Source organism: uncultured Dechloromonas sp. (assembly GCF_945957265.1).
Lineage (GTDB): Bacteria > Pseudomonadota > Gammaproteobacteria > Burkholderiales > Rhodocyclaceae > Azonexus.
Genome location: NZ_CAMFKO010000001.1, coordinates 111216 through 224319, shown reverse-complemented (window position 1 = coordinate 224319; position 113104 = coordinate 111216). Strand labels below are relative to the sequence as shown.

General features: G+C 63.7%; 101 protein-coding genes and 1 tRNA gene (1 of these 102 running past the window's edge). 40 read left to right on the top strand and 62 right to left on the bottom strand.

All coding sequences use genetic code 11. The features are described from left to right. Window positions 1–1164, bottom strand: the 5' portion of a protein-coding gene (locus Q0P59_RS01045) for a hypothetical protein (protein WP_295002561.1). The gene continues 87 nt to the left of window position 1, outside the view; only the first 1164 of its 1251 coding nucleotides appear in the window; it begins with the start codon at window positions 1162–1164; its stop codon lies off the left edge, out of view. Between the two features lie 19 nt (window positions 1165–1183). Next, a protein-coding gene (gene prfB / locus Q0P59_RS01040; protein ID WP_295002559.1) for a peptide chain release factor 2 occupies window positions 1184–2288 on the bottom strand; the annotation gives its coding sequence in 2 pieces (ribosomal slippage) (window positions 1184–2206 and window positions 2208–2288; 1104 coding nt in all). Between prfB and Q0P59_RS01035 the strand changes: the two genes are divergently transcribed. From Q0P59_RS01035 to Q0P59_RS01020, 4 genes are all read left to right on the top strand, one after another. Then, complete coding sequence (locus Q0P59_RS01035; protein WP_295002652.1) at window positions 2269–2511, top strand: hypothetical protein; 243 nt, start codon at window positions 2269–2271, stop codon at window positions 2509–2511. The two genes, prfB and Q0P59_RS01035, sit on opposite strands and share 20 nt — an antisense overlap. 111 nt (window positions 2512–2622) lie before the next feature. Next, window positions 2623–3777: a methyl-accepting chemotaxis protein gene (locus tag Q0P59_RS01030; protein ID WP_295002557.1), complete on the top strand. Its 1155-nt coding sequence runs from the start codon at window positions 2623–2625 to the stop codon at window positions 3775–3777. A 7-nt stretch (window positions 3778–3784) separates the two neighbouring features. After that, entirely contained in the window at window positions 3785–4684 is a 900-nt protein-coding gene (locus Q0P59_RS01025; RefSeq protein ID WP_295002555.1) for a nitrate- and nitrite sensing domain-containing protein, read from the top strand. Further along, window positions 4659–6821: a bifunctional diguanylate cyclase/phosphodiesterase gene (locus Q0P59_RS01020; protein WP_295002553.1), complete on the top strand. Its 2163-nt coding sequence runs from the start codon at window positions 4659–4661 to the stop codon at window positions 6819–6821. The genes Q0P59_RS01025 and Q0P59_RS01020 overlap by 26 nt, the downstream gene beginning before the upstream one ends. A gap of 20 nt (window positions 6822–6841) precedes the next feature. Here Q0P59_RS01020 and Q0P59_RS01015 read toward each other — a convergent pair whose 3' ends face one another. Genes Q0P59_RS01015 through Q0P59_RS00995 form a run of 5 tightly spaced genes read right to left on the bottom strand, consistent with a single transcriptional unit; the run spans window position 6842 to window position 12545 of the window. After that, window positions 6842–8095, bottom strand: coding sequence for a hypothetical protein (locus tag Q0P59_RS01015; RefSeq protein ID WP_295002551.1), 1254 nt, complete (start codon window positions 8093–8095; stop codon window positions 6842–6844). 23 nt (window positions 8096–8118) lie between these two features. Then, window positions 8119–9243 carry a YbdK family carboxylate-amine ligase gene (locus tag Q0P59_RS01010; RefSeq protein WP_295002549.1) on the bottom strand — a complete coding sequence of 375 codons (1125 nt, stop codon included), beginning with the start codon at window positions 9241–9243 and terminating at the stop codon, window positions 8119–8121. Beyond that, the gene (locus tag Q0P59_RS01005; RefSeq protein ID WP_295002547.1) at window positions 9240–10508 is read right to left on the bottom strand and encodes a cation:proton antiporter; all 1269 of its coding nucleotides are present in this window, start codon (window positions 10506–10508) and stop codon (window positions 9240–9242) included. Before Q0P59_RS01005 ends, Q0P59_RS01010 begins: the two co-directional genes overlap by 4 nt. A 43-nt stretch (window positions 10509–10551) precedes the next feature. Next, window positions 10552–11334 carry a type 1 glutamine amidotransferase gene (locus tag Q0P59_RS01000; RefSeq protein WP_295002545.1) on the bottom strand — a complete coding sequence of 261 codons (783 nt, stop codon included), beginning with the start codon at window positions 11332–11334 and terminating at the stop codon, window positions 10552–10554. Then, window positions 11334–12545: a cation:proton antiporter gene (locus Q0P59_RS00995; RefSeq protein ID WP_295002543.1), complete on the bottom strand. Its 1212-nt coding sequence runs from the start codon at window positions 12543–12545 to the stop codon at window positions 11334–11336. The genes Q0P59_RS01000 and Q0P59_RS00995 overlap by 1 nt, the downstream gene beginning before the upstream one ends. Before the next feature lie 108 nt (window positions 12546–12653). Here Q0P59_RS00995 and Q0P59_RS00990 point away from each other — a divergent pair, with 108 nt between their 5' ends. Together Q0P59_RS00990 and Q0P59_RS00985 are read left to right on the top strand one after the other, a co-directional pair. Beyond that, the gene (locus Q0P59_RS00990) at window positions 12654–13145 is read left to right on the top strand and encodes a MarR family winged helix-turn-helix transcriptional regulator (RefSeq protein WP_295002541.1); all 492 of its coding nucleotides are present in this window, start codon (window positions 12654–12656) and stop codon (window positions 13143–13145) included. A 4-nt stretch (window positions 13146–13149) separates the two neighbouring features. After that, window positions 13150–13683 carry an OmpA family protein gene (locus Q0P59_RS00985; RefSeq protein WP_295002539.1) on the top strand — a complete coding sequence of 178 codons (534 nt, stop codon included), beginning with the start codon at window positions 13150–13152 and terminating at the stop codon, window positions 13681–13683. Window positions 13684–13739: 56 nt separating this feature from the next. Here the strand turns inward: Q0P59_RS00985 and recJ are convergent, their stop codons facing one another. Together recJ and Q0P59_RS00975 are read right to left on the bottom strand one after the other, a co-directional pair. Beyond that, window positions 13740–15428 (bottom strand): single-stranded-DNA-specific exonuclease RecJ, encoded by a 1689-nt coding sequence (recJ, locus tag Q0P59_RS00980; protein WP_295002537.1) that lies wholly within the window; start codon window positions 15426–15428, stop codon window positions 13740–13742. Further along, window positions 15425–16459 carry a hypothetical protein gene (locus tag Q0P59_RS00975; protein WP_295002535.1) on the bottom strand — a complete coding sequence of 345 codons (1035 nt, stop codon included), beginning with the start codon at window positions 16457–16459 and terminating at the stop codon, window positions 15425–15427. The genes recJ and Q0P59_RS00975 overlap by 4 nt, the downstream gene beginning before the upstream one ends. Before the next feature lie 87 nt (window positions 16460–16546). On the opposite strand from Q0P59_RS00975, the gene Q0P59_RS00970 reads away from it, so the two are divergent. The 3 genes from Q0P59_RS00970 to Q0P59_RS00960 all read left to right on the top strand — a co-directional run bounded on the left by Q0P59_RS00970 (window position 16547) and on the right by Q0P59_RS00960 (window position 20554). Continuing rightward, complete coding sequence (locus Q0P59_RS00970) at window positions 16547–17788, top strand: lipoprotein-releasing ABC transporter permease subunit (protein ID WP_295002533.1); 1242 nt, start codon at window positions 16547–16549, stop codon at window positions 17786–17788. Further along, the gene (lolD, locus tag Q0P59_RS00965; RefSeq protein ID WP_295002531.1) at window positions 17781–18458 is read left to right on the top strand and encodes a lipoprotein-releasing ABC transporter ATP-binding protein LolD; all 678 of its coding nucleotides are present in this window, start codon (window positions 17781–17783) and stop codon (window positions 18456–18458) included. The genes Q0P59_RS00970 and lolD overlap by 8 nt, the downstream gene beginning before the upstream one ends. A gap of 80 nt (window positions 18459–18538) precedes the next feature. Beyond that, the gene (locus Q0P59_RS00960; RefSeq protein ID WP_295002529.1) at window positions 18539–20554 is read left to right on the top strand and encodes a methyl-accepting chemotaxis protein; all 2016 of its coding nucleotides are present in this window, start codon (window positions 18539–18541) and stop codon (window positions 20552–20554) included. Here Q0P59_RS00960 and Q0P59_RS00955 read toward each other — a convergent pair. Then, window positions 20544–21080: a DUF2062 domain-containing protein gene (locus Q0P59_RS00955; protein WP_295002527.1), complete on the bottom strand. Its 537-nt coding sequence runs from the start codon at window positions 21078–21080 to the stop codon at window positions 20544–20546. The genes Q0P59_RS00960 and Q0P59_RS00955 overlap by 11 nt on opposite strands. Window positions 21081–21190: 110 nt before the next feature. Between Q0P59_RS00955 and Q0P59_RS00950 the strand changes: the two genes are divergently transcribed. Beyond that, window positions 21191–21937 carry a ComEC/Rec2 family competence protein gene (locus Q0P59_RS00950; protein WP_295002525.1) on the top strand — a complete coding sequence of 249 codons (747 nt, stop codon included), beginning with the start codon at window positions 21191–21193 and terminating at the stop codon, window positions 21935–21937. Between the two features lie 179 nt (window positions 21938–22116). Here Q0P59_RS00950 and Q0P59_RS00945 read toward each other — a convergent pair whose 3' ends face one another. Next, window positions 22117–23277: a TniQ family protein gene (locus Q0P59_RS00945; RefSeq protein WP_295002523.1), complete on the bottom strand. Its 1161-nt coding sequence runs from the start codon at window positions 23275–23277 to the stop codon at window positions 22117–22119. Between the two features lie 148 nt (window positions 23278–23425). After that, complete coding sequence (locus Q0P59_RS00940; RefSeq protein WP_295002520.1) at window positions 23426–24088, bottom strand: SOS response-associated peptidase; 663 nt, start codon at window positions 24086–24088, stop codon at window positions 23426–23428. A 389-nt stretch (window positions 24089–24477) separates the two neighbouring features. Between Q0P59_RS00940 and Q0P59_RS00935 the strand changes: the two genes are divergently transcribed. Then, the gene (locus Q0P59_RS00935) at window positions 24478–24960 is read left to right on the top strand and encodes a hypothetical protein (RefSeq protein WP_153151383.1); all 483 of its coding nucleotides are present in this window, start codon (window positions 24478–24480) and stop codon (window positions 24958–24960) included. A gap of 150 nt (window positions 24961–25110) precedes the next feature. Here Q0P59_RS00935 and Q0P59_RS00930 read toward each other — a convergent pair whose 3' ends face one another. From Q0P59_RS00930 to Q0P59_RS00915, 4 genes are read right to left on the bottom strand one after another with little or no spacing between them, the layout of a single operon-like run. Next, window positions 25111–25815 carry an ABC transporter ATP-binding protein gene (locus Q0P59_RS00930; protein WP_153151384.1) on the bottom strand — a complete coding sequence of 235 codons (705 nt, stop codon included), beginning with the start codon at window positions 25813–25815 and terminating at the stop codon, window positions 25111–25113. Window position 25816: 1 nt separating this feature from the next. Next, on the bottom strand, window positions 25817–27010 hold the full coding sequence (locus Q0P59_RS00925; protein ID WP_153151385.1) for an ABC transporter permease: 1194 nt from the start codon (window positions 27008–27010) through the stop codon (window positions 25817–25819). Next, window positions 27007–28197, bottom strand: a complete 1191-nt coding sequence (locus tag Q0P59_RS00920) for an efflux RND transporter periplasmic adaptor subunit (protein WP_295002516.1) — start codon at window positions 28195–28197, stop codon at window positions 27007–27009. The genes Q0P59_RS00925 and Q0P59_RS00920 overlap by 4 nt, the downstream gene beginning before the upstream one ends. Further along, a complete protein-coding gene (locus tag Q0P59_RS00915; RefSeq protein WP_295002514.1) occupies window positions 28194–28799 on the bottom strand; it encodes a TetR/AcrR family transcriptional regulator in 606 nt (201 codons plus the stop codon). The genes Q0P59_RS00920 and Q0P59_RS00915 overlap by 4 nt, the downstream gene beginning before the upstream one ends. Window positions 28800–29040: 241 nt before the next feature. Between Q0P59_RS00915 and Q0P59_RS00910 the strand changes: the two genes are divergently transcribed. After that, window positions 29041–29742 (top strand): Crp/Fnr family transcriptional regulator, encoded by a 702-nt coding sequence (locus Q0P59_RS00910; protein WP_295002513.1) that lies wholly within the window; start codon window positions 29041–29043, stop codon window positions 29740–29742. Between the two features lie 178 nt (window positions 29743–29920). On the opposite strand, the gene Q0P59_RS00905 is transcribed toward Q0P59_RS00910, so the two are convergent. After that, a complete protein-coding gene (locus tag Q0P59_RS00905) occupies window positions 29921–30811 on the bottom strand; it encodes a LysR family transcriptional regulator (protein WP_295002511.1) in 891 nt (296 codons plus the stop codon). Between the two features lie 95 nt (window positions 30812–30906). On the opposite strand from Q0P59_RS00905, the gene Q0P59_RS00900 reads away from it, so the two are divergent. Together Q0P59_RS00900 and Q0P59_RS00895 are read left to right on the top strand one after the other, a co-directional pair. Continuing rightward, complete coding sequence (locus Q0P59_RS00900; RefSeq protein WP_295002509.1) at window positions 30907–31836, top strand: AEC family transporter; 930 nt, start codon at window positions 30907–30909, stop codon at window positions 31834–31836. A gap of 4 nt (window positions 31837–31840) precedes the next feature. Beyond that, window positions 31841–32674 carry a class I SAM-dependent methyltransferase gene (locus tag Q0P59_RS00895; RefSeq protein ID WP_295002507.1) on the top strand — a complete coding sequence of 278 codons (834 nt, stop codon included), beginning with the start codon at window positions 31841–31843 and terminating at the stop codon, window positions 32672–32674. Window positions 32675–32976: 302 nt separating this feature from the next. On the opposite strand, the gene Q0P59_RS00890 is transcribed toward Q0P59_RS00895, so the two are convergent. After that, window positions 32977–33324, bottom strand: a complete 348-nt coding sequence (locus Q0P59_RS00890) for a hypothetical protein (RefSeq protein WP_295002505.1) — start codon at window positions 33322–33324, stop codon at window positions 32977–32979. A gap of 304 nt (window positions 33325–33628) precedes the next feature. Here Q0P59_RS00890 and Q0P59_RS00885 point away from each other — a divergent pair, with 304 nt between their 5' ends. Both Q0P59_RS00885 and Q0P59_RS00880 read left to right on the top strand, forming a co-directional pair. After that, entirely contained in the window at window positions 33629–34219 is a 591-nt protein-coding gene (locus tag Q0P59_RS00885; RefSeq protein ID WP_295002503.1) for a YigZ family protein, read from the top strand. Between the two features lie 266 nt (window positions 34220–34485). Continuing rightward, window positions 34486–34662 (top strand): hypothetical protein, encoded by a 177-nt coding sequence (locus tag Q0P59_RS00880; protein WP_295002501.1) that lies wholly within the window; start codon window positions 34486–34488, stop codon window positions 34660–34662. 8 nt (window positions 34663–34670) lie between these two features. Here Q0P59_RS00880 and Q0P59_RS00875 read toward each other — a convergent pair whose 3' ends face one another. The 10 genes from Q0P59_RS00875 to Q0P59_RS00830 form a co-directional block, all read right to left on the bottom strand. Next, window positions 34671–35183, bottom strand: coding sequence for a hypothetical protein (locus tag Q0P59_RS00875; RefSeq protein ID WP_295002499.1), 513 nt, complete (start codon window positions 35181–35183; stop codon window positions 34671–34673). Next, a complete protein-coding gene (locus Q0P59_RS00870) occupies window positions 35173–36084 on the bottom strand; it encodes a Mu transposase C-terminal domain-containing protein (RefSeq protein WP_295002497.1) in 912 nt (303 codons plus the stop codon). The genes Q0P59_RS00875 and Q0P59_RS00870 overlap by 11 nt, the downstream gene beginning before the upstream one ends. A 106-nt stretch (window positions 36085–36190) precedes the next feature. Next, complete coding sequence (locus Q0P59_RS00865; protein WP_295002495.1) at window positions 36191–37255, bottom strand: HNH endonuclease; 1065 nt, start codon at window positions 37253–37255, stop codon at window positions 36191–36193. Continuing rightward, on the bottom strand, window positions 37256–37636 hold the full coding sequence (locus Q0P59_RS00860) for an HIT family protein (protein ID WP_295002492.1): 381 nt from the start codon (window positions 37634–37636) through the stop codon (window positions 37256–37258). A 518-nt stretch (window positions 37637–38154) separates the two neighbouring features. Then, window positions 38155–38571, bottom strand: coding sequence for a thermonuclease family protein (locus Q0P59_RS00855; RefSeq protein WP_295002490.1), 417 nt, complete (start codon window positions 38569–38571; stop codon window positions 38155–38157). Window positions 38572–38765: 194 nt separating this feature from the next. Then, window positions 38766–39935 carry a hypothetical protein gene (locus Q0P59_RS00850; RefSeq protein ID WP_295002488.1) on the bottom strand — a complete coding sequence of 390 codons (1170 nt, stop codon included), beginning with the start codon at window positions 39933–39935 and terminating at the stop codon, window positions 38766–38768. A 131-nt stretch (window positions 39936–40066) separates the two neighbouring features. Further along, entirely contained in the window at window positions 40067–41812 is a 1746-nt protein-coding gene (locus Q0P59_RS00845; RefSeq protein ID WP_295002486.1) for a hypothetical protein, read from the bottom strand. A gap of 2 nt (window positions 41813–41814) precedes the next feature. Beyond that, the gene (locus tag Q0P59_RS00840) at window positions 41815–42621 is read right to left on the bottom strand and encodes a hypothetical protein (protein WP_295002484.1); all 807 of its coding nucleotides are present in this window, start codon (window positions 42619–42621) and stop codon (window positions 41815–41817) included. After that, window positions 42618–44060, bottom strand: coding sequence for a hypothetical protein (locus tag Q0P59_RS00835; protein ID WP_295002482.1), 1443 nt, complete (start codon window positions 44058–44060; stop codon window positions 42618–42620). Before Q0P59_RS00835 ends, Q0P59_RS00840 begins: the two co-directional genes overlap by 4 nt. A gap of 327 nt (window positions 44061–44387) precedes the next feature. Continuing rightward, window positions 44388–44570, bottom strand: a complete 183-nt coding sequence (locus tag Q0P59_RS00830; protein WP_295002479.1) for a hypothetical protein — start codon at window positions 44568–44570, stop codon at window positions 44388–44390. Window positions 44571–45019: 449 nt separating this feature from the next. On the opposite strand from Q0P59_RS00830, the gene Q0P59_RS00825 reads away from it, so the two are divergent. Genes Q0P59_RS00825 through Q0P59_RS00815 form a run of 3 tightly spaced genes read left to right on the top strand, consistent with a single transcriptional unit; the run spans window position 45020 to window position 48280 of the window. Beyond that, window positions 45020–46636, top strand: coding sequence for a DNA internalization-related competence protein ComEC/Rec2 (locus Q0P59_RS00825; RefSeq protein ID WP_295002478.1), 1617 nt, complete (start codon window positions 45020–45022; stop codon window positions 46634–46636). Window positions 46637–46661: 25 nt separating this feature from the next. Continuing rightward, window positions 46662–47516 carry an alpha/beta hydrolase gene (locus tag Q0P59_RS00820; protein WP_295002475.1) on the top strand — a complete coding sequence of 285 codons (855 nt, stop codon included), beginning with the start codon at window positions 46662–46664 and terminating at the stop codon, window positions 47514–47516. Then, window positions 47513–48280, top strand: a complete 768-nt coding sequence (locus Q0P59_RS00815) for an alpha/beta hydrolase (RefSeq protein ID WP_295002473.1) — start codon at window positions 47513–47515, stop codon at window positions 48278–48280. The genes Q0P59_RS00820 and Q0P59_RS00815 overlap by 4 nt, the downstream gene beginning before the upstream one ends. Here Q0P59_RS00815 and Q0P59_RS00810 read toward each other — a convergent pair. Further along, on the bottom strand, window positions 48220–49005 hold the full coding sequence (locus tag Q0P59_RS00810) for a M90 family metallopeptidase (protein ID WP_295002471.1): 786 nt from the start codon (window positions 49003–49005) through the stop codon (window positions 48220–48222). The genes Q0P59_RS00815 and Q0P59_RS00810 overlap by 61 nt on opposite strands. After that, window positions 49002–49886, bottom strand: a complete 885-nt coding sequence (locus tag Q0P59_RS00805) for a DMT family transporter (protein ID WP_295002469.1) — start codon at window positions 49884–49886, stop codon at window positions 49002–49004. The genes Q0P59_RS00810 and Q0P59_RS00805 overlap by 4 nt, the downstream gene beginning before the upstream one ends. 112 nt (window positions 49887–49998) lie before the next feature. Between Q0P59_RS00805 and Q0P59_RS00800 the strand changes: the two genes are divergently transcribed. Then, a complete protein-coding gene (locus Q0P59_RS00800) occupies window positions 49999–52221 on the top strand; it encodes a bifunctional (p)ppGpp synthetase/guanosine-3',5'-bis(diphosphate) 3'-pyrophosphohydrolase (RefSeq protein ID WP_295002467.1) in 2223 nt (740 codons plus the stop codon). Window positions 52222–52237: 16 nt separating this feature from the next. Then, on the top strand, window positions 52238–52414 hold the full coding sequence (locus tag Q0P59_RS00795) for a DUF5668 domain-containing protein (protein WP_295002465.1): 177 nt from the start codon (window positions 52238–52240) through the stop codon (window positions 52412–52414). Here Q0P59_RS00795 and Q0P59_RS00790 read toward each other — a convergent pair. The 3 genes from Q0P59_RS00790 to ppk1 form a co-directional block, all read right to left on the bottom strand. Then, a complete protein-coding gene (locus Q0P59_RS00790) occupies window positions 52386–54035 on the bottom strand; it encodes a diguanylate cyclase (RefSeq protein WP_295002463.1) in 1650 nt (549 codons plus the stop codon). The genes Q0P59_RS00795 and Q0P59_RS00790 overlap by 29 nt on opposite strands. Window positions 54036–54115: 80 nt before the next feature. Then, window positions 54116–54628, bottom strand: a complete 513-nt coding sequence (locus Q0P59_RS00785; RefSeq protein WP_295002461.1) for a DUF2242 domain-containing protein — start codon at window positions 54626–54628, stop codon at window positions 54116–54118. Window positions 54629–54697: 69 nt separating this feature from the next. Then, window positions 54698–56779, bottom strand: a complete 2082-nt coding sequence (gene ppk1, locus Q0P59_RS00780; RefSeq protein WP_295002459.1) for a polyphosphate kinase 1 — start codon at window positions 56777–56779, stop codon at window positions 54698–54700. Window positions 56780–56979: 200 nt separating this feature from the next. Here ppk1 and Q0P59_RS00775 point away from each other — a divergent pair, with 200 nt between their 5' ends. From Q0P59_RS00775 to Q0P59_RS00760, 4 genes are all read left to right on the top strand, one after another. Continuing rightward, window positions 56980–58644, top strand: coding sequence for a methyl-accepting chemotaxis protein (locus tag Q0P59_RS00775; protein WP_295002439.1), 1665 nt, complete (start codon window positions 56980–56982; stop codon window positions 58642–58644). A gap of 67 nt (window positions 58645–58711) precedes the next feature. After that, entirely contained in the window at window positions 58712–59620 is a 909-nt protein-coding gene (locus Q0P59_RS00770; RefSeq protein WP_295002438.1) for a TRAP transporter TatT component family protein, read from the top strand. A 24-nt stretch (window positions 59621–59644) separates the two neighbouring features. After that, entirely contained in the window at window positions 59645–60652 is a 1008-nt protein-coding gene (dctP, locus tag Q0P59_RS00765; protein ID WP_295002436.1) for a TRAP transporter substrate-binding protein DctP, read from the top strand. Window positions 60653–60655: 3 nt separating this feature from the next. Then, a complete protein-coding gene (locus tag Q0P59_RS00760) occupies window positions 60656–62479 on the top strand; it encodes a TRAP transporter large permease subunit (protein WP_295002434.1) in 1824 nt (607 codons plus the stop codon). Between the two features lie 3 nt (window positions 62480–62482). Here the strand turns inward: Q0P59_RS00760 and Q0P59_RS00755 are convergent, their stop codons facing one another. Next, complete coding sequence (locus tag Q0P59_RS00755; RefSeq protein ID WP_295002432.1) at window positions 62483–63106, bottom strand: BON domain-containing protein; 624 nt, start codon at window positions 63104–63106, stop codon at window positions 62483–62485. Window positions 63107–63224: 118 nt separating this feature from the next. On the opposite strand from Q0P59_RS00755, the gene Q0P59_RS00750 reads away from it, so the two are divergent. Next, window positions 63225–64715, top strand: coding sequence for a glycosyltransferase family 39 protein (locus tag Q0P59_RS00750; RefSeq protein ID WP_295002430.1), 1491 nt, complete (start codon window positions 63225–63227; stop codon window positions 64713–64715). After that, entirely contained in the window at window positions 64696–65490 is a 795-nt protein-coding gene (locus tag Q0P59_RS00745) for a phosphatase PAP2 family protein (RefSeq protein ID WP_295002428.1), read from the top strand. Before Q0P59_RS00750 ends, Q0P59_RS00745 begins: the two co-directional genes overlap by 20 nt. 216 nt (window positions 65491–65706) lie before the next feature. On the opposite strand, the gene Q0P59_RS00740 is transcribed toward Q0P59_RS00745, so the two are convergent. From Q0P59_RS00740 to Q0P59_RS00730, 3 genes are all read right to left on the bottom strand, one after another. Then, entirely contained in the window at window positions 65707–67047 is a 1341-nt protein-coding gene (locus tag Q0P59_RS00740; RefSeq protein WP_295002426.1) for an isochorismate synthase, read from the bottom strand. After that, a complete protein-coding gene (locus Q0P59_RS00735) occupies window positions 67044–68297 on the bottom strand; it encodes an AMP-binding protein (RefSeq protein WP_295002424.1) in 1254 nt (417 codons plus the stop codon). Before Q0P59_RS00735 ends, Q0P59_RS00740 begins: the two co-directional genes overlap by 4 nt. A gap of 111 nt (window positions 68298–68408) precedes the next feature. Continuing rightward, on the bottom strand, window positions 68409–69185 hold the full coding sequence (locus tag Q0P59_RS00730; RefSeq protein ID WP_295002422.1) for a ferredoxin--NADP reductase: 777 nt from the start codon (window positions 69183–69185) through the stop codon (window positions 68409–68411). A 100-nt stretch (window positions 69186–69285) separates the two neighbouring features. Here Q0P59_RS00730 and Q0P59_RS00725 point away from each other — a divergent pair, with 100 nt between their 5' ends. Next, the gene (locus Q0P59_RS00725; protein ID WP_295002421.1) at window positions 69286–70209 is read left to right on the top strand and encodes a LysR family transcriptional regulator; all 924 of its coding nucleotides are present in this window, start codon (window positions 69286–69288) and stop codon (window positions 70207–70209) included. A gap of 64 nt (window positions 70210–70273) precedes the next feature. On the opposite strand, the gene Q0P59_RS00720 is transcribed toward Q0P59_RS00725, so the two are convergent. From Q0P59_RS00720 to Q0P59_RS00705, 4 genes are all read right to left on the bottom strand, one after another. Then, on the bottom strand, window positions 70274–71887 hold the full coding sequence (locus tag Q0P59_RS00720; RefSeq protein WP_295002420.1) for a methyl-accepting chemotaxis protein: 1614 nt from the start codon (window positions 71885–71887) through the stop codon (window positions 70274–70276). 286 nt (window positions 71888–72173) lie between these two features. Continuing rightward, window positions 72174–73142: a hypothetical protein gene (locus Q0P59_RS00715; protein WP_295002419.1), complete on the bottom strand. Its 969-nt coding sequence runs from the start codon at window positions 73140–73142 to the stop codon at window positions 72174–72176. A 68-nt stretch (window positions 73143–73210) separates the two neighbouring features. After that, the gene (locus tag Q0P59_RS00710; protein ID WP_295002418.1) at window positions 73211–74560 is read right to left on the bottom strand and encodes an ATP-binding protein; all 1350 of its coding nucleotides are present in this window, start codon (window positions 74558–74560) and stop codon (window positions 73211–73213) included. Continuing rightward, entirely contained in the window at window positions 74557–75213 is a 657-nt protein-coding gene (locus Q0P59_RS00705) for a response regulator transcription factor (protein WP_295002417.1), read from the bottom strand. The genes Q0P59_RS00710 and Q0P59_RS00705 overlap by 4 nt, the downstream gene beginning before the upstream one ends. Window positions 75214–75371: 158 nt before the next feature. Here Q0P59_RS00705 and Q0P59_RS00700 point away from each other — a divergent pair, with 158 nt between their 5' ends. Further along, window positions 75372–78596, top strand: coding sequence for an ABC transporter substrate-binding protein (locus Q0P59_RS00700; RefSeq protein ID WP_295002416.1), 3225 nt, complete (start codon window positions 75372–75374; stop codon window positions 78594–78596). Between the two features lie 28 nt (window positions 78597–78624). On the opposite strand, the gene Q0P59_RS00695 is transcribed toward Q0P59_RS00700, so the two are convergent. From Q0P59_RS00695 to Q0P59_RS00670, 6 genes are all read right to left on the bottom strand, one after another. Continuing rightward, the gene (locus Q0P59_RS00695) at window positions 78625–79863 is read right to left on the bottom strand and encodes a TolC family protein (protein ID WP_295002415.1); all 1239 of its coding nucleotides are present in this window, start codon (window positions 79861–79863) and stop codon (window positions 78625–78627) included. Continuing rightward, entirely contained in the window at window positions 79860–80162 is a 303-nt protein-coding gene (locus Q0P59_RS00690; RefSeq protein WP_295002414.1) for a DUF3240 family protein, read from the bottom strand. The genes Q0P59_RS00695 and Q0P59_RS00690 overlap by 4 nt, the downstream gene beginning before the upstream one ends. Next, window positions 80155–83241, bottom strand: coding sequence for a CusA/CzcA family heavy metal efflux RND transporter (locus tag Q0P59_RS00685; RefSeq protein ID WP_295002413.1), 3087 nt, complete (start codon window positions 83239–83241; stop codon window positions 80155–80157). Before Q0P59_RS00685 ends, Q0P59_RS00690 begins: the two co-directional genes overlap by 8 nt. Next, window positions 83241–84317, bottom strand: a complete 1077-nt coding sequence (locus tag Q0P59_RS00680) for an efflux RND transporter periplasmic adaptor subunit (protein ID WP_295002412.1) — start codon at window positions 84315–84317, stop codon at window positions 83241–83243. Before Q0P59_RS00680 ends, Q0P59_RS00685 begins: the two co-directional genes overlap by 1 nt. A 74-nt stretch (window positions 84318–84391) precedes the next feature. Further along, entirely contained in the window at window positions 84392–85567 is a 1176-nt protein-coding gene (locus tag Q0P59_RS00675; protein ID WP_295002411.1) for an MFS transporter, read from the bottom strand. A 106-nt stretch (window positions 85568–85673) separates the two neighbouring features. Continuing rightward, window positions 85674–87734, bottom strand: a complete 2061-nt coding sequence (locus tag Q0P59_RS00670; protein WP_295002410.1) for a TonB-dependent receptor — start codon at window positions 87732–87734, stop codon at window positions 85674–85676. Window positions 87735–87978: 244 nt separating this feature from the next. Between Q0P59_RS00670 and pcaC the strand changes: the two genes are divergently transcribed. The 4 genes from pcaC (at window position 87979) to Q0P59_RS00650 (ending at window position 90240) form a co-directional block, all read left to right on the top strand. Next, a complete protein-coding gene (gene pcaC, locus Q0P59_RS00665) occupies window positions 87979–88374 on the top strand; it encodes a 4-carboxymuconolactone decarboxylase (protein WP_295002409.1) in 396 nt (131 codons plus the stop codon). A gap of 35 nt (window positions 88375–88409) precedes the next feature. Further along, on the top strand, window positions 88410–89171 hold the full coding sequence (locus Q0P59_RS00660; RefSeq protein ID WP_295002408.1) for a hypothetical protein: 762 nt from the start codon (window positions 88410–88412) through the stop codon (window positions 89169–89171). Window positions 89172–89239: 68 nt separating this feature from the next. Continuing rightward, entirely contained in the window at window positions 89240–90049 is an 810-nt protein-coding gene (locus Q0P59_RS00655; RefSeq protein WP_295002407.1) for a ferredoxin--NADP reductase, read from the top strand. Then, window positions 90046–90240 (top strand): hypothetical protein, encoded by a 195-nt coding sequence (locus Q0P59_RS00650; RefSeq protein ID WP_295002406.1) that lies wholly within the window; start codon window positions 90046–90048, stop codon window positions 90238–90240. The genes Q0P59_RS00655 and Q0P59_RS00650 overlap by 4 nt, the downstream gene beginning before the upstream one ends. 74 nt (window positions 90241–90314) lie before the next feature. Here Q0P59_RS00650 and Q0P59_RS00645 read toward each other — a convergent pair whose 3' ends face one another. From Q0P59_RS00645 to Q0P59_RS00630, 4 genes are read right to left on the bottom strand one after another with little or no spacing between them, the layout of a single operon-like run. Continuing rightward, a complete protein-coding gene (locus Q0P59_RS00645) occupies window positions 90315–90884 on the bottom strand; it encodes a YceI family protein (protein ID WP_295002405.1) in 570 nt (189 codons plus the stop codon). A gap of 26 nt (window positions 90885–90910) precedes the next feature. Then, window positions 90911–91462 carry a YceI family protein gene (locus Q0P59_RS00640; protein ID WP_295002404.1) on the bottom strand — a complete coding sequence of 184 codons (552 nt, stop codon included), beginning with the start codon at window positions 91460–91462 and terminating at the stop codon, window positions 90911–90913. A gap of 26 nt (window positions 91463–91488) precedes the next feature. Continuing rightward, a complete protein-coding gene (locus tag Q0P59_RS00635) occupies window positions 91489–92013 on the bottom strand; it encodes a cytochrome b (RefSeq protein WP_295002403.1) in 525 nt (174 codons plus the stop codon). Then, a complete protein-coding gene (locus Q0P59_RS00630) occupies window positions 92010–92810 on the bottom strand; it encodes a class III extradiol ring-cleavage dioxygenase (protein ID WP_295002401.1) in 801 nt (266 codons plus the stop codon). The genes Q0P59_RS00635 and Q0P59_RS00630 overlap by 4 nt, the downstream gene beginning before the upstream one ends. 94 nt (window positions 92811–92904) lie before the next feature. Here Q0P59_RS00630 and Q0P59_RS00625 point away from each other — a divergent pair, with 94 nt between their 5' ends. From Q0P59_RS00625 to Q0P59_RS00615, 3 genes are all read left to right on the top strand, one after another. Beyond that, window positions 92905–93831 (top strand): LysR family transcriptional regulator, encoded by a 927-nt coding sequence (locus Q0P59_RS00625; RefSeq protein WP_295002399.1) that lies wholly within the window; start codon window positions 92905–92907, stop codon window positions 93829–93831. 95 nt (window positions 93832–93926) lie between these two features. After that, complete coding sequence (locus Q0P59_RS00620) at window positions 93927–94181, top strand: GlsB/YeaQ/YmgE family stress response membrane protein (protein WP_295002398.1); 255 nt, start codon at window positions 93927–93929, stop codon at window positions 94179–94181. Continuing rightward, on the top strand, window positions 94178–94849 hold the full coding sequence (locus tag Q0P59_RS00615) for an SIMPL domain-containing protein (RefSeq protein WP_295002396.1): 672 nt from the start codon (window positions 94178–94180) through the stop codon (window positions 94847–94849). The genes Q0P59_RS00620 and Q0P59_RS00615 overlap by 4 nt, the downstream gene beginning before the upstream one ends. Window positions 94850–94901: 52 nt before the next feature. Here the strand turns inward: Q0P59_RS00615 and Q0P59_RS00610 are convergent, their stop codons facing one another. The 7 genes from Q0P59_RS00610 to modB form a co-directional block, all read right to left on the bottom strand. Continuing rightward, window positions 94902–96929: a TonB-dependent receptor gene (locus Q0P59_RS00610; protein WP_295002393.1), complete on the bottom strand. Its 2028-nt coding sequence runs from the start codon at window positions 96927–96929 to the stop codon at window positions 94902–94904. Further along, window positions 96926–99061, bottom strand: a complete 2136-nt coding sequence (locus Q0P59_RS00605) for an EAL domain-containing protein (RefSeq protein ID WP_295002391.1) — start codon at window positions 99059–99061, stop codon at window positions 96926–96928. The genes Q0P59_RS00610 and Q0P59_RS00605 overlap by 4 nt, the downstream gene beginning before the upstream one ends. A gap of 1 nt (window position 99062) precedes the next feature. Further along, the gene (locus tag Q0P59_RS00600) at window positions 99063–101819 is read right to left on the bottom strand and encodes an ATP-binding protein (protein ID WP_295002389.1); all 2757 of its coding nucleotides are present in this window, start codon (window positions 101817–101819) and stop codon (window positions 99063–99065) included. After that, entirely contained in the window at window positions 101816–102358 is a 543-nt protein-coding gene (locus Q0P59_RS00595; RefSeq protein ID WP_295002387.1) for a YfiR family protein, read from the bottom strand. Before Q0P59_RS00595 ends, Q0P59_RS00600 begins: the two co-directional genes overlap by 4 nt. Before the next feature lie 8 nt (window positions 102359–102366). Further along, window positions 102367–104490, bottom strand: coding sequence for a TonB-dependent receptor plug domain-containing protein (locus Q0P59_RS00590; protein WP_295002385.1), 2124 nt, complete (start codon window positions 104488–104490; stop codon window positions 102367–102369). A 247-nt stretch (window positions 104491–104737) separates the two neighbouring features. After that, window positions 104738–105814 (bottom strand): molybdenum ABC transporter ATP-binding protein, encoded by a 1077-nt coding sequence (gene modC / locus Q0P59_RS00585; protein WP_295002383.1) that lies wholly within the window; start codon window positions 105812–105814, stop codon window positions 104738–104740. Next, window positions 105811–106485, bottom strand: a complete 675-nt coding sequence (gene modB / locus Q0P59_RS00580; RefSeq protein ID WP_295002381.1) for a molybdate ABC transporter permease subunit — start codon at window positions 106483–106485, stop codon at window positions 105811–105813. The genes modC and modB overlap by 4 nt, the downstream gene beginning before the upstream one ends. Before the next feature lie 244 nt (window positions 106486–106729). Here modB and Q0P59_RS00575 point away from each other — a divergent pair, with 244 nt between their 5' ends. After that, the gene (locus Q0P59_RS00575; RefSeq protein WP_295002379.1) at window positions 106730–106867 is read left to right on the top strand and encodes a hypothetical protein; all 138 of its coding nucleotides are present in this window, start codon (window positions 106730–106732) and stop codon (window positions 106865–106867) included. Window positions 106868–106924: 57 nt separating this feature from the next. Here the strand turns inward: Q0P59_RS00575 and Q0P59_RS00570 are convergent. Further along, window positions 106925–106999 (bottom strand) — tRNA-Thr (locus tag Q0P59_RS00570). A 427-nt stretch (window positions 107000–107426) separates the two neighbouring features. Between Q0P59_RS00570 and Q0P59_RS00565 the strand changes: the two genes are divergently transcribed. Continuing rightward, complete coding sequence (locus tag Q0P59_RS00565; protein ID WP_366090039.1) at window positions 107427–107705, top strand: AlpA family phage regulatory protein; 279 nt, start codon at window positions 107427–107429, stop codon at window positions 107703–107705. Between the two features lie 225 nt (window positions 107706–107930). Here Q0P59_RS00565 and Q0P59_RS00560 read toward each other — a convergent pair whose 3' ends face one another. The 3 genes from Q0P59_RS00560 to Q0P59_RS00550 are packed head-to-tail and all read right to left on the bottom strand — an operon-like array spanning window position 107931 to window position 110740. Continuing rightward, window positions 107931–109223, bottom strand: a complete 1293-nt coding sequence (locus tag Q0P59_RS00560) for an inovirus-type Gp2 protein (protein ID WP_295002375.1) — start codon at window positions 109221–109223, stop codon at window positions 107931–107933. Further along, the gene (locus Q0P59_RS00555; protein ID WP_295002373.1) at window positions 109213–110220 is read right to left on the bottom strand and encodes a hypothetical protein; all 1008 of its coding nucleotides are present in this window, start codon (window positions 110218–110220) and stop codon (window positions 109213–109215) included. The genes Q0P59_RS00560 and Q0P59_RS00555 overlap by 11 nt, the downstream gene beginning before the upstream one ends. Next, entirely contained in the window at window positions 110204–110740 is a 537-nt protein-coding gene (locus Q0P59_RS00550) for an AlpA family phage regulatory protein (protein ID WP_295002371.1), read from the bottom strand. Before Q0P59_RS00550 ends, Q0P59_RS00555 begins: the two co-directional genes overlap by 17 nt. 963 nt (window positions 110741–111703) lie before the next feature. On the opposite strand from Q0P59_RS00550, the gene Q0P59_RS00545 reads away from it, so the two are divergent. Both Q0P59_RS00545 and Q0P59_RS00540 read left to right on the top strand, forming a co-directional pair. Beyond that, window positions 111704–112078 (top strand): hypothetical protein, encoded by a 375-nt coding sequence (locus Q0P59_RS00545; RefSeq protein WP_295002370.1) that lies wholly within the window; start codon window positions 111704–111706, stop codon window positions 112076–112078. 47 nt (window positions 112079–112125) lie between these two features. Then, window positions 112126–113082, top strand: coding sequence for a DUF932 domain-containing protein (locus tag Q0P59_RS00540; RefSeq protein ID WP_295002368.1), 957 nt, complete (start codon window positions 112126–112128; stop codon window positions 113080–113082). Window positions 113083–113104 lie beyond the last annotated feature (22 nt).

The following is a 113104-nucleotide window of genomic DNA, read 5'->3' as shown; positions in this document are numbered from 1 at the left end:
GCTCCCGAAGTGGCGCTGGAAATCGACGGCGTTGATGGATTCCGGCAGGTCGCCAAGCGGCGGTACCAGGTCGCGGTCGTGGAGGTCGTTCTTCAGCAAGCCGTCCAGCCGCCGGTCGCCGCGGTTGAGAAGCTCCCCGAAACGGGTTCCGGCCCGGTCGGCGGCCAGGTCGGCAAAGGAAAAGCCGCTGCCGTGGCCGGCATCGGCCAGTTCCTTGTAGAGGCCGATGGCATCGGCGACGGGCTCGCCGGCCCAGGCGGCCAGCATGGCGGAAACGGCGAAATGCTGGGCGCTGTCGTTGCGCCCGGCGAGCATCATGGCTACCGGCCGCAACTGCGGCCAGGTGCGGGCTTCCGGGATCAGCGAGGCGATGTTCTTCTCGGCCAGATAGACGCCGAGAACCAGCACCGCGGCCCGCCGGTTTTCCCGCTGGTCGCTGCCGTCGACGTCGAGCATGGCCCGCAGGATGCCGGCGAGCGGTATGCGCCGTCCCGGCGCATGGTGGTCGAGCAGCCCGGCCAGCGATTCGTGGGCGGAGCGAATGCGCACCAGTTCGTCGGGCGAGAAGGCGATGGCGCGCGCCCGGTCGAGCAGGGAGGGTTCCCAGACATAACCGACGATGACCAGGCGGCGCGCCGGATCGAAGGCCAGCTCATGGATCGCCCGGCGGGCCAGTTGCCATTCCTGGCCGTAACCCCCGGCACTGGCGGCGATGTTGAGGAAGGTTTCGAGAACGGCGGGGGGAATCGGGATCGGCCCGATCGCCGCGGCGGATATCTTCGGCTCGCCGCGGCCTTCGCGAATGCTGGCTTTCAGGTTGAGAAAGGGCGTGCCGGGGATCGGGATGCGGCGGGTGAGCCGGATCTCGGCGGCTTGCCCGGTCAGGACGAAGGTGCCGCGCGCCTTCAGGGTCCGGCTGGCCAGGGTATTGATGCCTTCGTCGAGCAGCGTGGCGGGTATGGCGGTGCGGCGGGCCTCGCCATGCTGCAGACGACGGGGATCGTTGGTGTGGAACAGCCAGCGTGCCTGATCGATGGCGGCCGGAGAGATGTTCTCGCTGCGCTCGACCAGCGGCTTGTCTTCCAGCGCGGCCAGAAACAGGCCGCCGGCGGCCAGCACGAGCAGGAGCAGCGCGCCGGCCAGCCAGGCGAAGAGGCGAGTCACGGCTGACTCACCCCCGGCCTCAGACGCCCTGTTTCAGGCTGGCCTCGATGAAGGGATCGAGGTCGCCGTCGAGTACTGCCTGGGTGTTGCCGGTTTCGTGGTTGGTGCGCAGGTCCTTGATGCGCGACTGGTCGAGCACGTAGGAGCGGATCTGGTGGCCCCAGCCGATGTCGGACTTGGCGTCTTCCAGCTTTTGCTGCTCGGCCTGCTGCTTGCGCAGTTCGAACTCGTAGAGGCGGGCGCGCAGCATCTGCCAGGCTTCGTCGCGGTTGCGGTGCTGCGAACGGTCGTTCTGGCACTGCACGACGATGCCGGTCGGCACGTGGGTCAGACGGACGGCGGAGTCGGTCTTGTTGATGTGCTGGCCGCCGGCGCCGGAAGCGCGGTAGGTGTCGGTGCGCACGTCGGCCGGGTTGATGGCGATCTCGATCGATTCATCGACTTCCGGGAACACGAATACCGAGGTGAAGCTGGTGTGGCGGCGGGCGTTGGAGTCGAACGGCGACTTGCGGACCAGGCGGTGGATGCCGGTCTCGGTGCGCAGCGTGCCGTAGGCGTAGTCGCCGGAGAACTTGATGGTGGCGCTCTTGATGCCGGCCACGTCGCCTTCCGATTCTTCCATGACCTCGACGCTGAAGCCCTTCTTTTCGCCGTACTTCAGGTACATGCGCAGCAGCATCGATGCCCAGTCCTGGGCTTCCGTGCCGCCGGCGCCGGCCTGGATTTCCAGGAAGCAGGGCATCGGGTCGGACGGGTTGTTGAACATGCGGCGGAATTCGAGGGCGGCGAGCTTGGTTTCCAGCTCGGCGTTGTCGGCCTCGACGGCGAGCAGGGTGTCGTCGTCGTTGTCTTCCTTGCCCATGGCGAACAGCTCGCGGCCGTCGGCGACGCCGCTATCGACGGCTTCGAGGACGAGCACGATGTCTTCCAGCGATTTCTTTTCCTTGCCCAGCTCCTGGGCGTATTTCGGATCGTCCCAGATCTTGGGATCTTCCATCTCCTTGTTCAGGAGGGTCAGGCGTTCGCGCTTGTGATCGTAGTCAAAGATACCTCCGAAGCTCGGCGGCGCGCTGCGCCAGATCGTCGAGCTTGTTGGAGATGCTGTTGAGCTGTTCTGCTTCCATGACGTTCTTCTCGTTGCGTGGCAAAACCGCAATTATAGCCGGTGGGCAAGGCGGCATCCGGATGCACTTTTCGGGTGCGCCGGCGCGTCATGCCCGGGGCGATGCCGGCACTTGTTTGGTGCGGTGCAGCAATCCGCATCGCGGCGCGGGCGGCGGCGGCCGGGGTGTTTTGACCGCCATCGCCCGATGTGCATTGTTTAATTATCTGATTTTGTTGCGATAATTATTTTTATTGGCGTTGTGGCAAGGGAGTTGCTTAGTGATTGGCAATTTCATTACTTTGTGTCCACACGATATGACAAAGGCTGAATCGGTTCCGGCTTTGAGCGCCTGCATGAATGCCTTGCGCCGCCGTTTGTTTGCCGGCTGCCTGTGCGCGGCGGGCGGTGGCGCGGCACTGGCCGTCGCCGCGACGAGCGGGCCGGGCGAACTTTGGGCGGCGGCTGGCCTGGCCTTGCTCGGCCTGGCGCTGGCCATCTTCGTCGGCATGCAGCGCGGGCTGGAGGCGGCGCTGGCCGTGATCGACCGCTTCGCGCTCGACCTGGCGGGCGGTCGCCTGGTCAGCCGTCTCGATCCCCGGGCTTGCCACGCCCTGGCGCCGCTGGCCGAGCGCCTGAACGGCATGGCCCGCTCGCTGTCCGGCCTGTTCCTGACCTTTGCCCGGATGTCGCAGGAGATTTCCAGCGTCGCCGGCGAAAGCAACGTCAACGCCCGGGGCGGCGACGACGGCGTGCGCCGCCAGCGCGACATCACGCTGTCGTCCTCGGCAACCCTGGAGCAGCTCACCGTCAGCCTGGGCATGACCAGCGAAAGCGCCCAGGGCGCGGCCTCGGTGGCCGAGGCCTCGGGGCAGATGGCGATGGCCGGCGCCGAGCGGGTCAACGGCCTGGCGCGCAGCCTGGAAAGCCTGGTCGCGACGGTGCGGGAAACCTCCGAAAGCGCCAGCCGCCTGGGCCAGCGCTCGCAGGAGATCGACGTCATCGTCGAGCTGATCGCCGAGATTGCCGCGCAGACCAACCTGCTGGCGCTCAATGCCGCCATCGAGGCGGCCCGCGCCGGCGAGCAGGGGCGGGGCTTCGCCGTGGTCGCCGACGAAGTGCGCAAGCTGGCCGAGCGGACCAGCAACGCGACCCGCGATATCGGCGAGCGCATCGAAGGCGTCCGCCACGACGTCGGCGGCATGATCGCCGCCATGGCGGCGACCACCGGCCAGGCCGCCAGGAGCCTGAGCGACGCCGGCGAGGCGGTGGCCGACCTGCGCCGGGTCGAGGCCAACGCCGGGCAGACCCTGGCGCTGATCCGCGACATCGCGGCGGCCAGCCAGGAACAGAGCGCGGCCGGCCTGAACATCGCCCGCGACATCGAGCAGGTCGCCCAGCTGGCCGACGCCAACGAGCACCTGGTGCGCGAGAACAGCGAACTGTCCCGCTATCTCAGCGACTTGTCGGTGCAGCTGACCGGGGCATTGAAAAAATACCAATACGAATGAGGTCGACATGAATTGGGTCATTTACGCGATGCTGGCGCTGGCCGGCATCATCATTGCCGCGGGCGCGACGCGCTATCGTCGTCGCCGCCGGGAGCTGGCCGGCAAGTCGCTGGCCGGTACGCTGGCGGCCTGCCGTTCCCTGCTGGCGCTGGTCGGTCATTTCCAGCAGCATCGCGGCATGAGTTCGGCCCTGTTGTCCGGCGACCGGGCTTTCCGGACGCGCCTCGACGGCAAGGCGCGCGAGATCGAAGCGCTGATTCCGTCCCTGCGGGAGGTGGCGCGGGAGGAAGGGGGACGGGCGCATCCCTGCCTGACCCAGAACGATCTGTCGCTGTTCCAGTTCCACTGGGGGGAACTGCGGGAGAAGCTGGGCGGCCTGTCGGTCGAGCAAAGCATCGCCCAGCATAGCTTTCTCGTCGATCAGCTCTTGCAATGGCTTGCCGCGCTGGGCGAATCGCGGGTCGAGGTGCTGCTGGTCGAGCGCTGTGCCCGCGGTCTGGTGCGCAATTACGCCAGCCGCCTGCCGGCCCTGACCGAGTGCCTGGGCCAGGCCCGGGCCCTGGGAACCAGCGTCGCGGCAAAGCGCGGTTGTTCCGCCGTGGCGCGGGTGCGCCTGATGTTCCTGGTGGCGCGGGCCGAGGCCCTGCTCAACCAGGCCAACGAGGTGGGCGGGCAGGGGGCGAAGGCCGACAAGGCGGCGCTGGCGGTGCAGGAAATGGCTCGCGTGATCCGCACCCGGATGCTGCTCAGTTCCGGCATCAGCGTGGCGGCGCAGGAGTATTTCGATATCGCGACGGCGGCGATCGACAGCGTGTTCGCCTGGATCAACGAGAGCGGCAGCGAGTTGGCGGCCGCCGGAAGCGGGAAGGCCGGGGATGGGCATGTCCTTCCAGTACAGCGTGCCTAGGCTCGGTTTGCTGTCGCCCCTGGCCGGGCGGGTGGGCTTGGGCGCGGAACAGGGCGCCGCAGCCGCCGGGGTGCGGGGCGTGGCCGCCATGAACACCCTGTTCGCGAACCTCGACGGCATGTTCTTTCGCTGCCTGGTCGACGACGACTGGACCCTGCTGTCGGTCAGTCCGGGCTGTCGCGAACTGACCGGCCATGCCCCCCGGGAGATGGTCGGCAATCCCCGCCTGTCGCTGGAGTCGCTGACCCACCCCGAGGATCGCGCCGCCGTGCGCGGCACCATCCTGGCGGCACTCGACACCGGCGTGCGCTATCGCATCGAGTACCGCATCATGTGCCGGGACGGCGAGGAAAAGTGGGTGCTGGAGCGCGGCATGGGCTTGCGCGACGAGGCCGGCCGCCAGGTGATCGACGGCTATCTCGAGGACATTACCGATCGCGTTCAGGCGCAGATCCAGCTGGCGGAAACCGAGTTGCGCTATCGCAGCATTTTCGAGAACTCGGTGGTCGGCATGTTCCAGAGCAGCGAGAGCGGGCGCTACCTGGCGGCCAACCAGGCGCTGGCCACGCTCTATCGTTACCCGACACCGGAATCCCTGATCTCCAGCCTCGCCGATATCGCCACCGGCCTTTATGTCGATCCGCGGCGGCGCGCGGATTTCAAGCGCCTCATCCAGCGCGACGGCCGGGTCGGCGATTTCGAATCCGAGGTCGTCTGCCGCGATGGCAGCCGCATCTGGATTTCCGAGAACGCGCATGCCGTCTGCGCGCCGGACGGCACGCTGCTGTACTACGAGGGGACGGTCGAGGACATCACCGAGCGCCATCGCTACCAGTCGGTGCTGCAGCACCAGGCGACGCACGATCCGCTGACCGGCCTGCCCAACCGCAACCTGCTGCAGGATCGCCTCGAGCAGGCGGTGCAACTGGCCCAGCGCCAGGGCAGCAAGGTCGCGCTGGCTTTCGTCGACCTCGACAATTTCAAGGTGATCAACGACAGCCTCGGCCACGCCGCCGGCGACCAGCTGCTGATCGAGATCGCCGGCCGCCTGCGCCAGTCGTTGCGCGGCATCGATACCGTGGCCCGCTACGGCGGCGACGAGTTCGTGCTGATCATCGGCGAGCAGGCCTCGAGCGACGATACCCGGCAATTGCTGGAGCGCCTGCTGGCCTCCGTCCAGGCACCGCTGACCCTGGAAGGCCATGCCCTGCGCGTCAATTGCAGCATCGGGGTCGGCGTTTACCCCGACGACGCGCCGGACCTCGACGGGCTGCTGCGGGTCGCCGATGTGGCGATGTACCACGCCAAGAAGACCGGCAAGGGGCAGTACCACTTCTACACCCGCGACCTGAACCAGGTGGCGCAGGACCGTTTCGTCCTGGAAAGCGCCTTGCAGCGGGCCATCGAGCACGACGAGCTGACCGTGGTCTATCAGCCGAAGACCGACACGGCGGGGCGGGTCCGCGGCTTCGAGGCGCTGGTGCGCTGGAACAGCGCCGGCCAGGGGCTGGTGACGCCGGACCGCTTCATCCCGCTGGCCGAGGAAACCGGGCAGATACTGGCCATCGGCGAGCAGGTGCTGTACGCCGCCTGCCGCACCGCGGCGAGCTGGCCGCTGGTCGACGGCCAGGCCCTGGGCATCGCGGTCAACCTGTCGGCGCGGCAATTGAAGGAGCCCGGCCTGCCGGCCATGGTCGCCGATGCCCTGGCCGTCTCCGGCCTGCCGCCGGAATGCCTGGAGCTGGAAATCACCGAAAGCATGATCATGGGCGACGTCGAGCACACCATCCGCGTGCTCAGGTCGATCAAGGCCCTCGGCGTGCGCATCGCGGTCGACGATTTCGGCACCGGCTATTCGTCGCTGAGCTATCTGCAACGCCTGCCGATCGACACGCTGAAGATAGACCGCTCCTTCGTTTCCGGCTGCGACCGGGGCGGCAAGGCGATGGCCATTCCGCACGCCATCATCTTCCTCGGCAAGTCCCTGAACCTGCACATCGTGGCCGAGGGGGTCGAAACCGGGGCGGAACGGGACATGCTGGCGGTTTGCGGCTGCAACGAGTTCCAGGGCTATCTGTTTGCGCGGCCGATGCAGCTTGCCGCGGTCGACGACTACCTGCGCGCGGCCCTGGGTTGAGCCGCCGCGCGGCGACCGCCTCAGCGCGCCCGGGCGGGCTTCAGGCCGCGGTCGATGGACAGCCAGACCTGTTCGAGCACGGCCAGCATCGCCGGCGTATGCGCCTGCGGGTAGCTTGCGAAGCTGGCGATGACGAGCCGCTGGTCGAAATCCAGGTAGAGGCTGGTGCCGTGCGTGCCGACGAGGGCGACGCGATTGGGCGCGCCGCCGAGGTGGACGAAGCCGTAGCGCAGCTCGCTGCCCTTGGCCAGGCCCTTGATGTCGCCCGTGCGCAGGCCGGACGAGGCGAGCAGGGTTTCGACGAACCAGGCGGGAATCCTGGTCCGCTTGCGGCTGCCGCGCGCCTCGACGAGCAGTTGTCCGAGCCTGGCGAAATCGCGTGGCGAGAGGGCGAGGCCGTTGGCCAGTTCGACGCCCTGGGGGTCGCTCAGCCACAGCACCTCGTGTTCCGGCCGCGCCGGGAGCAGCAGCTGCTCGCAGAAGAGGCGGGCCAGCGGCCGGTCGTTGCTTTCGGCCAGGGCCCAGGCCAGCAGGTCGTCTTCGGGCGTGGCCGTGGCGCCGGCGTCGGGCCCGCCGGGCAGCGGCTTGTCCCAGAGATTCGGCTGGGCGAGCCAGTTCCGGATGCCCTCGTCGCCGCCACCTTCGCGCCAGCCGGCGGCCCGGCGCCAGGCGGCGAGCTCTTCCGGGGGCCAGGCGCGGCGTTCGTTCGCGTCGAGCAGGCGCTGGATGGATAGCTTGCGCAGGCTGGCCGAGGCGGCGAAAGCCGGGATATGGCGGGAAACCGATTTGTCGGCGGCGAGCTTTCCCTGGCTGACGCCGATCGCCCCGAGCAGGTTGAGCAGCGGGCGCGTGGCGTCGAGCAGCAGGCGCGGCCGGTCGTCCGCCAGGCCGTTGCGGTAGCGCTCGGCGATGACCCGGCCGTTGCGCAGCACGACGATGCCGTCGGCCGCCAGCCGGCTGTCGAGCAGGAAACCCAGGCTGCGCGCCTGGCCGTCGAGCGGATCGACTGCCGGCAGCTCTTCCAGCGGTCGCGCGGCCCGTGCCGCGGCCGGCCGCCCGGTGGCCGGCGCCAGGCGCCAGGCCGGCATGAAGGTGGTGGCCGATTGCAGCGTCAGGCGCTGGTTCTCGATGTCCAGCCAGTTGCGCTGGTCGATCCACGGGCCGAGTTTCCGCTCGCCGGCCGGCAGCTTGTCGAACTGGCAGCCCGGCGCGGCCGCCGGGGCCGCCGGCGGCAGCAAAAGCAGGAACAGGACAACTGGCCAGCGGCGACTCATTTTCATACTCCGTATCGGGTTGTTCAGCGCATCAGCCGTTCGCTGGCTTCGCGCACCACGTCGTTGAGGTTGCCATGCTGCCGGAAACGCCCGCGCAGCCAGGCGGCATCGCCCGCGCCCTCGGCCAGCATGTTCTTCAGCGGATTCAGCCAGTGCAGGCAGCCGAGTTCGCGGGCGTCTCCGGAAATCGCTTCGAGCAGCGACGCCAGGCTCTGCCGCAGCGGCTGGCGACAGAGGCCGACCGGGTCGGAAATTTCCGCCTCCAGGCCGTAGCGGCAAGCCTGAAACTTGTTGTAGCGGGCGACATGGGCCTGCCTTTCGGTGTGCAGCGGCGGCCGGGTGCGCAACAGCCAGCGCGCCAGCGACTGGGCGAAGGCGGCCAGGGAGACGGCCTGCTCGATGGCGAGCGGGGTGTCGCAGACGCGAATCTCGACCGTGCCGAACTCGGGCTTCGGCCGCACGTCCCAGTACAGGTCCTTGATGCCCTGGGCGATGCCGCAGGCCTGCAGGAACTCGAAATGCCGGCAGAAATCCGGCCAGTCGTCGAGCGGCGGGCATTGTCCGCTGAGCGGAAAGGCCGATACCGCGTTGAGCCGGGCCGACTGGTAGAGGCTGTCCACCCCGTCGACAAAAGGCGACGCGGCCGACAGGGCGATGAAGGCCGGGACATGGACGCCGAGCGCCTGGGTCAGCCAGATGGCCTCGTCGGCCGAGGTGCAGCCGACGTGGATGTGCTGGCCGAAGACGGTGAATTGCTTGGCCAGGTAGCCGTAGCGCTGGTACAGGCCGTTGAAGCGCTCGCCCGGGCAGATGCGCCGCTCCGGCCAGTGGTGGAAGGGATGGGTGCCGCCGCCGCAGATGCCGATGTTGTTGCGCTCGCCGTGCTGGCGCAGCGTGTCGCGCAGGCCGGCCAGGTCGCCCGCGATGCCGTCGACGGTCAATTGCGCCTGGGTGCTGATCTCGATCATGCTTTCGGTGATTTCCAGCTTGATCTCGCCGAAGCGCCCGTCGTAATCGAGGCTGCCGAGCAGGTCGGTGGCGCCGCGCGTGAGGTCGAAATCGCGCCGGGAAACCAGCTGCAGCTCGAGTTCGACGCCGAGCGACAGCGGCGCGCTTTCCTTGAAATTTTCCAGTCCGCTGGCGCTCATGCGATACCTCCCTTGTCCCCGGCGCCGCATTCGCCGGACCGGCTCAAGGCCAGGCGGCAGAGCGCCGGCCCGAGCAATTCCATCATCGCCGCGGCGAACAGCGGCAGGGTCAGTGCGGAGCGCCCGACCTCCGGATAAAGGCTGGCGATTTCATAGGCCATGAAAACCGCCGTGGCCGACAGGGGCTGGATGCCGACGCCGACCAGCAGCCGTTTCGACAGCGGCAGGCTGCCTCCTGCCCAGGCCAGGGCCGCGGCCTTGGCGGCGGCGCGCACGAGCAGCAGGCCGAGCGCCTGGAGGCCGGCCAGCCAGGTGAATTCCTGCCACGGCAAGGAGGCGCCGACGATGACGAAGAGCACGATGGCGAGCAGCCAGTGGCCCTCGGGCAGGTCGGTGTAGCGCAGCGTCTGCCGCCGGTCGCAGGCGGCGAGCAGCACGCCCATCAGGAAAAGGGTGAGGAAGACCGGCACGGCCAGCATGCGGGCGATGCCGACGGCGAGCAGGGCGCAGGCGACGAGTACGAAGACCTGGGCCAGCGAACGCTTGGGCAGGGCGTCGGCGATGCGCAGCGCCAGCCAGGCGCCGAGGCCGCCGACGAGCAGCGCGCCGGCCACCACCCAGAGCGGATGCAGGAGGGCGTTCAGCCAGTCGGCGCTCAATTCGGCATGCACGATGCCGAGCACGACGGCGAAGGCGACGAAGGAAGCGGCCGAGCCGATCGCGGTATGCAGGATGATGCGTTCGGTGACCTGCCCCTGGGCGCGCGATTCCTCGATGGTGAGCAGGACGACGGCCGGCGCCGAGGCCATGGTGACGGCGGCGGTGGCGGCCGCCCAGGCCGGCGACAGGCCGACCAGCCAGAGCGCGAAGGCGAAGATCAGCGCAAAGGAGAGCGAGATGTCGGCCAGCGTGCCGCGCAGCAGCTCCGGGTTGCGGCGCAGCCATTTCAGTTCGAGGCGGCGGCCGACCTCCAGCATCAGCAGGCCGAGCGCCGCGTCGGCAATCGGCCGCGCCTGGGCCAGCGCCTCGATGCTGATCCAGCCCAGGGCCGACGGCCCGAACAGGATGCCGGCCAGCACGTAGCCGATGACCTTCGGCCAGCGGGCGTGGGCGTGCAGCCACTCGCCGATGAGCAGGCCGACGACGAGCAGCAGGCTGAACAGGGCCAGCGAATCGATGCTTTCCGGAAAGGGCGGCAGGAAGAGCAGGCGCTCGACCAGGCTTTCCCAGGCGTGGCGCAGCGGGGCGAGCAGGCGGTCGATCATCTCCGGCTCCCGGTCGTGCGCCGCGACAAGGCCAGGCCCGGCCTTACCATCGCCGGCCCCGCGCCGCGTTGAGGAATTCGTCGAGGATGGGCGTGCAGTTCAGCAGCTCCGGGCTGCCCGGCGGGTGGAATTCCGGGTGCCACTGCAGGCCGAGGACATAGGATTTGCCTTCGAGGCGAACCGCCTCGACCAGCCCGTCCTCGACGCTGCGCGCCTCGATCCGCAAGCCCTTGCCAACCGCCTTGATCGCCTGGTGGTGGATGGAAACCACCCGCCCGCCGGCCTGCTCGGGGTAGAGCTTGCCCAGGCTGCCGCCCGTCTCCCAGGCAATGGCGTGGGCATGCTTGTCGTAATCGTCATGGACGTGGATGTCGGGCCGCTCGTACTGGGTGGCGATATCCTGGTACAGCGTGCCGCCGAGCGCGACGTTGATCAGCTGGGCGCCGCGACAGATGCCGAGCACCGGCTTGCCGGCCTCCATGAACTCGTGCAGCAATTCCATCTCGTAGGCGTCGCGCAGGCGGTCGCCGGCCCACTCGGGCTGCGCCGGCTCCTCGCCGTAGCTCTGCGGGCTGATGTCGGCGCCGCCCTGCAGGACGAGGCCGTCGAGATGCTGCGGATAGTCGGACAGGCGGATGCTGCTCCGGTGCACCAGGCCGTCGCCGCTGACCGAGGGAATCATGAAGACCATGACCTCGCGCGACATGACCCAGTGGGCAACCGACTGCTCGAGGTAGTGCAGCGACTTGGACTGCAGGCCGGTGGCGCCGGGCAGGGGATGGTAGATGCGGGCCGAGAGCCCGATGCGTAACGGACGTCTTGCCATCACGAAACTCCTTGTCGATGGGTGGTCGGCGGCTCGGCGGCGGGCTGCAGCCGCGTCGCCTCGCCGAAGCCGAGGATGGCCGTCTGCGTGGCCAGCGGTCCGAGCAATTGCATGAGCAGGATGGTCGCCATCAGCATGCCGACCAGGTCCGGGCTCATCCGGTTGTGTAGCGTCTGCATATTGACCAGCAGCACCAGCGCGACACTCGACATCGGCTGCAGGCCGATGCCGAAGAGCAGGCATTCGCGCCGGCTCAGGGCCAGATCCCGGCGGCAGTATCGGAGGGCTGCCCATTGCCCGATAAAGCGCAGCAGGGAAATCAGCAGCGCTTCGCGCCAGTAGGAAAATAGGTGGCCGATATCGAGCGCCGCCCCGGCCAGCACGAAGGTGATGACCAGGAAGACGCGGGCATCGCTGGCGATGCGGATGGCGACCACCTTGTGGTCGTGGTCGATCGCCCTGACCATGGCGCCGAAGACGAGCATGGGCAGAAAGACCGAAATGTCGAGATAGATGGCGGTGCCGACGCCGAGCACGATGGTGCCGAGTATCAGCAGGTGCTGGTGCTCGGCCAGGCGTTCGAGGCGCTCGGCCCCGAACAGGACGATCGCGGCGCATGCCCCGCCGAGCAGGAAGGAGCCGACGATGCTGCCGAAGGCCGTGGTCAGGCGCCCGAAGGTGCCGAGGGCCTGGCTGTCGTCGAGGAAGGGCAGGATCAGCATGACGATGGCGAAGGCGATCACGCCGTTGATGGCGACCAGGGTGTAGAGCAGGCCGGTGCGCTCGCCCCGGGCTCCGACATCGCTGCAGGTGGCGATGCTGATGGCCGGCGAGGTGGCCAGGCAGAGCGCCGCCGCGAACAGCGCCACGCCGACCGGCACCGCGTTGGCGACGAAGCCGGCAAAAAGCAGCCCGCCGGAGGCGCAGGCGACGGCGGCCCCGCTCCGCAGGCGGATCAGGCGTTGCGCACGGCTGACGGCCGGCACCAGGTAGCCGAGTTCGAACAGGATCAGGCCGAGGGCCAGGTCGATGAACAACTGGGCCGACTCGACATGCAGCGGCGTCACCCAGTTGCTGCCGCTCTGCCCGACCAGGAGGCCGAACAGCACATAGCCCGTTGTTCTCGGCAGTCTGGCCAGCCGGCGCGCGGTTTCGCCGGCGAGCAGGCCGCCAAGCAGAACGAAACCGAAGAGCTGGATGGAGTTCAGCATGAGGATGAAAGTCGCCCGCGTCGGGCTGGCCCAATGAAGTGTGCGGTGGGTGGTTGTAAACTACATTGGTTATAAATATAATTGCCGCACTCGTTTAGTGCAATTTTTATGAAGACTCCCACGTCCAGTCTGTCGCTCGAAGTGCTGCAGCAATTCCGCGTCATCTACGGCACCATGCGCCAGTATTTCCGTCTCATCGAGCAGTGCTGCGGCCTGCCGGGCAGCCAGATGTGGATACTCCAGGAGGTCGAGCGCGCCCCGGCCATCGGCGTCACCGAGCTGGCCCAGCGCCTGGGGATACATCAGTCGACCTGCAGCCAGCTGGTGGAAAGGCTGGTCGGCCAGGGTTACCTGGAAAAACAGAAGACGGCGGCCGACAGGCGCCGGGTCGGTCTGGTTCTCGCCGCTTCCGGCCGGGATGTCATCGCGCGTCTGCCGGGGCCGGCCGAGGGCGTGCTGCCGGCGGCGCTCGCCGGCCTGCCCGAAGTTGCGCTGAAAACATTGAATATCAATCTAGCCGAGCTGATCAGCCATCTGCAGGACAGGGACGAGCAGTTCGCGCGGATTCCCCTGGCCGACATGGTGCGCGATGCGGAGTAGGGGCATGGTGCTGCGTGTCGCCATGCCGCTTCTCCTCGCCTTGCTTGCCGGATGCGCCGCCAATCCCCGGCCGGAAGCGCCGGCCGTCGCCGGCGAGGCGTCCGGGCCGGCGACAGCGCGGGTCGAGGCTGCGGCGGGGCCGGGCGCGCCGGAGCAGTCGCCGACGCCGGGAAGGAACGAGGGCTTGCCGGTCAATCCGGATGAAAGCATTTTCTTTGCGCCGGGCTCGAGCACCATCGCCTCGTCCGAGCGGCGCAAGCTCAAGCTGCTGGCCGCCCGCCTGCTGGCCGAGCGGCGCCAGTCGGTAACCCTGGTCGGGTATGCCGCCGACCACGGCAGTCGTTCCTTCAACCTGGCGATCGTCGATTCGCGCATCGGTGCCGTCGCCACCGTGCTGAAAAAGCACGGCGTCAGCGCCTACCAGATCAGGCGGCGGGTCGGCGGCGGCGAGGTCAGGCCCGGCACTTGCCGTTCGTCCGAATGCGGACGCTTGATGCGCCGCGTCGATCTGGTGTTTCCCGAAACCGGCGGCGACTGACCGGCCGGGCGGCTATCGGGGCCGCGTCGGCGGGCTTGCCGACGTCCCGGCCGGCTTCATTCCAGGTATTCGACCATCAGCTGCGGGTTTTCGACGCCCATGTACTCGTTGATCGCCAGCCGGTAGGCGGCCCGGGTGCGGTTGCCGGGCTGGGTTGCGAAGTTGAACTGGATGGCGTCGATGCGGCTGTTGCCCTTGCGCAGGCGCAGCTTGAGGTGCTTTTCCTTGAGCACGCGCTGCTGTTCGACATCGAATTCATCGACGAACAGCGGCGCCGGGAAACCCTGGCCCCAGATTTCGTTTTCCAGCAGGCGGGCGGCTTCCAGCGACAGGTAGCCGCCTTCGAGGTTGCCGTCGGTTTCCAGCGTGCGGGTCAGGTCGGCCGGGGCTAGCAGTTCCCTGGCGACGGCGGCGAAAGTCTCGCTGAAGCGTTCGAAGTCGCCTTCGCGCAGGGTGGCGCCGGCCGCCATGGCGTGGCCGCCGAAGCGTACCAGCAGGCCGGGCTGGCGCTTGGCGACGAGGTCGAGCGCATCGCGCAGGTGGAGGCCGGGGATGGAGCGGCCGGAACCCTTGATGATGCCGCCTTCGCCGGGCGCGAAGGCGAACACCGGGCGGTGCAGGCGGTCCTTGATGCGCGAGGCGAGGATGCCGACGACGCCTTCGTGCCAGCCGGCGTCGAACAGCGCGATGCCGGCGGCGGCATCGTCGACGACCATCGACTCGAGCAGGTGCAGCGCCTGTTCCTGCATGCCGGCCTCGATTTCGCGGCGCTCGCGGTTGAAGTTGTCGAGTTGCTGGGCGATGCTCAGGGCGCGTGCCGGGTCGTCGGTGAGCAGGCATTCGACGCCGAGGCGCATGTCTGCCAGGCGGCCGGCGGCATTGAGGCGCGGGCCGAGCAGGAAGCCGAGGTCGAAGGCGGTGGCGCGCTTCGGATCGCGGGCGGCGGCCTTGAACAGGGCGGCGATGCCGGTCTGCATGTGGCCGGCGCGCATGCGCTTCAGGCCCTGGCTGACCAGGATGCGGTTGTTGCGGTCGAGCTTGACCACGTCGGCGACCGTGCCCAGCGCGACGAGGTCGAGCAGGTTGGCGAAGTTGGGTTCCGGGCGCTCGGCAAAATAACCGCGTTCGCGCAGTTCGGCGCGCAGGGCGAGCATCACGTAGAACATGACGCCGACGCCGGCGATGCACTTGGACGGGAAATCGCAGCCGGGCTGGTTGGGGTTCACGATGCACTCGGCGTCGGGCAGCGTGTCGCCGGGCAGGTGGTGGTCGGTGATCAGCGTGGCGATGCCGTGCTGCTGGGCGCGGGCGACCCCTTCGAGGCTGGCGATGCCGTTGTCGACGGTGATGATCAGGTCGGGCGACTGCTCGGCTGCGACATCGACGATTTCCGGCGACAGGCCGTAGCCGAGCTTGAAGCGGTCGGGAAGCAGGAAGTCGACATCGGCGCCGAGCGCCTTCAGGGCGCGCATGCCGACGGCGGTGGCGGTGGCGCCGTCGCAGTCGTAGTCGCCGATGATCAGCAGCTTGGCCTCGGCCTCGATGGCGTCGGCCAGCAGTTGCGCGGCGTCGCCGGCGTGGGTCAGGGCGGCGGGCGGGATCAGCGACTTCAGCTCGTAGTCGAGCTCGGCCTTGTCGGTGATGCCGCGCGCGGCGTAGAGGCGGGCGAGCAGCGGGTGCAGCCCCTGCTGTTCGAGTTGCCAGACGACACGGGGCGGGGCGCTGCGGGTGGTGATTCGGGTCACGAAGCGTTTCCTTCGGCCAGTTCCCTGGCGAGGGCGGCGAGCGGGCGGCCCTGGCGCCAGAATTTCCAGCGGTCCTTGCCGCGCAGGGTCCAGGTCAGCTCGCCGTAGATGGTCGGGGCGACGATGCTCAGGCTTTCGATGCGGCGGCCGGCGGCGCCCTGCAGCGGGGCGAACCAGTCGTCATCCAGCGCCTGCCAGGCCTGTTTCCAGGCTTGGCCGTCCTCGTACAGCACGGGCGGCAGCAGGGCGTCGAGGACGACCAGCTGGCGGTCGCCCTTGGCGCGTTCGAGCAGTTCGGCCAGGCTGGCCGGCAGCGGCTCGGCGGGGATGCCCGAAGCCAGGGCCAGTCCGGTCGCCAGCGGGTTGCAGGTCGAGACCGCCGACCAGGCGGCGGTCTGCAGCGCCGGCAGGGTTCCGCCTCCCCACAGCCACAGGCTGTTGATGGCCGGCTTGCCTGCGGCCTGGCGCCTGGCGTTGACCGGGTGGCCGTGGAGGAACATCTGCACTTCGTTGAGCCAGCGGGTGAGGCGGCTTTCCTTGCCGGACAGTTCGCCGTCCATGCGCCGGCCGGCCATGGTCGACAGCGGTTCGACCGGGTGGTCGACGGCTTCGTGGAGGCGCAGGTACCAGCGGCGGGCGGTGGCGACGTGGAAGCGGCCGACGTCGGCAAAGGTTTCGTTCAGGGCGCCGGCGAGGGCCGTGGCTTCGTCGTCGTCCACGTCGAAGGCGCCGGCGTCGGCGAGCACGATGCGCTCATGGTGAAAGCGCAGGTGGACCGGGTCGGCGCACAGCCAGTGGCCGTCGCGGGCCGCATCGCCGATGGCTTCGCCGAGCAGGCGCAGCGGGCCGAAGGGCATGTCGTCGGTGCCGAACAGCCGGGCGAGCGCGATTTCGAAAGCCTGTTTCGGCCGGCGGTCGAGGCGGGCGCGGGCGGCCAGCCATTCGAAGCCCGGCACCGAGAGCTTCCCGAGGGTCAGTTGGTCGTTCGGTTCAGGCCAGATCAGTTCGGGGACAAGCAGGGTGAGGTGCACGGGAAGCGTTCGCGGTTCGGTCAGGGTGGGATGAGGCCGAAGAGTGTACCATGGCGACTTTTCACGCCCGCTAGCATACGAATGGCATTGCCCTACGAACTGTTGATCGGCCTGCGCTACACGCGGGCCAAGCGACGCAACCATTTCATTTCATTCATTTCCCTGATCTCGATGCTCGGCATCGGGCTCGGCGTGGCGGCGCTGATCGTCGTCCTCTCGGTGATGAACGGCTTCCAGAAGGAGCTGCGCACGCGCATCCTCGGCGTCGCCTCGCATATCCAGATCACCGGCATCAACGGCGAACTGACCGGCTGGCCGGCGATCGCGCAGCAGGCGATGAAGCATCCGGAGGTCCGCGCGACGGCGCCCTTCGTGCAGTCGCAGGGGATGTTCAGCGTCGATGGGGGCGTCAAGGGCACCATCGTGCGCGGCATCCTGCCCGACCAGGAAGACAAGGTGGCGGATTTCCGCAAGACCATCCAGAGCGGCAGCCTCGACGACCTGCGTCCGGGCGAGTTCGGGGTCGTCCTCGGCGCCGACCTGGCGCGCTCGCTGCGCGTCTTCACCGGCGACAAGGTGACGCTGATCGCGCCGCAGGGCACGGTGACGCCGGCCGGCGTGGTGCCGCGCCTGAAGTCCTTCCGCGTGGTCGGCATCTTCGAGGTCGGCATGTACGAATACGATTCCGGGCTGGCGCTGATCAATCTCGAGGACGCGCAGAAGCTTTACCAGATGGACGACCGGGTGACCGGCGTGCGCCTCAAGGTCGACGACCTGTTCCAGGCGCCGCGCATCGCCCGCGAACTGGTCCGCTACATCGACGCCGACGCCTACCTGCACGACTGGACCAAGAGCCACGCCAACTTCTTCCGCGCCGTGCAGATCGAGAAGAACATGATGTTCATCATTCTCTCGCTGATCGTCGCCGTGGCCGCCTTCAACCTGGTATCCACCCTGGTCATGGCGGTGACCGACAAGCAGGCCGATATCGCCATCCTGCGCACGCTGGGCGCGCGGCCCCTGTCGATCATGGCGGTGTTCGTGATCCAGGGGGCGCTCGTCGGCTTCATCGGGCTGGGCCTGGGGATCGCCGGCGGCGTCGCGCTGGCGCTGAATATCGACGTGGTGGTGCCCTTCATCGAGCGCCTGCTCGGCGTGCATTTCCTGTCCAAGGAGGTCTATTACATTTCCGACCTGCCGTCCGACCTGCAATGGGGCGATGTCTGGGGCGTCACGCTGATCGCCTTCGTGCTCGCGCTGCTCGCCACCCTGTATCCCAGCTGGCGGGCTTCCCGCGTCAATCCGGCGGAGGCCCTGCGCTATGAGTGAAGCCATCCTGATCGCCCGCGGCGTGACCAAGGTGTTTCGTGGCGGCGGACTGGAAGTGCCCGTCCTTTCGGCTGTCGACCTGAGCGTGATGGCGGGCGAAACCATCGCCATCGTCGGCGCCTCGGGGTCGGGCAAGAGTACCTTGCTGCATCTGCTGGGCGGCCTCGACAAGCCGACGGCGGGCGACGTTTCCCTGATGGGCCGGGAGTTCTCCTCGCTCAACGAGGCGCAGCGTGGCGACTGGCGCAACCGGCACCTTGGTTTCGTGTATCAGTTCCATCACCTGCTGCCGGAGTTTTCGGCACTGGAAAACGTCGCCATGCCGCTGCTGATTCGTCGCGAAAAGCGGGCGGTGGCGCTGGAGAAGGCCGCCGAAACGCTCGCCGCGGTCGGCCTCGGGCACCGCCTGGAGCACCGCCCGGGCGAACTTTCCGGCGGCGAGCGCCAGCGGGCGGCGATCGCCCGGGCGCTGGTCAGCCAGCCTTCGTGCCTGCTGGCCGACGAACCAACCGGCAACCTGGATAGTCATACGGCATCCGTCGTGTTCGGGCTGTTGATCGAACGGGTACGCTCGCAAAAGGCCAGCCTGATTCTGGTGACCCACGACCTGCAGCTGGCTGCGAAGGCGGATCGCATCTTGAAATTAAATGACGGGGTTCTAGACACATAGTTACAACACCCCTACAATATGGCATAATTGCAAGAATTTATTAAAACTGACTTCTTTGCCGTTTGTTGGGGAGTATGAAAATGCAAGCACTTTTTTCGCCGGCGGTCGCCTTGATGAACAATCTGCGCTACCGCAGCAAGTTCATGCTGCTCGGCGCCGCGGTCGGTATCGTCATCGTCCTGCTGCTGTTTTCGGTTTTCTCCTCTCTCAACCGGGATATCGTGACGGCACGCCACGAGCTGGAAGGCTTGAGCATGATCAAGCCCCTGAACAAGATGGCGCAGTTCATGCAGCAGCACCGGGGCTTGTCCTCGGGCGTCCTCAGCGGCAACGAGGCGATGAAGGACAAGCGGGCAGCCAAGGAAAAGGAAGTCAGCGAGGCGGTTTCGGCGGTCGAAACGACCCTGTCCGCGACGCTGCGCGAGGGCGCGCGCTGGAAGTCGATACGGCAGGATTGGGATGAAATCCGCGCCCAGGGCCTGTCCTGGCCCGCCCCGGACAATATCAAGCGCCATTCGCAAATGGTTGCCAAGGTCCTGCAGTTCATGGGCGATACCGCCGACGACTCGGAGCTGACGCTCGATCCGGCGATGGATACCTATTACTTCATGGATACCGTCGTCACCAAGATGCCGGCGGTCCTGGAGCAGCTCGGCATCACGCGGGCGCGCGGCACCGGCGTGCTGACCAAGAAGGAACTGTCGCCGCAGATGCGCATCGACCTGGCTTCGCAGATCGCCCAGATGACCGGCACGCTGCAGGCGCAGAACATCAACGTGGAAAAGGTGTTGCGCTACGCGCCGACCCTGCAGGGAGCACTGGCGGCGCCTGCCAAGGAGTTTTCCGACGGGGCCGAGCGGATTTTTGCGCTGGTACGCAACGACATCATCGGCGAGAAGTTCGAAACGCCGCCCCAGGCCTACTTCGATCAGGTGACCCAGGTTCTCGATCTGGGCTACAAGGTGATGTACGACACCCTGATCCCGCAATTCGAGCAGCAGCTCCAGAAGCGCATCGACGAAGCCAAGCGGACGCTGGCTTTCAACTTCATCATCGCCATCCTGATCATCCTCGTCGTCGGCTATCTGGGTATCGGCACCTATTATTCCGTCATCAACAGCGTCCATAACTTCTCGCAGGGCGCGCGCCGTCTCGCGGATGGCGATCTGACGGTGGAATTCGACAATCACGGGACTGATGAGCTGCACGCTGCGGGCAAGGACTTCAACGACATGGCCGCCTCGTTCCGCACCTTGCTCGGCGGCGTCCAGCGGGATGTGCACCGGATCAACGACGCCTCGGAGCAGGTCGCCTCGTCAAGCCAGCAGATTTCGGCCAGCAGCTCGTCGCAGAGCGATTCGGCATCGAGCATGGCCGCTGCCGTCGAGGAAACGACGGTGGGTATCGACCACATTGCCAAGAATGCCCAGGACGCCCAGGAATACTCGCGTCGCTCGGATGAAGTGGCGGCCGAAGGTGGACGGATCGTGCATGGCGTGGTCGATGAAATCCAGGCCATCGCCCATACGGTCAACCAGTCGGCGGCGGCGGTCGAGGCGCTGGGACAGCAGTCGGGGCAGATTTCCGCCATCGTCGATACCATCAAGGACATCGCCGATCAGACCAACCTGCTGGCGCTCAATGCGGCCATCGAGGCGGCGCGTGCCGGCGAGTCCGGGCGCGGTTTCGCCGTCGTCGCCGACGAAGTGCGCAAGCTGGCCGAGCGGACCGCCAAGTCGACGCAGGAAATCTCGGGCATGATCGGCGCCATCCAGTCCGGCACGGCAACCGCCGTGTCGAGCATGAAGGAAGGCGTGGGGCGTGTCGCGGCGGGCGTGCATCAGGCGCAACTGGCGGGCAACGCGATCAGCCAGGTGCAGACGCAGTCGCGCCAGGTGCTGGATGCCGTCTCGGAAATCTCGGTCGCCCTGCGCGAACAGACCTCGGCAAGCACCGAAATCGCCCAGAGCGTCGAGCGGATTGCCCAGATGGCCGAGGAGAACAACGTGGCGGTCGCCGGTAACGCCCAGACGGCCGAGACGCTGCGCAACCTGGCTCACGCGCTGACCAGCGCGATCGCCCGCTTCAAGACCTGATCGATTTGCGCCGCCGCCAGGCGGCGATCAGCCAGATCCGCCACGCCGCCTGCGTGGCGAAATAGCCTGCCACGGCCAGCCCGCAGGCCAGCACGAGCAGGCCGATGCCGAGCGGCTTGGCGGCCGCCAGCATCCACTGTTGCATGGCCTCGGTCCAGCCGATGAAATTCGCCACGTCGACATTCGGTGGCGCGACGAAGCCGTTGCTTTCCCCGATGGTCGCCCGGCCGATCTGGTACGCCACCAGGTAGAGCGGCACGATGGTGAACGGGTTGGTGTACAGCGTGACCAGCATGGCCAGCGGCAGGTTGACCCGAAAGACCAGGGCGCACGCCGCCGCGCCGAGCATCTGCAGCGGCCCGGGAATCAGGCCGCAGAACAGCCCGGCGGCGACCGCGCCGGCCGCCGAATGGCGGTTCAGGTGCCACAGCCGCGGATGCAGCAGCGACGACGCGAAAGGCCGCAGCCACGGGTTGTTGCGGATCGTTTCGTGATCGGGGAGGTATTTTTTCAGGTAACGGCGCATGCCTGCATTATCCCGGATAAGCCGGCCTGACAATACCGGCGGTCGTCGGCTGCCCGCCGGCGTCCGGAATATGACTGGCGGATAGACGGGCTTTCCCCGAATATTGCGCCATGCGCCTGAATATTCTCGCCTTCGCCGCCGGCATCCTCGGCCTGCAGCTGCAGCCGACCCTGCCGGCATGGGAGCCCTGGCTGGCTGCCGGGCTGCTCCTGGCGCTGCCCGGGCTGTTCTGGCGGAAGCGGCCTTGGCCGATGCTGGCCGTCGCCGGCTGTGTCGCCATCGGGTTTTCGTGGGCGGGATGGCGGGCCGAAACCCGCCTCGCCGACCGGCTGGATGCGGAATGGGAGGGGCGCGACGTCGAGGTGGTGGGCGTCGTTGCCGGTTTGCCGCAGGCATTCGCCGGCGGCACGCGTTTCGAGTTCGACGTGTCCGGGGTTCAGGCCGGCGCGCTTGTCCCGGGCAGGATCATGCTGTCCTGGTATCCGGGGCGGGGCGCGGCCGAAGCAGCCGAGCCGCCCGCCCTGCGCGCCGGCGAGCGCTGGCGGTTCACGGTGCGTCTCAAGCGCCCGCATGGCAACGCCAATCCCGGCGTCTTCGACTACGAGGCCTGGCTGCTCGAACGGAATATCCGCGCCACCGGCTACATCCGCGCCACGCCGCCGCAGCGCCTGGCCGACATGGTGTGGCGGCCCGGCTATGTCGTCGAGCGTTTCCGCCAGACGGTGCGCGATTCGTTCGGGCGCATGCTCCCCGAGGCGGAATACCCCTTCGCCGGCGTCCTGGTCGCCTTGGCGGTCGGCGACCAGAAGGCCATTCAGGGTGGAAAGTCAGAATTAAAAACTGAGCTGGTTACTTAGAAATCCGGCCAGATTTAAGCCCGGTTTTTCTGGACTCGAAAACCACAGCAAAAAACGAAAACTGAGGGTTAAAGCCTCTCCCTTTCCGCGTGCTAGGAAAAGAAATTTGAGCTCAGTACATTTGGTTATTAAATAAAATGTACTTTAGTATCAATTATTTAATTAATTGTACTGGTTTTCTAGGACTTTTTAGAACTGAGGTATTTCTTCCGTGGTCGCCGGCCGGCTTGCCGCTCGGAAAACTCGGTTTGACGAAATTCAGCAATGGCGGCGGCTGTCAGTGGCAGTGCGTTTCTGTGGTGCCGGACTGGCTGAAGGATTTCCAACTGGCTTAGCAGTTGGGTGACAGTTATTCGCGTGCCAGTTGCCAGCATTGATACTCGCTTTCGGATGGCTCTCGCAAAGACTGCATCCTTCTGCTGGCAATTGAGAGGTTGTGGCCCAGGAGGTGTGGTTGCAACCGCATCTGGCACCGGTGCAAACTTCAAGTAGGCCTGCATCAAGATGTGCTTGGCGGATACATTGGAGGTTTCATTTAGTCGCAGCAGCGAGACCGGCCACGGATTGGGTCTGTCCGGCACATCCAGGCCTGCACGCTTAAGCTGTGCCTTGCCATAGAAGGCTACGAACCCAGCACATAACGCAATCGCCGAAAGAAGATTGCCCTGTTGGGGGAAGTCTCGCTGCATGGAAATGTTTCGATAGCCACTCTGCCAAGCTTCGGGCGGTTGCCGGAACGTTGAATCCAGCAGTTCGATAGAGATGGGTTCGAGCAAGGAATGAATGTATTCCTCAAAAACCGGGACAACAGTCGTCCCCTGTTGTTCGTGAGGTAGTCCAGTCACGGCGACACCAACACGTCTGCGGTCAGTCATCTTGAGAAGCGAGCCATGTTTCCAGCAGCGGGTCACAAAAGGCAGGTTATGGCGCCGGTGCCAATAGTCTTCTCCAAACTTTCGGTGGTCATCTTCAATACACTCCTCGCAATAGCGGGCGATTGCCCCTCCTGTCGTGGCAGATTGCGATAGCGCTGATGCCTTTAGCTGTGGGAAGTGGCAATAGTAGGTTGCCAGGCGAAGCGTCTGCTCTGGACTCAGGAAGGCTGTGACGTATGGGAATGGGGTATGCCTGAACAGCAACTCCTCTGCTGGCATCGCCAATGCGGCAGCGATAGGGTGGAGTTGATTCTGGAATAACAGCGCCCAATGGCTTTTCGGAGTGCCCCCCAAAAGCTGGTGCATCCTCTTGATGGGATGTCCTAGGTGACGGCCAGCTCGAACCAAAATGCTCCCGATAAGTTCGTCAGGATATGGTTCGGGGAGGTAATAGAGCTTTGCCATGCCCTCGCAGTGAAAGCGAAAATTAAGTCACACGAGATAGCCTATCGCTCACCGGTGGGCTTCGCCAAGTCGCACTTGATTTGTCTGCGTCAGCGTTATTCGGTCCGTCCGTTGCCTGAAAAGACGTTGCTGTCGTGGCAGAGCAGCCTCAAAGAAGCGATTGCTGGGGCTGCTCTCCAAGCAGGTTGTCCGCGGGAAACTGACGCAAAAAATCTCTACTCTGATTGGCTGGCGCGCTCAGCCAGGCTTCGTAGTCATGCTCACTCAGAATAACGACCATCCGCTTCTCGTCTTCCGACTTGTGGTACTGCCGCATGAAGGGGTGGTCGTCTGCATTGATGGTCAGCATCGTAAAGCTATGGGTTATATCGCCGGTCGGCGGCTTCCATACAGACCACAGGCCAGCGATACCCATCGGCTTGCCATCCGCCCGTGTGATGCGGGTTGGTACCGCTTTACCGGAGCGCCAATCTGGCTCGTAGATAGCCTCAGCAGGAATGATGCAATGCCGGGCTAGACGCCACGCGTCTCGATAGCTGGGTTTCTCGTGAACGGTTTCCGAGCGGGCGTTGTATGTCCGTCGGGCGATGGTGGCATCTTTTGACCAATGCGGAATAAGGCCAAAGGAGCCGACCAGCAGCTCACGAAAAGGAACGGCTTCATCACCGACATCGGCGAACTCGTGCTTGCGAACAAATGGACCGTGGTAGCCTGGCCAAAGACTGGTTTTCAGACCCGAAGGAAGGTCCTCGACACCAAAATAGGTGCGCAGCCGCGCTGGGTCTGTTTGTGGGTCGTAGTGGGAGCACATGGCACCAGAATAACAAAACTGCAAATGCTCGTCTGAGTTGACCGCCCAAACTCATCGATGTGACCTAAAGCCATTGGCCGTATCCGGCCATGAGCGGACGGTCGCCTGTCTTTATCAGCAGCCATTTGAATGACTGGTTAGCAGCCGATACCCGCCGCAACGCCTACACGATAAACTCTGATACATCAGTTCCTTAAGTATCGCTCAGTGCATAACAAAAATTGAAAGAATAACCAATATGGGTTATGCCAAGGATGCTTGAACTTGGGCTGAAAATATCTTCGGTAGGCGGACTCAACAAGCAACGGAAACCCGTCTTGGCTTTAAGCTTGCGTTAAGATTAGTTGACTATATTGGTTGGGTATTGCACCCATGAAATAGGAGACCCGATGAAAACCATATTCGCCGTAGTTCTGACTGCCATTGCGCTTGGAGCTTCGCCCAATATCCTCGCAGCTGAAAGTGCCGCACACAACCATAGCCATGGGAGTGTCGAACCGACAAAGCTCCACCTTAACGTTGGAAAAAAATGGGCAACTGATGAGCCGCTGCGTCAGGCTATGAACGACATCAATCAAGCGATGGCGAAGGCAATACCGGCGATTCACAAGAATCAATACGGCAACGACGACTATCAAGCATTAGCGACGACAATCAGTGAAAAGGTGGCCTATGCAATTCAGAATTGCAAACTCGAGCCCCAGGCTGATGCGATGCTTCACTTGGTTATTGCAGACCTGATGGAAGGCGCCGAGACCATGAGAGGAAAAACTTCAAAGTCGCGCCACGATGGCGCGGTGCAAGCACTTGAAGCTCTGAAGGCATATGGAAAATATTTCCAGCATACGGGTTGGAAAGCCGCCAAAGGCTGAAGAATCATGATGCGCCAGGGATGAACTCTGATTAACTAGTCATCTGCAAATGGTTAGCCACCAATACTTGCGGCCAGGAGAGGCGGGCAAAACGGGCGCAGCATCTGATTTCGCTTGAAATAGGGCATTGTCTGCCCGCCTATCTGAGACTCAGCTCAGAGCCTGGCCTTTTTCTTCAAAGGTTTTGCCATCGCGAATGTGGTAAATCCGCTTGAAGGTAGGAATGATTTTCTCATCGTGGGTCACCACGATGATGGCCGTATTGAACTGCTGCGCCATCTGGTTGAGGATGCGCACGACACTCAAGGCGCGTTCGCTGTCCAAAGGTGCGGTCGGCTCATCGGCGAGGATGACGGGCGGCTGATTCGCCAGGGCCCGGGCAATTGCCACGCGTTGTTGCTCCCCTCCCGACAGTTGCGATGGCTGGGCCTTGGCGCGGTGCCCGACATCAAGCGCTTCAAGCAACTCGAGTGCACGCTTTCTCGATTCCCCATTCGGTCTGCCTGCCAGCATGGGTAACAGGGCCACATTGTCGATGACATCGAGGAATGGAATCAGGTAGGGGGCCTGAAATACGAACCCGATTCGGTCGCGGCGCAAGGCGCGCAGGTCCGGAATCTTCCAGCCATTGTCGTAGATGACCTCATCACCCAGGGTCATCTTGCCGGTTGTCGGCTCAATCACCGCGCCCAGGCATTTGAGCAAGGTGCTTTTTCCGGAACCAGAGGGGCCAATCAAGCCAACCACCTCACCTGGGGCGACGGTCATATTGACATCTTTCAAGGCGTCGACTGCGGTATCGCCCTCACCGTAGCGCTTGCTCAAACCTTCGATACGAATGCCGAAACCGTCCATCTCATCCTCCAATGGCGGTGGCAGGGTCTACGTGCAGGGCAGCCCGAATCGCCAACGTGCTTGCCAGCGCACAAATAACCATGACCACGACAAAGCCGCGCGCAGCATCGCCGGGCTCCAGCAGAACATACTTGGGAAAGAATGGCGCCCATACGGTTGCCGAAACCTTGCCAACCAGAAAGCCGATAAGCCCCAGGCCCAGCGCCTGCTGAAGAATCATGCCGGCAATGGTCCGGTTACGCGTGCCTATCAACTTCAACACGGCAATCTCACGAATTTTGCCCAAGGTCATCGTGTAAATGATGAAAGCGACGATGGCCGCGCTGACCACCGCGAGAATGACCAGAAACATCGCGATTTGTTTGGCAGAAGTAGCAATCAGCTTGGACACCAGAATTTCTTCCATTTGAAGCCGGGTGAAAGCCTGCAAGTGCTTCCAGCGCCTGACTTCATTTGCGACGGTCTCGGGGTGACTTCCTGGAGACACCTGGACCAGCACGGCATTGACGTTGCGATTCGCGTTCTGCGATGCCTGGATGGCCTCGAGCAAACCCGGCACGCCCGGGCGATTCAATGTCGGATTGGCCGTTGTTCTTGCCCGCTCATTGAGGATGGCATCGTTGTCCTTCAGGAACTGTGCCTCCTGTGCATCCTTCAGCGGAATGAAGACCATGGGGTCGCCGCCGGACGAAACCATGCGTTTGGTCAGGCCGACGACCCGGTAGTCGTGCCGACGAATCCGAATGCTATCGCCCAGTTGGAACCCGGTTTTGACGTCGGCGACGGCCTCGTAATGGTTACGGGTAATGTGACGTCCGGCAATCAGGTAGCCGGGCTCTCCCGGCTGCCCTGGCTCGAAACCTACAACCATCGCACGCACATCGGTATTGTCCAGACGAACCTGCATGGTCAGATAAGTCACGTTGGCGGCGCGAGCCACGCCCGACAGGCTGAGCATTGAACGGTACACGTCATCATGGATGCTCGAGGACTCCGCATAAGGCCCCTGCGTGTCCTGCTGAACGACCCACAAGTCAGCGCCACTGTTGTTGAGCAGCGCCTTGGCATCATCGACCATACCTCGATAAACTCCGGCCATGGTCAGCGTCACGCCAATCAGCAAGCCAAGACCGATTCCGGTCAACACGAACTTCGACCAGGAATGCAGGATGTCGCGCCCGGCCAGACTTATCACTGGCGTTGTCCTGCCAGTTGTTCGACAACTTTGACACGGCTACCTTCAGACAGCTCGCGCTCGCTGAAAACGATGATTTCGTCACCTGCGCCAAGTCCTTCCAGTACCTGCACCGCACCATCCAGGGTGCTGGTGCCGAGTTTGATGGCGACAAAGACGGGCTTGCCATCGCGTAGTTTCCAGACACCAGAACCCTCAGGCATTTGTTTGATGGCTGCATTGGGCAGTGTCAGGCCAGATTGATTGGCTGCCGTTTGAACGGTCACCTCGGCCATCTCGCCAATGCTCAGGCCAGGAGGAATCTGGTCGAAGGTAATCAGGGTGATGCGCTCCTCGGTCACGCTGTCACTGACCGGTTCAATCCTGACTACCTTGCCGGTTAATGGCATTCCCGGATTGCTGCGCAGGGCAATGCTTGCGGCTTGTCCAGCAGCCAGGCCGCGGGACCGCCCCTGGTCCAGCCGGACCTTGACCCAGAGACTGCTGGGCTCTATCAACTTGAGCACTGATTGCCCTGCAACGACTGTCGAGCCAGCTTCAGCATCACGGCTGGTCAGCACGCCGTCAACGGGTGCGACCAGGCGCAGGTTATTCCGTTGCTGCCGCAAAGCATCCTGGTCAGCCTTCAGGCGGACGACCTCCTGCCGGGCGCTTTGCAGGTTGGCTTCGCTTGCATCGACGGCTGCCTGAGCCGATGTCAGTTCCTGTTGTTTGCTTTCAACAGCGCTCGGGCTGACGAAATGTTTGTCGCCAAGGTCGCGATAGCGCTTTGCATTCAAGCCGGCAACCGTCTGGCGGGCCAGAACATCCTTGCGCTGAGCGTCAGCCGCCAAAACCGCGCTGGATGCCCGAGCGTACGAGGCATCAAGGGAACGGAGTCGTTCGTCCAGGTCAACAGGGTCGATTTCTGCCAGCAGTTGTCCGGCCTTGACGTGTTCGCCCACATCGACATGAACTGCTTTGACGCGACCAGCCGCCGTTGGGCCAATAAAATAGCTGCGTCGCGCTTCGACCGTGCCAATACCGAACAGGGATGACGACAGGCTCCCGGTTTCGACCCGAGTGATGGTGACCTTGGTTGGCGCCAGTGGGCCTGACCGGGCGACGACAAAACCAAATCCGAGCAGAAGAAGCACGGCAAAAGCCACCAGGCCAAACTTGCGGCTGAGAAAACCATTTAGCTTCATGACTTGACCCCAAGGGCGGCAAGATAAAGGTCCAGAACGCCGACCGCCTGTAGCTCCATCTGCTCAGTGTGTCCGCTGAGCATGGATTGAATGACCAAGCCCTGAATGGCCCCAAGGAACAGGGCTGCCGCCGCTGCGCAATCGGCATTGGCGCGAATCAACTTCGCCTCAATAGCCGCGGCCAGGGTTTGGGAAAGGGTTTGCCGATAGCGCTGCATGATTTGCTGAACCCGCTGCTTGACGGGTGATGAAGCAGGTTGCTGAAGCTCGCCAAAAATGAGACGAGGCGCTCCGGGGTGTGCTTTGGCAAAGCCGACGTGAGCCATGAACATGGCCTTGAGGGCAGTCAGCGCATCAGGGGAGCGCTCCTTGGCAGCCAGTAGTTCGAACATCAAATGCTCATCTATCCATTCGACCACGGCCAGGCGGATAGCTTCCTTGGTGGCGAAGTGCCGAAAAAGTGCTCCCTGACTAACCCCCATGGCTTTGGCAATGTCCGTCGTCGTAATGTCTGCGGGGCTGCGCTCGGCTGAAAGCCGAACCATAGTGGCGATGATTTCTGCCTGGCGTAACTCTGTGGATTGACGAGGGTTTATAGACATGGCCGCTTGTAAGTAATAGATTACTAACAAGTATAGGCGACCAATTCATATTTTCCTAATATGCTTTGCGTAGAGTGCAACCGACGGGGTCTTTCGCTCACCTGGTTGTTTTTCATGACGCCCGCGCATCAAGCAAATTCAAGAGCGTTCGCCACAATGTTACTAGAAAAGCGAATGCCAGATTCAATTTTGATGCAAATCAAACTATGATAGGCGAATTGTCGTTTGTCTCGGGACGAATATGCGCGACCACAAGTCAATTAGCCTCGAAAGCCACCTGGCTCACTTGCCCCTGTTTGCTGGCATGGCTGCCAGCGATATCGAACACATTGCCAGTTGCTCCAAGCTTATCCACGCGCAAAAAGGCGATGTACTCTTTCGTGCCGGAGATGCTTGTACGGGCTTTCATCTTCTGGTTTTCGGCCAGGTCAAACTTGCATTCACATCCTCTCAGGGCAACGAGAAGATTGTGGAAATAATTCAGCAGGGTCAAAGCTTTGGCGAAGCCATTATGTTTTTGGACCGGACCTATATTGTCTTTGCTCAAGCGCTGCAGGATTCGATGCTGATTCATGTCCCCAAGGCTGCCATCCTGAATGAGTTGGAACACGACTACGAATTCACTAGGAAGATGTTGGCGGGGCTGGCAAAACGCACTCACGACTTGATGACGGACGTCGAAGCGTACTCGTTGCAATCAGCCAAACAACGAATTATTGGATATCTGATGACCCAGGTGCCTCAGGCAGCAATAGACTCAGACAAACTGGAGTTTGAGCTCACTGCAGGCAAAGGGGTCATTGCCTCACGCCTCAACATCACCCAGGAACACTTTTCCAGAGTTTTGCACGACCTGGCGGATAGCGGGCTGCTCGAGGTGCATGGCAAGAAAATTCGGATTCCGAGCGTGTCCAAACTCCTCAAAACTCAAGACAACCCGTAGCCGAGCTTGAATGACTGGTCGTACTTGATTGCAGCCGTGCTGCCTGAGAACAGTAATCGGCAGCAATGGGTCGAGGGCTGCCCTACGTTACGGCAACCAGTTGGCATCAGGCAGTTCCCGGCCAGAAGCGGAAGTTCGCCCCATCGGCAAAGCCGTCATTTGAACGGCCGGTGTGCCCCTAAGCCAGCCCACCAAAAGCACGTGCACATTCCAGAAACCGCGCCAGGCAAGGACTGTCGTTGCCCGCTGCCCATATAACCCCCTGCTCAACCATCCGAGTACCGGATACCGGCAGGAATTTTGCCCCGGCCAGTCGCATCTTGCTCATCGACTGGGGAACCAATGACACGCCGAGTCCTTCTGCAACCAGATTGACGATGCTTTGTTGCAGATGGGTTTCCAGTCGAATACGCGGTTCGAAGCCATGTTCGCGGCAGCACCCAATAACCAGTTCATGGAGCGCCGGTGCCGTGGTCGCCGGGAAGGTGATGAAAGGCTCTCCAGCCAGGTCACTAACCGCAATTTCATCGCCTTGCGCCAAACGATGGTCGCTCGGCACCACAGCACATAGCGGCTCGGTGTGCACAGCCAGGTATTCCAGTCCCGGCGGCCGCTGCCATGGAAAGGCAATGCCCACATCCACGTTGCCCGACATCAATGCATCGTTCAGCTCCTTGGGTAGTACCTCGCTCAACTGAACATCAGCCTGCGGAAAAGCATCGCTGTAACGCTTAATCAACGGTGGAAGCACGCTCCACGCTGCAGCCATAGTGAAGCCGACGCGCAGCACGCCAAGCTCGCCGCGTTCAATGGCCTGAGTGCTGCGCACCGCCGTATCCAGCCCGGCAATGATGCGCTTTGCCTGCTCGTGGAAATGTCGACCGGCGGCGGTCAGTTCGACCAAGCGCGTCGAACGCTTCAGCAGCGAGACGCAGAGCTCTTCTTCCAGGGCCGCCACTTGCCGGCTGAGGGGGGGTTGCGAGATGTGCAACAGCGTGGCGGCACGGCCGAAATGGAGAGTGTCGGCCAAGGTCACGAAGTAGCGGAGCTGGCGAAGGTCGATTGTCATTGATACGTTTTCCGTATTTATTTATCGAATATATAGCATTGGACGGTATTTATTGGAAATCCTAAGCTGTGCTCATTCCCGATGCGAGCGCGCCTATGTCTTCCATCATCAATGTCGTCTTGCCTGTTTTCGGTCTGATACTGGCCGGATATGTCTGTCGGCGTACTGGGCGCCTGGGCGAAACCGCCTCCGCTGAACTCAATCGTTTCGTCGTTTGGCTGGCGCTGCCGGCGCTGCTGTTCAAGGTGACCGCTACATCCACCTGGGAACAAATCTGGCAGCCTGGATTCGTTGCCTCGGTCTGTGCTGGGTGTGTATTGGTTTTCGTGGTGACGGTTATTTACCGGATGCGGCAACTGCGCCGCCTGGCCGACGCCAGCATCGATGGGCTGAGCGCGGCCTACGCCAATACCGGTTTTCTCGGCATTCCCCTTTGCGTGCTGGTGCTCGGCGATGAAGGTTTATTGCCGGCCATCATCGCCACGCTGATTGTGGCTTGCCTGCTGTTCGCGGTCGGCATCATCCTGGTTGAAATCAGCTTGCAGGAGGAGAAGCATCCACTGCGGGCCGTCTTCAAGGTCAGCAAATCCCTGGCCACAAATCCTTTGCTCATCGCGCCCTTGCTCGGTGGAGCCTGGGCCGCGAGTGGTTGGACACTGGCCCCCGCCGCAACGCAGTTCCTTTCCTTGCTGGGGATGGCGGCAACGCCGTGCGCCCTGGTTTCCCTTGGCCTATTCCTCGCCCAAAAGCAGGAAGGCCGGCGCGACGGCACGGTCGGGCTTGTTGCCGCAAAGCTGGTGCTGCAACCGCTGGTAACCGGGTTCTTTGCCTTTCGTGTCTTCGAGCTACCGGCTTTATGGGCCAATTCCGCCTTGCTGCTCAGTGCCCTCCCGACCGGAACTGGGCCGTTCATGCTGGCGAGCTTTTACGACCGGGAAGCTGCGCTGGTGTCCCGCGTCATCCTGCTAACCACCGTAGGTTCGCTGGTGACGATTTCCGCTTCCCTCTACCTGCTCGGGCTGTAAGCGAATGACTGACTGCAACGCCGCTCACCCCGTTTCGCTGTCCAATCACCTCATGGCGTTTGGCATACATGTCCAGTCTGACTGCACGAGCCCGATGCCAGAGCTACGACAGCTAAAGCGCCTTGAACAACTGTCGCGGCCGTTGAATAAAGGTCGCCCCAAAAAGGCCGATGTGGTCGCGTTCTATGAGTTTCTGGCCAGTCCTCGCCTGGCGAGTTGGGGACACTCCAACAAGGCGGATGCTATCCGCGTCACGGGGGAGTTCGTTCTTCAGGAGCTCGAAGGAGAGCGCATTCTCGATATTGGTTGCAACATGGGCTACTTGACTTCCTGGTATGCCCGGCAGAACCCGGCAGCCCGGGTGCTGGGTATCGACCTTTCTCCCTCCTGCATCGAGTCGGCACAACGCCAGGCAGTGAAACTCGGTATCACCAACCTGAGGTATGCCGTTGCCGATGGTGCGCGCTTTTTCCCTGACCAGCAGTTCGACAGCATAGTGGATACCCAGGGCATGATTGATTCACAAACCGATACAGCGACGCTGGCGAAGATACTCTCCTGGCTCAAACCCAATGGGAAATTGATTTGTGTTCCCGCGCTTGGCACCCTGACGAAGTTCTCCGCGTTTCTTGATGCTCTGGCCCCGTTACATGTCCAGATAACCACATACAACTGGCTGACCTTCTCTGCCGGGGCGAATAAAGGCGCCTACCCGGCGATGGTCATTCGCCAGGATGCGACCGAATCCAAGCTTTCCCGGGAAGAGCTCGTCGCGGAGTATCAGCTTGGATTGCTGGATTTCCGGCAGCAAAATCAACTTGAGCGGAATTGTGCATAGCTGGCTGCTGGAACCCAGAACCTGACGTTCATCGCCCTGAGTCACCAAGGGCCGCTAAGGGTCGAGTGCCGCCCTAAAGCCACTATTCAAATTGCATCAGGTGGTTGCCGGCCACCATAGGACATTCGGCCGAAGCCCAAACAATGTGCTTCCTGGTTATCCGAGACTGGGTTTGATTCGGTGTTTCATGTGGACCTGGGGCCGAGTGCGCCCTACTACTTCGGGTTGCTGGCGCAGCGGCCAATGGTTTGAGACATGAAATAGAAAAGGCACCGGTTGCCACCGATGCCCTTATTTAACGCTTAGCGGTTCCGTCCCGGGCCCATACCACCACCAGGACCCATTCCACCCATACCGCCGCCCGGCCCCATGCCGCGACCTTGTCCACCTCCTTGAGCAGGCGGCGTATCCGGCAAGGTCACGCCTTGTTCCTTGGCGCGCAATTGCATCTGTTCATGATGTTGCAGCCGGACTTGCTCACGTTCTTCAGCAGTTTTAGCGGCCTGCATCTTGTTGCGGTGCTCTATGCGCTCCTGATTGGTCATCAGTTGGCTGCCGTAAATCGGGGCATCAGCGGCAAAGGAAGCAGCAGATGCCATCAAACCCAGTGCGATAGCAGACAGGGTAATTTTCAAGGTGTTCTTGGTCATTTTGCTCTCCCAAACGGTTAATTCATCAAGGCTATGAATACCTACAACCATCATGACGAGGTGTTTTCCTATCCCGTCACTTCAGTTATAGCCGCTATTGCAGATAAATCCGGCGCTGCAACAAATAGTTGCAATTGGCGTAAGGATGAGCGGCTGTAGTCTGCTTTTGAAAAGGAAGCAGACGTTAACAATGGGAGTGTCGAATGACAGCAACGGTCAATTCGAGCCAGTTATCAGCGCGTGACAGAAAGGCTTCCTGCTGTTGCCTGGCGAATGCCCCGGGACTGATTTACCCTACGGGCCTATGCCCCAAAGCATTTCATCCGCCGTCGAGAGCGAACTGCTCATCAAGAAAAGCCGGTTCCTCGGCTGCGTTCAGCCCGTACCTGACCGGGCCAGCGCCCAAGCCATTGTTGCCCGCCTGCGAGAACAGCACCCGGGTGCCGCACATGTCTGTTGGGCCTTGATGGCCGGCGGCCATTCCGCGGCGGTCGACGATGGCGAACCGAGTGGCACCGCCGGGAAGCCCATGCTCGAGGTACTCCGCCATCAGGACCTAGAAGGCGTACTGGCCACAGTGGTTCGCTACTACGGCGGTATCCAGTTGGGGGCTGGTGGGCTGGTTCGTGCGTACACCGATTGTGTGGCGCAGGCGCTGAAGAGCGCGACCAAGGTTCCTATCGTCAAAGTCAGAACGTTGCACTGTGCTGTGCCCTACGCGTTGGAAGGGTTGCTGCGGCGAGAGATAGAGAACGCGGGGGGCGCCTTGCTCAGCGTCCAGCACGGTGACCTAGTAACGTTTGCCTTCAGCTTGGCAGATACCGCCGCCGATGCCCTGGTGGCTCATCTGAACGAAGCTGGTCAAGGCCGAATTTCCTGGCAGGAGAACGCTTAACCCAAGCTCCAGAAAGGCGAAAGCCCCGCCGGGGGAGTGCGGGGCTTTCAAGGCGGCCGATTCAGGGAGGGGGAGAGGTGGCCGCCTAGGCTGTTGGGGTTCAGCGCATGGATGTAATTTACGGGGGGCTCCCTCTAAGCTCAAGTAACTGATTGCAACAGCGCGTATCGGTTCGTTGAGCGGTTAGATTCAACGCGTTTGGCATACAGTATTGCCCCTTGCTGTGTACTGTATAGAATTACAGTATTCAACTGTAGGAGCACGCCATGATTCGTATTGTCTGCCCTGGCTGCCACAGCCCGCTTTCCAGCGCCGAACTTGAGCAAGCCACGATTGATGGGCATCTGAGCCTTGTTTGCCCTGAGTGTTCGATGGTGTTGCTGACTGAGCCGCTCGACGAGCACCTGACCCAGCAACCTGTTGAGGTCCCGTTGCATGCTTGAATCCGTTGCTACGGTACCTGATAGAAGTTGATATCCGGATGGAAAATTACCTCGGGAATGCGGGCCAGAATGCGACGAAGCGCTGTCGTTTTACCCATCCCGGGGATGCCGAGGAGGCTGCCGGAGAGCTGAGCGGTTAGCTGGCCAATATTGGCCTGGAAAGTCTTGCCAGCCTTTTGCTGCTCATAGAGCTTGTTGAAAACGGCGTGAGACGCCGCTGTACGGGGTGCCCGACCGACATAGCCCTGGCGCATCATGGCATCGAGGCCTTGAGCCAGCTTCAGATGCCGGTCCATTGGGAGCATGAAATTGCCCAGCTGAGCAATCATCTGAAGCCGCTCACTGGCCGACCAGCTACGCTGTTCCTCGGAAAACTCCGGGACACAGAAAAGAGACCTTAACAACGCCTCGTCATCTTCGGTAGGTGGTAAAGCCTCAATTAACGGGTTCCCACGGTACTGGGGAATGCGTTGTGGGGTGTAGCGTGCTTCGACAGCAAATTCATTGGTTTTAGTTTCCATCGAGGAGGTCCTGGTAGAGGTCTTTACGTGACTTAGGTTGCGCGCTGGCTGGGCGTGGCGGTAGCATCGGAATGACCGCCGCACTGTCTGTGGCTGGTGGTGGTATCGATGCCGCTAACTGCGCAGCCTCCTGGCGTTCAGTTCTTCGGGCATCTGTTCTGGCTGCGACCGTGTCCTTCTTGCGTGCGCTACGTGACTTGCCTTTCGTTGCCTCCTTGGTCTTTGCTTTTGCGTCATCAACCAGTGGTTTCGCCACAGCGTTGAAGTCGGCTTCAAGCTGGCGTTTGGTATGTTTGCCTTCGTGGCGGATAACGTTTTTTTGGTACAGCAGGCCGCTAACTTCGGCAAAGCTCAGGCCGGCGTACTGGCGGCAACGCTCTTGAAGAAAGGCAACGAAATAGCCATCAGGATGGCTGGCGTCATGAACGTAAATGGTGTCGACCAGGCGTAGGTCATACGACACTGTTTTCTTGAAGCGCCCATCACCTGCAATAACGAACCAGCCGTTTTTCATGGCTTCCGGGGCGGTGTAATAGCAGTCACCAACCTGGATGCCATGCCGGCTAACGCTAGCCTCGGTTTGGGGAAGCAATGCAAAGCGGATGTCGGCTTCCGAGTATCGGGTGAGCAGGCCTGCGCGTTCCCGAACTTCAATATTCCAAATGTTGATGGGAATCGGCTGGAGGCCGTTGAGGATGTGGCGGTTGTCCATCGGGTTGTTGGCCAGCGGTGTTTTGTTTTGCTGTATGACCTTCAGGAGTATCAAACGGGTGAATTCCTTGAGAGTCATTGCGGCATCCTGGGAGCGGTCGAGTATCTGACGCTCTCCAAAATCTTCTGGCGGCATGTATACGACCGACGCGGTCGTATTCGTCCATGGCAGCTCGAATTGCTGCCGCATCTTCGATGTCGTGAATGCTCATGCGCGCTCTCCCACAAGGATGACCAGGTTACCCGATGTCATAGCGATATGATTGCTATTGTTCGAAACCTTGGAGAGCGAGGGTTTAGTTTTGAGCGAAACAGTCGACGTAGGTCGTGTCGATTGGGGTGTAACTATTGGCACGGACCCAAGCTTTGGCCTGGCTGGCCATTGCGCTGGTATAGGCCCACTGGCTAACGTGTTTTGCAGTTTGTGAGTCGGTTACGAGACCGGCATTGAGGCCAATCTCGGTCAGCGCATCGTGCTGCCGCATTATCCGCTCCAGCCACCGTTCTAAATGAACGCGGGCTGCTAACGTATCTGACTTGCTACGGTTACAGCTGGGATGCGCCAAAACAAAATTGTGGGCTAAATCCCGTGGGTATTGAGCAAATGGAATGAAGTGGTCGACATCCGCCGTTGAGAGGGTGTGTCCGCAATAGAAGCAGCGGGCACCCTCGAGTTTTCGAAGACCTTGCCCCATGACCTCCAAAGACTGTCGAGACGCAGAGAACAGAAAACTGTCGAGGTCGTCGGCCTCACCAAGGATAGGTTGGTTAAGCCGGTTCGCTTTGATATGGCCAATCCAATGTGAGCGGGCAAGTTGTTGTATCAAGGGGTAGAAGCGTCGTAGGCAATAGGCAACACCGCTTTTGAGGCGAATCTTTCCTGAGCCAAAGCGCTCGTACAGAAACTCGTCAGTTCCTCCACCAAAGTTCTGTAAGTAGGTAAGGGGCTGGGCTGACACCGTTTGCGAAACGGTGGTCAGCAAGGCTCGGAAGTCTGGATGGGCGCTTGCGAGTTGGAGGGAGGAGAGGCCAGTTCTTTCTCGGAATGCGGAGATAGCCGAGACAACGGCGGCCTGGGTTCCGTGATTCTGGATGAGGATGGCTGCACCGTTGCTGTTCCGATTGCCATATGGAAGGCAATGCTTCCAGTAGAGGCTGATGAAGCGTACGCCAAGTTGTCGGTTTGTCAGCACCAGTTCCTGGCTTGTATCGTTCCCCAACTCGACAGCAAGGTCTGCCAGCGAGATAAGCAGAGCGAATTTGTACGTCGCGGTGAAATCACCCTCAGCGAAAAGGCGCTGCAGTTTGCCGAGAAACTGAAGTTGGGTTTCTGCAGACGGGGCGGACGTTGAAGAAACCACTTAGCGTTTGGTCCAGTAGTCTGCTTTTTCTGGGATAACCCAGCGGACACCTCCCCTGGCATCTGGTACATCGCCCTCATATCTGGGAATCAGGTGCAGATGCAGGTGGGGGACGGTCTGTCCCGCAGCAGCTCCATCATTGATACCGATGTTGAAGGCGTCGGGCTGGTACTTTTCCTCAATGACTACCTTTGCTTTGTCTAGCAAGGCCAACATGGCGATGCGCTCCTCGGCGCTGACCTCGAAGAAAGAACCAACGTGTCGCTTCGGGATTATCAAACAGTGGCCAGGGGATACCGGAAATCCATCATAAATCCAGACGGCGTGGTCGTTTTCTTCAACAATGCGCTCAGGCGGCAGTGTGCAAAAAGGGCAGGTCATAGGTCAGCTTAGAACGACATTCAGCCAATTATGCCAAGTGACAACAGCAAGTGGAGTTTTTGCCCAGAATTTCTTAATCTGCGGCATTCCCATGGTGGCATTGGGTTGCCGGTGCCGTTGAAAGAGGCAGATATCAGGGCTGTTGTACGGTCTGTGGCCAAATGACTATGGAGCCAATTTTCTGATGCGGTGTTTCGCAAAATCCAACGCGCCCGTGGTCGGCGTAGAGGAGAAAAGCGACGCCGTGGCTCGCTGGCAGAGCAAATGCCATGACGAGTTTTGGGAATATCGCGTTGCACTTACTTCAATCGTAAGAAGTCCGCCCTGCTTCCAGAGCAGGTTGAACTCGAGCCATATTAGATACCAGCAGACATGGCACCGAGGTTGGTCGAGCAACATCCATCAACGGATAGTGGCAGACAAGGAATAAGCTACAGACGTGTGGTGGGGTTGAGACAGCAGGCGGCTCTATTCACTGCCTAAATGTTTGTATGGTGATTCGTTTCTATGGCAGGCAATTATCTGTGATGGCGAAAATCCCAGGGGGGTGTAGGGTTTTGGTCTTTCCATAATCCTCGCCTTTTTAATTTGGCTTCCTCTTCTGCTTGGGCATACGAACCTCTATCGGTCATAGATTGTTCGTTTGCATATCGCTTGTAGTGCCAAGCCATACCGGAGGTAATTTGCGTCAAGTTGACGTCTTTGTTTCCAAGGAAAACCTTACCGATTATCCGACCATATCGGTCCGATTTGCTCCATTCAATTAAAACTTCCCTGCGAAAGACTAGGTCGGCAAGTTGTTGCTTTGACTTTTCTCCAAAAGCTTGCCGTTTTTCTGGGGCATCGATTCCTGCCAATCGAATTTTGTGTTGAATCCGGCTGCTATCTATAAGCGTAATCGTATCGCCATCTGTGATTTCTATCACTTCACCCATTAATGTTGCGGCGTTGGAAGCGTTTGCTGCTATGCAGCCTAGAGCTAGGAGGAGCCTAATGGTGAGGCGAAACTTACCAGTTATTCTTGAAATACTCTGAGCAGACCGTATCCGCACTAGTTTATTAATTGGTTTGTAGGGGACAGTGAATATCGGTTGTTCCCCGAATATGTTTTCATGCTCATTGGGTGGCATTAGCGGCGTGCCTCTGTCTTGTAAAAATAATTTTCAACCATTAGCCGGGCCCTATCTGATTGGACTGCATCATTAATTGAGCTTTTGAGCTGGACATAATGGCGGCACTCAGGGTCTTGCTTCTTACTCCAATTGAAAATTCCTTGAACGTTTCTCACAAAGTCTTGATGGCTGTACGGACCCGCTAGCATCTCGGAAATTCCTGGAAGTGCTAATGCAGCAGCCTCGCGTCGAGCTGGCCAAGCAGGGGTGGCAACGATGGTATCGGGCCTAATTTCGATAGCGAAAAGGAACTCAACTTTGCCTGTTTCATCAGCCCAGCAAGGGGGGAAATCCCTGCCCCCTCTTGCATCTAGCCTATTTTTCAAGAAAGCAACTTGACCCCGAAGGTCAGTGTTTTCCTTCCGAAGAGTCTCTGGGCTCGTGCCATTCTTTGAAATGTCTTGGTAGCGTTTTGCATCGGAGACAATGTCATGGATTGTTTGTTGCTCTTCTCCCAAACGAAGTTCTTTGTCTAATATCTTTTTGATTTGGGTTTTTAACTCACTAGCCACAGTTATAGCTTGTTTTACTCTTTCAACAGCAAGTTTGTTCAATTGTTCTTTAGGGAGTTTTGGTAATTGCTGTTTTGTATTCGCTAATTCATTGCCTTTTTTGGTTTCTTCCTGCTTGGAGGAGGAGGCTGTATCCGCTGGTTTTGTAGGAGTTGTTCTCTCAGCTGTAATCATTTGCCGTACCTGTTCTTGGAGTGCGAGGGCGGATTCAATTTCGTCCTTGGCGATATCACCCCGACTTTCCTTGGCTGCATTCTCGAGTTGTTGTTGTAGCTCCGTTAGTGCCGTCAACTTTGCGTCTAGGTCATCAACCTTTTTCTTAAGCTTGTCACGCTCTTCTCGTATGGTGTTAGCCGCGATGAGTTGAGTGATTACTTCGTCCGGATTGGCCTTGGTGTTGCTTCGTACTGCTTTGCTAAGCGCCTCCTTGGCTTCGTTTAAGGAATTTGCTGCGCTCTCAGTAGATTGCACATTTGCGAGAGCTGCCTCAGCGGCCATCCTTTCCGATTGTTCTTTAAACACGAGATAGCCGAGTAAAAGCAGAAGGATGAAAACTATTGTGAAAGCGATTTCAGTTAATGAAAGCTGAAATACTTGGTCATTTTTTTGGGCCACGCAAAATCCTTATCGCTTCCCATTTGGAGGTGGAGGGAGTTAGTCAGCAAAGAACAATAGGTCGTTGCATCGACTAGTTGGTGCGAATGTAACTCCCGTAAATTAGCTAATTGGTGTTTTTAATTTCTTCATCAATTGACTTCTGCCGGTTTGGGCTCCATCAAAGATGCACCAAGGGTAGCGGGGGCAGCAATTTGAGCAGAGCTGGGTAGGTGCTCTCCTGCCATCGGTGACATTTCTACAATGACTTTGACGTCTTTGATTTGTTCAGCAACTTTTTTCAAATCAGCACTCTGGTCGCGCAATGCCGAATCTAGGGTGGAAAACTGATGAACTATGGCCTGAAGTTGCCCAATGGCGTCCTCGACTTTTCCTATGGCCGTGCCAGCTTGAAGCCCTAAGGAAGTCAATTGTTGAATGGCTTGTGCATCAGCGCTGGCGATGCCATTTAGACGGCTAACAATTTTCTCAGACGCTTCTACGTTATCGCTTAACTTTGTGATTAGTGTGTAATTTGATGCATGACTTGCGTCGAGCCGAGAAACGATAGCGTTAACTGCTGCGTTTGCTGCATCTGAATTTGCAGCAAGTTTCTGGGCTAAGGTTTCGCTCGCTGTTAGTCTGCTTCGTGTGTCTGCATCCAGTTTTTCAGCAATCATTGTGGTGGATGCATTGCTTGTCTCAAGTTTTCCGGATACTTCCATTAACGAACGAACCAAGCTATTACGTGTTTCTTGGCCTTCGCTAGTGAGTGCCGAGACATGAGTTACCAAGTCTTTAGCGGCTATGTTTCCGGCATTAATTTCGGCCAGGGTAGAAGTGAGGGTCGTATCCAAGTTGCTCAGACTTCCTGCCAAGTGCGCTAGCGTTGATAGCTGACCTTGTGCTGAATCCAGAACTGCTTGTTGCTGGGCAGTTAATTTCAGTACGGTATCCAGCGAAGCATCAACGGTATTTGCCTTTTCACGAAGCTTCTTCAGGGTAGAGCCAAGGACTGTGGATGATTGTCCAACCTCCGTAGACGCTTGTTTAATCTGATTGGAAATGTCGGCCGCACTTTCACTTATTTGAGCAAGCGGGGCCTGTAGCTGTTTAGCAAAATAATCGTCAGGGAACGTTGTTGTCTTTAGACGAGTGGTAACGGCATCAGCGAATGCAGTAACTTTAGCCTCAATACTAGAAAGGTTAGCCCGCATGCCATCAGAGTATCCGTCAACGGATTCAGCGAGATGGCGGCTGGCAGTTTTTACCTCGCCTAGTGCTAAAACGAAGGCATTCTGGTTCTGCGTCGTCAGCTCAGTGAAGAACTCGGTGAGTTTGTTTGCATGGTTCATCGACAGGTTTTCAATTTGGAGATTCACCCTCTCGACGGTGGATTTCGCTGCTGAGTCGACCTGCGACTCGAAGTCTCGAAGTCGCTCAAGGGCTATAGTCAATTGCTCAGTGAATTTCCGAGTGGCATCCAGAACAGCGTCTTCAGCGTCTTTGATTGCGTCATTAATGTCCTGTCTAAAGCTTACCAAATAAACTCGAACGCCAAGACCAAGGACAGTGCTTACCATCGCAGCGCCAAAACGTACAGCGATGTCTTGGATTCGCGTACCAATATTGGGCAAATCGAACAAGCTGAAAATAATCGATGTGATAGTGAAGATAAAACCAAGGTAATAGCATGTATCTGCGAATTTTTCGTCGCTTACATCAGTATCCTTGCGGAAATAGCCGAGGACGATATAGGCCACCATTACGAGAAGGGGTAGCGCAAATCCCAAGCTCCAAGGCATTTGCAGATACCAACCAATGAATGCGGAGGTTACCTTTAGGATTAAGGCTACTACGAATAACTTTTGAACTTGTATTTTGGCGATTGAATTCATCTTTAGCCTTCTAAGGGGCGGACAGCTACTATGCGGGCACCAGCCTTTTCGAAATAATCTTCCCAGAACTTCAAATTGCGCTTCGTCTGAAGTTGGGGGCTATTCATCAGGTAATGGATTTCGATTTCACCGCCACGCAAATCGGCCTGAGCTTTCTTTCCATAGTCAGTGGTAGCAAAGTTGGCAAAATCAATACTGCCCCGATACATACTAAATTGCGGGGTGTTGTGAAGCATGTCCGACAAGATGATAAGGCGCCGTTCCCCTCTAACATCATGCTTTCGGAAGGCATTAATACCCACAAGCTGCATCATCTCGAAAATAGGTGACGTCTTTGCAGACTGCGTTGATACGAGAGCTTCAGTTTGTTTTACTAGCGGTCCAGCAAAGCGTTCTTCATATTGGCGCCTTAGCTTTTTCAGATTGGCAGACCACTCACTTTTCTCTGCGCCTGTCCCTGGATTGCATAGCTCAGCAATTGGAGCAGCAGTTTCTCTGAAGTCCTCGCCAAGCACGAAAACAGAAAACAGATAACCTTCCGGTATGCGTTTTTCAATAAGCTCATGAACAATAACTGAGAATGCTTGTTTTTGAGTAAATGTTAGTGGGTCCGTCTTGTCGACTAATAGAACATAATGACCTTTTGCACCGTCCTTAGGACACAAAGTATCTGTGTCGAGTCCTTGAGGCTGCGAAATAATGGCGTACGCTATACCACCAATTATCCCAATCAACACAAGGAAGAGTGTGGCGCCTAGAAGCAAATCATTATTGCGCCGTTTGCGTGCTCGTCGTCCAAGTTTTGTCATGATTGGTTTTCCTCTGATGGGAAATGGATGTCTAACGGTTTAAGCCGGTCAAATTGTTGGTTGAACGCAGCCTGAATCCGAGCGCGTATATCTTCTATTTCTGCTAGAAGACGGGCAACAAGCTCCTTTTGATTGAATAGGGCAGCTTCATCTTCGTTAGTTGCAAAGTCGATTTCCTGGATTGGCTGTAGTTCGGGTTGCCGGTCGAAATACTCAGGAGGAGGGAGACCTTTCCTATGGAGTTGGTTTTCTGTCCGGAACTTGCTGAGCAAAGCGTTGAGAGAGTGGTCTGCATCCTGGATGGCATTGGCGAGTCTCGAGCCTGCCATCTTCTTGTCGTTGATGGTGTCTGCGAATTTTGCCAACGAAACTTGAGATTGGTTCGCTACCTTGTCGAGGGACTGTAGTTCTTCGTCCTTCAGTTCCTCAAGTTCACTGCGAAGTCCAGCGAGCTCGTCCTCGTAGTCATCGATGGCCTCAATGGTTCGTCTCGTTAGAGAGCCGTAACGTGGATAGAGGTCATCACTGGTCAGTCCATCAATCAGAGCTGCTATTCCAAAGGCAATACTGATTCCGAGAAGGGTCCAGGAAAACATGTCGTGTAAAGAGAATGGATGCGCCAGCATCGAGTCGAGAGCAGCCTTGCCTGGGTCAATAGCCTCAGCGATTAGCGCATCTCGATAATGGGCGATTCCCAAACCAACTGTGGACATCGTGAGCAATGATGCCGCAACGGAGAATCCCCCTACTGTTTTCCAACCGAACGATACGTGGTTGATATATCGGACAGGGAATTTACCGAAAAAGAAAGCAACGACGACGTTGAACGCAGCAAGAATGCCGGCAGTGACAAAGCCGCCCACTAATCCTGAGTCGAGACCGAGTGCAAAGAATTTCGCATTGCACATGCCCTCAACGACGATAAGCAGGAGCAGAATTACGATTCGAACAAAAGTTCCTGTTGCTGTTGGGTAATGCGCATCTCGGAACAGCTTGTTTTGTTCCCTAAATGATGCTAACTCGGATTTTTTTCTTTTAGCAGTCTCACCAAGACTTCGAATAAGACTGTCTTGTTCTGATAGGAGCGCGCTCGCCTTACGCTCAAACTCTTTGTCCGCCTGGCTTGCACGATTAGCGTCTTGGGTAATGTTTGTCCGAGCCAAGTTCTGACTGAGAACGTTTAGTCTTAGGACAGCCCAGTCCACATAGTCTTGTCGAGCCTTCTCGACCCGTTGGACGATTGCTGCTTCTGGTCCTGATAGAACCTTAGAATTTGGTGCCGGAAGTCCGCCTTCCCCCAGTCTTGCAGCCTCTGCGACTAAGTTAAGTTCTCGAGCAATTTTGTCGACATCAATGGGGTAGAGGTCTGGATGAGCTTTTCGCGGCCCTCTTGCAACTGACGTGGTGAGCCAGGCCCAAAATTTCTTTAACAATCCCATGGAATCCCTTGTTCTATTTTTTCTGCCGAATCAGAAGCGTCAATGCTAAGTTAGCAAGACCGATATTTTGCCTTCGGTATGCTAGAAAACAATGTGAAATGGATAGTGTTGATAATTATCGCCCATGAGCGGCTGATGTTTGTGAGCGTGTCCGCAATACTTCTTAACGCTGAGCAGGTCCGAGAAGCGTGTCTTTCAGGCCCTCCTGCATCTTCTGGGAGTTGAGTGCCTAGGCTGACAGCAGTCCTAACCATCGGACATGATGTCGACGAGGCGCAACATGAGGGTGGTCTCGGCACGGGGGAGGGGATTGATTGAGCGGGCCATTTATCGCCGCCTAGGTTCCTCCTCGTCCTCCCATTTCTTGGTGCATGCATCACCCAAATCCGGTGAGATGTCGCCAATGACTTTGGCTTTGAGGATGACCTTGCCGTACTCGGATTGCTTGAAATTACCGTGCAGGAGGTCGGCAACGGACCAGATAAAAGAGGAAAGTGCTTGGCTGTTCATTGTTCTTTTATTTATGGCCTGGTAGCCAGGTGGCTTGTTCGTTGTTCTTGGGCGACGATTGACTGTGTAGCCGGGGAGAATTATGACTTGTGGGTCTATTGATGGCTAGCAGGACTCACCAATGGCGACTTCAGCGCAAATTTATTTCGAAGTCATGCCTTTCGCCTCAAATTGATTTCGGAAACCCCCGTGTTTTTTTTAGGTGCAGGTGGATGCGTCGCCGATACGCCGCCGAGAGGTTCACTCACTCGCAGCGCTTAGGGTGTCATGGACTCCATGATGCCGTATTGCGAATAAAGATTTGAGATGGCGCTTTCGCATCACCGGAGGAAAGTTTTCTGATGACATAGATGACTTCGTCATTGAATTTGTGCAGTGACTGCTGGGGGCTATCTCAACTTTATTTCATATCCCAACATTTATTTCTACATCCCAAATTTTCATTTGCAGTGACCAAGGGGGATTTGTGGACAACCTTCAACCGGACCGGGACGACGCACCTGATGTCGATCAGCGGCCTGCATGTGACCATGGTGGCCGCCATGGCCGGCTGGCTGGTGTCTTTCGCCTGGCGCCGCCGGTCCGCGCTGGCCTTGCGCTGGCCGGCGCAGAAGGCGGGGTTGCTGGCCGGCTGCCTGGCGGCCCTGGTCTACGCCCTGCTCGCCGGCTTCGCGGTGCCCGCCCAGCGTACCCTCTACATGTTGCTGGTTGCCGGGCTGGCCATGCTCTCGGGGCGCATCGTCGCGGCCAGCCGCATCCTCGCCCTGGCGCTGCTGGTCGTCGTGCTGCTCGATCCGTGGGCGGTGCTGGCCGCCGGCTTCTGGCTTTCGTTCGGCGCCGTCGGCGCCTTGCTCTACGTCGGCTCGGCGCCGGCCGGGGAGGGGCGTGGCTGGCGGGACAGGCTGCGCGCCTGGGGCGTCGTCCAGTGGGCGGCGACCTTGGCTTCCTTGCCGGTGCTGTTGCTGGTCTTCCAGCAGTTCTCGCTGGTTTCGCCGCTGGCCAATGCGCTCGCCATCCCGGTCGTCAGCTTCGTGGTCACTCCGCTGGCGCTGCTCGCCGCGGTGCTTCCGTGGTGGCCGATACTCGCGCTGGCGCACCAGGTGCTGGCGTGCTTGATGGCGTTTCTGGCGTGGTGCGCCGGGTGGCCGGTTTGGGCGGCGCCGGCGCCGCCTGTCTGGGCGGCTGCCGCCGCCGGCCTGGGGGTGGCGGTCTGCCTGCTGCCGCGCGGGCTGCCCGGTCGCTGGCTGGGCGGCATGTTGCTGGTGCCGGCGGTGTTCTGGCCGGTCGACAGGCCGGCCAGCGGCGAGGCCTGGGTCACCGTGCTCGATGTCGGGCAGGGGCTGGCCGCCGTGGTCAGGACCCGGGAACACACCCTGATCTACGATCCGGGGCCGTTGTACAGCGCCGAATCGGATGCCGGGCAGCGGGTCGTGGTGCCCTACCTGCGGGCACAGGGGATTGCCCGGGTCGATACCCTGATGGTGACGCACAGCGACACCGATCATTCGGGCGGGGCGGCGTCGGTGCTGTCGGCGCTGTCCGTCGAACGGATCAGTTCGTCGATTGCCGGCAGCCGGGGCGAGCGCTGCGTTGCCGGCCAGCGCTGGGTGTGGGACGGCGTCGGCTTCGAGGTCCTGCATCCGGCGGCGGATGCGTATGCCGCCGAGACCCGGCCCAACCACCTGTCGTGCGTGCTGCGCGTCGAGGCCGGCGGCCGGCGCATGCTGCTCACCTCCGACATCGAGGCGCCCGACGAGGCCGCGTTGCTCGCCAGGTATCCGGACGGCCTGGTGGCGGATATCGCGCTGGTCCCGCATCATGGCTCGAAAACCTCGTCGACGCCGGCTTTCGTCAAGGCGGTGGGGGCCGGGCAGGCGATCATCCCGGTCGGCTACCGCAATCGCTTCGGCCACCCCAAGCCGGAGGTGGTCGGGCGCTACGAGGCAAGCGGCGCGCGCCTCTGGCGCACCGACCGGGACGGTGCCCTGCGCGCGGTGCTGAACCGCGAGGGGGCGTCGATTTCGGCCTGGCGGCAAGAACATCGCCGCTATTGGCACGGCCGGTGATACATTTCCGCTGGAGGAGGTGGCTATGTCATATACACAACGAACCGTGCAATGTATCGGGCCGTCGGGACTGCACCGGATGGCCTATACCGAGTGGGGCGCCCGCGACAATCCGCGCGTGCTGGTCTGCGTTCATGGGCTGACCCGCAACGGGCGCGACTTCGACGCGCTGGCCGAGGCGATGTCGGCTCACTACCGCGTCATCTGCCCCGACGTGGTCGGCCGCGGCCGCAGCGGCCGCCTGCGCGATCCGGCCGGCTATGCCATCCCGCAGTACGTCGCCGACATGGTGACGCTGATCGCCCGCCTCAACGTCGACAGCGTGCATTGGGTTGGCACCTCGATGGGCGGGCTGATCGGCATGGCGCTTGCCGCCCAGGACGGGACGCCGATCCACAAGCTGGTCCTCAACGATGTCGGGCCGCTGATCACCGTCGAGTCGCTGCAGCGCATCGCCACCTATGTCGGCACCGATCCCGACTGGGCGACCTTCGACGAGGCGCTGGCCTACGTCAGGTTGGTCAGCCAGCCTTTTGGCGACCTGACCGAGGCACAGTGGTATCACCTGACCGAAACCAGCGTGGTGCAACGTCCGGACGGACGCTGGGCCTTCCGCTACGATCCGCGCATCGCCGAGCCGTTCCGGGCCGCCTTCGTGGACAAGGACATCGACCTGTGGCCGGTCTACGACCTGATCGCCTGCCCGACGATGGTCGTCCGGGGCGCCGACTCGGACCTGCTGACGCGCGACACCTGGCAGCGCATGGAAACGCGCGGGCCGTGCGCGCGCCTGGCCGAAATTCCCGGGGTCGGCCACGCCCCGATGTTCCAGTCGGACGAGCAGATCGGCGTCGTCCGCGATTTTCTGTTGAGCGCATGAAACACGTTACCGTCCACGGCCTGAAACTCGAGTATCGCGACTACCCGGCCAGCCTGCCCGGCCGTCCCACCTTGCTGCTGCTGCACGAAGGCCTGGGCAGCGTCAGCATGTGGCGGCATTTTCCCGAAAAACTGGCGGCGCGGACCGCTTGCCGCGTCATCGTTTGGTCGCGCGCCGGCTATGGCGGTTCGCAGCCCTACCCGGAGCCGCGCACCGCGCGCTACATGCATCGCGAGGGCGAGGAGATGTTGCCCGCGTTGCTGGCGGCGCTGGAGATCGACAAGCCCATCCTGATCGGTCACAGCGACGGCGGCAGCATCGCGCTGATCTGCGCCGGCGCCCATCCCGGGGTGCCGCTCGGCGTCGCCGTGATGGCGCCGCACGAGTTCGTCGAGGAAGAAACGCTGGCCGGCATCCGCGCGGCGCGCAAGCTGTGGGAGGAAACCGACTGGCCGCACAGGCTGGGGCGCCATCACCGCGACCCGCAGCGCGTCTTCAGCGACTGGAACGATTGCTGGCTGTCGCCGGCGTTTCGCAACTGGAACATCGAGGACTGCCTGCCGAACATCCGTTGCCCGGTGCTCGCCATCCAGGGTGAAGACGACGAGTACGCGACGATGCGGCAGATCGAGGCCATCGCCGCTGCCGTCCCCGGCACGCAGCTCCTGAAGCTGGCCCGCTGCGGCCACTCGCCGCAGCGCGATCAGGAGTCGGCGGTGCTCGATGCCCTCGACGCCTTCATCAGGCGCGCCAGCGGGTCCTGACGGTAGTAGCGGACGAGGAGGTCGTAGAGCGCGGGGTATTCGTCGGCGACGACATCCGGCAGTTCGAAGAAGCTTTCCGACAGCACGGCGAAGAACTCGCCGGGCGTATCGCTGGCGTAGGGGTCGATGATCGTCTCCTCGCCGCTGTCCACGCGCCGGCAGAAGTCGTCGTAGGCGGCCAGGAAGGTCTCGCGCCACTTGCCCTCGTCGATGCCGCTGTGCAGCGACGGCATGCCGTCGGCGTCGCCGTTGAGCATGTCCAGCTTGTGGGCGAATTCGTGGATGACCACGTTGTAGCCGTCGCCGGCCATCTTCACGTCGTGCCAGGAAACGATCAGCGGGCCGCCCGCCCAGGCTTCGCCGGAGAGCACGTCGTCGTACTCGTGCACGACGCCGCTGTCATCCTCGATATGGCGGCGAACGACGAATTCGTCGGGGTAGACGATGATGCCCACCCAGTCGCGGTAGGCGCTCAGGCCGAGCTTGAGGATGGGCAGGCAGCCCTGGGCGGCGATCGAGACGCAGATTTCGTCGCTCAGTTCGAGGCCGCCGGCGGTACTGAATTCCTTGCTGCCGAGGAAAGCCTCGGCCATGTCCTTGAGCTGCGCCTGCTCGGCCGGGCTGAGGATTTCGAGGAAAGGCATCGACGTGACGATCGCCGCCCACAGGTCGTCGGGAATACGGCTGGGTTTCCGGCCACGCAGCTTGTCGAGCAGTCCGATCATCGTTTCATGGTCAGCCAAATCCCGGTGAAGATCAAGCCGATTCCGAGATAGTGGAACCACAGCGGGATTTCGCCGAGGAACAGGAAGGAGAGCAGCGTTCCGAAGACCGGCATGAGGTGGATGAACAGGCTGGCCTTGTTGGCGCCGACGTCGGCCACGCCCTTGTTGTAGAAAATGTAGCCGACGAAGCTGGGAAAGATGCCGACATAGGCCAGGGCCGACAGCGAGGCCCAATTCACGTTGAGCTGCCGCCCTTGCCACAGTTCCCACGCATAGGCCGGGCCGAGCGCGGCGAGGCCGATCGCCACGGTGCTGCCGAGCATCAGCATGGGGTGCACGCCGGCCGGCCGCCAGGCGAGGGCGACGGTGTAGATGGCCCAGTCGAGCACGGCGACCAGCATCCAGACGTCCCCGACGTTGAGGTTGAGGTGGGCGAGCACGCCCGGGTCGCCGCGCGACACGATGGTCAGCGCGCCGGCCAGCGAGACGAGCACGCCGACCGCCTGCGCCGGACGCAGGTGCTTGCCGAGGAAGGCCCACGAAATGGCGATGGTGGCGATGGGCACGAAGGAGTTGAGCAGCGCCGCGTTGGTCGCCGTGGTGTGCTGCAGGGCCAGGTAGGCGAAGGTGTTGTAGCCGCCGACGCCGAGGATGCCCAGCACGAGCAGGGGTTTCCAGCCCCGCTTGAGCAGGGGCCATTGCGTCTTGAGGTGGGGGTAGGCGAGGGGGGCGATCAGCACGAAGGCGATCATCCAGCGCCAGAAGGCGAAGGTCAGCGGTGGAATGTCGCCGCGCGCCCCGCGGCCGATAACCATGTTGCCCGACCAGAACAGGACGGTCAGGGTGAGCAGCAGGTAGGGGTTGGCGAACAGTTTTTGCATGGTCGGCGGATTATGCCTGAAGGCGGCGAGGCCGTTGGCGCACTGCGTCCGGCGAGCAAATCTATGCGGCCCGGCATGGCCAGGCCGGGGATCGGTCTTATAATGTCGAACCATGGTTTCCGTCGTCCATTCCGTCGCCGCGCTGAGCGACTTCGAGCAGTTCCTCGCCACGCTGGCGGAGGGCCTTCCCGCGGCTGACGCCGAGCGTCTGAGGCGAGCCGTCGAATATGCCTGGGAGACCTATGGCGACCGCACGCTGGGCAGCGGCGAGCGCATCTGGTCGCATGCCCTGGGCATGGCGGTCATCATCGCCGGCCTCAAGCTCGACGCCGAGTCGCGCATCGCGGCGGTGCTCTTCGCCATTCCGTCGCACGACGAGCACGGCATCGCCCGTATCGAGGAACGTTTCGGCAAGCCGGCGGCGCACCTGGTGCATGGCATCTCGCGCCTGAACAAGCTGCGGCCGATCACCAAGGGTTTCGTGGCGACCAACATCGAGGCCGGCGAGGTCAATCCGACCGAGATGAAGGCGCAGGTGGAAGTGCTGCGCAAGATGCTGCTGGCCATGGTCGAGGATATCCGCGTCGTGCTGCTGCGCCTGGCCAGCCGGACGCAGACCCTGCGCTTCTATGCCGCCAACCCGGACGAACTGCGCGTGCAGGTGGCGCGCGAGACGCTGGAACTCTATTCGCCGCTGGCCAACCGGCTGGGCGTCTGGGAACTGAAGTGGGAACTGGAGGACCTCTCCTTCCGCTTCATCCACCCGGACACCTACAAGAAAATCGCCAAGATGCTCGACGAGAAGCGCAGCGAGCGCGAGCAGTTCATCGTCGACGCGGTGGCCCGGGTTCGTGGCGAGCTGGAAGCCGCCGGGGTCCGGGATGCCGAGATCTACGGCCGGCCGAAGCACATCTACAGCATCTGGAACAAGATGCGCAAGAAAGGCGTCGAGTTTTCCGAGGTGTACGACGTGCGCGCCCTGCGCATCATCGTCGACGACCTGAAGGACTGCTACACCGCGCTGGGCATCGTGCACAACCTGTGGCTGCCGATTCCCAAGGAATTCGACGACTACATCTCGAATCCCAAGGGCAACTACTACCGCTCGCTGCATACCGCGGTGCGCTGCCCGGACGGGCGCAGCCTGGAAATCCAGATCCGCACCTGGGACATGCACAAGCACGCCGAACTCGGCGTCGCCGCGCACTGGCGCTACAAGGAAGGCAGCAAGCGGACGCACGAGGACGACTACGACGAGAAGATCGCCTGGCTGCGCCAGCTGCTGACCTGGAAGGACGAAGTCGCCGACAGCTCGGACTGGGTCAAGCACTACAAGCAGGCGGCGCTCGACGAGACGATCTACGTCATCACGCCGCAGGGCAAGGTGGTCGACCTGCCGGCCGGCTCGACGCCGGTCGATTTCGCCTACCGCGTGCATACCGATCTCGGCCACCGCTGCCGGGGCGCCAAGGTCGGCGGCCAGCTGGTGCCGCTCAACACGGCGCTGGAAACCGGCCAGGAAGTCGAGATCGTCACCGCCAAGCATGGCGGGCCGTCGCGCGACTGGCTGAACCCGACCCTGGGCTACATCCATACCAAGAGCGCCCGGGTCAAGGTGCGCTCGTGGTTCTCCAACCTGGCGCTGGAGGAAACGCTGGCCGAAGGGCGCGGCATCATCGCCAAGGAATTGCAGCGGGCCGGGCAGACCGGGGCGAACATCGAGGAACTGGCCCACAAGCTGGGCTTCGCCAAGTCCGACGACCTCTATATCGCGGCGGCGCGCGGCGACCTCAACCAGCGCCAGTTCCAGTCGGTGGCCAAGGGCGGCGACCTGCTCGCCGAGACCCAGCTGCCCGACGAGGTGGTGGCCAAGCCCGCCAAGCCGGTGGAAGGCAACCAGGGCATCCTGATCGTCGGCGTCGACAAGCTGCTGACGCAACTCGCACGCTGCTGCAAGCCGGCGCCGCCCGACGAAATCCAGGGCTTCATCACGCGCGGCAAGGGCATTTCGATCCACCGCATGGATTGCCCCAATTTCGCCAACCTGGCGGCGCTGCACCCCGAGCGCGTCATCGAGACCGACTGGGGCGTGCAGACGACCGGCGTCTTCGCCTGCGACATCGTCGTCGATGCCCATGACCGCCAGGGCCTGCTGCGCGACATCTCGGAAATCTTCACCCGCGAGAAGCTCAACGTGGTGGGTGTCAATACCCAGTCGAAACAGGGCAAGGCGCACATGAGCTTCACCGTCGAGATCACCAACCTGCAGCAGTTGCAGCGCACGCTGACGCTGATCCACGAAGTCGAAGGCGTGGTCGGCGTCCGCCGCGCCTGATCACCGGAGAGACCGCATGAAAGGCCATTTTGCCGCCATCGCCCTGATCGTCATCGGCGCCATCGCGCTCGGCGTCAATCTCGACCTGTTCGAGGTCGACCTGGTCGCCCTGATCAGGAAGTGGTGGCCGCTGGCCTTGATCGCGCTGGGCGTCGGCCTGTTCCTTACGCCGGACGATCGAAGCCGGCGCTGACGACCCGGTCGCGGCCGGCGTTCTTGGCCGCGTACAGCGCCGTGTCCGCCCGGTGCAGCAGGTTCTCCAGGTCGGCCGACGGCCCCGCCGGCTTGGCCGCCACGCCGATCGATATCGTGCAGGCGAGCCGCTTTTCGTCACCGATGTCGATGGTTTTGCCGGCAACCGCCTGCCTGAGCCGCTCGGCGACCTGTTGCGCCTGCTCGGCGCCGGTTTCCGGCAGCAGCACCGCGAACTCTTCGCCGCCCAGGCGCCCGGGGATGTCGGTCTCGCGCAGGGCCTGGCGGATTTCCCGGCTTAGCGCCGCGAGCACGAGGTCGCCGGCGCGGTGCCCGTGGTCATCGTTGACCCGTTTGAAATGATCGACGTCCAGCATCAGCAGCGACAGCTCACCGCCGTAACGGGCGCTGCGGCTCAACTCGTGCCTGGCCAGGCTCATGAAGTGGCGGCGGTTGAACAGCCCCGTCAGTTCGTCGTATTGCGACAGGCGCTCGAGTTCGCGCTGGTAGTGCTTGATCTGCGTGATGTCGGTGGAGATGCCGCAGATGCCGGTGATTTCGCCGGCCGGATTGCGCGTCGGGAATTTCACCGACAGGAAGTATTTTTCACCGTCGGCGGTCGATAGCGATTCTTCGACCTGCAGCGCCTGGCCGCTGCGCATGACCTCGAGGTCGCTGACGCGATAGGCCTCGGCTTCGGCGGGGGCGTAGATTTCGCTGTCGAGCTTGCCGAGAACCTGCTCGCGAAGCTTCCCGGTGACTTCCTCGTACTTCCGGTTGACCAGCAGCTTGCGGCCCTGGCGGTTCTTGACGTAGGTGACCGAGGGGATGTTCTCGATCACGTCGGCCAGGAAGTTGCGGCTTTCGGCCAGCTTGGAACGCAGCGCTTTCTCGATCGTGAGGTCGCGCACCACGCCGATGAAGAAGCGGTCGTCGGGGGTTTCGGCTTCGCTGACGCCGAGGTGCATGGGGAAGGTCTCGCCGTTCTTGCGCAGGCCGACCACCTCGCGTCCCTTGCCGATGATCTTGCGTTCGCCGGTGGCGACATGGTTGCCGATGTATTCGTCGTGCCTGTCGCGGTCCGGGTTGGGCATCAGCATCTTGACGTTGTGGCCCAGGACTTCGCCCGGGGTGTAGCCGAAGATGGTCTCGGCGGCCTTGTTGAAGGCGGTGATCCGGCCGACGCGGTCGATGCGGATGATGCCTTCCATCACGTTGTCGACCATCGCGGCGGTGGAGCGCTGGGCCGAGACGATCCGCATCATGGCCTGGATGCGGATGTCGAGCTGCAGGGGTTCGACCGGCTTGGTCAGGTAGTCGTCGGCGCCGGCCATGAAGCTGTCGAGCAGGGTGGCTTCGCCGGCATGGCTGGTGATGACGATGATCGGCACGCGGACCGGAAGCAGGATCTTGCGTATCTTCTTGATCGCTTCGAGCCCGCCCATGCCGGGCATCTCGATATCCATCAGGACGAGTTCCGGCGGTGCTTCGTGGAAGGCGGCAATGGCCTCCTCGCCGCTCTGGACATGGGTGACCGCGTGGCCGTTGTCGCGGAGCAGGTTGCTGATGTATTTGCCGACCGATACGCTGTCGTCGGCCAGCAATATGCGCAATGGATTCATTGTGGGCGGGATGCTGATCGTGCGGGATGCGGGTATTCCTGTCCGGTCACTATAACCGGAAGCGCCTGCCGCTGACGAGCCTATTCGGCCAGGTTTTCGATGAGAACGAAGAGGCGTCGATAGAACTCGGCGTCGGCGATGGTTTCCTCGCCGACCTTGACCAGCGAATTCTTGTCGGTCGGCCAGGGGACGGATATCGAACCGAGCCCGCTCACCGACAGGCCGGTGCTGCTGCCGCCCGCCTTCAGTTCGTAGCGGGTCTGCAGGGCGTTGGCGTAGATCGTCGTGTCGCGCCCGGTGCCCATGCAGGTCAGCGTGATGCGCAGCTGGACCTGGTGCTCGGCCTGCGGCTGGAAGAACTTGGAGCCCCGGATGTTGCTCGGCACCGAGGAATCCACCTCGTAGGCCTGGCTGAGCAGGGCGCGCTTGCCGTACTCGCAGAGAACCAGCGGCGGCAGGTCGCTGTGGTACTGGTAGGGCGTTTCCGCGTCAAAGTTTTCCGTCCGGTACACAGGTGCCGGAGCGGTGGAGCAGGCGGCAACCGCGAGCACAGCGGCGGCAACCGGAAAACGGAACAATGGGGAGCGGGACATCGGGTGGCGGGACAGGCAATCGGGCAGGTGGCTATCTTAACGCGCCACCCGCCGCTTGGCTGACCGGCGTCAGGCATTTCCCAGGTTGACCATCAGTTCGCCCTGGGCGTTGTGCGGTTTGCTGCGGCTCGAGCGGCGCCGCTGGTAGATGCCCTGGCAGCTCATCTCCCAGCCCTGCTGGTTGTCGGCCAGGTAGAACTTGAGGCCTTCGGTGATGACGCGGCGCTTCAGCTTGGGGTCGAGGATGGGGAAGGCCAGCTCGATGCGCTTGAAGAAGTTGCGCTCCATCCAGTCGGCGCTGGACAGGTAGACCGTTTCCTTGCCGCCGGCCAGGAAGTAGAAGATGCGATGGTGCTCGAGGAAGCGACCGATGATGGAACGGACGCGGATATTCTCGGACAGCCCCTTGACGCCGGGGCGCAGCATGCACACGCCGCGCACGATGAGGTCGATGTCGACGCCGGCCTGCGAAGCCTGGTACATGGCGTCGATCACTTCCGGCTCGACCAGCGAGTTCATCTTGGCGACGATGCGCGCCTTGCCGCCGGCCCGGGCGATCTCCGCTTCGGCCAGGATGCCGGCGACGACGTTCTGCTGCAGCGTGAACGGCGCCTGCCACAGGTGCTTGAGCGTGCGCGCCTGGCCGAGGCCGGTGAGCTGCTTGAACACCTCGCTGACGTCGCGGGTGACCTCGTCGTTGGCGGTCATCAGGCCGAAGTCGGTATAGAGGCGGGCGGTGCGCGGGTGGTAGTTGCCGGTGCCGAGGTGGGCGTAGCGCTTGAGGCCGCCATCCTCGCGGCGGACGATGAGCAGCGCCTTGGCGTGCGTCTTGTAGCCGACGACGCCGTAGACGACGTGGGCGCCGACCTGTTCCAGCTTGGTCGCCCAGCCGATGTTGGCCTCCTCGTCGAAGCGGGCCATCAGCTCGACGACGACGGTGACTTCCTTGCCGTTCTGCGCGGCGCGGATCAGCGACTCCATCAGCACCGAGTCGGTGCCGGTACGGTACACGGTCATCTTGATGGCCACCACCGCCGGGTCGGTCGCCGCCTGGCTCAACAGCTCGATGACCGGCGCAAAGGACTGGTAGGGGTGGTGCAGCAGGATGTCGTTCTTGCGGATGCTCTCGAAAATGTTCGCTCCCTTGGCCAGCCCTTTGGGGGTGCCGGGCGCGAAGGGGCGGAATTTCATGTCGGGGCGCTCCACCCAGTCCGGCACCTGCATCAGGCGGACCAGGTTGACCGGGCCGTTGACGCGATAGAGGTCGACCGGCTTCAGTTCGAACTGGGCGAGCAGGAACGCGGTCATCGCTTCCGAGCAGTTGTTGGCCACCTCCAGGCGCACGGCGTTGCCGAAGTGGCGCTGCGGCAGTTCGCCCTGCAGCTTGGTGCGCAGGTTGGTGACTTCCTCCTCGTCGACGAAGAGGTCGGAGTTGCGGGTGGCGCGGAACTGGTAGCAGCCGAGCACGGTCATGCCGGTGAATAGCTCGCCGACGAACTCGTGCAGGATCGACGACAGGAAGACGAAGCCGTACTCGCAGCCGGCCAGCTCCTCGGGCAGCCGGATGACGCGCGGCAGCACGCGCGGCGCCTGGACGATGGCGGCGTTGGAGCTGCGGCCGAAGGCGTCCTTGCCCTCGAGTTCGACGGCGAAGTTCAGGCTCTTGTTGAGCACGCGCGGGAAAGGGTGCGACGGGTCGAGCCCGATCGGGGTCAGCACCGGCACCATCTCGCGGTGGAAATAGTCGCGGATCCACTCGCGCTGCGCCTCGTTCCAGCCCGAGCGGCGCAGGAAGCGGATGCCCTGCTCGGCCAGCGCCGGCAGGATGATTTCGTTCAACTGCTGGTACTGCTCGGTGACGATGGCGTGCGCTTCGGCCGAAACCAGGCGGAAGGCCTCCTGTGCCGTCTTGCCGTCGGTGGTGACCACCGGGGTATTGGCGCGGATCTGCTCCTTGAGGCCGGAGACGCGGATCTCGAAGAATTCGTCGAGGTTGCTGGAGACGATGCACAGGAAGCGCAGGCGTTCGAGCAGCGGGGTGCGCTCATCCTGGGCCTGCGCCAGGACGCGGCGATTGAATGCCAGGAGTCCGAGTTCCCGATTCAGATAGTTTTCGGCCGGAAAACGGGGTTTCAGGTGGGGGTCGTTCATCGCGCAAGCTCCATGTGATCCTTGAAGTATAGGCCTCAAGTCCATCATTTTGTTGCACTAATGTTTCACTCGCATGACAGCGTCCCGGTGCGTCATGGCATGTGTCCCGGAAATTCATGGCGCCACGCTCTCCCCATTCATTCGCCTGAAACATTCGCTGCGTACCGTGTTGTTGTTTTTGGCGTTTTATGAGGGATTTCATGCAGGCCAAGGGTGCTTTGTCGATTCGTACGCGCATGCTGTTGATGGTGATCATCGGCGGCGGTTTCGGGCTGTTGCTGATGGTGACGGCCCTGGCCTCCCTGTCGGCGTTCCGGGGCGATGTCCGCCAGGTATCGGGCGAGGTGGCCGCCACCACGCGCGCCCTGGCGCTGCTCAGCGATGTACGGAGCGCGCTGCAGGTCCAGCAGCACGGCCTGAACAGCATGGTGCTGCGCAATTTCATGGCGGCCGAGTTCGACAAGGGGCAGGCCGAATACCAGGCGGGGCGCCAGCGCTTCTGGCAGCAGCTCGAGGCGCTCGAGGCGCAGAGCCGGCAATCGGCGCTGGTCGAACAGGAGCGGATTGCCGGGATACGCCGGCTGGGCGGCGAACTGAACCAGCTCTACGACCAGGTCCTGGCCGACAACGAACCGGGCATGCCCAAGTACGCGCTGATGGTCGATGCCGCCATTCGCGATGCCGATGCGCCGCTGATGGCGGCCTTGGCCGACTGTTACGCGGCGATCAGCGAGCAGGCCTCGGCCAGCGCCGGCCGCGCCAGCGAAGTGGCCGATGCGCGCTACCGGGAAAACCTCGCTGTCATCCTGCTGGTCGGCGTGCTCGGCGCGTTGATCTCGCTGGGTTTTGCCGTCTGGTCGTCGCGTCACATCCTGCGTCGCCTGGGCGGCGAGCTGGAACCCGTCGTGCGGGCGACGACGCGTGTCGCGGCCGGCGACCTGACGCAAAGCGTACTCTCCGGAAAGGCCGCCGCCGATTCGCTGGTCGCCTCGGTGGAGCGGATGCAGGACAAGCTGCGCGGCCTGATCGCCGACGTCAAGTCCGGCGCCGAGGTGACCTCGGACAACGCGCTCGCCCTGCAGCGTTCGGCGCGCGAGGTGGCGAGCACGACCAGCCTGCAGAGCGATGCGGCGGCGACCATCGCGGCGGCGATCCAGGAACTGACCACGGCCATCGCGGCGATGGCCGGGAGCGCCGGGAATGCCGCCGATGCGGCCAAGCGGACGCGGCAGACGGCGGGCGACAGCGGCCTGGTGATTCATCAGGCGATCGACGAGATCGGCCACATTTTCGAGCAGGCCACGGCATCGACCATGGCCATGGGCGAATTGCAGGAGCATACGCGGGACATCTCGCGCTTTGCCCGGGAAATCAAGGATATTTCCGAGCAGACCAACCTGCTGTCGCTCAATGCCGCCATCGAGGCGGCGCGGGCCGGGGAGGCGGGCAGGGGCTTCGCCGTGGTCGCCGACGAGGTGCGCAAGCTGGCCAACCGCACCTCGGATACGACCTTCAAGATCGAGCAGCTGGTGGTCCGCCTGGGCGATGCCGCCGGCCAGACCAACGAGGCCGTGGTCGCCACCGCGGCCCGTGCGCAGCGCGGCACGGAGCTGGCGTCGGCGACCGAGGCGGCGATCCGCAAGATCGAAGCGATTTGTGAGCAGTCGGCGCTCGCCGCCAACGAGATTGTCGATGTGCTCGACGAGCAGCGCCAGGCGGCGGAACAGATTGCCCAGAATACCGAACGCATGGCGCAGATGATCGAGCGCGGCGCCCGGGCGGCCGGGGAGTCGTCGGCCTCGGCCGAGGAAGTGGCGTCGCTGGCGGCCAGGCTGCGCGACAGCACCCTGCAGTTCAGCGTCTGACGCCTTGATTCACGCCGCTGTAACATCGGGCCGCTAGTGTGCCCGCCAACCGAACGCTGATGGCGGAATGAAATTGTCCTCACCCATGCACAAGGCCGGCCTGGCCTGCTTGACGCTCGCCGCGCTGTTGTCGCTGGCAGCCTGTACCCCGCGCCAGATGATCGTCGACAACCTGGCCGACGCCTTGTCGGCGCAGGGGGCGGGCGGCGAGAAGGATCTGGAACTGTTGCGCGACGCGGCGCCGTTTCATTTGAAGCTGTCCGAATCGATCCTCCGCCAGAACCCGGGGCATCGCCCGCTGGCCGAGTCGGTGGCGGCCGGATTCACCCAGTACGCCTACGCCTTTGTCGCTTTCGAGGCGGACCGGGTCGAGGTGCGGGATGCGCGGGCGGCCGAGCGGCTGCGGGCGCGGGCGGCGAGGCTCTACGAGCGCGCCCAGCGCCATGCCATGCGTGCACTGGAAAGCGCCGCGCCGGGATTCGGGGCGGCGCTGGCCGCCGGCGACGAAGGGCGGCGGCCGACGCTGAGCCGGGAGCGGGTCGGCCTGGCCTACTGGGCGGCGGCGGCGTGGGGCGGCTGGATTTCGCTGAGCAAGGACGACCCCGACGTGGTGGCCGACCTGCCGCTTGCCGTGCGCCTGGCGCAACTGGCCTGGGCGGCCGATCCGGACTGGGGGCAGGGCGCCTTGACCGGCCTGCTCGGCAGCTTCGAGGCGGCCCGGCCGGGCGGCAGCCCGGCCCTGGCGCTGGCCCGCTTCGACCAGGCCATCGCCCAATCGGCCGGGCGCAGCGCCGGGCCCTTGCTCGGCAAGGCCGAAGGCCATGCCCTGCCGGCCGGCGACCGGGCGCTGTTCGAGCAGCTGCTGCGCCAGGCGCTGGCGATCCGGGAGGGCGCCGACAGCCCCCTGGCGACCGAGAACGAAGTGATGCGGCAACGGGCCGCCTGGCTGCTCGACAAGGCCGACGACCTGTTCTGAACCGAAAGCATGATGGAGAAGCGCATGAAATCCCTGAACAAACTGGCCGGCCTGCTGCTCGGCTGCATGCTGGCGGTCAACGCCCTGGCGGCCGACAAGCAGTTGCGGATCGGCACGCTGGCCACCAAGAACTCGCTCTACCACCGCCAGCTGATGGAGCTCGGCGAGGCCTGGCGCACCGCCCAGGGCGGCAATGCCCGCTACCTCGTCTATCCCGACGGCAGCCAGGGCGGCGAAACCGACATGGTGCGCCGCATGCGCATCGGCCAGCTGCAGGGCGGGCTGCTGTCGGTGGTCGGCCTGCGCGAGATCGAGCCGTCGATCGCCGCGCTGCAGAACATGCCGCTGATGTTCCGCAGCTGGGAGGAGGTCGATTACGTCCGCGAGAAGATGCGGCCGGCCATGGAGAAGAAGTTCCTCGACAAGGGCTTCGTCGTGCTCGCCTGGGGCGACGCCGGCTGGGTGCGCTTCTTCTCGAAGGAGGCGGCGGTGCGCCCCGACGATTTCCGCAAGATGAAGTTCTTCGCCTGGGGCAGCGAGGTCGAGCAGCAGGAAATCATGAAGAGCCTGGGCTACACGCCGGTGCCGCTGGAAACGGCCGACATCCTGCCGGCCATCCAGACCGGGATGATCAACGCCGTGCCGTCGACGCCGTATTTCGCGCTGGCCACGCAGGTCTATACCACGGCCGGCAACATGCTGGACCTCAACTGGGCGCCCATCGTCGGCGCCCTGATCGTTACCCGCAAGGCCTGGGACGAGCTGTCGCCGGAAGGCCAGGCCGCCGTGCGCGAAGCCGGGGCCAGGGCCGGCGTGCAGTTGCGCGCCAAGGCGCGCCAGGAGGTCGACGACGCCGTCGAGGCGATGAAGAAGCGCGGCCTGACGGTGAACAAGCCGAATGCCGAGCAGATGAGGGAATGGAACGACCTGGCCGACAAGCTGTACCCGAAGATACGCGGCAGGATGGTGCCGGCCGACAGCTTCGACGAGGTGCTCGGCTACCTGAAGGCCTACCGCGCCGGCAAGAAGTAGGCGATGGGCGCGCTCCGCTGGCTGGGCCAGTTCGATGCCCTGATCGCCGGCACGGCGCTGGCCCTGATGCTGCTGATCCCCCTGCTCGAGATCGGCCTGCGCCCGCTGTTCGGTCGGGGCATTGAGAACGCGCCGGTGCTGGTCCAGCATCTCGGGCTGGTGCTGGCCATGTTCGGGGCGCTGGTGGCCGAGCGTGGCCAGCACCTGAGTTCGCTGGGGGCGGGTTTTGCCGCTGCCGGCAATCCGTTTGTGCGCGCGGCGGCGCGCCATGTCGCCGGCGCCAGCGCGGCCGTGCTGTGCGGCATGCTGGCCCGGACCAGCTGGACCTTCGTGCTCAGCGAGATGGAGGCGCCGCGCGATATCGCCTACGGCATCGCCGGCTGGATGGTCGAGCTGGCCATGCCCGCCGGCTTCGGCCTGCTCGCCGTGAAGCTCGCCTGGCGCCTGGCGGGCCGGCCGGCGGCCCGGGCGTTGCTCGCCCTGGTTCTGCCGACCGCCGGCTTTCTGTTCGCCGCCCATTTCGACGGCAGCAGCCTGCCGTTCTGGCCTTTTGCGCTCTGGCTCGGCCTCGTGCTGCTGTGCGGGGCGCCGATCTTCGCCGTGCTCGGCGGCCTGGCGCTGGCCCTGTTCTGGAGCGAAGGCCAGCCACTGGCCTCGGTGCCGCTGAGCCATTACCAGATCACCGTCAATCCCTCGCTGCCCGCGCTGCCGTTGTTTACGCTGGCCGGCCTGCTGTTCGCGCGGACCGGCGCGGCAGCCCGCCTGGGTGCCCTGTTCGCCGCGCTGTTCGGCAACGGCATGGGCGGCACGGCCATCGCCGCGGCGGTGCTGTGCTCGTTCTTCACCGCCTTCACCGGCGGCAGCGGGGTGACCATCCTCGCCCTCGGCGGCCTGCTGCTGCCGCTGCTGACCCGGGCCGGCTTTCCCGAGCAGCGCGGCATCAGCCTGGTGACCAGCGCCAGCGCGCTCGGCGTGCTGCTGGCGCCGTCCGTGCCGCTGATCATGTTCGCGATCATCGCCCGGGTGCCGATCAACACCATGTTCCTCGCCGGCGTCCTGCCGGCGGTGGTGATGGTGATCTTCCTGCTGCTGGTCGGCGGCTACCTGAGGCGCGGCGCCAGCCTGCCCGAGGTGGCGCTTCAACACCATGACTACCGCGCCGTCCGCCCGGCCTTGTGGGCAGCGAAATGGGAGCTGCTGGCGCCCGTCGTGGCCATCGGTTCGCTGGTCAGCGGCATCGCGACGCCGACCGAAAGCGCCGCGCTGACCGCGGCCTACGCGTTGCTGACGCAGGCGCTGGCGCACCGCGAACTCGACTGGCCGCACATCCGCCAGGCGCTTGCCGACTGCGCCGAGGTCATCGGCGGCATCATGGTCATCCTCGGCATGGCGCTCGGCCTGACCAACTACCTGGTCGACGCCGGGATTCCCGACGCCGCGATCGAATGGGTGCAGTCGGTGCTGCCCAACAAGTTCGCCTTCCTGGTCGCACTCAACCTCTTCCTGCTGCTGGCCGGCGCCCTGATGGAAATCTACGCGGCGATTGTCGTTCTCGTCCCCCTGCTGCTGCCGGTGGCGATCAGCTACGGCATCGACCCGGTGCATTTCGGGGTGATCTTCCTGGCCAACATCGAGATGGGTTTCCTTTGTCCGCCGGCCGGGATGAACATCTACTTCGCCTCGGCGATGTTCGCCAAGTCGGTCCGCTACGTTGCCGTCTCGGTACTGCCCGCGGTGCTGGCCATGCTGCTCGGCGCCCTGGCCATCTCGGCGCTGCCCTTCCTGGCTACCTGGCTGCCCGGCGTGTTCGGCATGGGGGCGGGCTAGGGCTCAGCGGACGCCGAAGCGGGCGTTGTCGATGCGCCGGATTTCGTCGTCCGGCCGGATGTCGAGCAGGTTGACCACCTTGCGCACGCCGGCCGTGCTGCGGGCGATGGCGATGGCCGCCCGGGCTTCCCGCTCGCTGACCAGGCCCATCACGAACAGCACGCCGTTTTCGCTGACCGGCTTGACGTGGTTGCTCGCGACCTGGTCGTTGTCGAGCAGGCGGGCCTTGTATTTCGACGAAATGAACACGTCGTTGCTGCGCGAACCGAGGCTCGATACCGGGGCGACCTGCAGTTCGTTATGCACCTTGCGGATGCCTTCGATGCCTTCGGCCATGGCGCCGATATCGGCCCGGGCGTTGTCGTCGGGAACTTCGCCGGAAACCAGCAGCACGCGGTCGAAGGCCGTGAAATTGACGTTCGCGTTGTCGCGATAGCGGGCCGGCAGGCGGTTGCGCCCCTTCCATTCCGAGGTTTCGTCATCGGCCTGGATGCCGGTCGAGCGGCGGTCGTGGTAGCTGATGGCGGTGCCGGCGGCGCCGGTGGCGATCAGCGCCGGGACGCAGGCGCCGAGCAGGGGCAGGGAAAGGGCGAGGGCGGCGAGGAGGCGGGGCGGGAAGGGAGTCATGGCATAGGGGCGGGATGGGAATGCCGAGCAGCATCCGCCACGCAGTTGTCAATTCGATGACAGGCGCTTTCATCTGGCCTTAAAGCCCGGGAAACATTGCTTGCCCACAGTGCGGGGCATGAGTGCGCTTTCTCTTTCTCCCGCCGCCACCGTTTCCGCCCGCGGCCCCCGGTCGCTGATCCTGCTGGCGGTCGCAGTGCTTGCCTGGCGCTTCTCGGCGATCTCGCTGTCGGGTGCGACGCTGTATGTCGACGAGGCGCAATACTGGGTCTGGGCGCAGCGGCTGGAGTGGGGCTATTTCTCGAAGCCGCCGGGCATCGCGCTGCTTATCCGGCTGTCCACGGCGTTGTTCGGCGACGGCCTGCTCGGGGTCAAGGCCCTGGCCATGCTGTGCTACCCGCTCGCCGCGCTGCTTGCCTGGCTGCTCGCCCGGCGCTTGTACGGCGAGGCGGTGGCCTGGTGGTCCGCGCTCATCGTGCTGACCTTGCCGCTTTACGCCTGGCTCGGCCTGTTCGCCTCGACCGATGCGCTGCTGACGGTCTTCTGGCTGGCCGGCCTGTGCTGCTACCTGCGTGTTGTCGATGGCGACCGCTGGGGCGACTGGCTGGCCCTGGGCGCCGTGTGCGGCCTCGGCCTGCTGTCGAAATACACCATGGCGGTCTTCGTCGGGGCGGTTTTCCTGCATCTCGCCTGCTGCCACCGCGCGCGCCTGGTGTCATTCCGGCCGTGGGCGGCGCTGGCGCTGGCCCTGGCGATGCTGCTGCCGAATATCGCCTGGAACCTCGCCCACGACTTTCCGACCCTGCGCCATACCGCCGACATCACCGTGCATCGTCAGGCGGCCGGCCATGTCGGCGACCGTCTGCGCGCCCTGGCCGAGTTCGCGGCGGCACAGTGGCTGTCCTTCGGGCCGCTGTTCGGCAGCATCGCCGTGCTCGGCCTGTTCCGCCTGCGCCGCCTGTGGGCCGATCCGCCGGCACGTCTGCTGCTCTGCCTGGCGCTGCCTTTGTGGGCGGTCGTCGCCGTGCAGGCGGCCAGCGGTGGGGCCAACGGCAACTGGGCGGCGCCGGCCTTCGCCCCGGCCGCCATCGCCATCGCGGCGTGGCTGGTTGCCCGGCAGCGGCAAGGGCTGCTGGTCGCCGGCGTGGCGCTCAACGTCGCGCTGGCCGCCCTGGCCTGTCATGCGCCGGCCCTGCTGGCGGCGACCGGGGCGGCGCCAGCGGCACGCTACAACCCCTACCTGCGCGCCGTCGGCTGGGACGACCTGGCCGGGCAGCTCCGCCCCTTCGTCCTCGCCCATCCCGACGCAGTGCTGCTCGCCGACAACCGCAGCCTGCTGGCGCACATGGCCTACGAACTACGCGACCTGCGGCCACGGGTCGTCAGCTGGAATCCCGACGGCGTGGCCGGCGACCACTTCAAGCTGAGCACCGATCTCGGCAGGCATCTCGGCGGCGATGCGCTGTTCATCGCCGAGCAGCCGCCGGCGGCGGCCTTGACCGGCCGCTTTGCCGACACCCGCAAGCTGGCCTCGCTGCAGGTCAGGCTCGATGCCGGCACAACGCGACAACTGGAGGTGTATCTTGCCCATGAGTTCCAGGGTTACTGAACTGCGCCGGGCGTCGATCGCCTTTGCCTTGCTGGCCTGCGCCTTCGCGATCAGGCCGGATATCGACCTGGCCGTTGCCGCGCAGTTTCATCAAAACGGCTGGGCCTGGTTGCTGGCGCCGGACAGCCCGCTGGTGGCCTGGCCGTACCAGGCGCTGCCGCATTTCGGGCGGCTGCTGGTCGCGGTATTCCTCGCCTTGTGGCTGGCCAGCTTTGTTCGGCGCTTTGCCTGGCTCCGGGCGCAACGCCTGCTCTTCATCTTTCTGCTGGCCGGGGCGGTGCTCGGCCCGGTGCTGGTCGTCGATGCCGGGCTGAAAAACCACGTCGGCCGGGCACGGCCGGCGCAGACCGAGGCTTTCGGCGGCAGCCTGGCCTTCACTCCGGCCTTCGCGATCAGCGACCAGTGTCGGCGCAACTGCTCCTTCGTCAGCGGCCATGTGGCGACCACCGCCTTCATCATGGTCTTCGGCTGGCTCGGCTCGCCGCGCCTGCGTCGCCGCTGGCTGCTGGCCAGCCTGGCGGCCGCCGCCTACATGAGCCTGATCCGCATGTCGGTGGGCGGGCATTTCCTGTCCGACTGCCTGTTCGCCTGGTTCGCCACCTACTTCAGCCTGTGGCTGGTCGAATTCGCCTTCGCCCGGGCGGCCTGGCTGGACTGGGTGCGCGGCAGCTTCGTCGCCACGGCAGGTTTCGCTGCCGCCCGCGTCGCCAGGCCAGGCGGATGGCGAGGCCGAGCGAGTCCGGGCGGGTTCATGGTGTCGGGGCGTAACGGGTAGTCGGCAAGTTATGCACAATATCCGTGGATAAACGTGTTGATTAGTTGTGGATAACTGCCGGCAAGCGGCGCGCGGCCATTGGGGCGCTTGCTCTGCCTGCGCAATAGGCAGAAAAAAGAACCCCCACGCGGATGGGGGCGAAGCAGAGAGAGTTCTGCCGGCCATGGTAGAGGCGGCATCTTTCCGCAATGTGACAGCGCGACGCTGGATCGCCGTTCAGGCGCTGCGGCTGCCTTGGGCGCACGCCGGCGGGGCACTCTCGAGGGCGGCGAGCAGGGTGCCCAGCTTGGCTTCGGTTTCGGCCAGTTCCTGTTCGGGATTGGAGCCGGCGACGATGCCGGCGCCGGCCTGCAGCGTGGCTTGCCGGCCCTCGATCAGCGCCGAACGCAAGGCGACCGAGAACTCGCCGTCGCCCTCGGGCGTCAGCAGGCCGATGCCGCCGCTGTACCAGCCGTGGCGCCGTTCATCGTGGGCGGCCAGCCAGCGGCGGGCGGCCTCGCCGGGGAAGCCGCCGACGGCGGGGGTCGGGTGCAGGGCGCGCACCAGGTCGAACAAGGTGCTGCCCGCTCGGGCGCTGGCCGAAATGCGGCTGCGCCAGTGGCGCAGGCGTCCCGCCGGGTATTCGTCGGGCCGCCCGATCAGCGGCGGCGCGTCGCACCACGGCGTCAGCGCATCGACCACGGCACGGACGACCAGCGATTGCTCATGGCGGTTCTTGTCGTCGGCGAGGGCCGGCGAGCCGGGCCAGGCGGTGCCGGCTAGGGCGTCGACGTGGATCTGCCGGCCGAGCTTGCGGACCAGGCGCTCCGGCGTGGCGCCGAGGAAGGTGTGCTGCCCGTTGCCGTGGGCGTAAACGGTGCTCCCGGGCTGCTGGCCGTTGAGCGCGGCCAGGATGTCGGAGGGCGAGAAGGGGGCGCTGCCTTCGACCTGCCGGCAGCGGGTGAGCACGACCTTGTCCATCCGGCCGCCGGCGATATCGCGCAGGGCGGCGACGACGCGGGCCATCCAGGCTTGTTCGGCCAGCGGGTCGGGGCGCGCCGGGCGGGGGGCGGCCGTCCGCAGGCCGGGCGCGCCGGCCAGCCAGGACGGCCACATCGCCAGCGCCTGGCCGACGTTTCCCGCCGGCGCGCTGAGGGTGACCGAGCAGCGCCCGGCGATGCATTCGAGCAGGATGGCCGGAATGGCGACCACGGCGTTGGGGAGCGGCGCGGCGTTGTCGTCGGCGAAGGCGAAGCCGGCGAAGGCCAGGGCCGGGCCGGTGCGCCGCCAGTTCCGGCAGAATCCGGCGAAAGCGCTGTCCAGCGCGGCAAAGCGGTTGCTTCCGGCGCTCGCGACGTGCAGGGCATGGCCGATGCCGAGGCGGAATTCGCCGTGCGCCGGGCGGGCGCGATACCACCAGGGCTGGCCGGCGGGCAGCAGGTGCAGCCAGTCGGTGGCCACGGCGGGGAGTTCGAGGCGCAGGCTGAGCGGCGCCGAGGCCGGGGCGCCGGCCGCCAGTTCGCCCATCCGGCGGGCGGTTTCGGGCGCGGCGAGGTGGCGGAGCAGGGCGTGGATCACGCCGCCGCTCCGTCGGCCAGCTGGCGCAGCGCGGCCCGTTCCAGCTTGCCGGCGGCGTTGCGCGGCAGGCGTTCGAGGCGGCGCACCCGGCGGGGTACGGCAGCGGACGGAAGGTGCCGCCGGGCGTGGGCGATCAGGGCAGCGTCGTCGATGCTGCCGACGAACAGCGCGACGACGAGGTCGCCCCAGACCGGGTCCGGCAGGCCGGTGACGGCGATGTCGTCGACGCCCGGGCAGGCGGCGAGACAGGATTCGATTTCCTGCGGATGGACGTTGCGGCCGGCGCTGACCAGCATGTCATCGGCCCGGCCGAGCACGGTCAGGCGCCCGGCGTCGTCGATCCGGCCGAGGTCGCCGGTGGTCAGCCAGCCGTCGGGGTCGCATCCGCCGCCGTCGAGGTAGCCGGTCATCACTTGCGGCCCGCGTATGCGGATGCGGCCGTCGTCGCCGATGCGGAGGTCGTGGCCGGGCATGGCGCGGCCGACCATGCCTTCGTGCCAGTCGCCGTCGCCGGGCCGGAAGGTGGCGACCTGGGCCGCCGTCTCGCTCATGCCGTAGCTGACGTGGAGCGGCCAGCCGGCGGCCGATGCGCGGTCGTGGAGCGCGCCGGAGAGCGCCGCGCCGCCGATCAGCACGGCGCGCAGCGAGGCCGGCGGGGCGATGCCGAGGTCGAGCAGGCGGGCGAGCATGGCCGGCACCAGGGAGAGATGCGTCACCGGCCGGTCGTCCAGGTCGCGCCCGACGGCCTCGGCGACGAAGCCGGCGTGCAGCAGAACGCCGGCGCCGGCGCGCGCGCAGCGCCACAGGATGCTCTGGCCGCCGACGTGATAGAGCGGCAGGCAGTTTAGCCACAGGTCGCCGGCGCGCAGGCCCAGGCAGGCGTTGGCGGCCGCCGCAGCGGCATCGAGCTGGGCGGCGCCGAGCAGCACGGCGCGCGGCGTGCCTTCGCTGCCGCTGGTCGAGATGATCAGGGCGGTGTCGGGCGGGCAGGCGGCGAGCGAGGGCGCCGGGCGCTCCGGCGGCAGGGGGAAGAAGGCGCGCCGTTCGGCGCTGCAGCGGTAGGCGTCGAGCGCCAGTTCCAGGCTGCTGCCGCTGCGGGCGAGGGGGGCGCTGTCGGTTGGCGCGCACCCGATGGCGAGGGCGGCGAGGTCGGCGAACGACCATTCCCGGTCGCCCGCGATCAGCGCGGGGCGGTCCGGATATTCCGCAGCGGCGCGGACGATGTGGTCGCGGAGCGAAGCAGGCTTCATAAGCCGGCGATTATACGCAGCCGGCAAGCGCCGGCCGGTGAGCCAGATCAAAATTCCGCGTTGCCGGAGCGGCATGGCGCGGCCCGGGGCGCTGGCCCCGGAAGGCGCCGCTTATTGCTCGACGAAGGCGCGCTCGATCACGTAGTCGCCGGCTTCGCCGATATGCCCGGAAATCTTGAAGCCGTAGCCGTCGAGCATGGCCGAGATTTCCTTGAGCATGGCCGGGCTGCCGCAGATCATGGCGCGGTCGGTGGCCGGGTCGAGCGGCGGCTGGCCGATGTCCTCGAACAGCTTGCCGGAGTTGATCAGGTCGGTCTGGCGGCCTTCGTTGCGGAAGGCTTCGCGGGTCACCGTCGGGTAGTAGATCAGCTTGTCGCGGATGTCTTCGCCGAGGTATTCGTGGTCCTTGAGGTCTTCCTCGATGTAGTCGTGGTAGGCCAGTTCGTTGGTCCATCGCACGCCGTGGATGAGGATGACCTTTTCGAAGCGCTCGTAGGTCTCCGGATCGTGGATCAGGCTCATGAAGGGGGCGAGGCCGGTGCCGGTGGCGAACAGGAAGAGGCGCTTGCCCGGCTTGAGGTCGCGCAGGACCAGCGTGCCGGTCGGCTTGCGGCTGACGAGCAGCGAGTCGCCCGCCTTGAGGTGCTGCAGGCGCGAGGTCAGCGGGCCGTCCTGGACCTTGATGCTGAAGAACTCGAGATGTTCCTCGTAGTTGGCGCTGGCCACGCTGTAGGCGCGCATCAGCGGCCGTCCCTCGACCTCCAGGCCGATCATCACGAATTGCCCGTTGGTGAAACGCAGGGCCTGGTCGCGCGTGGTGCGGAAGCTGAACAGGTTGTCGTTCCAGTGATGGACGGAGAGGACGGTTTCGGTGTTGAAGGCGCTCATGGTTCGGCAATCGCTGCGAGGTGGATGACCGGCGCAGTGTAGCCTTGTTATTGATTCATATAAGCGGATAATTTGTGTATTGCTTATTTGAAAAATCGATATGAAATTCACCCTGCGCCAGATCGAAATCTTCTCGGCCATCGCCCGCGAACAAAACGTGTCGCGCGCCGCCGAGCGCCTGTTCATGTCGCAGTCGGCGGCCAGCAATGCGCTGGTCGAGCTGGAGCGGCAATTCGATTGCCCGCTCTTCGATCGCATCGGCAAGTCGCTGCACCTCAACGCCTCCGGCCGCGCCTTGCTGCCGATGGCCGAGCAGTTGCTCGACCAGGCCCGGGAAATCGAATCCTGCCTGGGGGGCGGCATCCTGGCGCCGCTGACGGTGGGGGCGACGCTGACCATCGGCAACTATCTCGGCACGCTGGTCATCGCCGACTACATGCAGCAGCACCCGGAGGCGCCGGTCAGCCTGCAGGTGGCGAATACGCAGACCATCGTCGAGCGGCTGCTGCGCTTCGATTGCGACATCGGCCTGATCGAGGGCGAGGTCAGCCATCCCGATTTGCTCGTCGAGCCCTGGCTGGAAGACGAGCTGGTGGTCTTCTGCGGGCCGGCGCATCCGCTGGCGGCGGCGGGCGTGGCCGACGCCGCTACCTTGGCCGGGCAGGCCTGGATACTGCGCGAACAGGGTTCGGGTACGCGTCGCCAGTTCGACCGCGGCGTGGCGCCGCTGCTCGGGCGCTATAACCTGCGCCTGGAACTGGAGCATACCGAGGCGATCAAGCGGGCGGTCGAGTCCAACCTCGGCATCGGCTGCCTGTCGCGGCTGGCGCTGCGCGAGGCGTTTCGCCGCGGCAGCCTGGTCGAAATCCGCACCCCCGAGCTGGACCTGCGCCGTCATTTCTACCGGGTACGACATGCCCACCGCCATGAAAGCCGCGCCGTGCAGACCTTTTGCGCGGTATGCGACCGCATGTGCAGCGGGGTGGGGCGCACCGCCGACCTGGTCCTGCCTTTCATCCCGTAGGGGCGCATGAAAAAGGCCGGAGATCGCTCTCCGGCCTCGTCGCCGCGCCCGATGCAGGGGGCGGTTACAGCCTGAAGCGGGCGACGGCGGACTTCAGTTCGCCGGAGACGCCGACCAGGGTATTCGCGGTGCTGGCGACGGAAGCGACCGCCGCCGTGTTTTCCTCGGACATCTGGGCGATGCCTTCGACATTGCGCGACAGTTCGGTCGATGCGCTGCGCTGCTCGCGCATGGCTTCGGAAATGCCGGCAATCGCGTCGCGCACCGTTTCGGTCGCCTCGCGGATGCCGTGCATGGAACCGCTGGCCTGCTGGGCCGAGGTGACCACGCCGGCCACCAGCTGGCAGTTGGATTGCATGCTGTCGACCGTCGTCGCCACGCTGTTCTGGATGGTGCTGATGACGCTGCTGATTTCCTGCACCGACAGGGTCGTCCGTTCGGCCAGCTTGCGCACCTCGTCGGCGACGACGGCGAAGCCGCGCCCCTGTTCGCCGGCGCGGGCGGCCTCGATGGCGGCGTTGAGGGCGAGCAGGTTGGTCTGGTCGGCCACGTCGCGGATGACGGTGGTGATGTTGCCGATCTGATGCACGTGTTCGGACAGCAACTGGATCTGCCGGGCGGTCTGGTCGATGCTGTCGGCCACCTGGTGGATCTGGGCTGCAGCCGTGTCGACGCCCTTGCCGCTCTCGATGGCCAGGCTGCCGGCTTCGTCGGCACGCTGGCTGGCATCGACGGCGCTTTCGCCGACATGGTCGATGCTGACGGTCAGCTGTTCCAGCGCCGCGGCGGAGGCGGCGGTCGAGCTCGACTGGTTTTGCGTGCTGCTGGAAACCTGCTGCGCGGTGGTGGACAGTTCGCTCGCCGAGTGGGCCAGGCGATCGCTGCTGGCGGCGATCTGGCCGACCACGCCGGCCAGGTCCTGGCGCATCTTTTCCATGGCCTGGATCAGTTGCCCGGCCTCGTCGTTGCCGATCTGGCTCGGCGTATTGCGGGTGGACAGATCGCCGGAAGCGATGCCGGCCGCCATGCGGTTGGCTTCGTTCAGGCGGGCCATCAGGCCGCTGCGGATCTGCAGGCCGAGAATGCCGACGGCGACGATGGCGACCAGCGAGGCGATGGCGGCCGTCCAGGTGGCCGAGGTCATGGTGGCTGCCGCATCGGCGGTTGATTTGTCGCTGAGCTTCTTGTTGTACTGCATGTGCTCGTCGAGCGATTTTTGCAGGCCCCGGGCCTGCGCGGTGACGCCTTCCAGGCTCTTCAGGGCTTCGTCGCTCCGCCCTTGGCGGGCAAGTTCGATGATCGGGGCGAGTGTCTGGCCATAGTCGGCAAAACCTTTCTTGACCTCGTCGAGCAGGCGCCGGTCCTCGGCGTCCGAAATCAAGGGTTCGTAGGCTTTCAGGTCATTCTGGATGCCGGTGCGGGCTTCTTCGAGCGACTTTATCGCTTCGTCGCGTTTTTGGGGGTCGCTGGCAGTGACCGTGCGATAGGCGCGGAGACGCAGCAGCAGGAAGGTTTTCCGCGCATCGCCAAGGATGAGCAGGCTGGGCACGACGTTGATGTTGCCTTCGTTGGCGGCGTCGTAGACCTTCTTCATTTGCAGGTAGCCGAATCCGGCAACCAGGGTCAGCGCGACGACGGCTGTCGCCATCAGCAGAAACAGGCGCTTGGAAATACTCATGATGAACCCCTCGGATCTATGGTGGCGCGTGCAAGGCAACGCTGCACCCGGTTTATTATTGAGCACTTATTATAGAACTGCACAAACCCTAAATGTGCAAAAAATGTTTATGCATTAAGGGGCGCGGCGAGGCATCCGGGGCCCTCGGCCGGTTCGGTCGGGGGGCGGGGAAACCCTTGTCGGGTGGGGAAAGGCGCGTTGCGGCCAGGCCGGGCGGTGCCGGCGAGCAAGGGGCGTGCGCCATCGAATCTGGCACTTTGGCCGGATTTGTCGATAGTGTCGGCGTTCAGACCGGAAGCGGGCAGTTGACGACCGGCGCGCGGCCGGTTGCCAGGTAGTCGCGGCAGCGTTCGATGTATTCGCGCGTGCTTTTCGGCATCGCCGTGCGGGCGCGCGAGATGTAGAAAATCAGGTCGCGGCCCTGGCGGATCAGTTGCAGGCCGTCGGACAGGTTGTAGGTCTGCGGCGAGTCGTCGTCGGCGGAGCGATGGTGCCAGTCGATGTCGGTCAGGCGCTCGCCGGCGGTGACCATGCGCGCCCAGACGTCGAAGATCTCGCTGTCGGTACGCAGGGTTTCGGTCTTGATCTTGGCAGCCGTCGCCAGGTCGAGCACCGGGGCGGCGATGTCGGCAAAGGCCGGAATGCCGCTGAAGGAATCGATCATCACCCGGGAAATCTTGTCGATGTCGCGCAGGACCTGGCCGATCTTGATGTAGCGGCTTTCGTAGAAATCCTCGAGCGGGATGGAGAAGGCGCGGAAGGGTTCGCCCCACAGTTCGTCAATGCCTTCCTCGCCGCTGCGGTGCAGCACGCAACGCCCCAGTTCCATGGCGTCGAGCAGGCATTTTCCGCATTCGCGCATCAGCGGGTTGTCGCTGAGGATTTCGATGCCGCAGGCCTGCAGTTCGACCAGCTTGCGGAAGATGTCGGCTGCACGGTTGAACAGCGCGCCGGCCAGCATGGCGCCCTTGACGCGCTTGCGGGCCGCGTCGGTTTCGGTCTCGTAGCTTTCGCGCGCTTCGTTGAGGCGGGTGCCGGGAATGTTCAGACCGTGTTCGGTATGGTTGAACAGGCGCCGGGTCAGGGCGTCGATCAGCTTTTTCTTGGCTTCCAGGGTATCGGCGGGAACCGGGTAGGTCTTGATCCAGTAGCCGTCGTACATCACGCGTTCGCGACCGTCGATGATCCGCCGCGTACCCTCCGGGCAATCACTCGAAGTGGTCGGGGGGGGCGTCAGCGATTGTGCAGTATTCATGGGGTGAGTGCCTGTGCGTTTTTGCGGACCGGTTTATTTGCAACCGGCCTCTATTTGCCATGCCGTTATCATGATGCAGCGCAGCGTGTGGCAAATTGTACTCCGATATTTAGGCCTTTGGTCATAGGTGAACTGTCCAGCCACAATCGTGCGCCGTGCAGTTCCGCGATGCGCGCCACGATCGCCAGACCGAGGCCGCTTCCCGGCTGTCCGGCCTGCTCCAGGCGGTGAAAGCGGCGGAGCACGGCGTTTCGTTCCGGTGCCGGAATGCCGGGGCCGCTGTCGCACACCGAAAGGCTGAGCCGCTCGTCGTCGCGGCTGATGCGCACCGCCACCCGGCCGCCTGGCGGGGTGTAGCGCACGGCGTTGTCGACCAGGTTGCGGATCAGCACGCGCAACCATTCGGCTTGCCCGGTGAGGATGGCGTCGTCGACCGAGGCGAAATCGAAATCGATGTTGCGGGCGAGGATCTGCGGCCCGAGGTCGGCGCATACCGATTCGGCCAGCGCCGCCAGATCGACGGCCTGCGGGTCGGGCAGGCCGGATTCGGGGTCGAGGCGGGCGAGCAGCAGCATCTGGTCGACCAGGTGGGCGGCACGGCTCAGGCCGCTTTGCAATTGCTGCAGGGAGCGGTCGTGCTCCTCGCCGTCCCGGGCGCGCTGGGCGACCTGCAACTGGGCCTGGAGGGCGGCGAGCGGGGTGCGCAGTTCGTGGGCGGCGTCGGCCGTGAAGCGGCGCTCCGCTTCGAGGTTCTGCTCGACGCGCTGGAACAGGCCGTTCAGCGCCTCGATCAGCGGGCGGATTTCCTCGGGAGCCGCCTTCGGATTGATGGCCTGCAGTTGCTGGGGGTCGCGGCTGGCGATCTGGCGGGCGACGCCGTGCAGGGAGGACAAGCCGTGACGGGTGGCCAGCCAGACCCAGATGCCGATCAGCGGCAGCCCGAAAAGGGCGGGAAAGAGGAGCCGCCAGGCGATATGGCCGATCAGTTCGTCGCGTATCCGGTGGTCCTCGCTGACCTGGACCTGCAGGCTGCGGCCATCGTTCCACTGGCTGTAGTGACGCCAGTGGCCATCGTCGTCCCGCATTTCGGAGAAACCGCCGGCCTGGGTCAGCGGGGTTTCGGGGGCGTTGTTGGAGCGGATCGCCAGCTTGCCGTCGGCGCGCCAGATCTGGAAGCGCAGCCGGCGCTGGTATTTGTGGCCGGCCGCGCCGAGATCCTCGACACCCTTGCCGGCATCGTGGCTGGCCAGTGCGAGCAGCGTCTGGGCCGCCTGGGAGAGCTGCGCGTCGAACAGTTCGTCGACTTCATGGTGGGCATCGATATAGCTGAAGGCCATGGTCGCCAGCCAGGCGGCCGAGACGCCGCCCAGGAGCAGGCCGAGCAGGCGGCGACGCAGGGAAAACCAGGCGGTGGTCATTTCGGGATGGTATAGCCGACGCCGCGCAGGGTGCGGATCAGGTCGCTGCCCAGTTTCCTGCGCAGGTGGTGAATGTGCACTTCAAGGGCATTGCTGTCGGGTTCGTCGCCCCAGCCGTAGAGCGACTGTTCGAGCTGCGTGCGGGTCAGCACGCGGCCGGCGTTTTCAAGCAGCAACTGCAGCAGCGAGAATTCCCGACCGGAGAGTTCCACCGGGCGCCCGTCGAGCGTGACCTGATGCGCGGCGGGGTCGATGGCCAGGTCGCCATGGATCAGCAGGGGCGCGGCGCGGCCTGCCGAGCGGCGCGTCAGGGCGCGGATGCGGGCCGTCAGCTCGTCGAGGTCGATCGGCTTGACCAGGTAGTCGTCGGCCCCGGCGTCGAGGCCGGAAACCTTGTCGCCGGTGGCGTCCCGTGCGGTCAGGATGAGGATGGGCATGGTCAGGCCCCGGCCGCGGGCGCGCTTCAGGACTTCCATGCCGGACAGGCGGGGCAGGCCGAGATCGAGGACGACGAAATCGAAAGGCTCGCCCAGCAAGGCCAGGTCGGCGGCGTCGCCGTCGCGCAGCCAGTCCACCGCAAAGCCGGCCTGGCGCAGGCCGATGCTCAGGCCGTCGCCCAGTTCGGGATCGTCTTCGACTAGCAGGATACGCATGGCGGGATTCTACGCCATGCCAATGGCACACCGGGCAAGGATCTCAGGGTGGGCGCGGCGATGGCGTCCGCTTGCCGATGCCCGGGGAGGTGGCAAGGCAGGGTGGAATTAATTTCCAATTTTTGATATATTTGTAAAATATGACTTCGCTGATTAAAATGATGCGTTTCTGGCTGCGCCTGTTTTTCCTGTTGTTGCTGGCCGTTCCGGTGGGGGCGGCGACGGCGCCGGTCGCCGAAAAGGTGAGCCTGCAGCTCAAGTGGCGGCATGCCTTCCAGTTCGCCGGTTACTACATGGCCAAGGAGCTGGGCTATTACCGGGCGGCCGGGCTGGAGGTCGAGTTTCGCGAGGCCGTGCCGGGCATGGATGTGGTGGCGGAGGTGATTTCCGGCCGCGCCACCTACGGCGTCGGAACGAGCAGCCTGATCCTGGAGCGCAAGGCCGGCAAGCCGGTCGTGGTGCTCGGGGTGATTTTCCAGCATTCGCCGCAGGTGCTGATCGTTCGCCAGGAAAGCGCGCTGCATACCGTGCATGCGGTTGCCGACAAGCGCATCATGCTCGAGCCGCATGCCGAGGAACTGCTCGCCTACCTTCGGCGCGAGGGCGTGCCGGTCGAGCGGATCAAGCTGCTGCCCCATTCCTTCGACGTCCGCGATCTGATCGACGGCAAAACCGATGCCATGTCGGCCTATACGACCAGCGAGCCGTATCCGCTGAACATGGCCGACTTCGCCTATGTCAGCTACACGCCGCGCTCGGCGGGGATCGATTTCTACGGCGACAACCTGTTCACCTCCGAGCGCGAGCTGCATCAGGCGAGCGCGCGGACCAGGGCCTTCCGGGAGGCGAGCATGCGCGGCTGGGAGTACGCCATGGCGCATCCGGAGGAAGCGATCGACCTGATCATCGGCAAGTACGCGCCGCACACCGAGCGCGAGTTCCTGCGTTTCGAAGCCGGGCGCATGGTGACGCTGCTCGCCACCGACCTGGTTTCGCCCGGCTACATGAATGCCGGCCGATGGCGGCACATCGCCGATACCTATGCCGAGATCGGCATGCTGCCGTCGAATTTTTCGCTGAGCGGCTTCCTCTACGACGGGGCGAGCGAGATCGACGTTCGCCGGTACTACGGCTATCTGGGTGTCGCGCTGGGCATCATCTGCCTGATCGGCGGCGTGCTTTTCTATGTCCTCCTGGTCAACCGGCGCGAAGCGCAGAGCAAGGTGCAGCTTGCCCTGCGGACGCAGGAGCTGCTCCTCCACAACCAGATTCTCGAACTGATCTCGCGGGGGGCGCCGCTGCCCGAGGTCCTGAAGGAACTGGCGCTGCGCGTCGAGCAGCTGCATCCGGGTTGCCTGTGTTCCATCCTGCTCCTCGACGACAGCGGAAAACACCTGAAGCACGGCGCGGCACCCAACCTGCCCGATTTCTACAATGCCGCCATTGACGGGCTGGCGATCGGCGATGGCGTCGGCTCCTGCGGAACGGCGGCCTACCGGGGCGAGCGCGTGGTGGTCGAGAATATCGGCACGCATCCCTATTGGGCGCCCTATCTCGAACTGGCCGGGCGGGCCGGACTGGGCGCCTGCTGGTCGCAGCCCTTCACCGGCCGCGATGGGCGCGTGCTCGGCACCTTTGCCGTTTACCGCCGCCAGCCGAGCAAGCCCACCGCGGCCGAGGTCGGGCAGATCCAGGATTACGCGAGCCTGGCCAAGCTGGCCGTCGAACGGCAGATCACCGAAAAGGCGCTCGCCCAGAGCCAGTCGCAATACCGGCTGATTGCCGAGAACAGCACCGACGTGATCTGGCTGATGGACTACCACACCATGCAGTTCAGCTATATCAGCCCTTCGGTGGAGCGCATGCGGGGCTGGAAGCCGGAGGAGATCATGGGCAAGCCGTGGACGGCGGCGCTGACGCCCAGGTCGGTGCAGCGGGTCGAGCTGATCATGCGCGAGAACATGGCGCGCCTGAAGGCCGGCGACATGTCGGCCCGTTTCGCCAAGGACGAGGTGGATCAGCCATGCAAGGACGGTCGCATCGTCCATGCCGAGGTGGCGACGACCGTGCTTCTCGACGCGCAGGGCCGGCCGAGCCAGATTCTCGGCATCACCCGCGATGTCACCGAGCGCCGGCGCGTCGAGGAGGAGCTCGACCAGTACCGCCAGCAGCTGGAACAGAAAGTCGAGGAACGGACGGCCGACCTGCTCGTCGCCAAGGAACTGGCGGAGGCCGCCAGCCGCGCCAAGACGACCTTCCTGGCCAACATGAGCCACGAACTGCGGACGCCGATGAACGCCATCATGGGCATGACCGACCTGGCCCTGCGCCGCGCCACCGACGAGCGCCAGCGCGACCAGCTGAGCAAGGTGGTGCGCGCCTCGGATCACCTGCTGGCGGTGATCAACGACATCCTCGACATCTCGAAGATCGAGGCGGATCGGCTGAGCCTCGAGAAGCTGCCCTTCCGGCTCGGCGAGGTTCTCGAAAACCTGCACAGCATGATCGGCGAAAAGGCCGCCGAAAAGGGGTTGTCGCTGGCCATCGACGTACCGCCGGCGCTGGCCGACATGTCCCTGTCGGGCGACGCGATGCGCCTGGGCCAGATATTGATCAATCTGGTCGGCAACGCGCTCAAGTTTACGCCGGCGGGTGCGGTGGAAGTCAGTGTCCAGCCGGGCGAGGAGCGGGATGGACACATCGTGCTGCGCTTCGCGGTGCGGGATACCGGGATCGGCATCGCCGAGGCGGACCAGCACCGGCTGTTCACCGCCTTCGAGCAGGCCGACGGTTCGACCACGCGCCAGTACGGCGGTAGCGGGCTCGGCCTGGCGATCTGCCGGCGGCTGGTCGAGTTGATGGGGGGCAGCATCGGGGTCAGCAGCACCCTCGGCGCCGGGAGCACCTTCTGGTTCACCGCGCGTTTCGAGCAGGTGGCGGAGCCGGACACGGCGGCATTCGCCATTCCCGCCAGCGGCGCCGAGGCGGACATCCTCGCTCGGCATCGGGGGGCGCGCGTCCTGCTGGTCGAGGACGAGCCGATCAACCAGGAGATCACCCGCGAACTGCTGCTCGGCGTCGGGCTGCGGGTCGATCTGGCGGCGGACGGCGAGGAAGCGGTCGAGCATGCCCGTTACACAGGGTACGCGCTGATCCTGATGGACATGCAGATGCCGAACATGAACGGCATCGATGCCACCCGGATGATCCGCACGCTGCCCGGGGGGCATGCGGTGCCGATCGTGGCGATGACCGCCAACGCCTTCAGCGAGGACCGTTTGCGCTGCCTCGACGCCGGCATGAACGACCATATCGGCAAGCCGGTGGAGTCGGCGCTGTTCTTCCGGACCGTGCTCCGCTGGCTCGACGGCGGGCAGCGCTGAACGAGCCGGTCCCGCCGGGCCGGGCGGGTCAGTCGAGATCCCACAGCCGATGCGCATCGAGCATCAGGCGGTAACGCAATTCGAGCGCATCGAGCTGGAGCAGGCGGGCCGAGAGCTGCGCCTCGTTGGCCAGTCGCCGGGCGGTCAGCAAGTCGTTCAGGCTGCCTTCGCCCAATTGATAGGCCCGTGCCGTCATGTCGGCGGCCCGGGTCAGCCGGTCGGCGGCCTGGCGCCCGGCCTGCCAGCCGGGTACGGCGGCTTGTGCCGCCTGGACCAGGGCGACCGCTTCGGCCACGATTTTCTGGCTGCTGGCGGCCTCGCGGCGTCCGGCCACCTCGGCCTGGGCCAGTGCCGCATCGCTGCTGGCCCGGCGGGCGGTGCCGGAGAGGGGGATGCTGACATAGGCGCCGACCACGCGTTCTTCGCCGGCGCGTTCCCGCGAAACATGCAGGCCGACGGTCGGGTCCGGCAAGCGGTCCCGGCTGCTGCGGCCGGCCATGATCTGGGCGCGCTGCGCCTCCTGGCGGGCCAGCCGGTATTCGTGGCTTTGCTCGAGGAGGGCGTTGATCCATTCCTCGTCGCTGCCGGGAATCGCTGTCGGCTCGCTCAGGCCGGCCGGGGCAACGACCGGCAGGCCCGGAAAGCGGCGCCGCAGGTCTTCGCCGGCGGTCTGCTGGCGAATGCGGGCCTGGACGCGCTGCGCCTCGGCCTGGGCCAGGGCAGCCTCGCTCTGGATGGCTTCGATGCGGGCGGCATCGCCGAGTTGCTGGCGGCGGCCGACCGATTTGCCCTGCTTTTCGAGCAAGGCCACCTGCTCGTCCCATTGCGCGGCGGCGGCGCTTTCCTTCAGCCAGCCGAACCACGCTTTCAGCAGCGCCCGGCTGGATTCGTGCAAGGCATCGCCGTAAGCGGTTTCGGCCAACGAGACGCCGGCGGCACCGAGCTCGGCGTCGATGCCGGCCTTTCCGGGCAGTCGGAAGGGCCGTTCGAGCGCCGCATTCCACTCATTGAAGCGCTCGTCGCCGGCTGTCGCCGGGCTGACGCGGCGCTGTTGGGCGCCGAGCCGGACCGACCATTCGTAGGCGCCGGCTTCGAGTCGCGTCCGATTGGCTTCCTCGACGCGAATCTGGCTGGCCGCGGCTTGGATGCCCGGATTGCCGCGCAGGACGCGGGCGACGACCTCGGTGGGCGGCAGGTCGGGCGGCGGCTCGGCGCTCAGGACATTGCCGCCGATGCCTGCCAATAGGAGCAGGGCGAAGCGTTTCACAGGCGTCCCGCCGCGATGACCGGGGTCATCCAGAAAAAAACGCTGGCGCGGGGCAACTGGCGCTTGATCAGGGCCAGCATCTCGCGCTTGTCCGCCTCGGGGCCGACGCTGCGGATGACGGTGCGCGGCGCGTGGCCGGCCACCAGCTCGGCATCCTCGAGCAGCGGCATGGCCGTGCCGTGGCCGTCGGCGGCCTGGGTGGTGAAGCCGGGAGCGAGATCGGGGCGCGACAGGAGCAGGTCTTCGACATGCCGGGCGACGTCGTCGGGCATGATCAGGGTGAGCAGGACATCAGCCATGGGATTTCTCGTTCAGTGAGCGTGCCGGAACCATGCCGAAGCGCCGGAACAGGATGGGAAGCAGGATCAGGGTCAGCGCGGTCGAGGTCAGCAGGCCGCCGATGACGACGATGGCCAGCGGGCGCTGCACCTCGGCGCCGGGGCCGCTGGCGAAGAGCATGGGGAGCAGGCCGAAGGCGGCGATGCTGGCGGTCATCATCACCGGGCGCAGGCGGCGCCTGGCGCCCTCGGCCACCGCCTCGGCGACGGGCAGGCCGCGCGCCAGCAACTGGTTGAAGTAGCTGACCATCACCACGCCGTTGAGCACCGCGATGCCGAGCAGGGCGATGAAGCCGACCGAGGCCGGCACGGAGAGGTACTCGCCGGCGATCAGCAGGCCGAAAACGCCGCCGATCATGGCGAACGGGATGTTGGAGAGGACCAGCAGCGCCTGGCGCACCGAGCGGAAGGTGGAAAAGAGCAGGAAGAAGATGAGCAGCAGGGCGACAGGCACCACGATCATCAGGCGGGCGGCGGCCCGTTGCTGGTTTTCGAACTGGCCGCCCCAGGCCAGGCGGTAGCCTTTGGGCAGCTTGACCTCGCGTTCGACGGCGGCCCGTGCGTCGTCGACGAAACCGACCAGGTCGCGGTCGCGAACGTTGGACTGGACGACGACGTAGCGTTGGGCGTTTTCGCGGTCCACCTTGACCGGGCCATCGACGCGCTGGATGCGCGCCACGTCGGCCAGCGGCACGCTGCCGCCGTCGGGCAGCGACAGGCGCAGGGCCTCGAAGTCGGCCGGCGAGGCGCGCAGGCTGGCCGGGCCGCGCAGGACGACGGGGGTGCGCCGCCCCTGTTCGATGACGGTGCCGACGTTGCGTCCTTCGAGCAGCGCCTTCAGATCGTTCTGGACGGCGTCGACATTGAGCCCGAGGCGGCCGGCGGCCAGCCGGTCGACGGCGACCTTCAGGTATTGCACGCCATCGTTCTTCAGCGTGAAGGTATCTTCGGCGCCGCGCAGCTTCCTGACCGTCGTTTCGATGTCGCGGGCCAGGCGGTTCAGCGTCGCCAGATCGGGGCCGAAGATCTTGATCGCCAGGTCGCCGCGCACGCCGGTCAGCATTTCCGATACCCGCATGTCGATGGGCTGGGTGAAGGCATAGCCGATGCCGGGGAAATCGGCCATCACCGCGCGCAAGCGGTCGGCCAGCCAGGCCGGGTCGGGATTGCGCCAGGTATCGCGCGGCTGGAGGACCATGAAGGTGTCGGTCTGGTTGAGGCCCATCGGGTCGAGGCCCAGTTCGTCCGAGCCGGCCCGGGCGACGATGGCCTTCACTTCCGGCACCTGGGCCAGGATCGCCTGTTGCACGGCGGTATCGATGGCGACGGTCTGCTCGATGCCGATGGAGGGCAGTTTCTCCAGTTGCATGATCAGGTCGCCCTCGTCCATGGTCGGCATGAAGCTCTTGCCCAGCCAGCCGAAGGCGCCGGCGGCGGCGGCCAGGGCGAGCAGGGCGGCGACGACGTAGCTCTGGCTGCGGCTCAGCGCCGAGGCGAGCACGCGCTCGTAGATCGCCGACATCCGGCGCACCAGCCAGGGTTCGTGGCGCACGCCGCGCCGGATCAGCGCCGCCGCCAGCACCGGCACGACGGTCAGCGACAGCAGCAGCGACGAGGCGAGCGCGAAGACGATGGTCAGCGCCACCGGGCCGAACATCTTGCCTTCCAGCCCCTGCAGCGTGAGCAGCGGCAGGAAGACGAGGATGATGATGACGATGCCCGAAGCCACCGGCACGGCGACCTCGCGGGCGGCGCGGAAGATCAGGTGCAGCGTCGGCAGGTTGTCCGGGCCTTCGGCAAGCTGGTTCTCGACGTTCTCGACGACGACCACGGCGGCATCGACCAGCATGCCGATGGCGATGGCCAGCCCGCCCAGGCTCATCAGGTTGGCCGACAGCCCGGACAGGCGCATGAGAATGAAAGTGGCGAGAGCCGACAGCGGCAGCATCAGGGCGACGACCAGGGCGGCGCGCAGGTTGCCGAGAAAGGCCAGGAGCAGCAGCACGACGAGGACGATGGCTTCGAGCAAGGCCCTGGAGACGGTGCCGACCGCCCGGTCGACCAGGTTGCTGCGGTCGTAGAAGGGCTCCACGGTGACGCCGGCCGGCAGGCCGGGGGCGATCTCGGCCAGGCGGGCCTTGACGCCGGCGACGACGGCTTGCGCGTTGGCGCCGCGCAGGCCGAGGACCAGCCCCTCGACGGCTTCGCCGCGTCCGCTCCGGGACACCGCGCCGTAGCGGGTGAGGGCGCCGAAGCGCACCTCGGCGACGTCGCCGACGCGGACGACCCGGCCATCCCGCGCCTGGAGCACGATGGCGCGCACGTCGTCGAGATGACGGATGGCGCCTTCGGCACGGACGAGCAGCGACTCCTCGCCGTCGGCCAGGCGTCCGGCCCCGTCGTTGCGGTTGTTCGCCTCGAGGACGCCCTGCAGATCCTTCAGCGACAGGCCGCGGGCGGCCAGCAGCCGGGGATTGGGCACCACCTCGAAAGTCCGCACCTCGCCGCCCAGGCTGTTGACGTCGGCGACGCCGGGTATGGTGCGCAACTGAGGGCGGATCACCCAGTCGAGCAGGGCCCGTTTGTCGGCCAGCGGCAGATCGCCTTCGATGGTGAACATGAACATCTCGCCGAGCGGCGTGGTGATCGGCGCCATGCCCCCGGCGACACCCGGCGGCAGGTTGCCCATGGCCGCCGCCAGCCGTTCGCCGACCTGCTGGCGCGCCCAGTAGATGTCGGTGCCGTCGGCGAAATCGATGGTGATGTCGGTCAGCGCATACTTGGAGACGGAGCGCAGCAGGCGCTGGTGCGGGATGCCCAGCATTTCCTGCTCGACCGGCACGGCAATGCGCGTCTCGACCTCTTCCGGCGTCATGCCGGGCGCTTTCAGGATGATCTTGACCTGGGTAGTCGATACATCGGGAAAGGCGTCGATGGGCAGCCCGAGAAAGGCCTCGATCCCGGCGCCGACGAGCAGCCCGGTGAGTACCAGGACGAGCAGGCGCTGGGTCAGCGAAAAACGGATCAGGGCGGCCAGCATTATTCTTTCCCGACCCCGGTGAGCATGGCTTTCAGCGCCGAAACGCCTTTCACCGCCACCCGTTCGTTGGCCTTGATGCCCTCGACGGCGACCGTCTCGCCCCCCTGGCTGACGACGCGCAGGGGGCGCGCCGCGAAACTGGCGCCCTGGTCGTCGCTGCTAACCTGAACAAAGGCGAAGGTCTTTCCGTCGTGGCGGAACAGCGCCGCGGCGGGCAGGCGCTGGCCCGTCCGGTCGGCACCGGCCAGTTCCACCTCGACGACCTGGCCCGGGGTCAGCGTTTCCGCTCCCTTGCTCACCGCAGCCCGCAGCAGGACGCTCTGGCTCGCGCTGTCGACCACCCGGCCGACCGCGATCAGCTTGCCGCTCACCGCCGAGTTGGCCAGCTTGACCGGCATGCCTTCGCGCAAGCCCGCCGCCAGGCCGAGCGGCGCCTGGATTTCCAGCCACAGCGGCGACAGGCGGGCGATGCGGTAGATCGGCGCCGAGGCCTCGACGCGCTGCCCCAGCTGCGCAGCCTGCTCGAGCACGATGCCATCGATCGGGGCGAGCAGCGACAAGGGCCCGCCCAGCTTGCCCGGCGCGATACCGGCCAGCGCCAGGCCCTGCCGGCGTTCGCTGGCCTGCGCCCCGGCCTGGGCGGCAGCGGCGCGGGTGGCCTGCAGTCGCGATTCGGCGATCAGCCCCTCGGCGAACAACTGCTCGTCGCGTTTCAGGTTCTGCTGCAGCAAGGCCGACTGGCTGCCCGCCTGCAGGGCGTCGCGCTGCAGTTCGAGCGCCTGCGGGCTGGCCAGCCGGGCCACCACCTGGCCGCGCCTGACGCTGGCGCCGGGGGCGACGGCGAGCAGCTCGATCATGCCGCCAACCGGGGCGGCAACGACGCGCATCTGTTCGTTGGGCACGACGACGCGGGCGGGCAGGCCGCCCGGGCGGCCGTCGTCGGCAGCGCCGACCGTTTGCGTGGCGATGCCCAGCGCCTTGAGCTGGGCGGCCTGCAGGGTTAGCGTTTCGGCCGGGCTGGCGGGCGGGCTGGCGAGCGCCAGCAGCAGGAAATACGGGCTAAGACGGGCGTGCATGACAGGTTCCGATGTGAGTCGGAAACGAGTCTAGCGGCGCCGGATTAAGCCTCCCTTAAGAGGCCGGCCGGCTGTCAATCGGCGCGTTGAACCGGCAGCACCCACCAGGCCATCAACAGCGCGGCGAGCAGCGCGCAAGCGCCGGAAAAGGCGAATGCCAGCCAGCTGGCCACGCCCTGCCACAGCCAGCCGAAGACCAGCGAGGCCGGCAGCAGCATGAGGCCGGCGGTCAGGTTGAACCAGCCGAAGGCCGTTCCCTGCCGGTCGGCCGGCGCCAGGTCGGCGACCAGCGCCTTCTCGACGCCTTCCGTGGCCGCCATGAACAGGCCGTAGAAACCGAACAGCGCGAACAGCCAGAGGCCGTCGCTGGCCAGGCTGCCGAGCGTGACATAGAAAATGGCATAGGCCAGGTAGCCGCCGACCAGCAGGCGGCGGCGCCCGAAGCGGTCGGAGAGCGCCGACAGCGGCGTGGAAAAGACCGTGGCGACAGCCGAAATGGCGGCCCACAGCAAGGGAATCTGGGCTTCGCCGACGCCCAGCTCGCGGGCCCGCAGGAGCAGGAACATGTTCGACGAATTGCCCAGCGTGAACAGCGCGACGACGACCAGGTAGCGCCGGAGAGGCGGCGGCATGTCGTTCAGCCGCCAGTCGAACGGCCGGTGGGGGACGGCTTCGTGGGCCGGCTCGCGTATCGCCGTCGCCAGCAGCAGGCACAGGATGGCCGGCACCAGCGACCACAGGAAGACATCGCGCAGCGCCATGCCGCCGGCCAGCAGGGCGGCCGCGACGAGCGGGCCGACGATGGCGCCGGCGTTGTCCATGGCGCGGTGCAGGCCGAAGGCGAGGCCGCGCTGCGCGGCGGGAACGCTGGCGGCGAGCAGCGCGTCGCGCGGCGATGAGCGCAGGCCCTTGCCGATGCGGTCGGCAAAACGGATGCAGAGCAGGGCCGGCCAGGCGGTGACGAAGGCGATCAGCGGCCGGGCGAAGCCGGCCAGGGCGTAGCCGAAGACGATCCACGGCTTGGCGCGCCGGGTGCGGTCGACCACCACCCCCGAGAACAGCTTGAGCAGGCTGGCCGTCGCCTCGGCGATGCCCTCGATCAGGCCGAGCACCCGGGGTCCGGCCATCAGCACGGAGGCCAGGTAGATCGGGATCAGCGGATACAGCATGTCGCTGGCGGCATCGTTGATCAGGCTGATCAGACCGATGAACCAGACGGTGCGGGGCAGGGAGCGGAGCGTGGCAAGCATGGCGGCCGACAGCATGCCAGAAGGCGGCTGCCTTGTGTGCGCCGGCAAGGGCTTCCGTGCGCCAGCCCCGGCGCATGGGGGCGCCTGGGCTGCGGGGCGTGAGGTGTTACATCTTCAGGTTGAGCGAGGCATAGACCGAGCGGCCGGCGCCGGGCGAGAACATCGGCTGGTACGAGCCGGCCGGGTAGAAGAAGTTGTCGTACCAGGCATATTCGTACTTGCGGTCGAACATGTTCCGCACCTGCAGGTCGATACCGACATGCTTGCTCAGCGCGTAGTGCACGCCGCCGTCGAACAGCACGTAGCCGCCGTACTTGCCCTGGCTGTTCTGGTCGTCAATGTAATAGTTGCCCTGGGCGCGGCCCTGCAGGTCGAAGCGCAGGCTTTCGGTGGCCTGGTAGTCGACGCCGAGGTTGGTGATGGTGCGCGGGGTCGAGAAGACCTCCTTGCCGATCAGCGATGTGCCGCCCGCGCTGTAGCCGCCGACGATCTTCGCCTCCTGGTAGGCATGCGAGAACCACAGTTTGACCTTGTCGGCGAGGTGGGTGGTGATCTGGAAATCGACTCCCTTGCGCCGTGTTTCGCCCAGGTTCTGGGTCGTGCCGGCGCTCGGCAGGTTGGCCACTTCGTCGGTCGCGTCCTGTTGCCAGATGGCGATGCGCGCCTCGGTGCGTTCCAGCGGGCGGAACCTGGTGCCGAGCTCGATCCCGGTGTTGATCGAGGGCCTGACGGTGGCGGTGCCGGGCAGCAGGTAGGCCGGGTTGCGCGAACCGGTCACCACCTGGAAGCTGCGCCCCCAGTTGCCGTAGAGGCTGAAGGCGGGCGACGGGCTGTAGACGACGCTCAGCTTGGGCTGGTTGATCCAGCCGTAGTCCTGCAGCGGGTAGGTCTGACCGGTGGCGTTGAGCGTGCTGTGGCCCTTGAACGTGTCGGTGCGGATCGCCGGCACGATCTTCCAGGCGTCGCCCGGTTTGATGATCGCCTGGATATAGGCGCCGAAATTGTCCAGGGTGTAGCTGTCGTCGTTGGGCGTCGAGGCCGGCGTCGAGAAATCGCTCGGCAGCGCGTAGGCGTAGCGGTAGCGCTGGTAGCGGTTGTTCTGGTGCTCGTAGTTGAAGCCCCCTTCGACGGCCAGCATCCTGCTCGACTGCCAGGTTAGCGTGTTGGTCCAGCCGGTATGCTCCTCGTTCCACAGCCGGCGCTGGCGGGGCAGGGTGCTGCCGGCATAGCCGCTGTAGGTGACGCGGCGGTCGTCCTCGATGGCGTTGTAGTACAGCTTGCCGCTGTAGGCGAGGCTGGGCGCGATCTGGTAGTCGAGGTGCCCGCTGAGTTGCTGCATGTCGCGGTTGTCATGGTCGTTGCCGTTCCGGGCCGGCGACTGGAAGCGGTTGGCGCCCAGTTCGGCGGCCGTCAGGTAGCCGGCGGATTCCGCCTCCTGGCGGTAGATGCGGGCGATCAGGCCGGCCTTCAGGTCGCCGGCGTCGGAGGTGTAGAACCACTTGCCGCCGAGGCTGTATTTCTCCGACCGGGAATGGTCGCGGTAGCCGTCGGTATCCTGCTTGGCCACGAAGTAGTTTTGTGCGAAGCCGCCGGATTCGCGGCCGAGGGCGGCCTGCAGCTCCCGGGTGTTGAAGCTGCCATAGGTCAGGCGCCCGTCGAGATGGTTGCCGCCCTGGCGGGTGGCGACGTTGATGTTGCCGCCGATGTTGTGCAGGCCGTAGCGCGGGTCGTTGGTGCCGCGCACGACTTCGACGTAGTCGATGTCGAGCGGGAAGATCATGTCCAGGTAGCGCATGTTGCCGCTATTGACGTTGCTCGGCACGCCATCGATCAGCAGCTTGATGCCGTTGATGTAGCCTTCGCCGTTGAAGGCGCGGAACGACGGCTTGCCGGATTCGGCGCCGAGGCGGAATTCGGTCAGCTGGACGCCCGGCATCTGGCCGATCAGTTCCCAGCTGTTGGCGACGTTCTTGTCCTTGACCCGCTCGGCGCCCATGACGTCGACCGAGGTCAGGATGCTGCGCGTCGGCAGGGTGCCGGTGTTGCCGGAATTGACCGTCACTTCGCCGAGAACGACCGTGGACTCCTGTGCCTGGACGCCGCTGAGCGCCAGGGCGAGCAGCCAGGCGAGCCGGCTCGGCCTGAATTTGCCGTGTGTTGATTGCATTGCTGAACCCCGCAGGTTTTTCCTGGAAAGGGCGAATGCTACCGAAGGCCGGGAGACGCCCGGTGCGACATGGTGTCGCGCGACGAAATGCCGCAGGCGGCCTTGCGAAACGACTGATGTGCATCATTTTCCCGGCCGCTGTCTTCGGGCAGGCGCACGCCCCGGGAATCGCCAGGGCGCTGGCCGGCTGACCGGGATCGGCCGAGAATGCCGTTTTTGCTTCTTATGGATGGAAAGGAAAAGCATGCGCGACGAGCAATTCGAACAAGGGCTGGCGATGCGCCGGCGGGTGATGGGCGAGGCCTTTGTCGACAAGGCCTTCGCCGGCGTCGATGCCTTCACGGCGCCGCTGCAGGAATTCGTCACGCGCAACGCCTGGGGAACAACCTGGTGTCGCGACGGGCTGGACCTCCGGACGCGCAGCCTGCTCACCCTGTCGATGCTGACCGCCCTGGGGCGGGCGCACGAGATCAAGGGCCATGTCCGCGGCGCGATCAACAACGGCGCCAGCGTCGGCGACATCCAGGAAACCCTGCTGCACGCCGCGATCTATTGCGGCATGCCCCTGGCCATCGATGCCTTCCGCTCGGCGCACGAGGTGCTGCTGGACATGGGCTGCCTGACGGAAGGGCCGGCCTGAGCATTGCCGGCGGGGCGAACGGGTATGATGCATCCATGATCTCCGGAAAACACCTGCCGCTGCTGCTGACGCTGTTGTCGGTCTTCCCGGTGCCGGCCGTGGCCGACGCGTCGCGGCCGGGCGGGGCGGAGGGCGTGGGCGAGGCCGGCGAGGCGTGGGCTTTCAAGCTGACGCCGTCCTACTACGCCACGACCAACCAGCATTCCGCCACCGACCTCAACCTGCGCGCCAATGGCGGGGCGCATGCGTTCTGGCTCGGCCATTACCGGCGCGGCGCCGAGTTCGAGCAGACGCGGACCGGCTACGAGTTCACCCTCGAAACCGCATACGCCCGGCTCATACCCTCCCTGCAGCTGGCGACCCACGGCTTTGCCGGGATGGCGGGCAACCTGGAAATCGGCACCTCGGTCTATGCCTTGCTGGGCTATGGCCGGACCAACGCCAGGGATTACTACAACCTGAACTTCGACCCCAACGATTCGGTCGTTTACGGGCTCGGCACGAGACTGATCCCCGGCGCCAACCTGTCCCTCTATACCGTCAGGGACAATCGCCTGCATACCGAACAGGCGGTCACCCATCTGGTTGCGCGCACGCAGTGGGCGGATCGCCAGCGCCTGACGGTCGATCTCTTCGAGAAAAGCGGCCGCGAAGCCGAGGATGCGCCCAGGCTTTCAGGTCATGGCGTAGCGCTGACCTACGACTATCGCGATGTGTTTTTGCGCGTGGCACGGGATCACAGGGTCAATTTCTCGGCGGAGAACCAGTCGCGCATCTCGCTCGGGTTGCGCTTCTGACATTCGGCGGCGCAACTCCCGGAAGCCGGCAAGGTCGAATTTGCTGGATAGGCTCCGAGGACTTCACCATGAAGTTTGCAACGAACTTTCGTCCCGGCGTGGCGCCGCTGCCGACCGACAAGGCCACGCTGGAAGATGTGCTGTCGATTCGCCCGTGGTGCGACAAGCTGCTGTCGTTCCGGACCACGCGCAGCCGGAGTTTCCGTTTCCAGCCGGGGCAGTTCGTCCGGCTCGGGCTGGCGGGCGCCACCGGGGATGTCGTGTGGCGGCCCTACTCGATGGTGTCGGCCAGCTACGACGAATACCTGGAGTTTTTCTCCATCCTGGTCCCCGACGGCGCATTTTCGGAGCGACTGGCCCGGCTCGGCGTCGGCGAGCCGATTTACGTCGAGAAAGCGCCCTACGGCTATCTGACGACCAGCCGCTTTGTCGGCGGCCAGGACTTGTGGTTGCTGGCCAGCGGCACCGGGCTGGCCCCGTTCCTGTCCATCCTGCGCGACCCCGAGGTCTGGGGGCAGTATGAAAACATCGTGCTGGCCTACAGCGCGCGCCTGGCGAAGGAGCTGGCCTACCAGGAAGAAATCGCGGCGCTGGCGGGCGATGCGCTGTTCGCCGGCGAAAAGGCCAGGCTGCACTACGTGCCCATCGTGACCCGCGAGGCGGTTCCCGGTTGGCTGGGGCAGCGCCTGAACGTGCTGCTGGGCGACGGATCGCTGGAAAGGCGGGTCGGTTTGCCCATCGACCGCGAGCGCTCGCGCCTGCTGATCTGTGGCAACCCGCAGATGCTCGACGACGTGCGCGCCATCCTGCAAACGCGCGGCCTGCGCCCCGACCGCAGCCGCGAGCCGGGCAACTTCGCCAGCGAGAACTACTGGTGAGCTCAGCCGACGACGAACTGCTGCCGGGCGCTGTCTATCTGGTCGAGCTGTGCAGCGGCGAGCAGCGCCACTGGCGCTATCTCGGCCCGCCCGGAGCGGAGAACCCGCGCTGGCAGGATGTCGAGACAGGCAGCGAATTCGGCGAAACGAGCCTGCTGTATGCGTGGAGGATCGTTCGGCGGTTGGGGTGAGGGCAGTGCTTGCCGGTGCTCCATGAAAAACGCCGGCCAGGCGGCCGGCGTTCCGTGGGGGAGGAAAATCCCGCTTATTCCTTGATCGCTTCGATCGCCACGTCGATGCGCACGTCGTCGCCGACGTACGGCGCGTACTTGCCGGCGTTGAATTCGGAACGCTTGACCACGGTCCAGGCGTTGGCGCCGATGGCGTCCTTCTTCAGCATCGGGTGCGGCATGGCCTGGAAGGAGGTGACGGTCAGGGTGACCGGCTTGGTGACGCCCTTCAGGGTCAGGTTGCCTTCGATCTTGGCCGGCTTGTCGCCTTCGAAGACGACCTTGGTGGACTTGAAGGTGGCGGTCGGATACTTGGCGGTGTCGAGGAAGTCTTCGCCCTGGATGTGCTCGTTGAAAACGTCGGAGCCGGTGTCGACCGACTTGGCGTCGATCACGATGTCGACCGAGCCGGTCTTGGCGACCTTGTCGAAGACGACCTTGCCGCTGTTCTTGTTGAAGCGCGAGAGCTGGGTCGAGTAGCCGAAGTGGCTGTACGAGAAGCGCGAGAAGGTGTGGGTGCCGTCGGCGACGAAGGTTTCCGGCGCGGCGAAGGCCGGCGCGGCGGCAGCGATGGCGAGGGCGAGGGTGGCGAGTTGCTTGTTCATGGTGATTTCTCCGATTGAGGTTGGGATTACTTGCTGGTGGCGGTGATGCGGAACTTGATCAGGACGTCGTTGGCGACGATGTCGAACTTGGCCCAGGAGCCTTCGCCGATGGTGAAGTCGGCGCGGCGGATGGTGAAGCTGCCGTCGAACACGCCGCTGTTGCCCTGGGCGGTGAAGGTGGCGGGAACGACGACATCCTGCGTCTTGCCCTTGATGGTCAGCTGGCCGGCGACTTCGTACTTGTTGCCGCCGAGAGGCTTGACGGTGCCGGAGACGAAGCGGGCGGTCGGGAAGGCCTTGGTGTTGAACCACGGCTTGCCGGCGACTTCCTGGTCGCCTTCCGGGGCGCCGGTGTCGACGCTGGCCAGGTCGACATCGAAGGTCGCCTTGGCGGCAGCCGGCTTGGCCGGGTCGAAGGTCAGCTGGCTGGCGAATTTCTTGAACTTGCCATCGACGGCGACGCCCATCTGCTTGTAGACGAAATTGATGGCGCTCTTGTCCGGCTGGACCTGGGTGTATTCGGTGGCCTGGGCCGAGATGGCGCCGGCCAGGGCAAGGGCGAGAATGATTTTCTTCATGTCGGTTCTCCGTTTGGGGTGGGGTGTCAGTGCTTGGGCAGCATCCGGGTCAGGATGTCGTCCTTGTCGATGAAGTGGTGCTTCAGGGCGGCGCCGATGTGGCCGGCCAGCACGGCGACGAAGAGCAGGTTCAGGCTCTTGTGCACCAAGGCCAGCAGGTCGCCGACTTCCTTGTTCTTGTCGAGCAGGTCGGGGATGGGCAGCAGGCCGAAATACACGGTCTGGAAGCCTTTGGCCGAGCTCATCAGCCAGCCGGACAGCGGGATGGCGATCATCAGCACGTAGAGCAGCAGGTGGCCGGCGTGGGCGGCGAACTGCATCAGCTTCGGCATGCTGTCGGGCAGCGCCGGCGGCCGATTGGCAAAGCGCCACAGCAGCCGGAAGCCGACGAGCAGGAAGGCGGTGACGCCGGCCCACTTGTGCCACGAATAGAGCTTCAGCTTGTCCGGCGACAGCGGCAGGTCGTGCATGTAGAAGCCGAGGGCGAGCAGGCCGAAGAGCAGGATGGCCATCAGCCAGTGCAGGGCCTTGGCGGTCTTGGTGTAGTTCATGCGGGTTCTCCTTGTTCGAAGGCGTAAGCGTCCATGGCGATCACGTAGTCGTCGATGCCGGCATGGAATCGTTGGCTGCGGGGATGGCCGCCGCCGGCACCGAGTGCGACATGAAAGGGCAGCAGATGTTCCTCGCTGGGGTGCGCCTGCATGCCGCCCGGCGCCTGGCGGCGGTAGTCGAGCAGGGCCGGCAGGTTGCCGGCAGTGGTCTGCGTTGCCAGCCAGTCGGCGAATTCGCGGACGTAGGCCGGGGTCTGCCCGCCGCTCGAGGCGGCCTGGTAGTCGCGCAGGTTGTGCGTGATGCTGCCCGAGCCGACGATCAGGAATCCCCGGGCTGCCAGCGGAGCCAGGGCGCGGCCGAGGGCGTAGGCCTGTTCCGGGCCGCCGCGGCTTTGTACCGAGAGCGGGACGACGGGCACTTCGGCATCGGGGAACATCAGGCGCAAGGGCACCCAGGCGCCGTGGTCCAGGCCGCGGGTGGCGTCGGTGGCGACCGGCAGGCCGGCCTGTTCCAGGGCGGCAACCACTTCGCGCGAGGCTTCGGGGCAACCGGTGGCCGGGTAGCGGATGGCGTACAGTGCTTCCGGAAAGCCCCAGAAGTCGTGGATGGTTTCCAGCTTCTCGGCAAAGCCGACGGTCGGCACGGCGGTGTCCCAATGCGCGCTGACGATGACGATGGCGCGCGGCAGCTGCAAGGTCGCCGCCTTGGCGACCAGCGCGGCGCCGGCAGCCCCCGGGCGCAGCGCAAAAGTGGGTGCGCCGTGCGGTACGAAGAGGGCGGGTTGGATCGGGTTCATGACATCACTCCGTTTGCGATGGACGTACTGTATGCTCGTTTGTTGGTGCGAAATAGGGGACAATTGGCAAATAACTATTCCGGAATTTGCAACAATGGACCGTCTCGATGCGATGCAGTTGTTCGTGCGGGTCGCCGAACTGGGCAGTTTCGCGGCTGCCGCCCAGCAGATCGGCGTTGCCCGCTCGGTGGTGACCCGCCAGATTGCCGGCCTGGAGACGCATCTGGGCATCAAGCTGATGGTGCGCAGCACGCGGCGCCTGGCGCTGACGTCGGCCGGTACGGCCTACCTGGAAAAGTGCCGGGTCATCCTGAACCTCGTCGAAGCCGCCGAAACGGGGGTGGCCGAGGAGCGCCAGACGCCGCGCGGCAGCATCCGCATCAGCCTGCCGCTGAGCTACGGCCTGAAGCGCCTGGCGCCGCTGCTGCTCGATTTTTCGCGGCGCTATCCCGAGGTGGTGCTGGACATGGACTACAGCGACCGCCGGATCAACCTGATCGAGGAGGGCATCGACCTCGCCGTGCGCGTCACCCGGCAGCTCGACGCCGGCGACGTGGCGCGGCGGATCGGTTCAAGCCACATGATGGTGCTGGCCGCCCCGGCCTACCTGTCGCGTCACGGCGCGCCCCGGCACCCGGCGGAACTGGCCCACCATCTGTGCCTCGGCTATACCAATGCCGGGAGCGCGACGGTCTGGCAGTTCATCGTCGACGGTCAGCTCGAGAATTTCCAGGTGCGCAGCCACCTCAACGCCAACAACGGCGACGTGCTGACCGAAGCCGCCGCGCAGGGCCTGGGCATTACCTGCCAGCCCGATTTCATTGCCGAGGATTTCCTCGCTTCCGGCCGGGTGGTCAAGGTGCTGGACGATTTCCCCAGCCCGGAACTGGGCATCTACGCCATGCTGCCCAGCAATCGGCACGTGCCGCATCGGGTGAGGGTGCTCATGGATACGCTCGCCGAGCAACTCGCGCAGCGGTCGGCGACAAACAATTCTTTACGCAGCGACGACAACCGCTGAAATGACGGCGCGTTAATATGAACGGAGGGTGGCATGCCGTTTTGGCGGGCAGCCCGCCGATTCCGCTACGTGCAACTGAAAAAAGGAAAGTCTCAATGGGTATCGTGTGGACCATACTGGTCGGCTTCGCGATTGGCGTCGTCGCCAAATTGCTGCATCCCGGCAAGGAAAACATGGGGTTCCTCGCCACCATCCTGCTCGGCGTGGCCGGGTCGTTCCTGGCCGGCATCATCGGGCAGACCATGGGCTGGTACCAGGCCGGGCAGGGGGCTGGATTCATCGCCTCGGTGGTGGCCGCGATCATCCTGCTGGTCGTCTACGGCCGTTTCCGCGACAAGGGAATCCAATGAAAAAGAAACTGTTTGCCCTGTTGGCCATGGGCCTGGCCGCAACCGCCCACGCCGGCGCCGTGATCGACCTGTCCGCCGAGGCCAGCCGGCCGGCCGTCAACGACATGGTGCGCGCCAGCGTGTTCAGCGAAGCCACCGGCAGCAATCCGGCCGAGCTGGCGCGGCGGGTCAACGGCGATATCGCCGAGGCGCTCAAGGTCATTCGCGAAAGAAAGGGCGTCAACGTCAAGAGCGGCAGCCAGTCGACCTACCCGGTCTACACCCAGTCGCGCAAGATCGATGGCTGGCGGATGCGCAGCGAACTGCTGATCGAATCGAAGGATTTCGGCGCCGTTTCCGAGCTGCTGGGCCGCCTGCAGCAGATGCGCCTGGCGGTGGGCGACATCAGCCAGATGCCGTCGCCCGACACGCGGCACCAGGCCGAGGACGAAGCCATGCGCGAAGCCATCCGCGCCTTCCAGAGCCGCGCCGCGCTGATCGCCGATGCGCTGGGCAAGGGCTGGAAGATCAAGCAGATGCACATCAACCAGGCGGGCGGCGTGCCGCCCATGCCGCTGGCCCGCGGCCGGGCCGTCATGATGGCCGCCGAGGCCGCGCCGGCGCCGCTGGAGGCGGGCGAGAGCCTGATTACCACCAACGTCAGCGGGCAGATCGAACTGGCCGACTGATTGGCCGGACAGGCCGACGGGATTCGGCGGCCTGCCTGCCGCCGGGCTTCGTTCAGAAACGCAGGGTGGTGTGGAGCATGGCGGTGCGACCGAATTGCGGCATCTGCCAGCGGCGGACGCCCATGATCTGGTCGCTGGAGACCGGGTCGGCGTACTGGCGGTCGAACAGGTTGTAGAGGCCCAGCGCGACTTCCCAGCGTTCGCCTGACGGGGCGTAGCGCAGGTTCAGGTTGGCCAGCAGGTAGGCGGGGACCGACTGGTTGCCCATGTCGGCGCTGCGACGGCTGATCCACTGGCCTTCCAGACCGGCCATCAGGTGCGGCAGGCCGGTCGGCAGGCCGATATTGGCCTTGACCATGTGGCGCGGCGAGTTGTCGAAGCGGCGGCTGTCGTCGGCGGCATGCTGGATGCTGTAGCCCGTGCGCAGCCGGCTTCCGTTGTTCCAGCTTTGCTCGTACTCGACCTCCAGGCCGGTTGCCCGGACCGGTGTGCCGTTGATGGCCGTCCCGTTGTCATCCGTCGTCACCATCCGCTCGATGCGGAAGTGGTAGGCCGTCGCCGTCAGCTTCGACTGCATGCCGAAACGCTTTTCCCAGGCGATTTCCAGGGAGCGCATCTTTTCCGGTTCCAGCGAGGGATTGCCGTAGGCGAAGGTCGGCGTCGTGTAGTAGCGTTCGTAGACGGTCGGCACGCGGAAGGCCGTGCCATACAGGATCTTGAACAATCCGGCGCTACGCGTTTCGTGGGTGAGCCCGATGCGCGGGCTCCAGAAGGTGCCGAGGTGGCCCTGCGTATCGACGTGATCGTGGCTCAGCCCCAGCGTGAGCAGGGTGGCGTCGCCGAGCTGGACCTCGTCCTGCGCGGTGAGCGAAATCTGCGTGCTGCGCCGCCGGTCGTCGAGGCAGGGCGTCGTACTGGCGTTGTCCACGCAGCCGTAGCCCCGGTCGAGGTTGAGCTGGTTCTGGCGCCAGTTGGATTTGTATTCGATCCCCAGCGTGATCCGCTGGCCGGACCAGGCGGTATTCACCAGCCGGTTCTCGATGCCCCACCAGCTGCCGCGCACGGCGTCGACGTTCAGGACGCGCGGGTCGGCGATCGCGGCGCTCGAATAGTCGTAGGGGAAGGTGCCGTCGTAGCGATAGTCACCCAGGTAGAGCTGCTGGTGCAGGGTGTTGCTGGTGTTGAGGCGCCATTGTTTGCTCAGGTTGAGCAGGGTATAGGTATCGGTTTCGATATGCCCCCGGTCGTCGGCAATGCTGTCGAAGCTGGCGGTGGGGACGATCTTTTCGCGCTTGGCGTGGATCAGCGACAGGTGCCAGTCGCTGCCCCGAATCTTGGCGAACAGCTGCCCGCCGTCCTTGCCGTCGACGCGGTGCAGGTCGCGGCGCGAGCCGTCGCCATTGACATCGTCGACCGACAGCGTCCGCCCGTGGGTGTCGAAACCGGAGACCGAGAGCAGCACGTCGTGGCCGCCGAGCTGGCCGCCCCAGCTCAGGCGCAGGCGACGGTCGGCGCCGCTGGACAGCTTGAGCGAGGCTTCGCCGCCGACGCTGCTGCCGCTGCGGGTCACCACGTTGATTACGCCGAACATCGCGTCGCCGCCGTAGATCGCCGCGCTGGGGCCGCGGATGACCTCGATGCGCTCGATCAGCCCGATATCGATCGGGAAGGCCGAGTCGACCGGCGCGCTGGCGAAGATGTTCTCGGTGACCGACTGGCCGTCGATCAGGGTCTGCATGCGCGGCCGATAGTCGCCGGGTTGCGAGATGCCGCGCACGCCGCCGTAGGCATAGGTGTGGTCTTGGGTGACGGTGAATCCCTGCAGGCTGCGCAGCGCGTCGCCCAGGGTGCGCCAGCCGTAGAGCCGGATGTCGTCGGCGGTGAGGATGGAGACGACCGAGGGGATCTGGTCCGGGTTTTCGGCAAACTTGGGCGTCGATACGATACGGACCTTGAGCAGGTCCTCCAGCGAATTGTCGATGGCGTCGATGGCGCCCCAGGCCGGGGCAGCCTGCGCGAGGCCGGCGCCGAGCAGGGCGAGGACAAGGAAGCGGGCGGGGCGGATGTTCCGGTGTCTCATGCGGGTTTGTCGGCGGGCGCGGGCGAAGCCGCCGCCGGTTTGAAGACGAGGAAGTCCTGGACCGGCATCGGCCGCGCGAACAGGAAGCCCTGGAAGGTGTCGCAGCCGATTTCGCGCAGCAACGAGGCCTGGCGCTCGGTTTCGACGCCTTCGGCAACGACCGTCAGGCCGAGGGCGTGGCCGAGGGTGATGATTGCGTGCACCAGCGCCCGCTCGCGGCTGTCGTTCTCGAGGTCGATGACGAAGGAACGGTCGATCTTGATTTCGTCGATGCTGAAACGGTTGAGGTAGCCGAGCGACGAGAAGCCCGTTCCGAAATCGTCGAGCGACACGTGGATGCCGCGCTGGCGCAGCTGGGCGATGACGTTCTGCGCGGTATCGGCGTTCTGCATCAGCACGCTTTCGGTCAGCTCGATGACCAGCGATTCCGGCGGAATGCCGGTGCGCTGGAGCTGTTCGTCGATGAACTGGATCAGCGAGCGTTCGAAAATGCTGTCGGCCGACAGGTTGATGCTGATCCGCCCCGGCTTCATGCCCCAGGTGTGCCAGTCGGCGATCAGGTCGCAGACATGGGCGATCAGCCATTCGCTGATCGGGTGGATGAGACCGGTTTCCTCGGCCAGGGGAATGAACTCGCCGGGCGAAATCATGCCCAGTTCGGGGTGCTTCCAGCGGAGCAGGACTTCGGCGCCATTCATTTCGCCCGTGCTGGCGCAGAGCTTGGGCTGGAAATACGGCTGCAGCTGGCCGCCCTGTTCGATGGCGGCGCGCAGATGGCGCTCGAGCATCATGCGATGGCTGGCGGCGCGGTCATGCTGCGGGTCGAAGAAGCTCACGCTGGCGCCGCCGCTGGCCGACGCCTGGGTGGCGACCAGCATCGCCTGGCGCATCAGCTCCGGAATCGCATCGGCATGTTCCGGGTAGTCGGCGATGCCGATGAAGGCCTTGATCAGGATTTCCTCGCCCTGCAGCAGCAAGGGGCGTTGCATGACTTCGACGATCTGCCCGGAGAAGCAATGGACCCGCTCTTTCGACATGCTTCCGGGCAGGGCGGCAATCAGGGAATGCTCGTCGTAGCGCGCCAGCTTGACCTGTTGCATGCACTCGGGATCGGTGCCGCAGCTGCATTCCGGTGCGTCGAGCAGGCCCTTGAGGCGGCCGGTCAGCGCGCGGATGGTGGCGTCGGCGATCTCCTGGCCGAGGACGGTCTGCACGTCGCGCAGGTTGGCGAGATGGATGAAGACGATCGACAGGGGGTGTTTTCCCGACAATTCGGCCTCGCGTTCGAGCAGCTCGACCAGGCGGGCGCGGTTGTTCAGCCCGGTGACCGCGTCATGCCAGGCCAGGTCGCGTATCCTTTCCTCCTGCGTGACGCGCTCGGTGATGTCCTGGGTGAAGCCCTCGGCGCCGATGTAGCGGTGGCGCTCGTCGAAGCGGGGAAAGCCGCGTTCGTGGACGTGCTGCCAGACATTGCTGTCGACCTGGTTGCGCAGGCGGTAGTCGATCTGGTACGGGCGCCCCATGCACAGCTCGGCGCGCTGGCGCAGCAGCAGGGTGCGGTCTTCGCGGTGCACCCGGGCCATCAGGCGCTGGTCGGGGAAGGGCAGCTGGCTGGCGCCGATGATTTCGAGGTATTCCCGCGAGGCGCGAACGATGTTGCCCCCGGTATCGGTCGTCCAGTTGCCGAGACGGGCGATCTGCTGGGTGTTGATCAGCGTCGCCTGGCTGTCGTACAGCTCGCGGATGGCCGAGGCGGAGCGCAGCAGGTAGCGGATGCGGTGCGGCATCAGCGGAATGTTGAGCGGCTTGGTGATGAAGTCCGTGGCGCCGCAGCGGTAGGCTTCGTCGATCGATTTCTGGTCGTCGAGCGCGGTGAGCATGATGATCGGCAGATGTTCCAGCCGATGCTTGCGGCGCAGGATGCGGCAGGCCTCGAAGCCGTTCATGCCGGGCATCAGCACGTCGAGCAGGATCAGGCTGGGAACGTAGCCTTCGCTGATCATCAGGATGGCCTGTTCGGCGGAGCTGGCCGTGCTGACTTCGAACTCATGCTGGGCCAGCACCGATTCGGTGATGGTGCGCATGACCGGTTCGTCATCGACGATCAGGATGCGGGGTTTGACGTTGTCCACTTTATCCTCCCCTTTTCTGGCCGAGTTCCTCGAGGAGTTTCTCGGCCGCCGAGCGGACCAGCACGAAATCCGAGACGATGCCCGGCAGCAGGCCGAGGAGCGTCGCCGACTGCTGATTGCGGGCCGCCTGCTCGGCTTCCTTGCAGCGTGCCGAGAAATCCATCAGCCCAAGCGCCGCGCTCGAGCTTTTCAGGTTATGCACGATGCGGGTGATGTGTTCGAGATCGAAGTCGCCGCTCAGGTTCGACAGCACCTCGATATGGGCCATGCCTTCCCGCAGGTACGAGTTCACCACGTTCGGGATGATGCGGTCGGCCTCCTTGCCGAGGCTGGTGCGTAGCTCGCGGAAATCGAAGCTGGGCAGCGCGGCTGCCTCGACCTTGTCCTCGGGCGGCGGCGCGGGGAGCGCTTCCGCTTCCTCGATTTCGTCCGCCATTTCGTTGCCGATGCGTGTCGCCCGCAGCCAGCGCAGCATCGCCGTGCTGATGCCGCCGATGGTGACCGGCTTGGCAACGTAGTCGTCCATGCCGGCCTGCAGGCACATCTCGCGGTCTCCGGCGAGCGCGTTGGCGGTCAGCGCGATGATCGTCTGCCGCGGCAGGCCTTCGGCGGCCTCCCGTTCGCGGATGCGGCGGGTTGCCGTCAGGCCGTCCATGACCGGCATCTGGACATCCATCAGGACCATGTCGAACGACCGCTGGCGCAGGATGTCCAGCGCTTCCTGCCCATTGATCGCATGGCTGGTCTGGCACCCCAGGGCATTCAGAATCTGTTCGAGGATCAGGCGGTTGGTGTCGTTGTCCTCGACCATCAGCACGTCGGCCCCGAAATGCAGCGCGCCGCCGGCCTGCGCCGTTTCCTCCTCGTCTTCTTCGGTCAGGCTCCACATCTGGGCCAGTTCGGTCCACAGCGCCAGGTCGCCGAAGGGTTCGCTCAACTCGCCCTCGATCCATTCCGGCATCGGCAGGGTCTGCCCTTCCGGGCTGGCCACGCCGCGCACGATCAGGGCCGGTGCCGTCGGCCAGGTGTCGCGCAGCTTGAGGATGCTGCGCAAATCGGTGTTGTCTTCGACGAGGACGGTATCGGTATTGAAACGGGTCGGCGCCGACGGGTCCTGGCCGATGCAGGTCGTGGAAATGGCCTCGATGCCGGCCCAGCGCAACAGATTCAGCCAGTGCTGGTTGCGCGCCTCGTTGTTGCAGGAAACGACGACATGCCGGCCGCGCAGGCCGGGCATCCATTCCGGCAGGCGGCGGGCGTCGCCGCCGGCACCGAGCAGCGGCAGCGTGATGGAAAACACCGACCCCTGGCCGGGGGCGCTGGCGACGGCGATCCGGCCGCCCATCAGCTGGATGAGGTCGTGCACGATGGCCAGCCCCAGCCCGCTGCCACCGAAGCGGCGGCTCATGCTGTTGTCGGCCTGGCGGAAGGGGGAAAAAATGTCGCGTTGCGCGGCTTCGCTGATGCCGATGCCGGTGTCCTGGACGTCGATGCTCAGCTGCTTGCCGCCGCCCGGGGCGCGTCGGCAGGAGATGCGGATGCCGCCGTTGCTGGTGAATTTGATCGCATTGTTGAGCAGGTTGGTGATGATCTGGCCGAGACGGTATTTGTCGCCGAGGATGTAGTCCGGCAGGTCGGGGTCGATGTCGAACCACAGTTCCAGCCCCTTCTTGCGCGCGGCCGGCGCGAAGGCCTGGGCGACCTGGCCGATGACGTCGCGGAAGGGGAAGGGGAGCTTCTCCAGTTGCAGGCCGCCGGCTTCGATACGCGAGAAATCGAGAATGTCGTTGAGCAGGAAGAGCAGCGAGTCGGCCGAGCCGCGCAGGGTCGCCAGCTGGCTGTGCTGGTGGGCGCTGAGCTTGCCGGCGGCAAGCAGGTCGGCGACGCCGATGATGCCGTTCATCGGGGTGCGGATTTCGTGGCTCATGTTGGCGAGGAAGGCGCTCTTGGCGCGGTTGGCGCCTTCCGCCGCTTCCTTGGCGAGGACCAGTTCCTGGGTTCGCCGATCGACTTCTTCCTCGAGGTGTTCGCGATATTGCTCCAGCGCTTCGTCGCGGCTGGCAATTTCGACGAGCATGGTGTTGAAGGCATCGGCCAGCTGTCCGATTTCGTCGTTGGAGTGCTTGGTTGCCCGCTCGCTGAAGTTCTTGCTGCCGGCCACCCGGTTGGCGGTATTGGTCAGCGACCCGAGGGCGGAGAGCAGGGAGCGCTGCATCCGGTTGGCAATGAGCAGGGCCAGCGCAAAGGCGACCAGCGAGGCGGTGCCGAACGCCGCCAGGTCGGTCGCGATTTCGCGCCAGACGCTGCCCAGGCTGGCGGTCAGGGCAACCATGCCGATGGCGGTGCCGTTCATGGAGATCGGCACGATGCTCGTCACGTGGCTCCAGTCGGCCACCGTTGCCGACCCGTTGGCGAGCGCCGTCTGGCGGTGGGCGATGGCGGGCGCGGCGGCCCCGGCGAGCTGGTAGGCGTAGGTGAATTTGCCGTCGGCGTTGGTCATGCGGCCGACCACGATATCCGGGTGGCGGGACAGGGCCGCAAACAGGCGTTCGGCGCCGGGGGCGTCCTGGAACTCGACGACCGCCGTGGCGTTGAAGGCGATCACCTCGGCCATCGAGCGCAGTTCGCTGAGCTTGGCCGAGCGCCGGTGCTCGGTCTGCCGTGCGGCAAAGAACAGCGCGGTACACAGCAGGCTGATGCCGATCGATACGGTGATGATCAGCGCCAGTCGGCGGCGTATGGGCAAATCGTGCTTCATCGAGCGGCTCCGGTGACTTGGCGGGCGAGGCGTAGCATTTGCGAACTCGCTTTCAGGTTGGCACGACTGATCGTTTCGGCATTGACGTCGAATTGCAGGCGTCCGTCATTGCGGATCAAGGCAATGGCGCCGCCATCCCGGACGAAGGTTTCGACGTCGCTGACCGTCAGTATGGGTTGCCGGTCGACCCAGCGCAAGACCGCGCCAATGCGGGCTTCTTCGGTATCGGGGACGAACAGGGCCTGGCAATCGGGGAGCTGGTCCGGGCCGCTCACCTTGCGGACGCGCAGTTCGCGGCCGGCGATCTGGCGCCCTTCGTAGCTGGCCAGGTAGTGGCCGAGATTCTCGCGTCCGAACAGGCAGATGCTGACCGTGCTGCGGCTACCCGGCCATTCCACGTATTTCAGGAAATTGACCAGGTAGGCCGCTTTCAGCTGCGCTTCCGACGTCACCTCGCCGAAGGTCGACGACATCGCCAGCGCCAGGCCGAAGGCTAGCGTCAGCGGTGCGGCGATTCGGCGGAGGGTGCGGAGGCGCATGGAATGGGTCAGAAAGTCCAGCGGGTGCTGGCCAGCCAGGTTCGCGGAATTTCGGTGGATGGGGTGGGGATGTAGTCCGACAGGGTTTCGACACGATTCGCGGCGATCAGGTTGCGGCCGATCAGGGCGAATTCCAGATCCTTGCGCCAGCGGTAGGCATAGCGCAGATCAAGGGTGGCATAGCCGCCAACCCGGTCGAAGCGGGGGGCGCTGCCGGCATTGGGGACCGTGTCGACCAGGCGGAGTTGCTGGTAGCCGCTGGCGCCGCGCAGCCACAGGTCGAACTGCTGGCGGCTGGTGATGTTCCACTGCGAGCGCAAGGAGGCCACGTGCTTCGGGTGGGCGCGTTCGCTGATCTCGGCGTCGCCATTGACCACGGGGTCGCTGCTGCGGTCCATCTTCAGCGTGCTCCAGGCGTACGACAACTGCAGGCGCCAGGCCGGTGCGAGCAGCCAGTCGGCGGATAGTTCGATGCCGTCGTTCCAGCCGGCCGCTTCGTTCACCGTGTGGATCAGGTTGAAGATGACCGGGGTGCCCGGGAAGGCGGTGGGAACGCCGAAATAGTTGCAGGCGGCGACGTTCTGCGCCGGCAGGAAGGCGTGGCAGCCGAACGTGCCGGTCTGCGATCCGGTGCGCTGCTTGGTCAGGCGATAGCGATAGGCGCTGATGTCGACGTTGGCGTTGCTGGAGAACTGCTTGCGGTAGCCCAGTTCGAGGCCGCGCGACATCTCGGCGCCGAGGTCGCGGTTGGCGTTGACGTAGGTGATGACCGGAATGGCGGAGCCGCCCTGCTGGGTGACGGAGGCCTGGGAGACGATGGAAATGTCGCGCTCGGCGCGCGTCGAGGTGCGCGGGGCCTGGGCCAGTTTCAGCCAGGCGGTGTCGGTGCGCGTCGGGGTCCACAGCATGGTGGCGTTGGCCGAATAGTTCGTGCCGTTCCGGCTGGTCACGTCGGCGCGTGCGCCCAGGCCGAGTTTCAGGGTGTCGGCCAGCAGCGTCCAGTCGTCGTGCAGGAATAGGCCGGTATTTTTCTGGTTGTACGAAGAGCCGGTCGTCTTGAGGTAGGGTTCGTTGGTCGAAATGTCGTCCTGCGACGAGCGATGGTTGAGGCCCCAGATCAGGTCGTGGCGACTGAGCGCCAGGCGGCCCTGGTAGTCGATGTCGTAGGTGTTGCGGCTCTCGCGGAGGAACTCGGTGATGTCGATGCCGGAGCGGGTTGCCGACATCTGGAGCGAGGACTCGATGCCGCCGTCGCTCAGCCAGCGATAACGGCCGACCAGGCTCTGGCTGTTCAGTTCCTGGGTCGGGAGATAGGGGGAAACGTGGAGTCCGGGCTGGCTCCAGTCGGGTTTGGTCCGCCAGATGTCGCCGGTTCTCGACTGGGTGGCGTTGGCCCAGAGGCTGAGGTCGCGGCCGCCGCCCAGCGCATGGTCGAGGCGAAAGTCGACCAGCTGGTTGTCCAGGCGGTCGCGCGCCCGTTCCGGGTAGTCGTGCTGGCGGGAGCTGTCGACATGGCGCCCCTGCGCGGAAAGTCGCCAGCTGGTGCTGTCGTTGACGATCTGCCCGAAGCGGGCGTACAGGTTGCCGTTGCCCTGCGTGCCGCCGGCGACGTTGAGCGCGGCGCCGGCCTGGCCGCGCGTCGGCTTGCTGATGATGTTGATCAGGCCATTGACGGCGTTGGCGCCCCACATCACCGCGCCGGCCCCGCGAATGACTTCGATGCGCTCGATGTCCTCGAGCGGAATCGGGTCGAGTTCCCACATGACGCCGGCGAACAGCGGGTGATAAATGCTGCGGCCGTCGATCAGGACTTGCAGCTTGGTGGCGAATCGCCCGTTGTGGCTGCGCGCCGTGACCGCATAGCGGCCGTTGTCGATCTGCGCGACCTGGATGCCCGGCACCATGCGCAACACGTCGGGCAGGGCCTGCGCGCCGGAGCGCCGGATGTCTTCGGAGGAAATGACGAAAGCCGCGGCGGCGACGTCGGAGATGCTCTGGCTTTTGCGCGAGACGGAGGTGATGTCGGTCTTGACGAGTTCTTCGAGCGTGAGGTCATCGAAAAACGGGTCGGCAGCCGGACTGTTCGTCGAGAAGACCGAAAGAATGGCTATCAACCCGCTTGCAAATCTCATCTTCGTTTCCAGTGCGCGCCCTGTCACAAATATTGTTTTTGTTAATTTGTGGATTCGCCTGTGATTCTCACCTTGCCGCTTTGATAATGCAAGCCGAATTGGCTAAGAATTGATAAGGTTACTTATAAAAATGTTAAATATTGTAGTTGGCTGCCGTTTGGCGCTTCAGGTGGACTGACGGACTTCCTGGCGGGTGGACATCCATGCGCCTGGCGCCGCCAAGCGGGGCGCGTGCCCCGTGCGTCGCTCAGCCGAGCAGGGCGACGGCCTTGATCTGGGCGCGCAGGACGAGGCCGGGCCGTATCTCGAGTTTCTCGGCGGAGCGTCGGGTAATGCGTGCGAGCAGGGGCTCGCCCCCGGCCTCCAGCTTGACCATGACGTGGCCCGGGGTGTCGGTCGGCGCCAGGCCGACGACGGTGGCGGTCACGCAGTTCAGGATGCTGGACAGCATTTGCGGCACCAGCGCCAGGCTGACATCGCGGGCGTGAATGCGGCAGCGCAGCGTCGTGCCGATGGCTTCGTCGCGACGGGAAACGAAGATCATGCCGCCCGGGAACTCCAGGCGCGTGAGGTCGTCGGCCTCGTGGGCCGCGATGCGGGCATCGATGACGACCCCGGCGTCGTCGGCGAAGGCCGCCGGCAGGTCGATGCGGCCGAGCACGTCGTTGAGGGGGCCGCTGGCGACCGCCTTGCCGCTGTCGAGCAGGACCAGGTGGTCGGCCAGGCGGGCCACCTCGTCCGGGGCATGGCTGACGTAGATGATCGGAATATCCAGGTCGCGGTGCAGGCGTTCGAGGTAGGGCAGGATTTCGTGCTTGCGCCGGAGATCGAGCGCGGCCAGCGGCTCGTCCATCAGCAGGATGCGAGGGGCCGCCAGCAAGGCGCGGGCGATGGCCACGCGCTGGCGCTCTCCCCCCGACAGCTGTTTGGGCGAACGCTCGAGCAAATGGGCGATGCCGAGCAGGTCGGCGACATCGGCGACGGTCAGGGCGCTGGCGCCATGCGTCCGGCGTTGCCCGAATTCCATGTTTCCTCGCACCGACAGGTGGGGAAACAGGCCGGCATCCTGGAACACGACGCCAAGGGCGCGCCGATGCGGCGGCAGGAAATGGCCGCGCGCTTCGTCCTGCCAGACCTCTTCGCCAAGGGCGAAGTAGCCCTTGGCTGCCCGTTCCAGGCCGGCCATGGCGCGCAGGCAGGTGGTTTTCCCCGAGCCGGAATGGCCGAACAGCGCGGTCACGCCCTGCCCGGGCAGGCTCAGGTCGACATCGAGCGAAAACCCGGCCCGTTCGATATGGAAGCGCGCGCTGATTTCGCCGCTCATGAGGCGCTCCGGCGTGCCGGGTTGAAGGTATACAAGGCCATCAGCACCAGGAAGCTGAAGAGGACCATGCCACCGGACAGCCAATGGGCCTGGGTATATTCCAGGGCCTCGACATGATCGTAGATCTGCACCGATACGACGCGGGTCTTGTCCGGAATGTTGCCGCCGATCATCAGCACGATGCCGAATTCGCCCACCGTATGGGAAAAACCGAGAATGGCGCCGGACAGGAAGCCAGGCCTGGCGAGCGGCACCGCCACCGACCAGAAGGTATCCCAGGGGCTGGCGCGCAAGGTGGCGGCGACTTCCAGCGGCCCGTCGCCGATGGCTTCGAAGGCGTTCTGTATGGGTTGCACGACGAAGGGCAGGGAATAGAACACCGAGGCGATGACCAGGCCGGGGAAGGTGAAGGGCAGCAAGCCGAGGCCGAGCGACTGCGTCAGCTGGCCGACAGGCCCGTTCGGCCCCATGGTGACGAGCAGGTAGAAGCCGAGCACCGTCGGCGGCAGGACCAGCGGCAGGGCCACGACGGCGCCGACCGCAGCCTTGAAAACAGAACGGGTGCGGGCCAGCCACCAGGCGATCGGCGTCCCGACGACGAGCAGCAGCAGGGTGACGATCGTGGCCAGTTTCAGGGTCAGCCAGACGGCGGCGAGATCGGTGCTATCCATGCGGGCCAGGGGCAGGTGAAGAATTCCGGCAGTTTACACAGGGTTGGCGCGATACCGAAGCGCCTTGAAAGCCCGGCATGCGCTCCCGGTGGCCACGAAAATCAATTCCATGTGAATTTGCTCACGGAGGTTTTTTCGGGCTTGGGCGAAACTGATGCCAAGCCAATAAGAAAGCCGCATCATGCCAGCCATTTACTCCAAGACGTTACGCCCGCAGCCTGCTGACGCCGCCGCTGGCAAATCCATGATGCAATCCGGCCAGGACGAAATCGGCGCCTTCAGCCTGCGCGATACCCTGAGCGGCATTTCGGTTCGCGAAGCCAATTTCGGCGAATTCCTCGCCGCCATGAAACAGCGCGGCATGCTCGCGGCCAAGGCCTGAAAGCCGACGGTAGCGGAATATTCGAGGAGTCACGGCCGCGTAACGACCGGAAAAGGGTGGTGCCCATGGGCAGGATCGAACTGCCGACCTCTCCCTTACCAAGGGAGTGCTCTACCACTGAGCCACATGGGCAACCTGGTGCTCCTGACGGGGTCAAAGTAACGGCTGTGTTAGCCGTGCTTGCGTTGTTTTGTCCGGTTCGAACTTCTTGATACCGTCAAAAATACCGTCAGATACATTGTGCTCGGGTTTCTAACATCAGATTCCAATACCGCAAGTGGTTGTCACGGCGCGAAGCGGGGCGCATTGTAACAGTGAAAGTCGCCTTGGGAAGATAACGCAGAATATTTTTATTCCAGCGAGTTGTAATTCCAGCTTGCCAACATTCGGCTTTTCAGCTTTAATTTAATCGCCCGCCAAGATTCACGCGTGGCTTAAATACACCCATCTGACGTAAATATTGCACCCATAGCGCGATTGAGCGCTACAACTGGCAGCAAACCTCTTGAGGTATTTGCTGTGCCAGCTTCGCTTCGTTAAGTCCACAGTGAGCGTCCTAATGGTCAGACTCGCTTGCTTGTGGTCGCCGTGTATCACGGGTGTAAATATGACCACAACAAACCGTTTAAGGTTAATTCGGCTTGCCGAGTTGCTGCTGCTCCTTGCGTGCAGTCGTTCAACCGTATACCTGCGACTTGACCCTAAGTCGCCGTACTACGATCCTTCGTTCCCCCGACCCATCAAGCTCTCCGGCCATGCAAATGGTCGGGGAGCTGTGGCATGGGTCGAATCCGAAGTGGAAGCGTGGATTGCCGAACGTATGGCTGCACGCGCCTGACCAAGGATAGGGCGCACCCACTTCACTGGGGTGGTGCGCCCAACAACCCTCTCAAGCTTTTCTGCTGTGTTGTACCTACGGATTTCGTCCAACAGCATCGGAATCCCCCCGCACATATCGATTCATCGGGGCTGATTAATGGAAGTCACGCATCATGCGTAACGTCGCAGACACCCATCTGACGATATGGCACCCACAGCGCAAATCAGTCGGAAACTACACGTTCTAAATGATTCCTCCGCCGATGTTGACAGCCTGCCCCGTAAGCGGAGCAACAGGCGAACGGTTTTTGGCTTTCGCAAGCTTGGCTTTATGGGCTACGATGGATTTTTTCTGGGAAGAGGACTTCTTTGGTAGCTCACCGCGCCGGATTACCCTGAAGCCGATCATCTCTTTTGGGTGGGCGAATGAATCGGCCTTGCATAGGTAGGCCAAAACGTACTTGCAAAAGTTCTCCCGTTTATTCACATCGTCGACACGGATTGATCCAATCCCCAGGGTTCCCCGCCGGGTGTATTCCTCGTCGTGAAGATGACCGTTACGGTAGTTCCCTCTCCCTTTCGTGCTCTTCTTCCAATCCTCCCCGATTTCTTGAGCAAAGAATTTTGCGCAACCTTGCCGCAGGTCACCATCGAAGATTAGAACCAAGTGGATGTGCGGCCCTCGGTCTACGCCGTGCTCCAATTTGGCGACGTATCCGACCAGACCGTTGAAAATCTTCTTGTCTGAGCTTCTGCTTCGGAAAAAAGCGTCAAAATCCCGCTTAAGAGTACTCATCTCGCGCTGGAATTCGGTTTTCTGGTATCCCAATTCGACCCGTACCACCTCCAGCCGACGAAAACGAGTGATCAGCGAGTTAAAGTATCGACAGTAATCACGATGGCGATCCCTGGCATCTCGCAAGCGTTCAGTACGCCGTCTAGCGGCGTTATTTTCCCGCCCCAAGCTCCGCAGCGTTTCGACAAAATTATTAAAGATTGCTGCACATGGCACCGTCGTTTGGTCGAGCGGTCTCTTGTCCAGGTTGCACCAAAAGGAGGGGTGTTGAAGCAATATTTCCTCGTACAAGCCCAATTGGCTGCACGTATTCCGGAAGAGTTCAATGTATTCGTCGTACCGGTTCTGATCGGAAAACTTCCCGGCCACCTCGACCATCACGGGAAAACGCGCGATATAACGCTGAGCTAGGTTGCTCAAATCCAGCGAGAGCAGAGGTCCCGGCAGTAGTTTGGGGACAACAGGTTTCTCGGTGCTCGATAAGGCCCACTCAAGGAAGTCGTTCATCCAGGCGATAATCTGCTTATATTCATCGCGCGTCCGCTGTCTTTGCAGGGTTGTCGCCAAAGCTCTGGCGGCGTCATCTGGTGCAGATTTCACGTCATAGTGACAGTGGTATGGCGAACCGATGGCGCGATTTTTGAGTTCGTCGGGAGTTTCCGATAACCCCGAATTAATGATTGAATCGGCCATCAGCGCTGACTTGTCGGACACAACACAAGTTTCAATATCATCCTTCACGGGCCACCTCGCTGGAATTTGCAGGAAGACGAAACGCTTTGTCGTCTCGTTTATGAAAAGAAAAACTCAGGGCTGGCGAGCAGTCGGAACGAATGAACTCATCCCGGGAAAGCATGGCTCGCAAGGAATGCCGTAGTGGCTTGCAACCCGGGGTCAGTAGTCCTTCCCCGACGGATCGATAACCCAGCGGCTTGGTGCAGGTCGAATCCGGAATGCGCGAGAGTCGCGCTCGGGTTGCTGTCTCGATGGCTTGCTGGTTGCTCTTCGTTCCTCCCCCAAAAAATATCACGACATGACACCGAAAATCCCCGGATGGCAGGCGTTCGCCGCGACACAAGACAGCGATCAGACCTAGGTCGGCCGGTAGCTCAAAAAGCGCCTGTGCCAGCGTACGAGGCCAATCTTGTTGTGACGCACCTTTCTGGTCGAGCGAATGAACCACCTCATGACGGACGCAATACACAGGGGATGGGGACGCTTCAAGGGCATCCAGCACTCCGTTACAGGTCTCTCGGTTCTTGTTGACCGGTTTCAGCCAGGCTCGCTGCTTTTTGCAAAAACCTTCGCTTTGCAGCGCTTCCCTAAGTCGTGTTAAAAAGCCGTCAAGGACGAAGTCCCGCCCCTTTTTTGTCGCTTCGATATCCTTGCCGTACAGACGCTCGATGGCGCCATTCCTTAGGCCCAGTTTCGTCAATACCCCTTCAAGCGCAGTGTCGGCGGGGCTCGGTTTGATGAACGTGCAAGGCTTGACCTTGGTACGCAAAATCTCCTGGCACAGTTCGTGGAGTGAACGATCATCAATGGGGGCTGGATAGGCGTCAGACTGAACGCTGCAAACCTGATTCGTGATGTGAAGAAGCATCGCACACCGGTCTAGATAGGCAGCATGGAGTGGAGCGAAGCGCCCAAGGTCTGCCAGCATGGAGGTATTGGCGTCATCCCGAAAGTCATGGTTGGCAATCGAATAAGGGCTGAGGATGTCAGGCTCGACCGACATAGCCCACCTCCGCCATCAAACGGTTACTGCTGTCCTGTGCTATATCCTCAATTCTCGGAATACTATTGCGACGATCCGATTGCTGCTTCTCTTGTTGAAAATGGTCTTTTTCCTGGAAATTTGCTCCGTTCCTGATGGGTTTCTGGTTATTTAGTCCATTGGTATTGTTTGTTTTTACCTCCGTATAGTAAATAAATCCGCGTTCTACAACGAAATTTAGGCGTGTGTTGCTCGGGATAAAAATCAAATCCTCCCTAGGGTTCTCGGTATTTTGATTTTGCAAAGTTGGCGGCAGAATCGTGAGGCGAATCATCGGCGTGCCTCCCCCTTTTTTTGCCATCCAGTCCTCGACTTCAGCGATGTCACATCCCAACGCGCCACGTCCTGATGGCGACAGCGGAATTGGACGGGGAAAGTCGGGATCGCTGTAGCTGGAAGTGCCGACCCGATTGTAGATGGAATACCGCGACAGCCCGGTCAGACGCTTTACGTCGGGCAGTCGGATGAATTGGCTTGACATATGAAACATCCTCTCCATGCCCCTTGCGGGGTACGAGGGCGCCCGTCTTTATGGTTGGAATACGGGCAGCCGAATGAATTCAATCCCAGCGAAACCGCTAGGAATGGCACAGCAACTGCAAAAGGGAGATTTTGCCCAGCCGATGCCTAGCATCGTTTGTGCATATATACGCCAAGAAAATCAATGATTTACTTGAAGGCGTGGCAAATAAACTGGTTACCCAGTTCTGAGGCGTGTCATGCGTGTTGCAGACCGCATCAAAGATCGCAAAGCTCGCAAAGATCGAAAATTCGACTTGGAACTCGGAGGAAAAATTCGGGAGTTGCCCGAAATATTTACATTTCGCCTTAGCGGCGAAAACTAAATCTGGTGGTGAGGTATTTCTCGAAAAACGTCAGGTGTGCTCACCTCCCGGAATGTTGAAACTTTCTGAAAATTTATCCGGTAAATTGGGCATCTGTCAACCGAAGAAGTAAATTCCCTTGCAGCAAAACACTCGCTACCGCTAGGCGTGATCGTGGGCACTACTCGACTACATGGCTTGCTTAGTTGAGCAAGTACCAGCCCTGGAAGTCGCAAAGAATGGGCCTGTGGGCTAACTATGCAAGATTTTGGCTGCCTGCGAATAGCGGACGGACAGCGGCATTCTGGGGCTCCAAAACATCATCCTGCCCTGGATTTTTCTCATCGCCTGGTACTCAGTCCGAAGTAGGTTTCATGCCGACAAAACACGAGAGCGAATCCTGTTTCTAAAATTCTTTAGCCACGTACATTTATTGTGGAAACCAGTGAGGCCTGTCTCTTTCTTCAAAAACTAGCTTCTCTCGGCACATAAATCCTTAGCCCACTCCGTCACTGGCGGAGTGGGCTTTTTCATGTGCGCTTTCCAAGCAGTTCACCTCACGGCAGATACGGGCTCGCTTGGCCCGTCTGCCCATTACCCATGAACACCGGAGATAAAACATGACTTTGAAATGCCCGATCTGCAACTCCAGAAATATTGAAACCCTCGACTACGGCAAGAAGACCGGCGCCACCATCGGTGTTGTCGGCGGTGCGGCCAGCGGTGCTGCCGGAGCCATGAGCGGTGCCCGACTGGGCGCCAGTGTCGGTGCGATGGCTGGCCCCGTCGGCATCGGTGTCGGCGGTATTGCCGGCGCGATTCTCGGCGCTTTGCTGGGCGGCACTGCAGGCGGTGCGGCTGGCGCCAAGATTGGCCAGGTCATCGATGAGCGCTATCTGGAAAACAACCACTGCCTGAACTGTGGTCACACCTTCAGTACCGATCCCGAGGCCGACACGCTGAACGAGCAACCGCCCCTACCGCACCGTCGCTGACTCTGATCTCGACATCCCACCTGATCCCAAATTCGAAAGGAAACACCATGGCCCATCTCGTCCAAACCATGGCCTATGCCGGTGCCGAACCTTGGCATGGCTTTGGTAATCTCTTGCCGGCTGAAGCCACGTTGGAAACCTGGCAGGAAGCCGCCGGCATGAACTGGCACATCCACGAAACACCTGTTCTCTACAACGTCGCGGGCGACAGCGGCCTGCATGTCAAATCCAACCCGGATGCCAAGGTGTTGTATCGCTCCGATACCCACGCCCACCTGTCTGTCGTCTCCAAGCGCTACAACGTCGTCCAGCCGAACGAAGTCCTGGAGTTCTACCGCGATCTCACCGAAGCCGGTGGCTTTACGCTGGAAACGGCTGGCGTACTGAAGGAAGGGCGCAAGCTCTGGGCCTTGGCCAAGACTGGCCAGGAAACCCAATTGCGGGGTGGTGATCAGGTCGGTGCCTATCTGCTGCTGGCCACCAGTTGCGATGGCACCTTGTGCACCACGGCCCAGTTCACCTCGGTCCGGGTAGTCTGCAACAACACCCTGCAGATGGCGGTAGGCAATTCCACCGGCGCGGTGAAAGTGCCGCATAGTACGATCTTCGATCCCCAAGCCGTCAAGGAAACCTTGGGGCTTGGCTTGTCGTCCTGGGATCGTTTTGTTACCGACATCAAGCGCCTGGCCGATCGTCCCATCCACAAGTTTGAAGCCATGAACTTCCTGGTCAAGGTGCTTGGCGATCCGAACCTGCCGCTGGCCGATCAACCGAACCAGAAGGCGTTGCAGCAGGTGCATGCCCTGTACAGCGGCCAGGGCCGGGGCGCCGAACTCTCCTCGGCCAACGGCACGGCCTGGGGTTTGCTCAATGCCGTCACCCAGTACGTCGACCACGAACGTCGGGCGCGCAGTGTCGATCATCGTCTCGACTCAGCTTGGTTCGGACAAGGGGCAACGATCAAGGGAAAAGCCCTTTCGGAGGCCCTGGCCCTCGCTGCCTGAGCCGTCGTCTCCATCCATCCCC

Coding starts and splice junctions, on each gene's coding strand:
- Q0P59_RS00615 (WP_295002396.1), top strand. CDS start 94,178: ATGAAAAAGAAACTGTTTGCCCTGTTGGCCATGGGCCTGGCCGCAACC.
- Q0P59_RS00940 (WP_295002520.1), bottom strand. CDS start 24,088: ATGTGCTCCCACTACGACCCACAAACAGACCCAGCGCGGCTGCGCACC.
- Q0P59_RS00895 (WP_295002507.1), top strand. CDS start 31,841: ATGACTGACTGCAACGCCGCTCACCCCGTTTCGCTGTCCAATCACCTC.
- Q0P59_RS00625 (WP_295002399.1), top strand. CDS start 92,905: ATGGACCGTCTCGATGCGATGCAGTTGTTCGTGCGGGTCGCCGAACTG.
- Q0P59_RS00675 (WP_295002411.1), bottom strand. CDS start 85,567: ATGCTTGCCACGCTCCGCTCCCTGCCCCGCACCGTCTGGTTCATCGGT.
- Q0P59_RS00760 (WP_295002434.1), top strand. CDS start 60,656: ATGGGCGCGCTCCGCTGGCTGGGCCAGTTCGATGCCCTGATCGCCGGC.
- Q0P59_RS00720 (WP_295002420.1), bottom strand. CDS start 71,887: ATGAGTATTTCCAAGCGCCTGTTTCTGCTGATGGCGACAGCCGTCGTC.
- Q0P59_RS00660 (WP_295002408.1), top strand. CDS start 88,410: ATGATCTCCGGAAAACACCTGCCGCTGCTGCTGACGCTGTTGTCGGTC.
- Q0P59_RS00590 (WP_295002385.1), bottom strand. CDS start 104,490: ATGAGATTTGCAAGCGGGTTGATAGCCATTCTTTCGGTCTTCTCGACG.
- Q0P59_RS00840 (WP_295002484.1), bottom strand. CDS start 42,621: ATGACAAAACTTGGACGACGAGCACGCAAACGGCGCAATAATGATTTG.
- Q0P59_RS00875 (WP_295002499.1), bottom strand. CDS start 35,183: ATGGAAACTAAAACCAATGAATTTGCTGTCGAAGCACGCTACACCCCA.
- Q0P59_RS00710 (WP_295002418.1), bottom strand. CDS start 74,560: ATGACCACCGCCTGGTTTTCCCTGCGTCGCCGCCTGCTCGGCCTGCTC.
- lolD (WP_295002531.1), top strand. CDS start 17,781: ATGAGTGAAGCCATCCTGATCGCCCGCGGCGTGACCAAGGTGTTTCGT.
- Q0P59_RS00955 (WP_295002527.1), bottom strand. CDS start 21,080: ATGCGCCGTTACCTGAAAAAATACCTCCCCGATCACGAAACGATCCGC.
- Q0P59_RS00775 (WP_295002439.1), top strand. CDS start 56,980: ATGCAGGCCAAGGGTGCTTTGTCGATTCGTACGCGCATGCTGTTGATG.
- Q0P59_RS00905 (WP_295002511.1), bottom strand. CDS start 30,811: ATGACAATCGACCTTCGCCAGCTCCGCTACTTCGTGACCTTGGCCGAC.
- Q0P59_RS00750 (WP_295002430.1), top strand. CDS start 63,225: ATGAGTGCGCTTTCTCTTTCTCCCGCCGCCACCGTTTCCGCCCGCGGC.
- Q0P59_RS00910 (WP_295002513.1), top strand. CDS start 29,041: ATGCGCGACCACAAGTCAATTAGCCTCGAAAGCCACCTGGCTCACTTG.
- Q0P59_RS00785 (WP_295002461.1), bottom strand. CDS start 54,628: ATGTCCCGCTCCCCATTGTTCCGTTTTCCGGTTGCCGCCGCTGTGCTC.
- dctP (WP_295002436.1), top strand. CDS start 59,645: ATGAAATCCCTGAACAAACTGGCCGGCCTGCTGCTCGGCTGCATGCTG.
- Q0P59_RS00610 (WP_295002393.1), bottom strand. CDS start 96,929: ATGAGACACCGGAACATCCGCCCCGCCCGCTTCCTTGTCCTCGCCCTG.
- Q0P59_RS00630 (WP_295002401.1), bottom strand. CDS start 92,810: ATGAACCCGATCCAACCCGCCCTCTTCGTACCGCACGGCGCACCCACT.
- Q0P59_RS00920 (WP_295002516.1), bottom strand. CDS start 28,197: ATGAAGCTAAATGGTTTTCTCAGCCGCAAGTTTGGCCTGGTGGCTTTT.
- Q0P59_RS00930 (WP_153151384.1), bottom strand. CDS start 25,815: ATGGACGGTTTCGGCATTCGTATCGAAGGTTTGAGCAAGCGCTACGGT.
- Q0P59_RS00890 (WP_295002505.1), bottom strand. CDS start 33,324: ATGACCAAGAACACCTTGAAAATTACCCTGTCTGCTATCGCACTGGGT.
- Q0P59_RS01020 (WP_295002553.1), top strand. CDS start 4,659: ATGTCCTTCCAGTACAGCGTGCCTAGGCTCGGTTTGCTGTCGCCCCTG.
- Q0P59_RS00770 (WP_295002438.1), top strand. CDS start 58,712: ATGAAATTGTCCTCACCCATGCACAAGGCCGGCCTGGCCTGCTTGACG.
- Q0P59_RS00680 (WP_295002412.1), bottom strand. CDS start 84,317: ATGCACGCCCGTCTTAGCCCGTATTTCCTGCTGCTGGCGCTCGCCAGC.
- Q0P59_RS00820 (WP_295002475.1), top strand. CDS start 46,662: ATGTCATATACACAACGAACCGTGCAATGTATCGGGCCGTCGGGACTG.
- Q0P59_RS01015 (WP_295002551.1), bottom strand. CDS start 8,095: ATGAGTCGCCGCTGGCCAGTTGTCCTGTTCCTGCTTTTGCTGCCGCCG.
- Q0P59_RS00805 (WP_295002469.1), bottom strand. CDS start 49,886: ATGCAAAAACTGTTCGCCAACCCCTACCTGCTGCTCACCCTGACCGTC.
- Q0P59_RS00565 (WP_366090039.1), top strand. CDS start 107,427: ATGGTCAGACTCGCTTGCTTGTGGTCGCCGTGTATCACGGGTGTAAAT.
- Q0P59_RS00935 (WP_153151383.1), top strand. CDS start 24,478: ATGAAAACCATATTCGCCGTAGTTCTGACTGCCATTGCGCTTGGAGCT.
- Q0P59_RS00960 (WP_295002529.1), top strand. CDS start 18,539: ATGCAAGCACTTTTTTCGCCGGCGGTCGCCTTGATGAACAATCTGCGC.
- Q0P59_RS00790 (WP_295002463.1), bottom strand. CDS start 54,035: ATGAATCCATTGCGCATATTGCTGGCCGACGACAGCGTATCGGTCGGC.
- Q0P59_RS00990 (WP_295002541.1), top strand. CDS start 12,654: ATGAAGACTCCCACGTCCAGTCTGTCGCTCGAAGTGCTGCAGCAATTC.
- modC (WP_295002383.1), bottom strand. CDS start 105,814: ATGAGCGGCGAAATCAGCGCGCGCTTCCATATCGAACGGGCCGGGTTT.
- Q0P59_RS00795 (WP_295002465.1), top strand. CDS start 52,238: ATGAAAGGCCATTTTGCCGCCATCGCCCTGATCGTCATCGGCGCCATC.
- Q0P59_RS00685 (WP_295002413.1), bottom strand. CDS start 83,241: ATGCTGGCCGCCCTGATCCGTTTTTCGCTGACCCAGCGCCTGCTCGTC.
- Q0P59_RS00730 (WP_295002422.1), bottom strand. CDS start 69,185: ATGAGCGCCTTCAACACCGAAACCGTCCTCTCCGTCCATCACTGGAAC.
- Q0P59_RS00575 (WP_295002379.1), top strand. CDS start 106,730: ATGATGCAATCCGGCCAGGACGAAATCGGCGCCTTCAGCCTGCGCGAT.
- Q0P59_RS00670 (WP_295002410.1), bottom strand. CDS start 87,734: ATGCAATCAACACACGGCAAATTCAGGCCGAGCCGGCTCGCCTGGCTG.
- Q0P59_RS00950 (WP_295002525.1), top strand. CDS start 21,191: ATGCGCCTGAATATTCTCGCCTTCGCCGCCGGCATCCTCGGCCTGCAG.
- Q0P59_RS00715 (WP_295002419.1), bottom strand. CDS start 73,142: ATGAATACTGCACAATCGCTGACGCCCCCCCCGACCACTTCGAGTGAT.
- Q0P59_RS01010 (WP_295002549.1), bottom strand. CDS start 9,243: ATGAGCGCCAGCGGACTGGAAAATTTCAAGGAAAGCGCGCCGCTGTCG.
- Q0P59_RS01030 (WP_295002557.1), top strand. CDS start 2,623: ATGAATGCCTTGCGCCGCCGTTTGTTTGCCGGCTGCCTGTGCGCGGCG.
- Q0P59_RS00755 (WP_295002432.1), bottom strand. CDS start 63,106: ATGACTCCCTTCCCGCCCCGCCTCCTCGCCGCCCTCGCCCTTTCCCTG.
- Q0P59_RS00870 (WP_295002497.1), bottom strand. CDS start 36,084: ATGCGGCAGCAATTCGAGCTGCCATGGACGAATACGACCGCGTCGGTC.
- pcaC (WP_295002409.1), top strand. CDS start 87,979: ATGCGCGACGAGCAATTCGAACAAGGGCTGGCGATGCGCCGGCGGGTG.
- Q0P59_RS01000 (WP_295002545.1), bottom strand. CDS start 11,334: ATGGCAAGACGTCCGTTACGCATCGGGCTCTCGGCCCGCATCTACCAT.
- Q0P59_RS00800 (WP_295002467.1), top strand. CDS start 49,999: ATGGTTTCCGTCGTCCATTCCGTCGCCGCGCTGAGCGACTTCGAGCAG.
- Q0P59_RS00600 (WP_295002389.1), bottom strand. CDS start 101,819: ATGAAGCACGATTTGCCCATACGCCGCCGACTGGCGCTGATCATCACC.
- Q0P59_RS00815 (WP_295002473.1), top strand. CDS start 47,513: ATGAAACACGTTACCGTCCACGGCCTGAAACTCGAGTATCGCGACTAC.
- Q0P59_RS00835 (WP_295002482.1), bottom strand. CDS start 44,060: ATGGGATTGTTAAAGAAATTTTGGGCCTGGCTCACCACGTCAGTTGCA.
- modB (WP_295002381.1), bottom strand. CDS start 106,485: ATGGATAGCACCGATCTCGCCGCCGTCTGGCTGACCCTGAAACTGGCC.
- Q0P59_RS00690 (WP_295002414.1), bottom strand. CDS start 80,162: ATGGCTGATGTCCTGCTCACCCTGATCATGCCCGACGACGTCGCCCGG.
- Q0P59_RS00745 (WP_295002428.1), top strand. CDS start 64,696: ATGAGTTCCAGGGTTACTGAACTGCGCCGGGCGTCGATCGCCTTTGCC.
- ppk1 (WP_295002459.1), bottom strand. CDS start 56,779: ATGAACGACCCCCACCTGAAACCCCGTTTTCCGGCCGAAAACTATCTG.
- Q0P59_RS00900 (WP_295002509.1), top strand. CDS start 30,907: ATGTCTTCCATCATCAATGTCGTCTTGCCTGTTTTCGGTCTGATACTG.
- Q0P59_RS00540 (WP_295002368.1), top strand. CDS start 112,126: ATGGCCCATCTCGTCCAAACCATGGCCTATGCCGGTGCCGAACCTTGG.
- Q0P59_RS00810 (WP_295002471.1), bottom strand. CDS start 49,005: ATGATCGGACTGCTCGACAAGCTGCGTGGCCGGAAACCCAGCCGTATT.
- Q0P59_RS00655 (WP_295002407.1), top strand. CDS start 89,240: ATGAAGTTTGCAACGAACTTTCGTCCCGGCGTGGCGCCGCTGCCGACC.
- Q0P59_RS00915 (WP_295002514.1), bottom strand. CDS start 28,799: ATGTCTATAAACCCTCGTCAATCCACAGAGTTACGCCAGGCAGAAATC.
- Q0P59_RS00705 (WP_295002417.1), bottom strand. CDS start 75,213: ATGCGTATCCTGCTAGTCGAAGACGATCCCGAACTGGGCGACGGCCTG.
- Q0P59_RS00860 (WP_295002492.1), bottom strand. CDS start 37,636: ATGACCTGCCCTTTTTGCACACTGCCGCCTGAGCGCATTGTTGAAGAA.
- Q0P59_RS00635 (WP_295002403.1), bottom strand. CDS start 92,013: ATGAACTACACCAAGACCGCCAAGGCCCTGCACTGGCTGATGGCCATC.
- Q0P59_RS00550 (WP_295002371.1), bottom strand. CDS start 110,740: ATGTCAAGCCAATTCATCCGACTGCCCGACGTAAAGCGTCTGACCGGG.
- Q0P59_RS00845 (WP_295002486.1), bottom strand. CDS start 41,812: ATGAATTCAATCGCCAAAATACAAGTTCAAAAGTTATTCGTAGTAGCC.
- Q0P59_RS01005 (WP_295002547.1), bottom strand. CDS start 10,508: ATGATCGACCGCCTGCTCGCCCCGCTGCGCCACGCCTGGGAAAGCCTG.
- Q0P59_RS00595 (WP_295002387.1), bottom strand. CDS start 102,358: ATGCGCCTCCGCACCCTCCGCCGAATCGCCGCACCGCTGACGCTAGCC.
- Q0P59_RS00735 (WP_295002424.1), bottom strand. CDS start 68,297: ATGAAGCCTGCTTCGCTCCGCGACCACATCGTCCGCGCCGCTGCGGAA.
- Q0P59_RS00985 (WP_295002539.1), top strand. CDS start 13,150: ATGGTGCTGCGTGTCGCCATGCCGCTTCTCCTCGCCTTGCTTGCCGGA.
- Q0P59_RS00645 (WP_295002405.1), bottom strand. CDS start 90,884: ATGAACAAGCAACTCGCCACCCTCGCCCTCGCCATCGCTGCCGCCGCG.
- Q0P59_RS00885 (WP_295002503.1), top strand. CDS start 33,629: ATGCCCCAAAGCATTTCATCCGCCGTCGAGAGCGAACTGCTCATCAAG.
- Q0P59_RS00945 (WP_295002523.1), bottom strand. CDS start 23,277: ATGGCAAAGCTCTATTACCTCCCCGAACCATATCCTGACGAACTTATC.
- Q0P59_RS00995 (WP_295002543.1), bottom strand. CDS start 12,545: ATGCTGAACTCCATCCAGCTCTTCGGTTTCGTTCTGCTTGGCGGCCTG.
- Q0P59_RS00830 (WP_295002479.1), bottom strand. CDS start 44,570: ATGAACAGCCAAGCACTTTCCTCTTTTATCTGGTCCGTTGCCGACCTC.
- Q0P59_RS00880 (WP_295002501.1), top strand. CDS start 34,486: ATGATTCGTATTGTCTGCCCTGGCTGCCACAGCCCGCTTTCCAGCGCC.
- Q0P59_RS01025 (WP_295002555.1), top strand. CDS start 3,785: ATGAATTGGGTCATTTACGCGATGCTGGCGCTGGCCGGCATCATCATT.
- Q0P59_RS00640 (WP_295002404.1), bottom strand. CDS start 91,462: ATGAAGAAAATCATTCTCGCCCTTGCCCTGGCCGGCGCCATCTCGGCC.
- Q0P59_RS00545 (WP_295002370.1), top strand. CDS start 111,704: ATGACTTTGAAATGCCCGATCTGCAACTCCAGAAATATTGAAACCCTC.
- Q0P59_RS00725 (WP_295002421.1), top strand. CDS start 69,286: ATGAAATTCACCCTGCGCCAGATCGAAATCTTCTCGGCCATCGCCCGC.
- Q0P59_RS00620 (WP_295002398.1), top strand. CDS start 93,927: ATGGGTATCGTGTGGACCATACTGGTCGGCTTCGCGATTGGCGTCGTC.
- Q0P59_RS00555 (WP_295002373.1), bottom strand. CDS start 110,220: ATGTCGGTCGAGCCTGACATCCTCAGCCCTTATTCGATTGCCAACCAT.
- Q0P59_RS00700 (WP_295002416.1), top strand. CDS start 75,372: ATGATGCGTTTCTGGCTGCGCCTGTTTTTCCTGTTGTTGCTGGCCGTT.
- Q0P59_RS00855 (WP_295002490.1), bottom strand. CDS start 38,571: ATGGGTGAAGTGATAGAAATCACAGATGGCGATACGATTACGCTTATA.